94 protein-coding genes, 3 pseudogenes and 1 riboswitch (1 of these 98 only partly in view) are annotated in these 115,343 nt (G+C 47.2%); of the genes and pseudogenes, 69 read left to right on the top strand and 28 right to left on the bottom strand.

Annotated elements, in window-relative coordinates:
- Positions 1 to 73: 73 nt before the first annotated feature.
- The 3 genes from QD47_RS00520 to uxuA all read right to left on the bottom strand — a co-directional run bounded on the left by QD47_RS00520 (position 74) and on the right by uxuA (position 10,506).
- On the bottom strand, positions 74 to 8,215 hold the full coding sequence (locus tag QD47_RS00520; protein ID WP_044644265.1) for a leucine-rich repeat protein: 8,142 nt from the start codon (positions 8,213 to 8,215) through the stop codon (positions 74 to 76).
- 303 nt (positions 8,216 to 8,518) lie between these two features.
- Positions 8,519 to 9,373 (bottom strand): SDR family oxidoreductase, encoded by an 855-nt coding sequence (locus QD47_RS00525; RefSeq protein ID WP_044644266.1) that lies wholly within the window; start codon positions 9,371 to 9,373, stop codon positions 8,519 to 8,521.
- Positions 9,370 to 10,506, bottom strand: coding sequence for a mannonate dehydratase (gene uxuA, locus QD47_RS00530; protein WP_082067084.1), 1,137 nt, complete (start codon positions 10,504 to 10,506; stop codon positions 9,370 to 9,372). Before uxuA ends, QD47_RS00525 begins: the two co-directional genes overlap by 4 nt.
- Positions 10,507 to 10,649: 143 nt before the next feature.
- Here uxuA and QD47_RS00535 point away from each other — a divergent pair, with 143 nt between their 5' ends.
- From QD47_RS00535 to QD47_RS00565, 7 genes are all read left to right on the top strand, one after another.
- Entirely contained in the window at positions 10,650 to 12,281 is a 1,632-nt protein-coding gene (locus QD47_RS00535) for a response regulator (protein ID WP_044644267.1), read from the top strand.
- Positions 12,278 to 14,062, top strand: coding sequence for a sensor histidine kinase (locus QD47_RS00540; RefSeq protein ID WP_044644268.1), 1,785 nt, complete (start codon positions 12,278 to 12,280; stop codon positions 14,060 to 14,062). The genes QD47_RS00535 and QD47_RS00540 overlap by 4 nt, the downstream gene beginning before the upstream one ends.
- Positions 14,063 to 14,144: 82 nt before the next feature.
- Positions 14,145 to 14,258 (top strand): putative holin-like toxin, encoded by a 114-nt coding sequence (locus QD47_RS32035; RefSeq protein ID WP_161797149.1) that lies wholly within the window; start codon positions 14,145 to 14,147, stop codon positions 14,256 to 14,258.
- 410 nt (positions 14,259 to 14,668) lie between these two features.
- Positions 14,669 to 16,336, top strand: coding sequence for an ABC transporter substrate-binding protein (locus QD47_RS00545; protein ID WP_044644269.1), 1,668 nt, complete (start codon positions 14,669 to 14,671; stop codon positions 16,334 to 16,336).
- A 14-nt stretch (positions 16,337 to 16,350) separates the two neighbouring features.
- Positions 16,351 to 17,325: an ABC transporter permease gene (locus tag QD47_RS00550; RefSeq protein ID WP_044644270.1), complete on the top strand. Its 975-nt coding sequence runs from the start codon at positions 16,351 to 16,353 to the stop codon at positions 17,323 to 17,325.
- Positions 17,326 to 17,950: 625 nt separating this feature from the next.
- Entirely contained in the window at positions 17,951 to 18,874 is a 924-nt protein-coding gene (locus QD47_RS00560; RefSeq protein WP_044644272.1) for a carbohydrate ABC transporter permease, read from the top strand.
- Positions 18,875 to 18,920: 46 nt separating this feature from the next.
- Positions 18,921 to 21,074, top strand: coding sequence for an endo-1,4-beta-xylanase (locus QD47_RS00565; protein WP_412177954.1), 2,154 nt, complete (start codon positions 18,921 to 18,923; stop codon positions 21,072 to 21,074).
- 213 nt (positions 21,075 to 21,287) lie between these two features.
- Here the strand turns inward: QD47_RS00565 and hxlB are convergent, their stop codons facing one another.
- Together hxlB and hxlA are read right to left on the bottom strand one after the other, a co-directional pair.
- On the bottom strand, positions 21,288 to 21,845 hold the full coding sequence (hxlB, locus tag QD47_RS00570; RefSeq protein ID WP_044644274.1) for a 6-phospho-3-hexuloisomerase: 558 nt from the start codon (positions 21,843 to 21,845) through the stop codon (positions 21,288 to 21,290).
- A gap of 5 nt (positions 21,846 to 21,850) precedes the next feature.
- The gene (gene hxlA, locus QD47_RS00575) at positions 21,851 to 22,486 is read right to left on the bottom strand and encodes a 3-hexulose-6-phosphate synthase (RefSeq protein ID WP_044644275.1); all 636 of its coding nucleotides are present in this window, start codon (positions 22,484 to 22,486) and stop codon (positions 21,851 to 21,853) included.
- Positions 22,487 to 22,918: 432 nt separating this feature from the next.
- On the opposite strand from hxlA, the gene QD47_RS00580 reads away from it, so the two are divergent.
- Positions 22,919 to 23,794 carry a hypothetical protein gene (locus QD47_RS00580; protein WP_044644276.1) on the top strand — a complete coding sequence of 292 codons (876 nt, stop codon included), beginning with the start codon at positions 22,919 to 22,921 and terminating at the stop codon, positions 23,792 to 23,794.
- 219 nt (positions 23,795 to 24,013) lie between these two features.
- Here the strand turns inward: QD47_RS00580 and QD47_RS00585 are convergent, their stop codons facing one another.
- Together QD47_RS00585 and pepT are read right to left on the bottom strand one after the other, a co-directional pair.
- Positions 24,014 to 24,850 (bottom strand): methyl-accepting chemotaxis protein, encoded by an 837-nt coding sequence (locus QD47_RS00585; protein ID WP_044644277.1) that lies wholly within the window; start codon positions 24,848 to 24,850, stop codon positions 24,014 to 24,016.
- Positions 24,851 to 25,051: 201 nt separating this feature from the next.
- Positions 25,052 to 26,287, bottom strand: a complete 1,236-nt coding sequence (pepT, locus tag QD47_RS00590; protein ID WP_044644278.1) for a peptidase T — start codon at positions 26,285 to 26,287, stop codon at positions 25,052 to 25,054.
- Between the two features lie 177 nt (positions 26,288 to 26,464).
- Between pepT and QD47_RS00595 the strand changes: the two genes are divergently transcribed.
- The 6 genes and pseudogenes from QD47_RS00595 to QD47_RS00620 all read left to right on the top strand — a co-directional run bounded on the left by QD47_RS00595 (position 26,465) and on the right by QD47_RS00620 (position 33,375).
- A complete protein-coding gene (locus QD47_RS00595; RefSeq protein ID WP_044644279.1) occupies positions 26,465 to 27,529 on the top strand; it encodes a LacI family DNA-binding transcriptional regulator in 1,065 nt (354 codons plus the stop codon).
- 210 nt (positions 27,530 to 27,739) lie between these two features.
- Complete coding sequence (locus QD47_RS00600) at positions 27,740 to 30,034, top strand: glycoside hydrolase family 2 protein (RefSeq protein ID WP_044644280.1); 2,295 nt, start codon at positions 27,740 to 27,742, stop codon at positions 30,032 to 30,034.
- A gap of 234 nt (positions 30,035 to 30,268) precedes the next feature.
- Entirely contained in the window at positions 30,269 to 30,556 is a 288-nt protein-coding gene (locus QD47_RS00605; protein ID WP_044644281.1) for a hypothetical protein, read from the top strand.
- A gap of 147 nt (positions 30,557 to 30,703) precedes the next feature.
- Entirely contained in the window at positions 30,704 to 31,444 is a 741-nt protein-coding gene (locus QD47_RS00610) for a Bax inhibitor-1/YccA family protein (RefSeq protein WP_044644282.1), read from the top strand.
- A gap of 453 nt (positions 31,445 to 31,897) precedes the next feature.
- Positions 31,898 to 32,887, top strand: a pseudogene (locus QD47_RS00615) (transcriptional regulator); the annotation flags it as partial.
- Between the two features lie 236 nt (positions 32,888 to 33,123).
- A complete protein-coding gene (locus QD47_RS00620; protein WP_044644283.1) occupies positions 33,124 to 33,375 on the top strand; it encodes an aspartyl-phosphate phosphatase Spo0E family protein in 252 nt (83 codons plus the stop codon).
- Positions 33,376 to 34,217: 842 nt separating this feature from the next.
- Here QD47_RS00620 and QD47_RS00625 read toward each other — a convergent pair.
- A complete protein-coding gene (locus tag QD47_RS00625) occupies positions 34,218 to 34,736 on the bottom strand; it encodes a hypothetical protein (protein ID WP_052646698.1) in 519 nt (172 codons plus the stop codon).
- A 635-nt stretch (positions 34,737 to 35,371) separates the two neighbouring features.
- On the opposite strand from QD47_RS00625, the gene gpmA reads away from it, so the two are divergent.
- Entirely contained in the window at positions 35,372 to 36,121 is a 750-nt protein-coding gene (gene gpmA, locus QD47_RS00630; RefSeq protein WP_044644284.1) for a 2,3-diphosphoglycerate-dependent phosphoglycerate mutase, read from the top strand.
- Positions 36,122 to 36,185: 64 nt separating this feature from the next.
- On the opposite strand, the gene QD47_RS00635 is transcribed toward gpmA, so the two are convergent.
- The gene (locus QD47_RS00635) at positions 36,186 to 37,679 is read right to left on the bottom strand and encodes an alpha-amylase (protein ID WP_044644285.1); all 1,494 of its coding nucleotides are present in this window, start codon (positions 37,677 to 37,679) and stop codon (positions 36,186 to 36,188) included.
- A 260-nt stretch (positions 37,680 to 37,939) separates the two neighbouring features.
- Here QD47_RS00635 and QD47_RS00640 point away from each other — a divergent pair, with 260 nt between their 5' ends.
- From QD47_RS00640 to QD47_RS00660, 5 genes are all read left to right on the top strand, one after another.
- The gene (locus QD47_RS00640) at positions 37,940 to 38,737 is read left to right on the top strand and encodes an HNH endonuclease (protein WP_044644286.1); all 798 of its coding nucleotides are present in this window, start codon (positions 37,940 to 37,942) and stop codon (positions 38,735 to 38,737) included.
- A 611-nt stretch (positions 38,738 to 39,348) separates the two neighbouring features.
- Positions 39,349 to 39,780, top strand: a complete 432-nt coding sequence (locus QD47_RS00645) for a DUF1641 domain-containing protein (protein WP_044644287.1) — start codon at positions 39,349 to 39,351, stop codon at positions 39,778 to 39,780.
- 27 nt (positions 39,781 to 39,807) lie between these two features.
- Entirely contained in the window at positions 39,808 to 40,989 is a 1,182-nt protein-coding gene (locus tag QD47_RS00650; RefSeq protein ID WP_044644288.1) for an NAD(P)/FAD-dependent oxidoreductase, read from the top strand.
- Between the two features lie 212 nt (positions 40,990 to 41,201).
- Positions 41,202 to 42,320, top strand: a complete 1,119-nt coding sequence (locus tag QD47_RS00655; protein ID WP_044644289.1) for a hypothetical protein — start codon at positions 41,202 to 41,204, stop codon at positions 42,318 to 42,320.
- Between the two features lie 53 nt (positions 42,321 to 42,373).
- Positions 42,374 to 43,159 carry a copper amine oxidase N-terminal domain-containing protein gene (locus QD47_RS00660; RefSeq protein WP_044644290.1) on the top strand — a complete coding sequence of 262 codons (786 nt, stop codon included), beginning with the start codon at positions 42,374 to 42,376 and terminating at the stop codon, positions 43,157 to 43,159.
- Positions 43,160 to 43,274: 115 nt separating this feature from the next.
- Here QD47_RS00660 and QD47_RS32855 read toward each other — a convergent pair whose 3' ends face one another.
- Both QD47_RS32855 and QD47_RS32860 read right to left on the bottom strand, forming a co-directional pair.
- On the bottom strand, positions 43,275 to 43,739 hold the full coding sequence (locus tag QD47_RS32855) for a hypothetical protein (protein WP_152643753.1): 465 nt from the start codon (positions 43,737 to 43,739) through the stop codon (positions 43,275 to 43,277).
- 8 nt (positions 43,740 to 43,747) lie between these two features.
- Complete coding sequence (locus QD47_RS32860; RefSeq protein ID WP_152643754.1) at positions 43,748 to 43,930, bottom strand: hypothetical protein; 183 nt, start codon at positions 43,928 to 43,930, stop codon at positions 43,748 to 43,750.
- 49 nt (positions 43,931 to 43,979) lie between these two features.
- On the opposite strand from QD47_RS32860, the gene QD47_RS00670 reads away from it, so the two are divergent.
- Entirely contained in the window at positions 43,980 to 44,603 is a 624-nt protein-coding gene (locus QD47_RS00670; protein ID WP_235332151.1) for a copper amine oxidase N-terminal domain-containing protein, read from the top strand.
- 122 nt (positions 44,604 to 44,725) lie between these two features.
- On the opposite strand, the gene QD47_RS00675 is transcribed toward QD47_RS00670, so the two are convergent.
- Positions 44,726 to 45,775, bottom strand: a complete 1,050-nt coding sequence (locus QD47_RS00675; RefSeq protein WP_044644291.1) for a stalk domain-containing protein — start codon at positions 45,773 to 45,775, stop codon at positions 44,726 to 44,728.
- A gap of 270 nt (positions 45,776 to 46,045) precedes the next feature.
- Positions 46,046 to 46,222, bottom strand: a complete 177-nt coding sequence (locus tag QD47_RS30410; RefSeq protein WP_068939077.1) for a CsbD family protein — start codon at positions 46,220 to 46,222, stop codon at positions 46,046 to 46,048.
- A 154-nt stretch (positions 46,223 to 46,376) separates the two neighbouring features.
- Between QD47_RS30410 and QD47_RS00680 the strand changes: the two genes are divergently transcribed.
- The 3 genes from QD47_RS00680 to QD47_RS00690 all read left to right on the top strand — a co-directional run bounded on the left by QD47_RS00680 (position 46,377) and on the right by QD47_RS00690 (position 47,484).
- Entirely contained in the window at positions 46,377 to 46,892 is a 516-nt protein-coding gene (locus tag QD47_RS00680; protein ID WP_025683910.1) for a DUF2179 domain-containing protein, read from the top strand.
- 73 nt (positions 46,893 to 46,965) lie between these two features.
- Positions 46,966 to 47,166 (top strand): cold-shock protein, encoded by a 201-nt coding sequence (locus QD47_RS00685; RefSeq protein ID WP_044644292.1) that lies wholly within the window; start codon positions 46,966 to 46,968, stop codon positions 47,164 to 47,166.
- Between the two features lie 105 nt (positions 47,167 to 47,271).
- Complete coding sequence (locus QD47_RS00690) at positions 47,272 to 47,484, top strand: cold-shock protein (RefSeq protein WP_044644293.1); 213 nt, start codon at positions 47,272 to 47,274, stop codon at positions 47,482 to 47,484.
- A 126-nt stretch (positions 47,485 to 47,610) separates the two neighbouring features.
- On the opposite strand, the gene QD47_RS00695 is transcribed toward QD47_RS00690, so the two are convergent.
- From QD47_RS00695 to QD47_RS00705, 3 genes are all read right to left on the bottom strand, one after another.
- A complete protein-coding gene (locus tag QD47_RS00695) occupies positions 47,611 to 48,624 on the bottom strand; it encodes a substrate-binding domain-containing protein (protein ID WP_044644294.1) in 1,014 nt (337 codons plus the stop codon).
- Positions 48,625 to 48,885: 261 nt separating this feature from the next.
- Positions 48,886 to 50,085 carry a glycoside hydrolase family 130 protein gene (locus tag QD47_RS00700; protein ID WP_044644295.1) on the bottom strand — a complete coding sequence of 400 codons (1,200 nt, stop codon included), beginning with the start codon at positions 50,083 to 50,085 and terminating at the stop codon, positions 48,886 to 48,888.
- Positions 50,082 to 51,257 (bottom strand): AGE family epimerase/isomerase, encoded by a 1,176-nt coding sequence (locus QD47_RS00705; protein WP_044644296.1) that lies wholly within the window; start codon positions 51,255 to 51,257, stop codon positions 50,082 to 50,084. Before QD47_RS00705 ends, QD47_RS00700 begins: the two co-directional genes overlap by 4 nt.
- A gap of 322 nt (positions 51,258 to 51,579) precedes the next feature.
- On the opposite strand from QD47_RS00705, the gene QD47_RS00710 reads away from it, so the two are divergent.
- From QD47_RS00710 to QD47_RS00770, 15 genes and pseudogenes are all read left to right on the top strand, one after another.
- Positions 51,580 to 52,902 carry an ABC transporter substrate-binding protein gene (locus QD47_RS00710; RefSeq protein WP_044644297.1) on the top strand — a complete coding sequence of 441 codons (1,323 nt, stop codon included), beginning with the start codon at positions 51,580 to 51,582 and terminating at the stop codon, positions 52,900 to 52,902.
- Positions 52,903 to 52,969: 67 nt separating this feature from the next.
- A pseudogene (locus tag QD47_RS32865) lies at positions 52,970 to 53,855 on the top strand (carbohydrate ABC transporter permease).
- Between the two features lie 2 nt (positions 53,856 to 53,857).
- Positions 53,858 to 54,691 (top strand): carbohydrate ABC transporter permease, encoded by an 834-nt coding sequence (locus QD47_RS32870; RefSeq protein WP_044644298.1) that lies wholly within the window; start codon positions 53,858 to 53,860, stop codon positions 54,689 to 54,691.
- 45 nt (positions 54,692 to 54,736) lie between these two features.
- On the top strand, positions 54,737 to 55,786 hold the full coding sequence (locus tag QD47_RS00725) for a glycoside hydrolase family 130 protein (protein WP_044644299.1): 1,050 nt from the start codon (positions 54,737 to 54,739) through the stop codon (positions 55,784 to 55,786).
- A 12-nt stretch (positions 55,787 to 55,798) separates the two neighbouring features.
- The gene (locus QD47_RS00730) at positions 55,799 to 56,758 is read left to right on the top strand and encodes an acetylxylan esterase (RefSeq protein WP_044644300.1); all 960 of its coding nucleotides are present in this window, start codon (positions 55,799 to 55,801) and stop codon (positions 56,756 to 56,758) included.
- Positions 56,759 to 56,814: 56 nt separating this feature from the next.
- Positions 56,815 to 56,914: riboswitch (purine riboswitch) on the top strand.
- Between the two features lie 68 nt (positions 56,915 to 56,982).
- Positions 56,983 to 58,161, top strand: coding sequence for an MFS transporter (locus QD47_RS00735; RefSeq protein ID WP_044644301.1), 1,179 nt, complete (start codon positions 56,983 to 56,985; stop codon positions 58,159 to 58,161).
- A 52-nt stretch (positions 58,162 to 58,213) separates the two neighbouring features.
- Complete coding sequence (locus tag QD47_RS32365; RefSeq protein WP_162833912.1) at positions 58,214 to 58,357, top strand: RAxF-45 family protein; 144 nt, start codon at positions 58,214 to 58,216, stop codon at positions 58,355 to 58,357.
- Positions 58,358 to 58,463: 106 nt separating this feature from the next.
- Positions 58,464 to 60,566, top strand: coding sequence for a ribosomal protection-like ABC-F family protein (gene abc-f, locus QD47_RS00740; protein ID WP_044644302.1), 2,103 nt, complete (start codon positions 58,464 to 58,466; stop codon positions 60,564 to 60,566).
- Between the two features lie 462 nt (positions 60,567 to 61,028).
- Complete coding sequence (locus QD47_RS31415) at positions 61,029 to 61,205, top strand: gallidermin/nisin family lantibiotic (protein ID WP_152643755.1); 177 nt, start codon at positions 61,029 to 61,031, stop codon at positions 61,203 to 61,205.
- Positions 61,206 to 61,374: 169 nt separating this feature from the next.
- On the top strand, positions 61,375 to 62,103 hold the full coding sequence (locus QD47_RS00745; protein WP_044644303.1) for an ABC transporter ATP-binding protein: 729 nt from the start codon (positions 61,375 to 61,377) through the stop codon (positions 62,101 to 62,103).
- Positions 62,100 to 62,900, top strand: a complete 801-nt coding sequence (locus tag QD47_RS00750; protein ID WP_044644304.1) for an ABC transporter permease — start codon at positions 62,100 to 62,102, stop codon at positions 62,898 to 62,900. Before QD47_RS00745 ends, QD47_RS00750 begins: the two co-directional genes overlap by 4 nt.
- A 12-nt stretch (positions 62,901 to 62,912) precedes the next feature.
- The gene (locus QD47_RS00755) at positions 62,913 to 63,680 is read left to right on the top strand and encodes an ABC transporter permease (protein WP_044644305.1); all 768 of its coding nucleotides are present in this window, start codon (positions 62,913 to 62,915) and stop codon (positions 63,678 to 63,680) included.
- Between the two features lie 27 nt (positions 63,681 to 63,707).
- A complete protein-coding gene (locus tag QD47_RS00760; RefSeq protein ID WP_044644306.1) occupies positions 63,708 to 66,899 on the top strand; it encodes a lantibiotic dehydratase in 3,192 nt (1,063 codons plus the stop codon).
- Positions 66,896 to 68,779: an ABC transporter ATP-binding protein gene (locus tag QD47_RS00765; RefSeq protein ID WP_044644307.1), complete on the top strand. Its 1,884-nt coding sequence runs from the start codon at positions 66,896 to 66,898 to the stop codon at positions 68,777 to 68,779. Before QD47_RS00760 ends, QD47_RS00765 begins: the two co-directional genes overlap by 4 nt.
- Positions 68,776 to 70,158 (top strand): lanthionine synthetase C family protein, encoded by a 1,383-nt coding sequence (locus QD47_RS00770; RefSeq protein WP_044644308.1) that lies wholly within the window; start codon positions 68,776 to 68,778, stop codon positions 70,156 to 70,158. The genes QD47_RS00765 and QD47_RS00770 overlap by 4 nt, the downstream gene beginning before the upstream one ends.
- 108 nt (positions 70,159 to 70,266) lie before the next feature.
- Here the strand turns inward: QD47_RS00770 and QD47_RS00775 are convergent, their stop codons facing one another.
- The gene (locus QD47_RS00775) at positions 70,267 to 71,271 is read right to left on the bottom strand and encodes a cellulase family glycosylhydrolase (protein WP_044644309.1); all 1,005 of its coding nucleotides are present in this window, start codon (positions 71,269 to 71,271) and stop codon (positions 70,267 to 70,269) included.
- A 166-nt stretch (positions 71,272 to 71,437) separates the two neighbouring features.
- Between QD47_RS00775 and QD47_RS00780 the strand changes: the two genes are divergently transcribed.
- The 3 genes from QD47_RS00780 to QD47_RS00790 are packed head-to-tail and all read left to right on the top strand — an operon-like array spanning position 71,438 to position 74,377.
- Positions 71,438 to 72,670 (top strand): ABC transporter substrate-binding protein, encoded by a 1,233-nt coding sequence (locus tag QD47_RS00780; protein ID WP_044644310.1) that lies wholly within the window; start codon positions 71,438 to 71,440, stop codon positions 72,668 to 72,670.
- Between the two features lie 16 nt (positions 72,671 to 72,686).
- The gene (locus QD47_RS00785) at positions 72,687 to 73,553 is read left to right on the top strand and encodes a carbohydrate ABC transporter permease (protein WP_014278657.1); all 867 of its coding nucleotides are present in this window, start codon (positions 72,687 to 72,689) and stop codon (positions 73,551 to 73,553) included.
- Positions 73,553 to 74,377, top strand: a complete 825-nt coding sequence (locus QD47_RS00790) for a carbohydrate ABC transporter permease (protein WP_044644311.1) — start codon at positions 73,553 to 73,555, stop codon at positions 74,375 to 74,377. Before QD47_RS00785 ends, QD47_RS00790 begins: the two co-directional genes overlap by 1 nt.
- A 109-nt stretch (positions 74,378 to 74,486) precedes the next feature.
- On the opposite strand, the gene QD47_RS00795 is transcribed toward QD47_RS00790, so the two are convergent.
- From QD47_RS00795 to QD47_RS00805, 3 genes are all read right to left on the bottom strand, one after another.
- Positions 74,487 to 76,172, bottom strand: a complete 1,686-nt coding sequence (locus QD47_RS00795) for a DUF4179 domain-containing protein (RefSeq protein WP_044644312.1) — start codon at positions 76,170 to 76,172, stop codon at positions 74,487 to 74,489.
- A complete protein-coding gene (locus tag QD47_RS00800; protein WP_044644313.1) occupies positions 76,141 to 76,692 on the bottom strand; it encodes an RNA polymerase sigma factor in 552 nt (183 codons plus the stop codon). The genes QD47_RS00795 and QD47_RS00800 overlap by 32 nt, the downstream gene beginning before the upstream one ends.
- A 315-nt stretch (positions 76,693 to 77,007) precedes the next feature.
- Positions 77,008 to 78,015, bottom strand: a complete 1,008-nt coding sequence (locus tag QD47_RS00805) for an acrylyl-CoA reductase family protein (protein WP_044644314.1) — start codon at positions 78,013 to 78,015, stop codon at positions 77,008 to 77,010.
- Positions 78,016 to 78,318: 303 nt separating this feature from the next.
- On the opposite strand from QD47_RS00805, the gene QD47_RS00810 reads away from it, so the two are divergent.
- Both QD47_RS00810 and QD47_RS00815 read left to right on the top strand, forming a co-directional pair.
- Positions 78,319 to 79,728, top strand: coding sequence for an MATE family efflux transporter (locus tag QD47_RS00810; protein WP_044644315.1), 1,410 nt, complete (start codon positions 78,319 to 78,321; stop codon positions 79,726 to 79,728).
- A gap of 317 nt (positions 79,729 to 80,045) precedes the next feature.
- The gene (locus QD47_RS00815) at positions 80,046 to 81,059 is read left to right on the top strand and encodes a LacI family DNA-binding transcriptional regulator (protein ID WP_044644316.1); all 1,014 of its coding nucleotides are present in this window, start codon (positions 80,046 to 80,048) and stop codon (positions 81,057 to 81,059) included.
- A gap of 189 nt (positions 81,060 to 81,248) precedes the next feature.
- On the opposite strand, the gene QD47_RS00820 is transcribed toward QD47_RS00815, so the two are convergent.
- Positions 81,249 to 82,205, bottom strand: coding sequence for a sugar kinase (locus QD47_RS00820; protein ID WP_044644317.1), 957 nt, complete (start codon positions 82,203 to 82,205; stop codon positions 81,249 to 81,251).
- Between the two features lie 340 nt (positions 82,206 to 82,545).
- On the opposite strand from QD47_RS00820, the gene kduI reads away from it, so the two are divergent.
- The 8 genes and pseudogenes from kduI (at position 82,546) to QD47_RS00860 (ending at position 91,082) form a co-directional block, all read left to right on the top strand.
- A complete protein-coding gene (kduI, locus tag QD47_RS00825; RefSeq protein ID WP_044644318.1) occupies positions 82,546 to 83,376 on the top strand; it encodes a 5-dehydro-4-deoxy-D-glucuronate isomerase in 831 nt (276 codons plus the stop codon).
- A gap of 75 nt (positions 83,377 to 83,451) precedes the next feature.
- On the top strand, positions 83,452 to 84,096 hold the full coding sequence (locus QD47_RS00830; protein ID WP_044644319.1) for a bifunctional 2-keto-4-hydroxyglutarate aldolase/2-keto-3-deoxy-6-phosphogluconate aldolase: 645 nt from the start codon (positions 83,452 to 83,454) through the stop codon (positions 84,094 to 84,096).
- A gap of 50 nt (positions 84,097 to 84,146) precedes the next feature.
- Positions 84,147 to 84,923 (top strand): 2-dehydro-3-deoxy-D-gluconate 5-dehydrogenase KduD, encoded by a 777-nt coding sequence (gene kduD / locus QD47_RS00835; protein ID WP_044644320.1) that lies wholly within the window; start codon positions 84,147 to 84,149, stop codon positions 84,921 to 84,923.
- Positions 84,924 to 85,175: 252 nt separating this feature from the next.
- Entirely contained in the window at positions 85,176 to 86,414 is a 1,239-nt protein-coding gene (locus QD47_RS00840; protein ID WP_044644321.1) for a CynX/NimT family MFS transporter, read from the top strand.
- On the top strand, positions 86,395 to 87,546 hold the full coding sequence (locus QD47_RS00845) for a winged helix-turn-helix domain-containing protein (RefSeq protein ID WP_044644322.1): 1,152 nt from the start codon (positions 86,395 to 86,397) through the stop codon (positions 87,544 to 87,546). Before QD47_RS00840 ends, QD47_RS00845 begins: the two co-directional genes overlap by 20 nt.
- 93 nt (positions 87,547 to 87,639) lie before the next feature.
- A pseudogene (locus QD47_RS00850) lies at positions 87,640 to 89,003 on the top strand (MFS transporter).
- Between the two features lie 49 nt (positions 89,004 to 89,052).
- Entirely contained in the window at positions 89,053 to 89,640 is a 588-nt protein-coding gene (locus QD47_RS00855) for a GNAT family N-acetyltransferase (protein WP_200893375.1), read from the top strand.
- A 275-nt stretch (positions 89,641 to 89,915) separates the two neighbouring features.
- Positions 89,916 to 91,082, top strand: coding sequence for a cation:proton antiporter (locus QD47_RS00860; protein WP_044644323.1), 1,167 nt, complete (start codon positions 89,916 to 89,918; stop codon positions 91,080 to 91,082).
- Between the two features lie 174 nt (positions 91,083 to 91,256).
- Here QD47_RS00860 and QD47_RS00865 read toward each other — a convergent pair whose 3' ends face one another.
- The gene (locus tag QD47_RS00865) at positions 91,257 to 91,892 is read right to left on the bottom strand and encodes an NAD(P)-dependent oxidoreductase (RefSeq protein ID WP_044644324.1); all 636 of its coding nucleotides are present in this window, start codon (positions 91,890 to 91,892) and stop codon (positions 91,257 to 91,259) included.
- A 256-nt stretch (positions 91,893 to 92,148) separates the two neighbouring features.
- Here QD47_RS00865 and QD47_RS00870 point away from each other — a divergent pair, with 256 nt between their 5' ends.
- The 3 genes from QD47_RS00870 (at position 92,149) to QD47_RS00880 (ending at position 95,756) form a co-directional block, all read left to right on the top strand.
- On the top strand, positions 92,149 to 93,102 hold the full coding sequence (locus tag QD47_RS00870) for an alpha/beta hydrolase (protein WP_044644325.1): 954 nt from the start codon (positions 92,149 to 92,151) through the stop codon (positions 93,100 to 93,102).
- A gap of 202 nt (positions 93,103 to 93,304) precedes the next feature.
- Entirely contained in the window at positions 93,305 to 93,862 is a 558-nt protein-coding gene (locus QD47_RS00875; RefSeq protein WP_044644326.1) for a glycerol-3-phosphate responsive antiterminator, read from the top strand.
- A gap of 190 nt (positions 93,863 to 94,052) precedes the next feature.
- Positions 94,053 to 95,756 carry a glycerol-3-phosphate dehydrogenase/oxidase gene (locus tag QD47_RS00880; protein WP_044644327.1) on the top strand — a complete coding sequence of 568 codons (1,704 nt, stop codon included), beginning with the start codon at positions 94,053 to 94,055 and terminating at the stop codon, positions 95,754 to 95,756.
- A 100-nt stretch (positions 95,757 to 95,856) separates the two neighbouring features.
- Here the strand turns inward: QD47_RS00880 and QD47_RS00885 are convergent, their stop codons facing one another.
- The gene (locus tag QD47_RS00885) at positions 95,857 to 96,534 is read right to left on the bottom strand and encodes a CidB/LrgB family autolysis modulator (protein WP_044644328.1); all 678 of its coding nucleotides are present in this window, start codon (positions 96,532 to 96,534) and stop codon (positions 95,857 to 95,859) included.
- On the bottom strand, positions 96,531 to 96,902 hold the full coding sequence (locus QD47_RS00890) for a CidA/LrgA family protein (protein ID WP_025683925.1): 372 nt from the start codon (positions 96,900 to 96,902) through the stop codon (positions 96,531 to 96,533). The genes QD47_RS00885 and QD47_RS00890 overlap by 4 nt, the downstream gene beginning before the upstream one ends.
- Positions 96,903 to 97,034: 132 nt before the next feature.
- Here QD47_RS00890 and cidR point away from each other — a divergent pair, with 132 nt between their 5' ends.
- The gene (gene cidR, locus QD47_RS00895; protein WP_044644329.1) at positions 97,035 to 97,934 is read left to right on the top strand and encodes a cidABC operon transcriptional activator CidR; all 900 of its coding nucleotides are present in this window, start codon (positions 97,035 to 97,037) and stop codon (positions 97,932 to 97,934) included.
- Between the two features lie 134 nt (positions 97,935 to 98,068).
- Here cidR and QD47_RS00900 read toward each other — a convergent pair whose 3' ends face one another.
- Both QD47_RS00900 and QD47_RS00905 read right to left on the bottom strand, forming a co-directional pair.
- Complete coding sequence (locus QD47_RS00900) at positions 98,069 to 98,251, bottom strand: aspartyl-phosphate phosphatase Spo0E family protein (protein WP_044644330.1); 183 nt, start codon at positions 98,249 to 98,251, stop codon at positions 98,069 to 98,071.
- Positions 98,252 to 98,385: 134 nt separating this feature from the next.
- Positions 98,386 to 99,462, bottom strand: a complete 1,077-nt coding sequence (locus QD47_RS00905; RefSeq protein WP_044644331.1) for a diguanylate cyclase — start codon at positions 99,460 to 99,462, stop codon at positions 98,386 to 98,388.
- Positions 99,463 to 99,631: 169 nt separating this feature from the next.
- Here QD47_RS00905 and QD47_RS00910 point away from each other — a divergent pair, with 169 nt between their 5' ends.
- The 3 genes from QD47_RS00910 to QD47_RS00920 are packed head-to-tail and all read left to right on the top strand — an operon-like array spanning position 99,632 to position 103,142.
- On the top strand, positions 99,632 to 101,998 hold the full coding sequence (locus QD47_RS00910) for an ATP-dependent DNA helicase (protein ID WP_044644332.1): 2,367 nt from the start codon (positions 99,632 to 99,634) through the stop codon (positions 101,996 to 101,998).
- Entirely contained in the window at positions 101,988 to 102,497 is a 510-nt protein-coding gene (locus QD47_RS00915) for a MarR family winged helix-turn-helix transcriptional regulator (RefSeq protein WP_044644333.1), read from the top strand. The genes QD47_RS00910 and QD47_RS00915 overlap by 11 nt, the downstream gene beginning before the upstream one ends.
- Before the next feature lie 36 nt (positions 102,498 to 102,533).
- Positions 102,534 to 103,142 carry a pentapeptide repeat-containing protein gene (locus QD47_RS00920; RefSeq protein WP_044644334.1) on the top strand — a complete coding sequence of 203 codons (609 nt, stop codon included), beginning with the start codon at positions 102,534 to 102,536 and terminating at the stop codon, positions 103,140 to 103,142.
- Positions 103,143 to 103,282: 140 nt separating this feature from the next.
- Here QD47_RS00920 and QD47_RS30420 read toward each other — a convergent pair whose 3' ends face one another.
- Positions 103,283 to 103,459 (bottom strand): aspartyl-phosphate phosphatase Spo0E family protein, encoded by a 177-nt coding sequence (locus QD47_RS30420; RefSeq protein ID WP_082067086.1) that lies wholly within the window; start codon positions 103,457 to 103,459, stop codon positions 103,283 to 103,285.
- A 207-nt stretch (positions 103,460 to 103,666) separates the two neighbouring features.
- On the opposite strand from QD47_RS30420, the gene QD47_RS00925 reads away from it, so the two are divergent.
- Both QD47_RS00925 and QD47_RS00930 read left to right on the top strand, forming a co-directional pair.
- Complete coding sequence (locus QD47_RS00925; protein WP_044644335.1) at positions 103,667 to 104,623, top strand: nucleoside hydrolase; 957 nt, start codon at positions 103,667 to 103,669, stop codon at positions 104,621 to 104,623.
- 321 nt (positions 104,624 to 104,944) lie between these two features.
- Positions 104,945 to 105,226 (top strand): sigma factor-like helix-turn-helix DNA-binding protein, encoded by a 282-nt coding sequence (locus QD47_RS00930; RefSeq protein ID WP_052646700.1) that lies wholly within the window; start codon positions 104,945 to 104,947, stop codon positions 105,224 to 105,226.
- A 55-nt stretch (positions 105,227 to 105,281) separates the two neighbouring features.
- On the opposite strand, the gene QD47_RS00935 is transcribed toward QD47_RS00930, so the two are convergent.
- The gene (locus tag QD47_RS00935; protein ID WP_235332153.1) at positions 105,282 to 105,641 is read right to left on the bottom strand and encodes a DUF4181 domain-containing protein; all 360 of its coding nucleotides are present in this window, start codon (positions 105,639 to 105,641) and stop codon (positions 105,282 to 105,284) included.
- A gap of 632 nt (positions 105,642 to 106,273) precedes the next feature.
- Here QD47_RS00935 and QD47_RS00940 point away from each other — a divergent pair.
- The 8 genes in view from QD47_RS00940 to QD47_RS00975 are tightly spaced (at most 50 nt apart) and all read left to right on the top strand, a layout consistent with a single transcriptional unit that may run on beyond the window.
- Positions 106,274 to 106,879 carry a hypothetical protein gene (locus QD47_RS00940; RefSeq protein ID WP_044644338.1) on the top strand — a complete coding sequence of 202 codons (606 nt, stop codon included), beginning with the start codon at positions 106,274 to 106,276 and terminating at the stop codon, positions 106,877 to 106,879.
- On the top strand, positions 106,863 to 107,381 hold the full coding sequence (locus QD47_RS00945; RefSeq protein WP_044644428.1) for a hypothetical protein: 519 nt from the start codon (positions 106,863 to 106,865) through the stop codon (positions 107,379 to 107,381). Before QD47_RS00940 ends, QD47_RS00945 begins: the two co-directional genes overlap by 17 nt.
- Complete coding sequence (locus QD47_RS00950) at positions 107,378 to 107,755, top strand: DUF4280 domain-containing protein (protein ID WP_044644339.1); 378 nt, start codon at positions 107,378 to 107,380, stop codon at positions 107,753 to 107,755. Before QD47_RS00945 ends, QD47_RS00950 begins: the two co-directional genes overlap by 4 nt.
- 50 nt (positions 107,756 to 107,805) lie before the next feature.
- Entirely contained in the window at positions 107,806 to 110,652 is a 2,847-nt protein-coding gene (locus QD47_RS00955; RefSeq protein WP_044644340.1) for a contractile injection system protein, VgrG/Pvc8 family, read from the top strand.
- 2 nt (positions 110,653 to 110,654) lie between these two features.
- Positions 110,655 to 112,097 carry a discoidin domain-containing protein gene (locus tag QD47_RS00960; protein ID WP_235332159.1) on the top strand — a complete coding sequence of 481 codons (1,443 nt, stop codon included), beginning with the start codon at positions 110,655 to 110,657 and terminating at the stop codon, positions 112,095 to 112,097.
- A gap of 25 nt (positions 112,098 to 112,122) precedes the next feature.
- Positions 112,123 to 113,496 (top strand): N-acetylglucosaminidase, encoded by a 1,374-nt coding sequence (locus QD47_RS00965; protein WP_044644342.1) that lies wholly within the window; start codon positions 112,123 to 112,125, stop codon positions 113,494 to 113,496.
- A 40-nt stretch (positions 113,497 to 113,536) separates the two neighbouring features.
- Entirely contained in the window at positions 113,537 to 114,598 is a 1,062-nt protein-coding gene (locus QD47_RS00970; RefSeq protein WP_044644343.1) for a hypothetical protein, read from the top strand.
- 17 nt (positions 114,599 to 114,615) lie between these two features.
- Positions 114,616 to 115,343, top strand: the 5' portion of a protein-coding gene (locus QD47_RS00975; protein WP_044644344.1) for a polysaccharide deacetylase family protein. It continues 1,300 nt past the right edge of the window; the window shows 728 of its 2,028 coding nt (coding positions 1–728); it begins with the start codon at positions 114,616 to 114,618; its stop codon lies beyond the right edge, outside the window.

A 115,343-nucleotide genomic window follows, 5' to 3' on the forward strand; every position in this document is an offset into this window, starting at 1 on the left:
CGAAACCCCAACCAGGGATTCGTCTCCTTTTGTGAATTTACTGCTATGTCAGACTAAATTTATTTTGAAGATTTTAATTTTGGTTATAGATTCTGTACAGGAATACGGCAGCCTCGGCACGAGTAGTTGGTGCTTTTGGAGCTATTTTGCCATCTGATCCTGTAATGAGTCCTTCTTGAACCAGCGCTGCCAAGCTTGCAGCAGCATAACCAGCAATATCTGCGCGATCACTGAAGGATTCCAGTGCAGTCGTCGAGGATGTAGCCGCCAGCTTATTTACTTTTTGCAGGGCCTTGTCCGTCAAGACCATCATATCCTGTCTGGATATAGGGGCATTGGGATTAAATTTGTTGTCACCGGAGCCGCCTGCGATACCCAGTTTTTTGGCTATGCCTGCTGCTTCGTAGTAATAGCTTCCTTGCTTAACATCGGCAAAGTTGCTATCGAAGCTTGTAGTCAGTCCCAGTGTTTTCACCAATAGTGTCAGATATTCCGCCCGTGTGATCTTGGCCGCAGGGGAGAATTTAGTATCTGTTGTGCCATTGATGACTCCCTTGGAAGACAGTACCTCAATTTGTTTCTTGGCCCAAGCATATTGGCTCAAATCCTGGAAGGATTTTTCGACATAGGCTACAGCATATTGGCTAAAATGATGAGTGGTAAAGCTGACTTGTCCAGTTAACGCATCATATTTTCCTGAAGTCACCGGAGTAGCATGACCTGCTGCATCTACATATTGGATGACAATATGCTCTGGGTTTTTCAGCTCGGCTGCTGTAGGTGTATAAGGAATAGCAACAGTTGCAGCCGCATTGTTATTACTCCAAGGCAATAGCTTGCCGTTTGCTTTCAGGTTCAGCTCGACGGAAGGGCGAGTACCAATGTCGGACTTCGCTTGTACATCCAGCTTGTTTTTGCTGCCGGAGCTTAATCCCAGCGTAATATTTTGTGCTCCTGCTGCTCCAGCCGTTCCAAGCATGTTACCTGGCAGGGTTACAACTGCGATACCCGTTTTGATTTTAATGGCACGGGAAGCATCCGCTGCGGTTACAAAGCTTGCTGGCAGTGTCAGCTCATAGGATTTCGCTTGATTGGATTCAACCGTGACCTCTACGGTTTTCATTCCTTTGCCATCCGCCTGGGATGTGGCGAAGGCGTTGTTCAGGAAGTCAGAATCCATCGTTATCGTAGCTACACCTGTGCTGGTGTTCAGCTTGGTACTAAATGATTCAATCACGTTCCCTTTGGCATCCAGCACGCGGACAGACGAGGTTATGCTCGGCGTCCCGGTTGTGGAGCTGCCGCTGGAACTGCTACCAGCACCGCTACTAGCAGTACCACTGCCTGTGCTAGTATCAGGGCTAGGATCCGTATCCGTGCTGTCGTCGTCATCTTTGTTGCTGCTTGTGTCAGAAATGTTAATCATCAATATAGCATCGTTGCCCTTATCGAATTGTACTTCCAACGGAAGGTTGCCCTTCGGCTGTGTTGCCAGATACTCTTTCTTAATCGTGAGCACATCCTGGTTTACGGTGTAAGCCGCTTCTCCAATGGATGCCCCTTCCAGCTTGATATCTGTAATAGACGATGCACTGTTCCAGGTGATGGTCGTTTCTACATCTGCCTGATTGCTCGCTTTTTTGTCAAAGCTGGCTGTTTTCGGGCTAATGCTTGCATCTACCTCCACAGGATTTTGGATGGCCCGAATGGTCAATACCGCTTTGTCTCCAAAGTCAAAGAGCAACTCAACACTGACGGTGTCGCCTTCTTTCAGATTTAAGCCGGAAAGGAAGCCTTTTTTCAGCGTCAGAGTATTTCCGTTAACGGTATAATCATGACCTTGGATCAGAGCGTCCCTGTCATAAACAGCTTCTGTGACACTTCGGCTAGGACCTTGGTTCACTCCATAGACTGCTTGTGTGACGCTATGGGCTTCGTTCCAGGTAATTTCCGTGGTCACATCCGTTGGATGGCCAAGGTCAAAGTTGTGGGCTGTTGGACTGATCGTGGCCGGAATGGCCGAAATAATCACTTCACCCGACGCTAGCACCTCTATTTGCCGGATACCGGTTTTGCTTACTCCGGTTTCATCCTTCGCATCTGCATAAACGATATACTTGCCGGCCTGTGGAGTCGGCCACTGGTAGGCATTGCCTGCAGAATAAGTGTCGAGCGTTACAGTCTGCTGTGTACTTTCATTCCACGCCCGGAAGGAGTACGATTTGTTCCCGATCCCGCCAGTAGCCTCAGCACTCAAAGCAATGGTGCCTTCTGAAGCTTCATGATTGGCTTTTAAATGTACGGATAATGGCGTATACACCTTAAATGGAATGGAGTTGCTTCCGGCGTACTCTTCTGCCGCAGAACCCTGCCAACCGTAAAGGGTAAGATCTGTCGTATCATTAAACGCTCCCCAGCCGATGTTGGACACGCCTTCGCCCAAAATCGCCACTCTGAGGTTGGGGGAGCCGACAAAGGCAAAGCCTCCGAGTGTAGTATTACTGTCCAAAATGGCGACTGACTTCAAATGATTGGAGAAAGCGAAAGCCCAGTCGTTAATTTTTGTTAGGTTGCTTCCCAACACAAGTGATTCGATGCCTGTATCGGAAAAAGCAAAGCTTCCGATTTCCGTCAAGCTGTCAGGCAGTTTAACAGATTTCAGATTGCTGGTTCTGCTAAAGGCAGAAGTACCAATGGTCAGCAATCCCTCAGGAAATTGGATGTCTGTAAGGAACTGTGCCTTTTGGAAAGCATAATTACTGATTTCCTTTACGGTCGCCGGAATTTGATAAGAAGCATCCGGCTTAGCCGCAGGGTATAAAATCAAATTGGTTTTGGCTTTATCCAGCAGCACACCATCTTCACTGGCATAAAAATCATTATCTTGTGCAACATTGACACTCTTGACCATCAGTGAGCTGGCAAAAGGATTACCGCCGATGGAGGTCACGCCTTTTCCAATATTCACAATGGACAGCCGCTCGGAGTTGCCCAGTACATTGCTGCCTAGGGACTGCACTTGATCCGGGAAGGTGATTTCCACCAGACTGCTGTTATATTGGAAGGCATAGTCGCCAATTTTTTTGACTCCTTTGCCAAGATCGATACTGGTCAGCTTGAAGTTATAAGCGAATGCATACGCACCCAGCTCTTCTACCCCATCTCCCAATTTCACTTTTTCCAGCTTGTCGGAGTGGGTAAATGCCGCTTTCCCGATCGTTTTGACGCTGTCCGGAATCGTCAGGGAAAGCAAGCTGACGCTGGAATCAAAAGCCTGTTGTCCAATGCTTTGCAGGCCATCCGTAAGCGTGATGGAGCTCAAATGGGCTGCAACATGGAAGGCATAATCTTCGATTTTGGTCACGCTGTCAGGAACCGTATAGGCATCCCGGCCGTGTCCGGCGGGATAGCGGACCAAGGTCGTTTTGTCCTTGTTGAAAAGCACCCCGTCCTGACTTGAGAAGGCTGTATTGCCCACAGACACTTCGATATTTTTTAGGCTTGAGATTTCGGTGCTGTCAAAAGCCTGCTGTCCCATTTGGGTTACGTCCTTCCCGATGGAAACATTGGCCAGCTTCGCATTTTCGGCAAATGCGGCGTAGCCCAAGGTGGTTACACTGTCCGGAATGACAACAGAAGAGATCAGCGTTTCCGCAAAGCCCCTTTGCCCAATAGTGAGCAGCCCGCTGCCCAATTTGACGGAAGCGATACGACTTCCCCAGAAGGCTTCGTCCCCGATGGAAGTGACGGAGTCCGGTATTTCGACGGATCTGATCGCCGAGGAAGAGAAGGCTGCACGGCCAATGGCGTTCAGGTTACCTGGCAGCTTGATTTCTTTCAGACTGGTTGTAAGGTAAAACGCATGGTCGTCAATTTCCGTTACATTGTCCGGAATATTAATGGAAACGAGATTATTGGTTTCCCGGAAGGCTCCCTGATTAATTCGGGTTAAACCATCCGGCAGATGCATCGCTTTCAGAGCTGTGTCACGGGCAAAGGCATTATCGCCGATTTCCGTCACCGTGCTTGGCAGCGTAATTTGTTCAAGCTTGGCGAGATCGGAAAAGCTGCTTTCCCCGATCACTTCCAGTCCCTCCGATAAGGTGACAACTTTAAGCTCCTTGTTATAGGCAAATGCCGCCCTGCCGATTTTTTTCACCGAGGCTGGAATCTTCACGGACAAAATATCTTCATGGTAGGCAAAGGCTTCTTCGCCGATTTCCGTCACATGATCCGGAATGACAATGTGGCCGCCAGAGCCGTTATAGCTCGTCAAAACTCCACTCACGATAGTGAATTCGGAGTTGGAGGCTCCCTCTACCATGATTCGGCTGGTGGCGGATTTCCCCGAGGCTGTTGCTGTGATGGTTGCCGTGCCGGCCGCTTTTGCCTTCACCATTCCATTCTGATCCACACTGGCAACGGACTCATTGGAGCTGGTCCAGGTGATCGGACCGGAAACCACTTCGGGATTGGTTGTGGCTTTCAGGGGCTTGTTCGAGCCAACGGTCAGCTTCAACGCAGCCCGGTTCAGCACAATTCCCTGGCTTCCGATCGGTGTGACCGTAACCTGGCTGGAAGCGGACTTTCCATTAGTTGTGGCGGTAATCTTGACCGTTCCCGCACTTACGCCTGTAACGGCTCCCTCTGTATCTACAGTGGCTATGGCCGGATCAGAGCTTGCCCAGGTAATCGTTTTGTACGTAGCGTTAACTGGCGTAATATTCGCTGTCAGATCCTCGGTTGTACCGACGACTAAGGATAGGGCTTCCTTATCCAGCGTGATGCCCTCCGTTCCAATCGGTTCAAGAACAATACCTGCGCTACTGCTGTTGAATGCATAGTCAAACATGTCTACTTGAATCTTGTCGGTAGGAAGGCCATTATTCGTCAGCTTATCCTTCAGATCGGTGATATCCATGGTCACCGTATTGACGGATGTTCCGTCCGCCAGCTTTTCATCGGCATCCTTGATAGCCACCAGATTGGACAGGGCACCACCATTTTCTGTGGCTAATTGTAACCCGCTGGTATAGTGGTTATCCTTGATAATCATTTTTAAGAACGTCTTACCGTTTTCCTTATAAATGCTGTAATCGGCTAAGGTAGGGCCTGTTTTGTCATAGGCAAAATCAAAGGTCCAGGAATCGGTTCCCTGCCCGTTTGTACCTGCGACTACCCCGGTAACCTTAAAGGCATATATTCCTTCTGGTACCTCGTTATTATTTTGATCCAGTCCGTCAAAGGAAGGCTTATCGCTCAGAAGAGCCTCCGCCCAGCTAACGACACCGGAGCTTACATAATAAAGCGATTTAGGCACGTGCGAATAATCGAATTCCTTGACAATATTCCCGTCTCGGTCTGTAATGGTATATTTCAGGCTTTCCGCATTACGCAAAAGACCTGTTGCCACTCCCAATATTCTGTATGAATTGCCCAGACTTCTAGGCGAAATAGCGAATTTCTCCGGCATGACACCCCACTCCTGACCAAGCGCAATGGCTACTTGGTTTTGGCCCAGAAGATACCCTTGACCGGGGTACAAATTATAAGGGGAACTGCCTTTAATAGAGTATCCATCTTTGCCATATTCCGTACCATCGAAAATGCGAGGTTGTCCCCAATCTCCATAGAAGCCGACGAACGGCATGGAGAGGTTCACGCCTTTTTCCGCATCCAACATGACGAACCCGTCAATAAAGGTTCCATTTTTCGCCGCTTGGTCAAACTGTGCTTTGAGTGCATCCGACAGCGTAATTTTCACGGTAACGCTTGCTGTGCCGCGTGCAGGTACGGTTACTTTTCCGTCCGTTGCACCGCTGTATTGTACTTGGATGCCCTTTTCCGCATAGTCTGTAGACTTCTGCGCAAAGAGGCTCTTGCCATCCTTCGTCACTATTTTTTCCGATAGAGCCGCTGTATTCAGGGCATAAGTCAATGCCTCATCCGATATGCTATGAATATCAAAGGTGAAGGAATAGGCTCCTGTTTTGTTGTAGCCTAGCTCGGCTTTAGGCCGTTCATTGCCTTTTACAGTCAAATAAGCTCCTGTCGTAACTGCTTCGTGCACATTCGCCAAGCCTGCGCCTTGCTTACGTGGGGAGTAGTATTGTTGATCCTCGTCCTTGGCAGGGTGGGCAGTATTCATCAGCAGGGTGTGCACCAGCTTTTCTCGTTCGACCGCATCTGCAATATTCAATTTGTTGATGACATATTGTTTCACTACAGCTTCGGCTCCGGCAATATGAGGAGAAGCCATAGAGGTACCGCTCATCGACTCATATTGATTGCCGGGAACAGTAGAGTAAATATTTTCTCCGGGTGCAGTGATTTCGGGTTTCAGCTTTAAATCCGGTGATACGCCCCATGAAGAAAACTCCGACATCTTGTATCCATCTGGATTAGGCGCATTCGTTCTGAATTTTTCGTCCACTGCCAGCTTTTTATTATCCAGGTTCACAAGGAACTCTCCGTCTTCCTTTGTAATGGAAACGGCTGGAATGTAATAGGAGCTGATATCCATATTGGCTTTGCCAGCTTCATTGTTATAAATAACAGCAGCTACCGCGCCAGCAGCATAGGCAGCCCCGACCTTTTCTTGGAAGCTTATTTGGCCACCACGGGACAATAAGGCGATTTTTCCTTTTAAATCTCCTGCCTTCTGGACATCCTCCGCGGTCCCATAACCAGCGTATACATAGTCGTATGTACGGTTCAACGCCTGTATTTTGGGATCAGCGGCACTGGAGGTATCGTTGAAAACAATTTTTCGATCCCCTGCGAGAATATAAGGGGCGTCCGAAATACCGCTATTCACCATGCTTGCCACGGATAAGGCAGCTTCATAGGTGGAAGGAGCGGCTATGATGGAACTGTCGGGCTCATCGGCAAACGGGAGGTTGGAGCCGGACTGGTTTTGATAAGCGGAGCTGTAGCTGTTGCCGGCAGCGACCACAAGGTTGATTCCAGCGTTCGCAATCCTGCTGTACATGGCATCCTTACTTGCTTCTCCAGCTGTGGAAAAGCCCGCATTGGAGCCAAGACTCATATTGATGACATCTGCGCCCATTTTGACTGAATCGTCCAACGCAGCAATGATGTCAGCATCATTGGTAAATCCGTTGATGTCATCAAACACCTTCATGATCATCAACTGGGCATCAGGTGCAATCCCTTTTACTTTGTCACCATTGGCAGCTATAGTGCCTGCTACATGAGTGCCGTGGGCATTGTCAGAACTGGCTGAGGGAATGACATTGGTGTCCTTGTCAGCATAGTCATAGGCGAAGGGCACCTTGTCATCCATGTAGATATCATCTACATTCACTTTGCCAGCAGACATATCGATACTGTTTAGGATGTCACTGACCTTCTTACGGGTATGTTTTAGGGTCAGTGAGGGAGGCATATTCGTGGAAAAGGCTTCATGCTTCCAATCCAGACCGGTGTCGATAACAGCCACCGTCGTACCTTTTCCTGTATAGCCGGCTGTAATAGCCGCAGGAGAACCGATCATTCCTGAGCTGTTCGCCATGAGAGGCTCTATGGACTGCTTAGGCACGACCTTTTCATAGGTGTTGGCTACCCAGGCGTTTTTCACACCAGGCAATTGTCGAATTTCCTTCAACTGCTGGTAGTCTACTTTTAGCGAAATCGCATTCATAACCATGTAATAATCGTAGATGACTTCCAGTTTGGGGGCGGTCACCTTGCTTAGACCGAAAGTCTTTAAGGAAGATGAATCTTTTGTGGAGAGTGCGCGAATCTGGTTTTTTACCGATTCATGCTGGGTTGTGAGGGTACGCTCGCTGCTTCTTAGAGCATTCAGCTGATTGCCGAAAGCTTTGGGGGAAGCACTGGAAATGAGCGGAGCTCCTTGTAATTCCACAATCACGGTTACTTTCCCTGAGGGTTCGTAGGTGGCTTGTGTTACGTTGGTTTCTTCTGATGCTTCATAGGTTACTTCTGCAACGGATTTCTTGCCGATTCCGCTATGGTTTAAGCTTCCGTTTTCCAGCTTATCCTTAAAAGCAGGCTCACCTAAGCTACTTGCGCTTATACTGGCTATCTGTTCTGTGGTAGCAGGTGCAGGCACAATATTATTCTCATCTGTGGCCACCGCCGCAAAACCTGATCCTGCAGCAAACAGAGTGTTACTTACGAGTGAGGCGATGAGAAAGCCTGCAATCCATTTATTCTTCCAAACCTTTAGCAATCTTGTTCCCTCCTGAAAATATATTGGTATAGTAAAAAAAGATCCATTAGGATCCATTGATGTGCATCACCATTCACCTAAAATGATAATGATTATCATTATCAATATACTTAATAATGATAGAAATAGTCAATATCGAATTTTTAAAATTTAGAGTATTGAAGGATTCGATCGTGTTGTGGAGGTGTGATGCAGGTTGTTTTCAAGCGATTCTCGGAGTCTATGTAATCGGGAAAAGATAGGAAAGGAAAGCTGTGTCGATAGCCGCCTGGCTCAAGCGCTCAAGCGGCTTTTGGGTGCTGCTCATACCCCGGAATACGACATAAACCCGCCATCTACCGGAATCACTGTGCCCGTAACAAAGCCGGATGTCTGTTCATCCACGAGCCACAGCAGGGTGCCAAGCAGATCGTCCGGTACGCCGAAGCGGCGCATGGGGGTGTGGGCAATGATTTTATCCGCACGTTCAGTGAGGGAGCCGTCCTCGCGGGTTAGCAGACTGCGGTTTTGCTCTGTGAGAAAAAAGCCCGGTGCTATAGCGTTGACGCGAATACCCGCTTCAGCCAGATGGACAGCCAGCCATTGTGTGAAGTTGTTAATAGCAGCCTTGGCTGCGCTGTAAGCCGGAACTTTGGTCATCGGGCTGGGAGCACTCATAGAGGAAATGTTCAGCACGACTGCCCCTGAACGTCCTGTCATGCCATGTGCGAATATTTGTGTCGGAATGAGCGTTCCGATAAAATTGACGTCCAGCACCTGGCGAAAACCGGGGATGCTCAGCTCGAAAAAGGTGGTGATATCGGGCTGCGTCAGGTCCTCCAACCGGAATGTCTCGAGGGTGGTATTGGCGCTCGCATGATTCCCTCCGGCTCCGTTGATCAGAATATCACAAGCGCCGAATTGCTTGCGTACCGCCTGTTCGGCCCGCCGAACGCTATCAGCTTCGGTGACGTCACAGGCCACAGCCATCGCTTCTCCGCCTGCGGCCTGAATATCATGGACTACATGCAGGCCCTTTTCTTCCGTTCGGTTCAGAATAGCGACCTTCACGCCTTGCCTTGCCAGCTCGCGGGCCATCGCGCTGCACAGCACTCCGGCACCGCCTGTAACTACTGCTGTTTTGCCTGCCAGTGAAGGGTGTAGAGAAAGTGTGCTCATAGGGTCGACTCCTTCGTATGGACTGATCCGGTCAGCGTGGTTTCCGTCTTGGAAACAGGAGAAATGTGTCTGACCTGGTTACATGTCAATGCATCCCACAGCCCCCATAGATACATAATCCCAAGTGCGCGGTCATACAGTCCATATCCGGGTCTGCATTGCTCTCCCCACAAGTGGCGACCGTGATCCGGTCTGGCGTAGCCCGTAAAGCCAACATCGTGATACGCCTGGACAATGCCCGCAATATCGACGGTTCCATCCTGAGTTCGGTGAGATGTTTCGATAAAATCTCCGTTAGCGGATACACGCACATTGCGGATATGGGCAAACGGAATACGATTCTTGAACTCATAAATCATGGAAACGATTTCATTTTTGGGGTTGGCTCCCAGCGAGCCAGAGCATAGGGTAATCCCGTTCGCGGGACTGTCGTACAGCGCCAGCAGCCTGCGCAAATGAGCCTGGCTTGTGATGATGCGTGGCAGTCCGAATACAGACCATGGCGGATCATCGGGGTGAATAGCCATCCGAATGCCGCTGCGTTCGGCAGCGGGAATAACGGCCTCCAGAAAGTAAGCCAGATTCCGCCACAGGTCTTCCTCCGTGACGTGGGTGTACGCTTCAAACAAAGCCGTCAGATGCTCCAGTCGCTCCGGTTCCCAGCCGGGCATGGTTAACGAGCTATTTTCGTTAATTCGGCGTACCAGTTCGAACGGATCAATCCCTTCAATTCGTGACTTTTCAAAAAAAAGGGCTGTGGAGCCGTCCTCCAGTTCCTTATGCAGATCGGTGCGCAGCCAGTCGAATATGGGCATGAAATTATAGCAGACGACCTTGACGCCGTGCTGCCCGAGCTTTTCCAACGTGCGTATGTAGTTGCTGATATACAAATCGCGTGTCGGCCGTCCGAGCTTGATATCCTCATGCACATTTACACTTTCTACGACCTCATGGTGAAAACCGGCCTGTACAACCTGCTCTCGAAATGCCACAATACGCTCCAAAGGCCATTCTTCTCCGGCTGGAATATCGTGTAGCGCCCACACGATCCCTTCTACCCCCGGAATTTGTCGGATTTGTTCCAGCGTTACCGTATCGTTTCCTTCACCGAACCAACGAAATACCATGCGCATGCTTTGCACCGCTCCATTCGTCATATGATAGGTGTAACAGCAATTTCCATTTCCCGATGTTTCCACATTACCATATTGCTAGAGATAATTGGAATAGTTAACCAAAATAAAATGACGTACAAACCAAAAGGAGGAAGTAGGTTATGAAACTGCATCGAGCCATTGTAGTGGATGATGAAATATTCACTCGCAAAGGACTGCTTCAACTCATGGATTGGGAAGCCTGCGGCTTTGAGGTCGTTGGGGAGGCGGATAACGGTGAGGATGCACTTGAACTGATCGGCAGCGTTCATCCTGATCTGGTCATCACCGATATTCGTATGCCTGTGCTGGACGGATTGGAGCTGATTCGTTGTGTACTCGGACGGGGGACGGATCATCCTGCGTTTATTATCTTGAGCGGCTACAGCGATTTTGCTTATGCACAGCAGGCACTTCGCTACGGGGTTCACGATTTTATGCTCAAGCCGATTGATGAGAAGGACTTTTCGGCTACATTGCGCAGGCTGAATAAAAGGCTGCATCATGAGCAGCAGAATGCACAGCTCTATCAGAGTCGCCGTACAGGTGAGCTGTTGGAGACACTGACGATGAATGGGGAAGATGACGTCGTGGTGACGGCTTGGGAACAGCAGCTACGTCTTGGAGAAGCTGCGCATATGTACTATGTGCTCGTCGAGCTGAATGATCAGCATCCGTGGCGTCCCGATGGCAACGCTGTTCCGCTGTCGCTTTTCCAATTCAGAGAGCTTGTAGAGCAGGCACTTTATCGTTTGATCGACGGTAAGTATCCTCTCTATGTTCATGAGCACCGTAACCGGATTGGCATCATAGTGCCGGATTGCTTTTTGAAGTGCTTTGAATCCAGGGCAGATGCTTTTGTGAAAGCGCTACAACGAGAATTGGAGGAGCTGGAGTTACTGAAAAATCAGATGGGGAACCGGGTCTTTATATACGTGGGGAGCCCTGTTCAACGATTGCAAGATATCCATCGGTCCTATGAACGTGCCAAGGAAGCGGCGCTCCATAAATACATTCATGACCACAGCGGCATTGTCCTGTATCAGGAGGAGGGAATGCCAACGCTTCACTATAGGACGATCCATCAGGATGTACTGGATTGCTTGACGGAGCAGGTAGAGGAGATACGGTTGGAGGAGCTATATTCGACCGTAGATCATCTGTTTTGCAGCTTTCGTGAGCAACATTACGCCCCGGAGGCTGTAAAAATGAACTTGCATCAATGCGTAATCAGCATCGTGCGGGTCATTCAAAATATGCAGGGTGATGAACGCTCGCTTCAGACATTAGAGCCTATGATGGGCTGGCAGGATATGAACCTGTCGCTGGGTGAATTACAACGGCTGTTTACAGCTTTTGCCGAGGAAAGCAGCCGAATGATTGGGGTGTTGCGCAAGGAGCGTCAACAGGGAGGAATTCAGCACATCCGCACCTACATTGAGCAGCATGCGGCAGAGAATATTAACCTGAAAAGTATAGCAGCCCGCTTTTATATGAATCCGGTCTACCTGGGCCAATTGTTCAGAAAAACGTACGGGGTGTACTTTAACGAATTCCTGCTGCAATTGCGGGTTCAGGAGGCTAAACGGTTGCTGCGTCAGACTGATTTGCGCATTTATGAAGTTGCCGAACGCGTGGGCTTTGGCAGCCCGGATTATTTTGTCACCCAATTTGAAAAAATGGTGCAAGCCACACCAAGTGAATATCGCAACAGCCTGAATACCCGTGTGGAGCCGCAAAGGGGCAGCGAATGAGGATGCTACGCTCAACCCTTGATCATGTCCGTCTGCGGGATAAAATGCTGCTGCTGTATTTTCTCTGTGTATTTGTGCCAGTGGTGCTGACCAATCTGATTTTTTACCACGTCACCTCGCAAAATGTGAAGGAACAGCGTATGCAGGATATTTCCCGTGCGCTGGAGCAGATCAAAATTGAGTTTTACCGTGAGTTTGAAGATGCGATGGAAATCTCGTCTATCTTTTATACCGATCATCAGCTAAACGAACTATTGGAGCAAACATACCCCCATCCCGCTGAATATATTGCCGCCTATGATTCATATTTGCGTCGTATGTTAAACAATACTTACAGTCCTGTATACCATTCTGTGGGTGGAATGACGATCTACACAGATAATCCGACTCTACTGGATTCCGGGGGAATCAGCTTTATAGATGAGCGGGTTAAAAGCTTGCCCTGGTATGCCAAAATCCCGCCCGGACGGCAGTCCAAGCCTATATTTGTACGTACTGACGACGGTACGGGCGAACAACTGCATCCCTTTAGCCTGATTCGGCGGATGAACTATTTTTATTCCGAAAATGGCCACGAGAAAATACTGAAAATAGAGCTGCGAATGTCGTCCATTCAAGAGATTTTCCATAATCTGAATTTGCGGGGCAGTCTCTTTCTGCTCAACGAACGGGGGGAAATCGAATATACAACCGATCCCAGGATTGATATCAATCATAAGGTCGTGGCCTATAGCACCCTCCAGCAGCCCAAGGACACTATAGAGTTCAAGACAAATTATGTGCTGACAAGTAATCTCAATGGCTGGAGCATTGTGACTGCGGTGTCGGGCGATGAAGTGCTGTATGAAATGGAGAAATCACGCAATTTTGTGCTGCTGTTAACCTGCATGAATATGCTGCTGCCTACCTTGATCATCATCTGGATTACACGTTCGCTGAACGTGCGCATTCATCGTATTCTGAAGCATATGAAAAAGGTGAAAAATCAGCATTTTGAACTGATTCCCGGTACAGAATCGAGAGATGAAATTGGGCAGCTAACAGGTGAATTTAATCGGATGACGCTGAAAATAAAGCGACTGATTAATGATGTCTATGTGGCGGATATTCAGCGAAAAAATTTGGAGATTCTGCGCAGGCATGCCCAGCTTAATGCACTTCACAGCCAGATCAACCCGCATTTTCTGTTCAATGCGCTGGAGACGATACGTATGCGAAGCCTGATGAAGCATGAGGACGAGACAGCCCGCATTATTCATAATATGGCACGAATTTTCCGCAATTCGTTGGTGTGGAACAAGGATAGGGTCACGTTGCGGGAGGAGCTGGAGCTGATCCGTTGTTTTCTGGAAATTCAGCAATACCGCTTTGGGGAGCGGATACAGTACGAAGTGCAGGCGAGCCCCGAGGACCTGAACTATCTGCTTCCCAAAATGGTTGTGCTTACGCTGGTTGAAAATGCAAGCATTCATGGCATTGAGCCGCTGAAGCATGGGGGGCGCATTGAGATTCATTTTGAGCGTCGGGAGGAGCAGTTGATATTAACCGTGCGGGATGATGGTGTCGGTATGTCGGCGGAACAGGTGCAGCGGTTATATGGATATATGCAAAGTCAAAAGGACATGGGCGAGCGTATAGGTCTGCAAAATGTGATCTATCGTCTCAAGCTTTACTACGGAAGCCGCTTTGAGCTTGATATTCGCAGCGCACCCGGCGAGGGGACAGAGATTCGTATTTTGATTCCGGCGGATCGGGAGTCTTTTAGTTCTTCCGCTCAATGATATCCATATGGTATAATTCCCCTAACAACAGAACGGCTTAGATGGCGCGGTCGGCTAGTCTCCTGCAAAGGAGGTGATGCCTGTGGAGGTTAAAGATACGCTGACATTAATGATGATGTTCGGTACGCTAATTATTGCGTTGATCGGATTGATCGTCACGATTGTCATTGCATTGAACCAAAGCAAAAAGAAATAGACCGCTCCCCGGACAAAGGTTAGCGGTCTATTTCTGCACCTAGTTCAAAGCCACCGCCCTTATAAGCGGCTGTTGTTAAAGAGTAGGGATGTTACCGCATCCTTGCTCTTTTTTATTATAATCTTCTTTGTTTCATTTTATCACAACGTGAATCCTGTTGACAATGGAGTCAAGGGGGATTGCATTAAAAATGGACGTTGGAGCTGGATCGGCGTCTATTTTACTGTGTTGGGCCTGCTTCCTATAGTTTTCTAAGTAACACCTTTAGATTGGCGGGTGAACGAAATTCACGGCATTTTATAAAATGAAAGTGCTTACAATTTAGAGTACGCGGGATTTCCAGTGCTTGAGGTATGTCCGTACAATGTTCACACACATCCGACAAAAGAGGCTGAAAGGGGAAGTATGACATGACAAGCAAAAGGTTCGGGATCATCAGTCTGGTATTCATCATGATGGTATCTATGATCACTGCCTGCTCAGGAAGTGCGGGCAAGGAGCCTGCAACAGGAGATCCTAATGAGAAGGTCACATTCACGTATTTTAATGCCACTGCGGGGAGGGACATCCATACCAATGAAACGCGGATCGGCAAAATTCTGGAGGATCAGACAGGAGTAAACTGGAAGCTGGAGCATTTGGTGGGGGATTCCAATACGAAGATCGGTACGTTCATTGCCAGTAACGATTACCCGGACGCCATTGTGCCTGATGGCACGATTGATAAGCTGCTGGATGCCGGAGCCTTTATTCCGCTAAATGATTTGATTGATAAATATGGTCCGAATATCAAGCGTGTATACGGACCGTATTACAACCTGATGAAGGCGGAGGATGGGAATATCTATTTCCTGCCACTCAGTGCGGTGGTAGGCGATTATTTGCCCGCGCCTAACGTGGAGCAGGGAGCTTTTTGGGTACAGCGCAGGGTGTTGAAGGAGGCGGGATATCCAAAAATAAAAACGCTCGACGAGTATTTGACCCTGATTCGCAACTATGCGAAAAAGCATGCAGACGAGGGCTTGACCGGGTACTTGGCGTTAACCACACAGGATAGGTTTTATGCTCTTACGAACGCGCCGATGCATCTGGCAGGCTATCCGAACGATGGCGGCACGATGATTGATATGAAATCGCACCAGGCGACGGATTATGGGGATGAGGAAATCACGAAGCGGTATCTCAAAGAGCTGAATCAGCTCAATGCAGAGGGCCTGTTCGACAAAGCATCCTTTGTGGACAATTACGATCAATACTTGGGGAAGCTGACCTCGGGCAAGGTGCTGGGTTTCTTCGACTATCGCTGGCAGGCGGGGCAGGCTCTAAATAACCTACAGGAGGCTTCCAAGCAATCGGGCAATGATGATATGGAATATATAGGGCTACCTGTTGTATACGACCAGAATATAAAGGATCAGTACATTGACCCTTCGTCATTCGTTAATAACCGAGGTATTGGAATTACGGTTAGTGCCAAGGACCCGGTACGTATCATCAAGTTTTTTGACAATCTGCTGACCAATGAAAACCAGGTGTTATCCAACTGGGGGATCAAGGGCGAAACCTATGATGTAGATAAAAAAGGGCGCTTTTACCGGACCAAGGAGCAAATTAAGCAGACGGGTCAGGATGCGTTCCGCGAATCATTCGGGTTCAAATATTTTGAATACAGTTGGCCGCGATACGGTAGTGGTTCTACCCTGCCTGACGGCAACTCGGTTGGCCCCGGGCGGCAGCCTGAGGTTGCGCGTATGTCCTACACCGAGGGAGATAAAAAGCTGCTAAAAGCCTATGGTGTAGAGTCCTTCTCGCAAATGTTTTCTGCCCCAGACAAGCGCCCATGGTATCCGGCTTGGAGTATCCCGATTGCCCAAGGTTCACCTGCGCAGCTCTTCCAGCAAAAGAAGGGCGACCTGCAACGCAAATATTTCCCACGTTTAGTGCTATCTGCACCGGGGCAGTTTGAGGCGATTTGGAATGAGTACACTACTGAATTCAACAAGCTGGATGTGAAGGAGTATGAGGAGCTGATTACGAAGGAGGTTGTCAAAAAAATCGAAACTGCTGGTAAAAAATAAAGGAGGAAGCAGCTATGGGCAACACGGCACCTGTCACGACCTCACAGAGCCATTTGCCGCCCTCACGGCGAACTGGCTTTAGAGGATTTATGCACAAGCTGAACCAGCAGCGGGCACTGGTATGGATGTCCATCCCTTTTTTAATCTGGTTGTTTATTTTCAAATATTTGCCTATCTGGGGCTGGACGATTGCTTTTCAGGATTTTAAGCCTGCGCGTAAGCTGCTCGATCAGCAGTGGGTTGGGTTGAAGCATTTCCGTTTTCTGTTTCAGGATGAACACTTTCTGCGGGTGATGCGCAATACGCTGGCGATGAGCTTCATTAATCTGGTGCTGGGCTTTGTAACTGCCATAATATTGGCAATTTTGCTGAATGAGCTTCGTCAGATCGTATTCAAGCGAGTGGTGCAGACGATCAGCTATTTGCCGCATTTTATTTCGTGGGTCGTCGCGGCGAGCATTATCAGTACGGCGCTGTCTGCGGATGGCGGCATTGTCAATGAGGTGCTGATGTGGCTGGGGCTGATCAAGGAGCCTATCCTGTGGCTGGGCGAGGGAAGCTATTTTTGGGGCATTCTCGGTGCATCGGAAGTATGGAAAAATGTCGGCTGGAACACCATCATTTATTTGGCCGCGATGACGATGATTGATCCGTCACAGTATGAGGCGGCTGAGATGGACGGAGCCGGGCGTTTTCAGCGGATTTGGCATGTGACCTTGCCAGGATTAAAGCCTGTGTTCATCATCCTGCTCATTATGAACATCGGCAACCTGCTGGAATCGGGCTTTGAGCCGCAATATTTATTGGGTAACGGCATGAACGTGGATTACTCGGAAAATCTGGATATTTTTGTACTGAAATATGGTATTCAGATGGGTAACTTCTCGCTTTCGATTGCTGCCGGGATGTTTAAAACAGTAGTCAGCTTTATTTTACTGTTTAGTGCCAATCATATTGCGAAGCGGTTAGGGGAGGAGAGGTTGTTCTGAGAAAAAGGGAGTTATGGTGGGGTACGGACGCTTCGCGTGCAGATTGTTCTTCCGATCGCTGTTATCCCCGGATTCCTTTTTATCATAAAACATTAGAGGTTGGAATCCGGGGATAGCTTATGCTTACGATGCGAGTTTTCTTCAGGAAAACTTTTAGCCGAACGCTTTGCTTCTTCAGAACAATTCTGCCCGCTCCGCTGCTACCCGCCATAAAGTCATTTTTTTTAAGAACTGAGGGTGGTGACAGGGGAGAACTTGAGGGAAGGCGCGTGCTCGCGCTTCCTTGTAGTAACTGCACGATCATGACTGGCTCAGCTTCGCTATCGCCATTAGAGCCTGTTTTTAGGACTGAGCTAGTGGTGGTGATAACAGAAGGTGCGTGTTCATGCATACTACAGGTGCAGGTCAGTGGATTTTTAGCAGGCCGCTTCGCGGACCTTATTAAGACCTTATGGACGAACTGGATTACAACTTCTAATAGAGATAATAATCTAATAAATTAACATTTGTTCATATAACAATAGAAATATAACACTCCAAAATATAAGACCAATATCTCCACCAGCAATCGTCCTGATCATCGAACTAGAGTGCTTAAGCTATTTTTTAGAAAGGAGAGGGAGTTATGGACAAAGGAAAAGCGTTGCATGGGCGGTTTCGGGCGCCATCGGATCGGATTTTTGATGCGTGCAATATTGTATTTATGCTATGTCTGATGGTGTTCACGCTGTATCCATTTTTGAATACGCTGGCGGTTTCGCTGAATGAAGCGAATGATTCGATTCGGGGTGGTATTTATTTGTGGCCGCGTGAATTTACGTGGAGTAATTACGAATTTGTATTCAAGGAAGCGACGATTTTTCATGCCACGTTGATTTCTGTGCTGCGTACAGTGGCGGGTACGGTGACCTCGGTGTTCTGTTGTGCGATGGTGGCGTATACGATCAGCCGGCCGGAGTATGTGCTGCGCAAATTTGTCTCGATTGCTTTTATTTTGACGATGTATTTTAACGGTGGATTGATTCCAAACTTTCTCCTGATTCGTGAGCTGGGGATGCTTGGAAGCTTCTGGGTGTATATCGTGCCTGGGCTGATCGGGGTGTTCAATGTGATTGTGATTCGCTCCTTTATTGAAGGCTTACCGGAAGGGATTTTGGAGTCGGCGCGTATAGATGGGGCGGGGGAGTTTGCGACTTTTATGCGTATCGTTTTGCCGCTGTGTGTCCCGGTGCTGGCAACGGTGTCGCTGTTCACGGCGGTGGCGCAATGGAACTCCTGGTTCGATGTGTTTTTGTACAATTCGTCGTATGAGCAGTGGAGCACCCTCCAGTATGAGCTGATGAAAATATTGCAAAATTCCAACACGTCCGTGAACGCTCAGGATTATGCCAGCCAATTCGCAGGCTCGGAAAATCTGGCGAAGTCGGTCACTCCTACTTCCATTCGTGCCACGATGACGATTGTGGCGTCTGTGCCTATTATTTTGGTTTACCCTTTTTTGCAAAAATATTTTGTGAAGGGTATGACTTTGGGTGGTGTCAAGGGATAAGCAAGGACCAGAAATGTGTGAAACTCACTTTCTTATATTTAAAAATATGGGCACGGGAGGGATTGCGTTGAGGTCATTTTTATACAAATCTTTTGGTCTGGTGCTGGTTGGGGTGCTGTTATTGCCAGTGGGGTGGTGGGGCCCGTCTGTAGCGGAGGCGACCCCAACTGTGGAACATTCCCCGCCAGTTGCGGATACGGTTCTGGCGACTGGAAGTGTGAATAAGACCATCGGGACGTATGGATTTGAGCAAGGCAACGGTGAGGGCTGGAAGCCTCGAGGGACTTATACCCAAATCGCGTCCGTCTCAGAAGCTGCATATGGCGGCGTACACAGCCTGAAGGTAACCGCTCGCACGGAGGTTTGGAACGGTGCGGAGCTGGATGTGAAGCCGCTTTTGCAGCCGGATGTGGAATATGAAATTAGCGGATATGTGAAGCTGGACGGCAATGCTGCGAATCCAAGCGTGATAAAGTTGACGATGGAGCAGCAGCAGACAGGCGGGGCTACAGCATGGAAGACAGTAGCACAGGCGGAGACATCAGATACATCGTGGGTCAAACTTCAAGGGACATATACGTTTACCGGGGAGATGGATGCATTGAAGCTGTATGTGGAGAACTCGAATCCCGCGCAGGCCTATTATCTGGATGAGGTGGAAATCAAGCAGGTATCAGAAACGCCAACGGAGCCGACAAGTGGTATCGTATCCGGTTTCGAAGATGGTACGGCTCAAGGCTGGGTATCCCGTATGGGTACCGAGACGGTGCAGGTGTCGAATGTCGATGCACGAACCGGATCGTACAGTCTGTTGACGACAGGCAGACAACAAACATATGCCGGGCCAAAGCTGGACGTGACTGCTACGGTGCAAAAAGGCAGCCGTTACACGGTCAGCGCTTGGGTAAAGCTGGCACCGAGCGAGCAGCAGCCTGCCAAGGTGCGGCTCAGCGTACAGCGCGATCATCAAGGTGAAAGTACGTATGAAACGGTGGTAGGCAAAACGGCGATCACGGCAGGGGGATGGACGCATTTGTCTGGAACGTATACTCTCGCGCATGAGGCAGATACCGTCTCTATGTATTTTGAAACGGCAGAAGGGACGGCTTCCTTTTATGTGGATGATTTTGAGCTGTCGCTTGTTCCCCCGCTGGCGATTGAGAAGGACATTCCCTCTTTGCATGGATTGTATCAGGGACAGTTCAGCCTCGGTACGGCTATTGAAGCTTTCCAGACAGAAGGGGCTTACGGGGAGCTGGTGCAGAAGCATTTTAACAGCGTCGTCGCCGGAAATGCGATGAAGCCGATCTCCTTGCAGCCGTCCGAAGGACAGTTCCATTGGGAGGAAGCGGACCGGATTGTGCAATTTGCACAGCAGCATGGGATTGCTATCCGTTTCCATACACTGGTGTGGCATAACCAGACCGGGGATTGGATGTTTAAGGATAAGAATGGACAGCCGATGACACCGACCGCGGAAAATAAAAAGCTTTTGCTGGATCGGCTGGAGACGCATATTCGTGCTGTTGCAGCCCGTTATAAAAATGTAATCACCGACTGGGATGTGGTGAATGAAGTCATTGATCCCGACCAGCCGGACGGTATGCGCCGTAGCAAGTGGTATCAGATTACCGGCACGGATTATATTGACAAAGCATTCCGTGTCACGAGGGAAGCGGCGGGTCCGAACGCCCGACTGTTCATTAACGATTACAACACGCATGAACCGAAGAAACGGGATTTCCTATACAATTTAGTGCGTGATTTGCTCGCTAAAGGTGTACCGATCGATGGCGTAGGTCACCAATCACATATCCGACTGGAGTTTCCTGCTATTGGCGAGATTGAGCAGTCCATTGAAAAGTTTGCTTCGCTCGGCCTGGATAATCAGATCACGGAGCTGGATATGGGCCTGTATTCTAATGATACAGATCGCTACGAAACGATCCCTGAAGCCATGCTGATCCGGCAGGCTTACCGCTATCGGGCGTTGTTCGATATGTTTTCAAGGCAGCGGGAGCATATCAGTAATGTGACGATTTGGGGTACGGATGATGGAAATACGTGGCTCAGTATGTTCCCGATTGCCCGGCTGGATAAGCCGCTGCTGTTCGACGAACGGTTAAAGGCCAAATATGCCTATTGGGCGCTTGTTGACCCGTCCAAAGTACCGCCGCTGCCAGCAGGGAGCAACGAATAGCAACATAGGTATGGATTAGACGTGGAAACCATTTCTATACGCCAAAAGGCAGGCCGTCTCTGACATGTCACAAGGACACGCGAAGGACGATCTGCCTTTTACCGTAAAATAATACTATATACAGTGAACTAAAGATAAAACCAGTGGAACAGGAACGAAGCAAGCACCATCCGACCGCGTAGTGGCGCCTCATGCACATTTTTATATAGCGCTCTACTCCAGATTGGCGTGTTGACCAAACATAGATTCAGAAGTCAGCTTGCGTAGCTCCATCGTTTTGAGCACCAATGCATCGCCATACAGCAGCAAGGTTTGCTCAAATAGTGAACCCATGGGCTGAATGGTTTGATAATCCTTGTTGGATGGGTCCTTAGGTGCGCCTGGAAGCTTGACGATAATATCAGCCAGCTTGCCAATGGTCGATCCAGGGGAAGTGGTCAGAAGTGCCAGAGAAGCCCCCAGCTTTTTCGCCTTTTCTGCCATCGAGGTCAGACTTTTGGTTTCACCAGAGCCTGAACCGATAATCAGCAAGTCGCCTTCGCCCAAGCCGGGAGTTACCGTTTCCCCGACCACATAAGCCCGAACACCCATATGCATAAGCCGCATCGCCAGCGAACGGATCATGAACCCGGAACGGCCTGCGCCTGCGACGAACACCTTATTCGCTGAGGCAATGGACTGGATCAGTTGCTCTGATTCCTCATCACTGATTAGCTGTGGAACCCATTGCAGCTCCTTGAGCACCTCGGATAAATATTGAGAGGTTTCCATTGGAATTAACCTTGTTTAATGAGCTGTTGCATTTGGGAAGCAACAGCTTTTTTGTCGTCCTCGCCAGTGATCCCGCCGCCCACAATAACCAGATCCGGTTGAGCCTTAACTACCTCAGCCAGTGTGCTCAGCTTAATGCCGCCAGCAACCGCTGTTTTGGAGTTTTTCACGACTTTTTTAACCGTTTGCAGTGCTTCGAACGGGCTTTGTCCTTCAGCTTGCAGATCGTAGCCTGTATGCACGCAGATGTAGTCTACGCCGAGAGCGTCGATTTCTTTCGCGCGTTGCTCCAGGTTTTTAACACCGATCATGTCCACCAGGATTTTTTTGCCGCCTTGTTTTTTCGCTTCTTCTACCGCACCTTTGATCGTTGCATCTTCAGCTACAGCCAGAATCGTAACGATATCTGCGCCAGCTTCGGAAGCTTTCATCACTTCGTAACCGCCTGCATCCATAACTTTCAGGTCAGCCAGCACTTTCAGATTCGGGAATGCTTCTTTCATTGCTTTTACCGCATGAAGTCCTTCATTAATGACAATCGGCGTACCGATTTCTACGATATCAATATACGATTCTACTTCTTTTACCAATGCAATGCCTTGCGGGATATCTACTAAGTCTAAAGCCAATTGAAGTTCCATGTTATTAACTTCACTCCTTTAGTGAATTTGTATTGGATGAACAGGTACATGCTCTGTTGAGTGCTGTGAATACTTTGGTTTCATGCACAGGTTTGATTGTAAGCCCCCGGTATCCGATTGAAAAGTACGCACTATTTCGTAACGTAGTTACCCTGACGATACTATGACTTCTTTTTGACCTCCTTTGGAGGGCCTGATTCACATCTTTGTTATGGATTATTTCTATAGCATGATTCATTTATTCATCGGCTATAAACCATACACGACAATGTTAGGTTGCAAAAGAAACTGCATATCTATGATTGAATTGACTTCAAGTTAGCTTTTGTCTATATTTGTAATATACTGGTATGCTAGAGGAATGACAACGCGGATGCTCCTGATGAGAATACATGGGTAAACGTCATTTTCAGGATAGGGAGGCGGGTTTTAGTGGAAGAGGTCCTGAATCAAAGGGAAGCTATTTATTTGTTGTCGGACAGCCACGAACTCGACAAGGCTTGTGAGTTGTTTAGAATCAGCTACACACATAACGATTGGGATGAAGCGAACAAGGTTGCAGACTATCTGCATGCTTTGGCTGAAAGCCTGTATCACATCCAATTGAGAAATGCTGCGGATGGCAAGCACGAGACATTGAATACCAAACATCCATTGGTATTTTATTATGCATACAGTTATTTGGCTAAATCTATTTATTTTCAGAATAAGGGTAAGTATCAAGAAGCCAGAGAATATATTATGAAGTATGGCGAAATGGGTTGGTTTATGGGGCTGGATGAGAGCGGCCATGAAGAAGTGGAAAGATTTCGTTTTCTCGCCAAAGCCAACCTGTACACGATTGAATTGCTTTCGGGAAAACGGGAGCTTCTGCCCGAATATGTTCAATTTCTTCACGCCAATGATGAGGAACTGCTTCCAGGATTGGTCGGTATTGCCGAAGCAGCTAATTTGAATAATTGGAATATTGACGATCTGCTGAATGATTTTGCCCACGATATTAAGATATTTGAAGGTTATGAAGATAGAGGAAACCGCGTATATTATTTAAAGCTGGTTAACCAATTAGCCATTTATTATTTCAAACAGGAGCAGTACACGGTTGCGTTAAATTATGTTCTTGCTTCTCTGCAATTCTCTCTTAGTGTAGAAGCAGATGCCGATTTCAGGACACTGGTCGCTCTGTTTGAGGCTTATCGAGATTTGGCAACATCGTCACAACAAGAGCAATATCAAACCATTTTATTAAGGGGGCTTCATAATGAAAAAGGCTTTAATCTCGGTAACTATGGTCTTGGTGTTTCTTAGTATTGTGATTCCGGCGGGAACTGTACTGGGTGAGCTAGACCCCGTGAATCCTGCCAATCATGGGGTGTTTTCTGTTACTGTTTAAACTTGATTGGATTGATAAGTCCCGGCAGGGATTTTGTAAATAAAGGGAGCGTACTTTAACGCATGTGAAATGATGCGATAAGTGGCTCCCTTTTTCATGTCAGGATTTTGCAAACTCCTCATGTGTAAACTATGTTATTTTACGATATAGGAAGTCAAGTTCTTCGCCAGATGCTGCATCGTTTCACTCGCTTGTTGCATACGCTCCATTATTTCGGTAAAAGAGTTTACGAGAGTCGCTTGCTCCTGCGAAGAAGCAACAATTTGCTCAATTTCCTCTTCCATCTGACGAACGGAGTTTTGTACATCCTTGAGAGCCGCTTCAATGTCAACCGTCGCTTTTTTGGATTCTACCGAGAGCTTGCGCACTTCTTGAGCGACGATACCAAAGCCTGCTCCTGCTTCTCCGACACGTGCCGCTTCAATGGCAGCATTTAATCCAAGCAGGTTGGTTTGGTCGGAGATTTCTTTGATGAATACAGCGACCTGATTGATTTTACCCGAGTTTTGTACGGCAATTTGGGTGTTCTTCAAAATCTGCTCACTGGTAGCCTGTAGCTCCTCGGAATGCGCTGCTACATGCTGCACCATGTCAATGAGATGCTCGGTGATGGAAAGGTTCTCAGTGACGATTTGATCCAGTTGATTTTTGTTAGTTAAATTATAGGAAGCAGCAAATGCTGCAACGACCTCGCCATTTTCGTCAAACACAGGAATACTGACCATATCAAGAGGATACCCCAGCAGTTCAGCAGGAACGTGGGTCAGGCTGGGCTCGCGCCCATTTTTAAGCATGGAAAAATTTTGGTAGCCCTCGAGCAGCTCTGAGCCAGTTTCAAAGCCGAGCTCCATCCCCTCCGACTCGCTATAAGCCAGAACATGAGTACGGTCTAAGAGGCAAAGGGTTACCTTCTCACGCATAATCTGTTGTATGTAGGGAATGGCTGCTATTAATGCATCTACTGTATTCAAATAGATTACCTACCTTTCTTTACTAAATATATTTTTTATAGCTTTGTATTAATTATCGGTCTTTAGAGTGAAAAAAGTAATAAAAGTATTGAAAATTTTAACGAGTATGAGAGTTTCAGAAAAAAGGCACACCGTTTCCAGCAAGGAAATAATGATGTGCCCTTTCGTTTTATGATGATGCAAAAGCTTCTTGTAATCGGTTCACTCGCCGCGCTGTTCGAATAATTGTACGATTTCGACAATGACCTTGGTTGCAAGCACCATGTTGTCCACAGACACATACTCGAATTTGCCGTGGTAATTCTCCCCACCTGTAAAAATATTCGGTGTAGGCAGTCCCATATAGGACAGCTGTGAACCATCTGTACCGCCGCGAATCGGCTTGATGATCGGATCAATTCCCAGCTTTGTCATCGCTTCATGGGCAACATCCACGATGTGCTTGACGGGCTCGATTTTCTCCTTCATGTTGTAATACTGATCTCTCAGCTCCAGAACGATACGGTTTTCTCCATATGCGGCTTGCAGCTCTTTCACCACGTTCGTTAAGTAAGCCTTCCGGTTTTCAAAGCTTTCACGATCAAAATCACGGATAATATAGTACAGTTTGGCTTGTTCTACCGTACCCTCAAATTCCAGCAAATGATAAAAGCCATCGTATCCATCTGTGTATTCCGGAGCTTCATTCGCAGGCAATCGTCCGTTCAGCTCCATGGCAATTTTGACGGCGTTAATCATTTTGTTTTTGGCTGTACCGGGATGGACATTGGCACCGTGAATGGTAATATGGGCGGCTGCGGCGTTGAAGCTTTCGTATTCCAGTTCTCCGAGCGGTCCACCATCCACTGTATAGGCATATTGGGCCCCAAAAGCAGCTACATCAAACCGTTCCGGTCCTCTTCCAATCTCCTCGTCCGGTGTAAAAGCGACGCGAATCTTGCCATGCGGGATTTCCGGGTGATCCAGCAGATAATGTATGGCTGTCATAATTTCTGCGATCCCGGCTTTGTTATCTGCACCAAGCAATGTAGTACCGTCCGTTGTGATCAGGGTATGACCTTTATATTGGGGCAGTTCGGGGAACTCGCGCGGTGAAAGGTTCACACCCAGCGATGCATTCAGCGTAATATCGCCCCCATCATAATTTTCCGTCAGTTGGGGCTTTACCCCTGCGCCTGTCATTTCGGTAGCGGTATCGAGATGGGCCAAAAAGCCGATAACCGGAACTTCTTTATCCGTATTGGAAGGAAGGGTTGCCATGACATAACCGTTGTCGTCCATCGTTACATCTGTCATGCCAATGGCTTTCAGTTCGTTGACCAGCAGGTTGCCCAGTGAGAGCTGTCCGGGCGTGGTTGGGCAAGTGTTGCTGCTTTCATCGGCTTGGGTATCTACCTGAACATAAGTGGTCAGGCGTTCAATTAGTTCCTGTTTCATACGTATATCCTCCTTGGTGTCATTTCTGATATGAACCATATTTTATCATGATTGGACTTGTTATATGAAAAATTTGGCTTAACCTTCAAAAACGACAGCTTGTGTTGTACAGAGACGACGAGTAAGATAACAGTAAAAGAACGGAAAAATGGAGTAAAACAATCAAAGGAGTATGCAATGCCTACGTTAAAAGATATTGCTCAGGAGGCGGAAGTTTCCATATCAACAGTCTCTCGGGTATTGAATTATGATGAAACACTGTCAGTGTCAGAGGAAACGCGGCGTAAAATTTTTGAAGTTGCCGAACGGATGAAATATACGACTGTTAAACGTAAAAATGGCGGTATCGGGCGTCAGCCTCGCAAAAAGGCCGAGGGGCCGATTCGGCTCGGTATGGTGCGTTGGTTTAGCGCGTATGAAGAATTGGAGGACCCGTATTATTTGTCCATCCGGTTCGGGGTGGAAAAGGAATGCCGCCAAAGCGGGGCGCATCTGGAGCGCATTTTTCGAGGGGAAGACCTGTCCGCACTAAAGACACTGTCCGAAGGGTTGCACGGGTTGATCGTTCTCGGGCACTTTAGCAGCAAGGAAGTGGAGCGTATGCTGGAGCTTCCTGTTCCTTGTGTTTTTCTGGATTACCCGGTAGAGCGTACAGGTGCGGACTATGTCGTCATTGACCTCGCTCGTGCTACGGCGGAAGCGCTGGATTATTTGCTGGACGCAGGCCACCGTCACATCGGATATGTGGGCATGGGGAAGGATGAGGAGGCTCATCCTTCCGACCAGACGGAGCTGGATGCCCGCTATGAGACCTTTTTACGGTATAAAAGGCAACATGCGCTATGTTCATCGAACGATGTTCATGTGTGCGGCGGGACGGCGGCAGACGGCTTTCGTGCGATGGAAGCGGCCATTCTGGCGGGGCCAGAGAACCTGCCTACAGCCTTCTTTGTTGCGAGCGATTCGGTGGCGATTGGTGTATTAAAGGCGCTGGAGCAACATCAAATCGCCGTCCCTGAACGTATTTCAATTGTCGGCTTCAATGATATTCCGACAGCGGAATATTTGACACCGTCGCTGACGACGGTCAAGACGTATACTGAATTGATGGGAGAAACGGGCGTTCAGCTCTTGCTGCATACGGTGCGCAACGGTCCGAATGAGGTTGGTCGCAAGGTCACCATTCCGACCGAACTGATGATTCGTAACAGCAGTGGACCGCCGTTTACCGATTCGATATAGAATGTGCTCTATTGTGTATTTCATGATCTTCACAGCTCCGGATGCCGGGGCTGTTTTTTTGTATGGACAGATGAAAAAACGGAATTGACAAATGCTTTGTAAATGCTTACATTAAAAATATATTTATTTTACCAAGTTTTACTCGTTATTTTTACTTAAATATTTTACTATGGTATCAGATTGAAAAATAAAAGGTTGAGGTGACTGCTCATGCGTACCATTTTGCCGTTGAATGACCAGTGGTTTTACCGTCCCGAGTTTGTTGAGAGTGAAATAAGCGCAGGAATTGATGCGAGTCGGTATGAGCCTATTCTGCTGCCACACACCAATGTAGAGCTGCCGTATAACTATTTTGACGACAAGGCGTTCCAGTTTGTTTCCACGTATAAAAGGGAGTTGAACATTCCGGCAGATACCAAGGGGAAACGGGTGTACGTCGATTTTGAAGGGGTCATGACTTACGCGCAGGTATATCTGAACGGGGTAAAAGCGGGGGAGCATAAAGGTGGCTACACGCCGTTCAGTATTGAATTGACCGGACTTGCGGAATATGGCGGCTCCAACGTGCTAACGGTCATTGTCGATTCCACGGAACGGGATGACATCCCTCCTTTTGGGGCAGTCATTGACTATCTGACCTACGGTGGTATTTACCGCGAGGTGCAGCTGCGAGTTGTCGAGCCTGTGCATCTCGGCACGGTATTCGTGCAGACACCGGAGCCGCTTGCGGCAAGCAAGGCGGTACGCGTGGTCTTGGAGCTGGAGGGAATTAGTGATCAGGAGGACGATTTGACAGTCGCTCTGCGACTGCTGGACGGAGCGAACGTGAAGGCGGAGACCGGGCCGACAGCAGTGACGGCGGCGGAAGTGACGCTGGAGCTGAAAGAACTGAACGGCCTACAGCTTTGGGATATGGATGATCCCAAGCTGTATGAAGCAGAGCTGACGCTGCTGCGGAACGGAGAAGAGCTGGATCGGCTGAATGTGCGCTTCGGCTTCCGCGAAGCCGAATTTCAGCCGGACGGGTTTTACCTGAACGGGCGGAAGCTCAAGCTACTGGGCTTGAATCGCCACCAGTCCTACCCGTACGTCGGGTATGCGATGCCCAAAAGAGCGCAGCGCCGTGATGCGGATGTACTCAAAGAGGAATTGGGCCTGAATATGGTGCGGACATCACATTACCCGCAATCCCGTCATTTTCTGGACCGTTGCGATGAGATTGGATTGCTCGTTTTTGAGGAAATTCCGGGCTGGCAGCATATTGGCGGCCAAGCGTGGAAGGAACAGGTGGTAAAGGACGTAGAGGACATGATTATCCGCGACCGCAATCATCCGTCTATTGTGATCTGGGGCGTGCGGATTAATGAATCGCAGGATGATCATGAGCTGTACGCACGTACCAATGAGCTTGCACGCAAGCTTGATCCGACTCGTGCGACTGGTGGAGTGCGCTATATTGTAGGCAGCGAACTGCTGGAAGATGTGTATACGATGAATGATTTCGTTCATGACGGTGGGCATCAAAAATATTTGGTGAAGGAAATCCGCAATTTTGATACGTATGACGATACAGAAGGTGTAGATGGCGAAACGACAGGTCTGCGCGAGCCGTCCATCGTCACCAAGCTGGATCATCCGGTCCCTTATCTGGTGACGGAATATAACGGGCATATGTACCCGACCAAACGCTTTGATCAGGAGGAACGGATGATGGAGCATGCACTGCGCCATACGCGGGTGCAGAATGCTTCCTATGCCGATGAAGGCATTGCCGGGGCGATCGGCTGGTGCGCTTTTGACTATAATACACACGCGGATTTTGGCTCTGGCGATAAAATCTGCTACCACGGTGTCATGGATATGTTCCGCTTGCCCAAATTCGCAGCGAACGTATATCGCAGTCAGAAGCGGGTCGAGCAGGAAATCATTTTGGAGCCAGTCACTTACTGGTCACGTGGCGAACGGAACATCGGGGGCGTTGTGCCGCTGGTTGTGTTCACCAATTGTGATGAGGTGGAATTCATTTATGGTGACGAGCGCAAGGGCGTCTATCGTCCGAACCAGGAAAAGTATCCGGCGCTTCCGCATCCTCCAGTCGTCGTCGACGAGCTGACAGGCCACTGGGGCATGAAGTGGGAAGATGCCGTGTTCATCGGGTACGTGGACGGTCAAGAGGTCATTCGCAGACGCTATTCCCGTAATCCCGTACCCACGGAGCTGCGTGTAGCTGCGGATGATACAGTGCTGGAGGCGGGCGATTGGGACGTGACGAGAGTTGTGGTGGATGCTCTGGACGAATACGGCAATGTCCTGCCTTTCTATGCTGATCCGGTTTCCGTGGAGGTCGAGGGAGCGGGCGATTTGATCGGCCCTTCAACCTTATCCCTGATTGGTGGACGTATTGCGTTCTGGGTTCGTACAAAGGGAGAGGCGGGTAATATCCGTGTGAAGGTTTCCGCGCCATCCCGTTTTGACCCGCAGGAAGTAAGTATTCGCGTGCAGTAGAGTTAAAATAGAACATTTAACGTTATATGACGTAGGTTATTTCTTCGTTTATTTAAGAAGGGGTTGTCGATCAGGTTCTGCAAAGGATCTGAGAAGGCAACCCTTTTTTGGCCTGTGTATAGGGACTCTAATCTATGAGTCTGTTAATTTGTGTATTATTGCTGAGTCAGTTGACGTTGCGTTGATAGATTGGAAGCATAGAATACACTACCAAGCACAAGGGAGGTGAATCCTATGGCGATTCTATTACCTCAGCAATTCTATTCTCTCGCTGCCAATATTGGTAAATCATACTTTGAAAACTTGAACGGTGGCGCGAATGCTACAATTACCGTTAATAATAACGGTCCGGCTCCGATCAATCTTGTCGTTACTCGTGTCAACGCACCCGTGATCACTTATGTTATCCCTCCAACTAACAGTCTCACGTTGGCTGTTGCTTTACTGCTGGTAGCCGCTCTTCAGACTACCGCAGCTGGAGCAGCTACTGGTACGATCCAGATTGCGACAGCTGATTTTTAAGCTGTAACGACCTGATCCTCTAGCTCTAGTTTGCCGTAAGGTGAGCTAGAGTTTTTTGCTTTGAAAATTTTCTGAAACTTTTTTTAGGTTGTGCCGATATATACATATGGCATAGTAAATACAACATCGAAAAGGAGCATCCCCTTTATGAGCTTTAGCAATCCGGTTTTACGTGATGACATCTTCGTGCGTGAAGATGAAAGAGAAGCTAGCGAACAACGCATGACCATCGGGGGCACGATTAACAAAACGCTGCTCTTGCTGGTTCTGCTGATTATTGCGGGCAGTATCACCTGGTACATGACCTACCAAGGTACAGTAGAGGTATTATCCTTGATCACCGCAGGCTCACTTGGCATGGTTGGCGTAGCACTGGTTATATCCTTTTTTCCAAAATCTGCTTCGTTTCTATCGCCTGTTTACGCGATTCTGAGCGGTTTTGCTTTAGGCGGAATTTCAGCTTTCATGGAATATGACTATCCCGGCATCGTGGCGAATGCGATTTTGCTGACAGTGGGCATTTTGTTTTTGATGCTCTTTATGTATACACAGCGAATCATTAAGGTTACCCGGGGCTTTATCTCCTTCGTTGTCTTGTGTACGTTGGCGATTTTCCTGGTGACGCTGGTCGACTTTATTTTGAACTTTTTCGGGATGAATGTTCCGTATATTCATGAGACAGGCTGGCTTGGTATCGGTATCAGTCTGTTTATCGTTGTGATAGCGGCTTTGAATCTGCTGCTGGATTTTAATTTCATCGAGGAGCAAGCGGATCAAGGCGCACCGAAATATATGGAGTGGTATGGCGCGTTTGCATTGCTGGTGACTTTAGTGTGGCTGTATGTGCGGATTTTGGAGCTGTTGTCCAAATTCAGTAAAAGAGACTAAGTGCCTGCGATTCATGAATAGTTTCACTTCATGTGCAGATAGGTGCAGGATAAGGAGAAGAGGGCGGCTGAGGACCACCTGCTGATGCAAGTGGCCTTTGCTGTTACTCGTTAACACCGTGATTGAAAGGAACAATGGTTGAATTTGAAGAAGGAAAAGAAAGCGGATTTAAAATACTAAAAAATGTCATCAGCATAAATGTAACTACTAATGCTTTTCTCAGGTGAATGCACTCCCTGTATAAATCCATTTAACTGCTGTTTGCAAATAATTCAGAATATAATTTATGGCGACACCATAACGCTGCTGATTTATATTATAGATAGCTAGTTGATTTAGTAATTTCACATAATACACACGATTTCCAAGGTCTTCAAAGCTGGAAAAAGTCTCTAGCTGATCGGGAATATAATAATACTCGTCTATATTCCATTCATTTATGTTTGCTGCTTCGAGGATTTGTTCCACAAAGGTTATCGGGACACAGCAGCTTACCTTTATGAAAACGCGGCTGAGAGTGAAAGAAAGCAGCATTCAGAAAGACTTGCTTTATGCCAGTATCGGCTATTTAGCATTCGGATAGGGGAAGATCAGGCTCAAAATCTACAAGCAGCAGCTAAATTTGAACCTTTTGTCGACCGTTTGGATGAAATTGACCAACTGGATGCCTTGAAAGACTTGGCAAACGTGTATAGATCATTGAGCTTGTGGGATAAGGTCTATAAATTTTCATGCCAAATGTATAAGTTAGGACAAATTCAGTACAATTTGGTTCATAACTCCAAGCGAGAAATAAAACCGGTAAAGAAACTTAGCAGACCTCTGTTTGTATACATAGCTTATGCTGAACTGATGTGTGCACACGCTTGTGATGCAAATGGAGATCATGTACAGGCTTTAGAGCATATACGTGGCTATACTGATCTAAGCTGGGTTAAAGAAACAGATTCAGATACACTCCATTGGCTAGGTAAATTTCAGCAATGGGCCAAAATTAATACTTACGTAAACAGGCTTATGTCTGGAGATGTTAGTGTCCTATCGGACTACGTAGAATATATATCCGGCGAACAACACATTTTTAATGAACTTTTGAATATCGTTGAAGCAGCGAATAAATATAATATTGATGTGGATCACATCATCCATCGCTTTGAACCTAAACTTGCGTCGTATAAGGAACCATCTCCTGCTGAGCCGTTTCTACAGCAACAGCAAGCACGATTTTGGTACAAACTGGCTAAATACAGCTTGAACAAAGGTAGATATCCATACGGTTTCAAAAGTTTAATAAACGCTTATGAAAAAGCTGTTACAATTAACCATGGACTACTTATTGCCAATTGTGTTGGCTTGTTTGAGCGTTTCAAAGCCTATGCCACTCTTGAAATACTGGCTGGGTATGACATGTGGGAAAGAATTGACAAAAAAGATAGCTTTTAACCTTAGTAACAACTAGCTTATTACTGGTATTCGCACTACCAGTTCCAACCGGAATCCCAAGCTCTAACGCAATCCAGGTTCAAGGACATATTGGTACAGCTTAATCAATAAGAATTATTACCTTGGCCAGCCGTTAGGCTGGCTTTTTTTGTTTATTTTGTTGTTTTGGCTAAAAAATGATCATGCTGTATTTGTCCATTATCTTCTAAAATGAAATTCATTAGGAGGTTGAAGACATGAACATAGATGAAACTTTAACGTTAAATCAACAGTTGGAAAGCGCCCGTCAACGGTTGCATGATCTGTACAAGCAGCATGGCTTTGGACATGCTCGCGTACTTGAGCAGGCTATGATTTTGGACGAACTAATTAATCAGTACAATCGTATGTATCAGACTAAGAAGTTACATCACCACTATGTTCAGTCAGAAACCTCAGACACCACATCCTTTGTATGCAAAAATATTCCTCCTCTTAATCCCACATAACAATCATAATTATTCAATAAAATGGATTATTTGAGATAAAAATAAAAACGCAAGCCCATGTAATAAAATATAAAATTTGTTTTTAATTAACTGCAAAGTGTGATATCTGATGGAACAGACTCAGAAAAGGCTATGGTTGTCGGTGGATATATCATTGGATGGATAGGAGAGAATGGACAGAATAATAAATTGACTTTGGAGGAAGTGAATGATTTCATGGCTGCGTATGAGTTGCTTTCTTCAAAACCTATTTAACATTTCAAAAGGCAATAAAAAAAGCCACTCATCATTGAGCGACTTATCTGCCTATGTATTACGTTTATCAGCACGAAAATACCGATATCCGGCTTTTATATTACGCTTTATATACTTATCAGCACCAAATTGACACAGGCGCTTATTTAAAACCCGAAAAAATAAACAGCGATAGGATCTATTCCCGCAAGCGGGATGCAAAACGCTGCGCTCTTGCATAAAAGCATTTGTACCTAGTTACTAGAGAGGAAGAACAAGACCATTTTACTGATTACTGAAAATGGTCGTCAAAGCGCAGAAACTGGACATTACCGGAAAATGGGCAGTTAAACCATAATAAGCTGGCTTTTGCTCACTTTCTTGATATCACTTGTCCCAAATGATCCTTTCACCCAATTTGTCCTCATCCCCAGATTTCATTACATCCCAACATGTATCACAAAAGGATGCGCCCATCGTTGTGTGCTCCGGGTTCGGGTTGGGGTCGTTGCAAAGCATACATATTCCTGGTTTCGGGCTTTTCTTCATGAATATCACCCCCAACAAAAAAAGCGAGCCTCATTGGCTCGCTTTCCCAGCAATTATATTTAAAAATTCGTATTAGTACTAGTCCGAACTCCGAGCTTTCCAGACATGGAACCAGAACCACTACTTAAACTAACATAAAATTTCCCTGAGGACCATGCCTTGCTTGAATTTAATATTTCATCGAATGTTTTACCAGGTTTTACTGTTCCACTGTACTTTTCCGCACCAGATGCACTTCCCTGATTCACAGTAAAAGTTATAGTAGTGTTTCCTGTGTTTCTCAAGTACAATCTTACATATCCATATCCTCCTTTAACGTCAAAATCAGCAGAATCATTAAATCCAGCTACTGGACGATCGACAATTTGTCCATCAGTAGCTTGTGGAGTAATGACATGATCACCAGTTGTTGGTGTAGTCACATCAATCGATGTGTTTGCAGATTGGGAAACTGCTGCTGAGTCAGTTGTAGCTGGTGCAACATCCGTAGTAGCTGCGGCAGAAGCAGTTAATGGAATTGCAAGAGCTAAAGACAAAACAGATACTACAGAAGCTTTTTTAATGTTTTTCATACTCATAAACCCACTCTCTTTAATTTTTTTTACCTGTGTACTTTATCAATCAAATTGATTATGTAAAAAATCTATTTATGCCTTCCTGATCAATGAAGTTTTTACAGGTAATTATTTATTTTCTTTTACATTATAAGTTTTTTTATTGTAATTTTTCAACAAAAAAATGGACAATGATTCCATTATCTTAATAAGGCACGCTACGGAATTGAACCGCGCAAGGGTTCTGACCAGGTTGTTCATGTTTCCGCTGGTTAACTGGTGCCTTGCTGCCTGTGCGTGCCGTAAGGCCCCGGATGGTCTCTGGGGAAAGGAGCTGCTCTCGTCATCGGTCAAAGTTGTTTGTCTTTGTTTTTAACTCTGAGTTGCTGTTCCATTTTTTAAGTATTTCATTCCCGAGGAGTTTGCAAAAATCCAATAAGCGACTTCCAATGAACAATATATAGATCGAATTTTGCAAAATCCTGTCCCAAAAAACTATCCAAAAAAAGCACACAAATTTGGGTGATCAGGCTATGGAGAAACCTCCTGTTTTTGCGAGTAGTAAAAGAACCTGTTTAAAAACTTTATTTTACGTTAAATACATAGAAGTTAGGTAAAACATAAACATAACGATAGTAAGTAAAGGAGTGGGGTCTTCTATGTATCAAGTAGTGCTGGTGAGGCATGGAGAAAGCGTGTATAACCGCCAAAACCTGTTTACAGGCTGGACGGATGTGGACCTGACCGAGCAGGGAACCCATGAAGCCATAGAGGCGGGCCGTATTCTCAAGGAGGCCGGGTATACGTTTGATCTGGCGTTCGCTTCGGTGCTGAAACGATCCATTCGTACGCTGTATCACATTTTGGACGAACTGGATCATTTGTGGATACCCGTACAGAAGTCGTGGAAGCTGAACGAACGCCATTATGGTGCTCTTCAGGGACTCAGCAAGCTGGATTCTGCCGTCCAATACGGCGAGGAGCAGGTTCATATCTGGCGGCGCAGCCTGACGGTACGGCCTCCCATGCTGGATGAACAGGATGAACGCAGTCCTCACAGGGAGGAACGATACCGTAACATTAAGCCGGAAGAGCTGCCGCTTGGGGAAAGTTTGGAGGATACCGTGCATCGGGTCGGTGAGTTTTGGAAGCAGCGGATTGTGCCCTTGGTGCAAAAAAAGGAACGGGTCATTATTTCCGCGCATGGCAACACCCTGCGGGCATTGATCAAGTACATGGAGAATTTGGACGAAACCGCACTGCTGGATTTGAATATTCCGACAGGCATTCCGCTGGTATATGAGCTGGACGAGCATATAGATCCCATTCGGCGCTTCTATCTTGGTGATCCGAGTCATGTGAAGGCGAAAAAACAGGTTGTGGCTAATCAAAGCAAGGTGACGGAGTGATTTTCGATAAAAAAAGAGGACAGGGCGCATCCTCGCATCCTGTCCTCTTTGGGTTGGGTATAAGTTAAGCGTCCACGTCGTCGTCTGCTTCCGGGCTGTCATCCTCGGCGGGAAGCGCCCACACCGATACACTGCCAGCACGAACCGGGAATACGCCGTAGCCATCCTGTTCAATCTGTACGATATGGTCGTGACGGCCCGTCAGATCGGTCCATTGCTCTCCTGCGCGGTGTTTTCCCACAAACATACGCTTCTCTCCGTTGTCGGCGTTGGTGACCACCACGGCACAGCCGGAGCCTTCCAGTTCAGGCACGCCCTGACGAACCCATCCAATCGTATGGGGATCATCCAAATAATCCTTTTGCTCACCATAGGCTTTATGATAGCGGGCGTACAGGAGCGGATCCAGCTCGGCCTGTTTGCCTTTCACGGGCGTTTGCCCTTGAATGCCATAGTAATCGCCGTAGAATACGCAGGGGTAACCGTCCTTGCGCAGCAAGATGAGCGCGTAGGCGCTGGGCTTAAACCAGTCCTCTACCCACGATTCCAGAGCTTCATGGGGCTGGGAATCATGATTATCGACAAAAGTAACGGAGTTCAGGGGATGAGTCTGGACTAGCGTATCCTCGAAAATGGTGCTTAAATCGAAATCCTTTCCACCCAAGGAAGCGCTATGTAGTTTGTAGTGGAGGGATACGTCAAACAGGTCGATTTTATAATCAATGGTGTCCAGAAACTTTTGACATGATTCCAGATCGGGTTTCCAAAACTCGCCTACCATATAAAAGTCCTGTCCGCGCTTTTTGATCATTTCCGTCGCGAACTCCCGTACAAATTCATGATTGATATGCTTGATTGCGTCCAGCCGAAATCCGTTGCATTGTAGGGTATCCACCAGCCATTTGCCCCAGCGGATCATTTCCTTGCGCACTTCCTGATGATTATAGTCAATATTGGCGAACATCAAATAATCATAATTACCGAATTCATCATCTACATGCTCGCTCCAGCTTTTATTTTTGCCTAAAATACGATAAATTCCCGTTCGGTCCTGACTTGCATCGTAATCGGTTCCGTTAAAATGCTCAAAATTCCATTGAAATGTGGAATACTGACCCTGACGACCGGGGAACGTAAATTTAGTCCAGCCTTCGATATCGAACGGCTCGGAAATGACCTCATTGCGGTTATCCGGGTTGACCTCGACGACCTTGAATACTTCGGTTTCATCCGCGCCAGCTTTATGGTTCATGACCAGATCGACATAGACGGCTACACCGTGGCGAACGCAGGCAGCAATAGCCTCCAGCAGATCTTCCCTTGTACCGTATTTGGTGCGCACCGCACCTTTTTGATCAAACTCACCCAGATCGTAAAGGTCATAGACGCCGTATCCCGTATCCTCGGGGGATTGGCCCTTGGTGACAGGTGGAATCCATATCGCGTCAATTCCTTTGGCCTTCAATTCCGGTGCCAGGCGAGCAAGTTTCTTCCAGTGGGAGCCGTCAGCCTCGACGTTCCACTCGAAAAACTGCATCATCGTATGGTTCCTTTTCATCATGCGTCCCTCCTTCATATATAACAAGTTACCCACCAAGCAAGGGGGGCTAAACGTCAGGCGGTTAATAAGCTGCCGAACGAAGAACAGGGATCGCTGTATAACGTATGCCAAATGATTAAAATTTGTTATACCTTGAGAGTATATATATTCGATAGCTAGAAAAGGGAACGTGAAAACGGTAGAATGAATTTAACTTAACAAAAGTTCGGGTTTCAAGTATTCGGTAAACGTGAGCAACGGGGAAAGGAGGGGCGGACATGACGGAATCGCAGTCAATCAGGAACGAAGCGGGTAAACCGCTGATGAAAAAATGTACGTATTGTCAGGAGCTGAAGCCTTTAACGGAATTTCAGCGCAGAACCGGTCGCCGGTCCGGTCCTTATTCCCGGCGTGGTCCTTGTCGTTCCTGCCGGGGGCTAGCGGCGCAAGAACGTGCGTCTGCGTCCGCTCCTTCCGGCGAGGGGACGGCTTCCCTGGCATCGCATGGCGCTGGGGATGAGGCAACCGTGCAAGGCATGGAGCCGTCCGCACAGCCTGATGTGCAGCCTCAGCCGCCCCGCAGGAAGCCAGTCACGGATAAAGCCCGTGAGCGTCATCGGCAGCGTGTTCGACATTTGCTCAGCAGGCTGAAGCCTGCGGATACCAAGGTTCTGCGGCTCAACCGTAACGGCATGATTCGGTTAAGGGGCAAAACCGATCAGGGGAGACGTTGGCATCAGGAGATTGAATTTGATCTGGCGGTTACCCTGGTTAGAGAGCGTATGGCAGTGGTTGTTAATCCGTACACCATCCGCAGACTCTACAGCAATAAGGAATTCCGTCAATATGTGCTCAAGCGTGATCGCTATACCTGCTTTTTCTGCGGGGGTTACGGCGATACCATTGATCATTTGCTGCCCCGTGCCAAAGGGGGACACACGACGCCTGTCAATTGCGTATGTGCTTGCAACGAATGCAATCAATTTAAGGCGGCCCGTGATGTCGATGAATTCATCGAATCTGGTGTGCCGTTGCCATCTCATGGTGATGCAGATGCTCCTGAGGACTCCCTATGAACGCAGGGCACTCCCGCGAATCAGACCGCAAGCGCCCGCGTCGTGGGAGTCCTGCGCATCAATGATGAACGTATCGGGATTGGCCTCAATGCGTTGGTCTGTTTAGGCATCGTATCAAACCTCCGTATACATATTTTGTGGTGATTTTCATGTGATCGCGATATGAGATTCACTCTCTCTATTACCCTTGCATGCTATGATATGACCCTTTTTTTGCGGAAAATTGGACAAAAAACGAGCTTATTCTAATTTTTATCTAAAATAACAATAAAAATTTTGTAGAAATTTGTGCAAATTTAAAATTTCTTCGACGATTGTATTGTAAACAGTGTAATATAGAGGTATAGGGTTCCGTTTCGGCCTGTTGTTGTCACGGAGAAGCGCTTCGTGGGATATTCCGCAGCAGTAACAACAGAATACCGTCTGAGCAATATACAATTGGCGTCTGCGATAAATCAGTCTTGCCCTTTAGGGTATAGGCCGGTTTTAGCTGTGCTTCTTGCATGTTTAAGGGCGTGAATTCAATGAACGTTTTATTGCTAGAGTTTATGGATACAGGTTACGAGAAAGGAATGGACTTCTATTTTCACAGTAAAGGAGGACGTTCACGCATGTCTGAAAACCAACAAGAGGTGGCTGTAACACAAGAAGCTACTAAAGAGTCTCGGGATGTATTGGACCAATTGATGAAACCGGAGGTTCAGCAATCGCTGACCGTACTGGTTGAGAATCTGCCCAAGTTGACTGAGATGGTTACTTTGATGACCGACGCTTATGATGTAGCCCGTAGTTTGGCAACCGACCCTGTATTTATCGGCGATATGAAAAGTTCCATGGGAGAGTTTGTGAAGCCTGTTACAGAGTCGGCTAAAGGCTTGGCTTCTGCTGCCATTGAAGCAGGAGACCGCGTACAAACTACAGACGGCAGTGTAGGTCTGTTTGGCCTGCTCAAAATGCTTAAAGATCCAAATGTACAAAAAACGCTGCGTTTCAGCCAGGCTTTCCTGGATATTCTGAATGAGCGCCAACGCGAGAGCAAATAATTACCTGATCAAGAACGGAGGATGGACATGTCGAAGCAAATTTTGATCTTGGGCGGCGGATACGGCGGCTTGCTGGCCGCTCTGACAGCACGCCAGCATCTGGACGCTAGCCAAGCAACCATTACAGTGGTAAACCGCTTTGCGTCGCACCAAATTATTACGGAGCTGCACCGTTTGGCGGCAGGTACAATTGCCGAGAAAGCTGTTGCGCTTCCTTTGGAGAAACTGCTGCGTAACAAAGAAATTATCCTGAAAGTGGATACCGTTTCGGAAATCAAACCGGACGATAAAAAAGTATCCCTGGCCAGTGGAGCTACGTTGAGCTATGATGCTCTCGTTATTTCCCTGGGCAGCGAAACGGCTTACTTCGGTATTCCGGGGCTGCAAGAACACAGCTTCACGCTGAAATCAGTGGCAGAAGCGAATCGCATTCGCGCACACGTAGAAGCTCGTCTGGATGCCTACAAGCAATCCGGCAACAAAGCGGACGCTACAATCGTTATCGGTGGTGGCGGTCTGACTGGTGTCGAGCTGGTGGGCGAATATGCTGACAAGCTGCCTGCGGTTTGTCGTGAAAAAGGCATTAACTACGAAGATATTAACCTGTATTGCGTAGAAGCGGGACCATCTATTTTGGCAGGCTTCCCTCAAGCACTGGTCGATCGTGCAGTAACAAGCCTTGAAAAACGTGGCGTTCAAATCGTAGCTGGTGTTCCAATTACGGAAATGAAAGCCGACGAAGTTCTGCTCAAAGACGGACGTTCGATCCAAACGAACACCCTGATCTGGACAGGCGGCGTACAAGGCAACGCACTGGTTGGCGCATCCGGTATCGAAGTGAACCGTGGCCGCGCAACCGTGAACGGTGCACTGCAATCCACTTCCCATGAAGACATCTTCCTCGCTGGCGACAGCGCAGTGGTGTTCCCTGGTGAAGGCGAGCGTCCATACCCTCCAACTGCTCAGTTGGCTTGGCAAATGGGCGAAACCGTTGGTTATAACATTTTTGCTTACTTCAACGGAGCGAAAATGGAAAACTTTAACCCAGTATTCTCCGGTACGCTGGGCAGCTTGGGCAGAACAGACGCGATCGGTACGGTAGGCGCGAACGGCACCCAACTGAAAGGCGCTGTAGCTACTTTGATGAAGGAAGGCAGTAACATCCGTTACCTGTCCCACATCAAAGGACTTTTTGCATTGGCCTATTAATATTCCTTACATTTTATATGCTTGATTGGAAGAGAGCGCTGTTCTGCGCTCTCTTTTCTGTTGCATCTTTTTTTGATATGTAATTCAACCTTCTATATGTCATGATGTGTAAAAAGATATGTTCTTTATTTAGTCATCAATTGTAAATTATGGTTGAAAATACGCATTTGTAGAGGTATGCTAGTTTTGAAAAATAACTAGGAGGTTTGTGTATGTTTAGGAAAAAAAAGTTTTTAGGCATGGGATTAGCAACTATTCTCATGTGCTCCTCACTTTCGGGAAGCCTCGCCTATGCGGAATCGAAAACTAGTACGTACGACGCTTCATTTTTTGAAAATCTCAAACAGCGGGCCATAGTCCATGAGCTTCAAGAACACAAGATCGCTGTTAATCCGAAAGCATCTATTGCTGAACTGCTGAATACAGCGGATAGTACATCACTAAAGAGTAAGAATAATAGTGATCTACAACAAAATCTGGAGAAGCTTAACAAAGCGGAATACATATATCTTACGCTCGATGGAGAAGTATACAGCTCAGAAAAAGGTTATGTAGGTATGGCGGATAAGGTTGAATCGAAAGAAGATAGTGTTACGGATGCTACTTATACGGAAACAAACTCTTTGAGTGAATCAAGCAACAATCATGATGTTTCCATATCAAGTAAAAATAATCCCACTCCATCACAAGTGAGTGGGGGGACAACGGGAACCTTCTCAAGGACTCAATTGAAATATGACGGATTCGATGGTGTGACTGGGAATTTTTGGCTACCTTATGTTCATCGCTTGGGAGATGGAGAGCAGCCATGGTTCTACTTCGGATTCGACTCAACAAAAGGACGAGGAGTTGAAGGGGGATTTTCTTACCAGACTGGTCGGAAAGTTTGGCAGGGCTATGTTAGAAACAGTAATCGGTATGAATATTCTTACGGAACATGGTCAGAAGGAGCAGAAATCAGACCTATGAAATTTTACATTGACCCTACTTCTGCCGATTCCTATCTAATAGTTGGCTCCGAGAAAATTGTCGCTATGATGACTTTTTTTAATGATTCTGATTTTCCTTCGATGTCTCTCAAAAGAGTTTTTTCAATAGCGAAAAATAACTTTGATGGGAACAATATTTATGGAGCGATAAGTGGGGATTTTTATAATTTACTAGTTTCCAAGGTGAACTCAGATTATTACTATTCTTGGGGAAATTACCCTGAATATTCATTGTGGGACGGGGAAAAATGGTATGGAACTATTGCTTGGCCTACTTATTATATTAAGTACTATGATCCCGACACTAAGATGGCTAGTTGGATTGAAAACCAAAATAGATAATTAGCACATCTTTATGGATGGTAACTACGTTATAAAGTTTATAGGAGAACAGTATGAAAACTAATTTTTTTATATGTTGTCTAATTACTTTATTGTGTTTAAATCCAATAATAGGGGACGCAACTGCTAAATCTCAAGAAGTTCCTATTCATTTTAAAGTAAACAATTTTTACATCCTTTATACTCAACCTGCAACACCTTTTTTGGATCAGAAAGGGAGATTGCTGATCCCACTCAAAGCGGTAAAAGATTTACTGGGAGGTAAGTTGGCGTACAATGCCATGAATAAAATGGCAACGGTAAATTTATTGGGGCGTAGCGTAGTGGTTACCATTGGATCAAGAGATATTTTTATCAATGGTGAGCCTGTAACAATGGATACCGTACCTGTTATAAAAGAGGATGCTATGTTTCTCCCTATTTCGGTGTTGGTTAAGGATACGGATGTCAAGATGCAATGGGACGCCCAGCGGGGCTTACTGAAGCTTGAACATGACAGCTTCAATAAAAGTCAGGTGCTTCTCAGCTTTTTGGGACAAGATCTTGCGGAGGTAACAAATAAGGAAGCCTTTGACCTGCACAGTTATGAATGGAATGGCGTAGGAAAGCTGAAAATTCACGCAAACTATGATGAAAGCTTGAAATTTTCCGAGAAACAAGTGGACATCCGCCCTTTAATAATGTATGGGAAAACATACACTATGGATCCTTACACCAAATCGTTATCAAAGAGCAAGATTCAATTTACTGGAGTAGGGAAGCTGACGTTAAAACGCGATTTTGGGGAAATGCGTGAAAAAATGCAATATATTATTGCAGTGGGACGGCTTATTGATTAGAGCGAAGAGTGAAATGTACTGTACTACTTAACCTCTTCGTATATGATAAAGAGAGACTGGGTCAATAATGATCCGGTCTCTCTTTATATGATTATAATATGAACAAGTCATAATCTTAGAAGGTAATGATTTGACTGCTGTTCCCTTTATTGCGTACGTATCTCACGACTTTGGATACAGACTCATTGTCTTTAAGATAGTCAATAACGTCGTCTGTCAGGTTGTTTCTTTGACTGTTATAGAATTTATTCCAATCAGATGAATTTACATATACATCTACTCTAGCTTCACTGCTGTTGCCTGTTACTTCGAAATCAAAGCTAATACCAGGATAGCTGCTGTATCTATCGAACAATCTACGTTGGATCGCGCCTGCATCCAAGGAAGAAGATACATTCTTCAAAGTAACATCGCCTCTGCTGTTGGTTGTAAAGGTCGCCAATTTATCGTTATTGCTTGAATTCTTAACCGTACCGTCAACATCGGCATTTTTATACTCTTTCAAAATATCTTCCACGATGTCCTCTAGGTAGCTATCCTTTCTGCTGTCGGATAGGTCATCCCATCTGGGATTTTTCATTTCGATAGTCATGGTAATATTGTTTTATTGCCACTGAGCGAGATATCAGAGTTGTTTTTGTATTCATCGCTGTGATCATCGTTCAGTTCCTTTTGAAGATCTTTCAAGGAGCTAGAGCTATTTTTGCTTGCGTCATCTTTTAACGTCTGATTGTCTTTTTGCAATTGAGCGATGGTAGCGTCTTTAGTCATGTTCACTGCTTTCGCCGTGTTCAGTTCATGAGTCAGTGTCGTAATCTGGTTGTTCAGCGCTGTAGAGGATATACTGGGTGGTAAAGTAACTTACAATACAGCGAACAAAACCGCTTCGGTTGATCTTTTGGGCCGTAATGTAATGGCAACGATCGGATCACCCAACATATCAGTTAACGGTGAGCCGGTGACAATGGATACAGTCCCCATCATGAAGAATAATGCGATGTTTTTGCCGATATCCATCCTGTTGAAAGATACAGATGCGAAGATGGACTGGGATCCCAAGCGTGGCTTATTGAAACTAAGGCATGATAGCTTTACGGAAAGTCCAGTTCTTATGAAATTTAAGGGACAAGACTTGGCCCAGGTCATAGATGCGAATGCGTTTGATCTTACTTCCTTTGATTGGGATCGCAAGAAAGGCATATTGGATATTTATGCTATGTACGAGGGCGGCTTATCGCCTGCTTCCAAGCAAATCGACTTTAATCCTCTGATTGTTTATAGTAAAGGAACCTATAGTGTAAATCCTTATTCTAGACCCAGTATGTTTTACAAAGTGAAAATCACCACTCCTGGTAATTTGGTTTATACAAGAAATATAGATACGACCAATGCGGACAAAGATTATGTAAAATATATTACTTCCGTAGGAAGGTTGATTAACTGATTGTTCGGATTTCTAAAAATTCCAGTTATGAAAAAGAAGACAGGGAAGCTACTTTCCTTGTCTTCTTTTCTGTCAAGAAAGTCTATTTTTAGACTCCCTCTTATTTCTAGTATTTATTCAACTTAGTAGTTAAATGTCGCCAGTGTACTGTTGTTTTCGTTCGAATGAACAATACCTTTTACACGTGATACATTTTTATTTCTAATGTCCGAAATAATATCTTCTTGGATTCTATTCTTTTGGTAGTAAGTTAGACTATTCCAATCATCCGTTTTAACATAAGCATCTACAGTAACTTCACTGGAGTCGCCCTTTACGCTAAAGTCTATAGAAACATTATTGTATTTGCGGTCAAAGTCGTTGAGTAATACTCTTTTGAGTTCGCTCAGATCAACTTTAGAGGATAATTTTTCCAGATCAACATTTCCTTTGCTATCGGCTTCAAAGGTTACAAGTTTGTTTCCATTATTGGAGTTTTTGACGGTTCCTTCAATATCAGCGTCTTTAAAGGTTTTCAAAATATCATTCGAAATATCTTCAAGATAAGACTCTTGTCTACTACTCGAAATATCGTTCCATCTACTTTCTGTCAACTCAATAGTCACAGTAATATCGTTTTTATCACCTTTCAAGGTAATATCTGCATTGGCATTATTTTTATCGCGATAGTCTCTATTCAATTGGCGCTCCAGATCCTTCAAGGTGCTGGAGCTGCTTTTGTTTGCGTCATCTTTTAACGTCTGATTGTCTTTTTGCAATTGAGCGATGGTAGCGTCTTTAGTTGTGTTCGCTGCTTTCGCTGTGTTCAGTTCCTGAGTCAGCGTCGTAATCTGGTTGTTCAATGCTGTAACTGTAGATTGATCAATCGGAACGCCTTTGTCAGCAATGACTACGCGTTTGTTGGTACCGTCCCAATCTACTTTTTTATCCAAAGCTGTACCTGCCAGACGAAGCGGGAGATAAGTCACGCCATCCAGCATAAATGGTTCTGTTTTTGCATCATAAGGAACCTCAGTTCCGTTGTAGATGATTTTGATATTGTTATAAACTGCTTGGATCGGCTTAGTCACTTGCGCGGCATATGTGGATTGGCTGAAAAGAGCCCCCGATATGGCCAAGGCGGATACGGCAGTGATAATGACAGGCTTTTTCATGGATTTCAATGATTTCATTCGTTGGTCTACCCCTTTATTTGAGAATTATAGCCTAGTTCATAGACTAGAGTAACATTAATGACTACAAAATCCAACACGTTTGGAGGGATATTAGCAGATGTGCTTATATTGGTTAGACGCAACAGCAACAGTAAAAGTTGCCCTGTTTTCGTAAAAGTTTTTTGAAAATTTGTCGAACAAAACAAGTCAAACAAAATAAGCCCGCTGCACAAGACAGCGAGGCTTATTCGAAAAATAGTGCGTCAAAGCTTATAACCAAAGCACGAATTATTTGCCGTCCTTCAGCTTGCCTGCTGTTTCCTGAAGATGGCCTTTGGCCTTATCCAGTTTACCTTCGGCTTGAAGTGATTTATTATCCGTGGCATTCCCGATTTGATCCTTGATTTCACCTTTGGCTTTGTTAACATTACCTTTGATTTTATCGCTGATTCCGTTATCCTTCATGTTGTAGCCCTCCTTATGTGATCGAAATTTCATTCAGCATGCTGTAGTTAGTCTTTACCCGAGCGAGGGTGATGCGAAACGGAAAGCTGTGCGACATACAAGGGTATAATGATGGATACAGGCCAAATCAGAACGTGAAATGAGGAGTGGGCGTATGCTAAAAATTTTGTTATTTATTTTTGTTATTCAAATTATTTACGTATCTGCGTATACACTGCGTATGATTTTGACGCTGAAAGGACAGAAGTACGTTGCTGCGCTCATAAGTACTGTAGAAGTTACGATCTATGTGCTGGGCCTGAACATGGTGCTTAAGTATTTGGATCAGGTGGCAAGTCTCGCGGTTTACGCCATCGGCTATGCGCTTGGTATTCTCATTGGAGCATGGATTGAGGAAAAAATAGCGCTCGGCTACGTAACCGTCAAGGTGATCAGCAATGAGGTCAACGGAGGTATCGCCAATGCGCTGCGTGACAAAGGGTACGGTGTTACAGCCTGGCTGGGCAGCGGGCGGGATGGAGATCGGCTGGTGATGGAAATTTTGGCTAAGCGAAAAAATCAGAACAAGCTGTACCAATCCATTCTGGATATTGATCCCAAGGCCTTTGTCATTACAGTGGAGCCGAAGCAGTTTCATGGCGGCTTCTGGACCAAGGCGATCCGCAAGTAAACATTTTGGAAAAATACGCATATTTTTCAGATGATGGAGCATATTAATACCCGCACAGGAGGGATTTAACAATATGCCAACAGGAACAGTCAAATGGTTTAATGCAGATAAAGGCTTCGGCTTTATCGAGACAGAGGGCCAGGATATTTTTGTCCACTACAGTGCTATCGACGGCGAAGGCTTCAAGACGCTGGACGAAGGCCAGCATGTGGAATTTAATGTGGTGGAAAGCCAGCGCGGGCCGCAGGCGGAGCATGTCACCAAGACCAGCTAAAACGGGTCAGGACGAGCTGATCAGAGGAGCCTCTTTGCCGCTTCGTTGGGCGGGGCTCCCTTCTAATGTAGGGGATTACCCCATAAAACCGAGGGGGGAATGTAGATGTACAGGCGCCAGGCTCCGGAGATTATCCCAGAGGAAGATACGGCGATTTGGTCGTGTACCAGCGAGGGTTGCAACGGCTGGATGCGGACGGATTTCACCTTTTTGAGCGAACCGGTTTGTCCGTTCTGCCAAGCCTCCATGGGACAGGAAACGCGGATGCTCCCGATTCTCAATCGAACGGGCAACTCTTTTGTGGCCCAACGCTCCTGAGTAAAGGCGAGTATGTTGACCACGTGTGTAGAATCTATGAACATCAAAAGCCGCTCCAGCGACATGCTGAGCGGCTTTTGGTTGTGAAGCTTTGAGAATGGGCCAATTGTCCAAAACACACATCGATCACGGCCTCTCCATGCGCTGCACGGAATCACGATACACGATGTGACCTTGTACAAGGACCCGGCCAAAACGACTGCCGGGATGGCTTATTTTTTTCATCATGGATTCAATGGCAGTACGGGCCATCTGTTCAATGTCCACTCCAACGGTGGTCAGCTGCGGAACAATAAGGGTGGCATATACATCGTTGTCGAAGCCAACCACAGAGCAATCTTCAGGCACGCGGTATCCCAGAGCAATGAGCTTTTGCACCAGGTTGTACGCGACCTGGTCACAGTTGCATACGAAGGCGGTCGGCAGTGGCTGGGGCAGCTCCATATCAACGTATACACCCTCGTCGTCCCGGTCGCTGAGCACCCACTCGTTACGCAGGGGCAGCCTGTGCTCCAGCAAGGATTTATAGTAGCCGAGGAAACGGTCCTGAATGCTACTGGTGGAGTGGAGATTACCCACATATGCAATGTCCCGATGTCCCTGGGCGATCAAATAGTTGGTCAGCTCGTAGGCTCCGTAAAAATTATCGGTTACTACGGAGTCGATATCGGCATGCTCATCATAAAAATCAAGAAACATTTTGGGCAGGTCCATGGACTGCACTAGCTCAATATATGGCTTACTCACTTGTCCCAGAAGAATGAAGCCATCCACCTTGCGATCGTAATAGATACGTGGCAGATTAAGCTGTTCTTCGTCTTCGCGATGGAGGATGTGAAGAATGCCGTAGTAGCCGTATTGCTCAAGTTCCCGCGAAATTTGCTGATAGATGTGCAGATAAAACGATTGGCCGGGGCCGGTAAAACGCTCGGGAATGACAACACCAATGTTATAGGTGAGGCCCTCCTTCATGGACTTGGCAGCGGTATTGAAACGGTAGCCCATTTCGCCCGCAAGCGTCTTGATGCGCTCCTTTAGCTCATCGCTAACTCCATCCTTGTCATTGAGCGCCTTCGACACGGTCACGCTGCTAACCCCCAGCTTTTCTGCAATATCCCGCATCGTTACGTTGCTCTTCATTTCCTGTTCCGCCTTCCAATTTAAAAAAGATCAACATCAGCAGCGTAGCCGCCCTGTCGAGAAAAATCAGCAGCATAGCTGCCCTGTAAACATAAAGAGTAGCAGCATAGCTGCCCAGTAAAGATAAAGAGTAGCAGCGTAGCTGCCCAGTAAAGATAAAGAGTAGCAGCATAGCTGCCCAGAGAACAACCATTAGCCTGCGGATAACAGTTGTTCTCTGGATAGTATACATGGTTCCGCAGGCAGGATAAAGCTTGCGGCTTATGTCCGCTGCGAAGAATGAGGGCGTGCTTGCAACAGCGCCTCATTGCGCTGAATCAGCTCACGTCGGACAGCGGCGCTGCCGAGTGAACGCAGTGGGTCAGGCGGTGTGTTGAACGTGTAGTCCTCCAAGCGGGCGACGGTCGTTGTTGCCACGTGGATACGGGTATCACTGGAGGCGTAGTAAATAAAGACTTCATTTTGCTCGTTAACCAATGCTCCATTGCAAAAAATAACGTTCGAGACATCCCCGACACGCTCTTCATCATAGGGGGCTATAAAATGCCCGCCGGGCTTGGCGATGACGCACGAAGGGTCCTCCAGGTTGGTGGCAAAGGTGTACAGCACATATCGCAAACCAGCGGCGGTATTGCGTACGCCATGAGCGATATGAATCCAGCCGCGGCTGGTCTTGATCGGAGCGGGCCCCTGCCCGTTCTTGGCTTCGTACACCGTATGATAGCAGCGCTCGTCAATCACTGTTTCGCTCTCAATCACAGGCTGTGTAATATCCTCGCACAGACCGAAGGCAATGCCACCGCCCGAGCCGGTGGAAATAAATCCATCCTGCGGACGAGTGTAAAAGGCGTATTGGCCGTTCACGAATTCGGGGTGCAGGACAACGTTACGCTGTTGCGGTGATCGGGTGGAGATATTCGGTAGACGGGTCCATGTGCGAAGATCGCGGGTGCGGACCAGTCCGGCCTGAGCGACAGCGCTGGAGGTGTCGTGTGCTGGTGCGTCAGGGTCCTTTTTCTCCGAACAATAAATACCGTAGATCCAGCCGTCCTCATGCTTCACCAGCCGCATATCGTACATATTCGTTTCATCTGGGTCGATATCGTCCCATATCAATGGGGCATCGATGAACCGGAACTGGTCAATACCGTTGTCGCTCTCGGCCAGGGCGAAAAACGATTTCCGATCCAGCCCCTCGGTGCGGGAAACCAGAATATATTTGCCCTCATGATAGATTGCGCCCGGGTTTAACGCTGCATTCACGCCCAGACGCTCCATGAAAAACGGGTTCGTCTGCTCGTTCAAATCAAACCGCCAGTGCAGCGGGACGTGATGACGTGTGAGTACAGGGTAACAGTAGCGTTCGTAGATGCCATTGTAAAAGGTGGTGTTGACCTCATTCAGGCGTGTAATCAGTTCCTCTTGCTGCGCAAGCAGCTTATTGTATTGAGTATGAATCATTTCGTTCCCATCCTTTCCAGCATTTCAATGCAAAATCGACTATTGTGATAAGGGCATTTCCAAGGTCCTGCAACTTCTTTTGGATCAGGCTTGCCATCCGCTTGAACGGACCAGAACCATTCACCTCCAGGTCGTGGATCTACGATATACTGCCGAGTGTAGGCCCACAAATCCCGTACAATCTGTAAGAAACGTTCGTCCTGTGTTCGTTGATACGCATTGTAAAAGCCGACGATTCCTTCTGCCTGTACCCACCATATGCGCGAGGTGTCTACCCGATCGCCTTCCCGTTCGTTGATCAGTGAACCATCTGGCTGAACAGCACGTTCGGCTACCGCATGGGCGATATCCACCACCATGTCTACATATTCCGGGGGATGGTGCCCCAGTACGTTCATAGCTTCCTCAATCAGCCAACTGGCTTCAATGTCGTGACCGTACGAGGTCAGGTCGAGCAGAGAGCGCCAGTCACTGTCGAAAAATACCCCCAACCGCCGGGTGGAAGCATCGTAAACACGACTGTATAAAATGTCCAGTACATTCACCAGTGCATCTCGCACGCTTTCATCTGGCCATACGCGCAGTAATTGGGTATACGCTTCCAGAACATGAATATGTGTATTCATGGTGATATGCGCAGTAACCCCGTTTTCGCTGAGCAGCTCATTAGGCTGTGTGTTCCACATACGGTCAAATTGTTCACCATATGCTTGGCGGGTGCGATCATATCCTTTTTGCTCCAGCAGGTGAAACAGCTCCTTAGCTAGTGGCAGTGCATCGGGGTCGCCCGTTGCCCGCGCATATTCGGACAAGGCATAAATGGCGAATGCCTGTGCATAGACGTGCTTGCAGGTGTCGGCAGGACGGCCCGTATGATCTGCCATCCAGTACATTCCTCCATATACCGGGTCTATCAGGTGCTCTTGCAGGAACAGGAAAGCGTGTCGTGCGGCATCCTTATAGATGCGTTCCCCGGTCACACGGGCTGCCGCCGAGAATGACCAGAGTAACCGTGCAGTGGCAATCCCGCCCTTGTCCGCCTTCGTATGGATGTGCAGATCGACATCCACCTCACCATAAAATCCACCGTGCGCTTCATCCTTCAACCTTAGCCAGAACGGGAGTATATGATCCTTCCATTCCTGTCTGATCTCATGTAGCAACGTGTCCAAGAGGCAAAACCCTCCTTTGTAAATTCTATTAGGTTATCGGTAACTTTATTTAAAATCATAATCACGTATTTCAAAGCTGTCAACTCTCCTGAAACATAACCGTTACCCCAAGGCTAATGGTTATGTTTCAGGGCAGCTATGCTGCTATCGTTATTACTTTGTGTGGGAAGCACTATCCGAATTGTATTGGCATTATGGAGCTTTTATAGCTCTGCTTATATATTCACAAAATAATAAAATTGACATAGTAAGCGTTATCATAATAAAATGATTTCGTTAGTTTAACGATAACCTTATTTTAAAAATCGGGAGGGGTCGTTTTATGAAGTTGTCCAAGGTTTTGGTGCCGTTACTATCGGTGCTATTGTTAGCGGGGTTGTTTGCAGGGTGTACCCCAAAAGGATCAGATACGCCAGCAGCCAGCTCTGATCCGAAGGATATGGAAGGTGAAATCACGGTCATTACACAACGGACAGATATTGTGGATACGGTGTTTCAGGATTACGCCAAGGAATTTAACAAGCTTTATCCGAAGGTGAAGGTCAATTTTCAGGCATTAGCCGATTATGAGAGCCAAATTAAAATTCGGATGGGCACCAGGGATTACGGAGATGTTTTGCTTATTCCTACCAGCATTCCCATTGCAGAACTACCCGAATTTTTCGAACCGCTAGGCACTTATGAGGAGATGAAGAGCAAGTATGCCGGTATTGAAGAACGTATGGTGGACAATAATGTCTACGGTATTCCGGTAGCAATGACGTATTCTGGTGTGATTTATAACAAAAATGTGTTCAAGGATGCGGGGATCACGCAACTTCCTAAAACCCCGGATCAATTTTTGAAAGCGCTACAGCAGATTAAGGACAAAACCAAGGCAGTGCCGCTGTTTACGAACTATGCCTCCGGGTGGGCACTGACCCAGTGGGAAGCTGATTTGGCTACAGTGGCGGGTACGAAGGAATATGTGAATGTCACACAGCCGAGTACAGACGACAATTTTACGAAGGGTCAGCCTCACTATGAGCTGTATAAGATCATGTACGATGCCGCTAAAAATGGTCTGATCGAAAAAGACCCAACCACCACGGATTGGGAAACCTCCAAGGCGGATCTGGCTCAAGGCAAAATCGGTACGATGGTACTCGGCTCCTGGGCCATTGACCAGATCAAAAGCACAGCTACCAACAAGGATGATATCGGCTTTATGCCGTTTCCAACAAATGCCTCCAAGGTGCTTGTTCCGCTGGCAGGTGATTACAACCTCGGTATTAACGTAAACAGTGAAAATAAAGCGGCGGCTCGTGCCTGGGTGGACTGGTTTACTGAGAAGTCCAATTATGCCGTAGAGCAGGCGGGCAGTATTAGTCCGCTACAGGGTGCGAAATTACCTGAGATTTTGAAGCAATACGGAGATCAGGGAGTTGTCTTTGAAACGCTCACTCCTTCGCCAAAAGGACAGGAAGGGATTGTCAATAAAATCGACACAAAGGGAGAAATCGGTTTGTGGCAGCCGGACTTCAAGAAACGCATTATTGAGGCAGCGGTCGGTAACCGCCCGGAATCGTATGACACCATTATGAAGGATCTGAACGACGCATGGGTGAAGGCGCGTGCCGAAGTGGCTGCGAAGGAAGCCGAATAGTCATCTGAACTGACGATTAGAAAGGATCGACGTAGCAGTCGATGGACGGATAGCCAGGAGGTGCAGCATGTTTAAATTTTCGAATCTCAGCTACTCCAAACAAAGAATGGCGATTATTGCAGCCTTTTCATTTATTCCGCTGGCGCTGCTGGTCACTTTTGCGTACTTGCCAGTGATCAACATGTTCAAATACAGCTTTTCGGACTGGAACGGCTATAGTAAGCGTCTTGAATATGTGGGCTTTGAAAACTATATCAAAATCTTTACCGACCCCGAGTATTTCTCGGTGTTTAAGGTCAGTCTGTATTACTTTGTCGCTACGTTTGTACAGATGGGGCTGGCCCTTTATTTTGCAACCATTCTCAGCTTTCAAACCTGGTTTAAAAATGTGTTTAAGGGCATTTTATTTTTCCCTTCCCTGATGAACGGGGTGGCCATTGGTTTTATTTTTCTGTTCTTCTTCAAGCCGGACGGCACGCTGGATACGCTACTTCAGGCACTGGGGCTGGGTTCGTATATCAAGCTGTGGCTGGGCAACCCGGAGATTATTAATATTTCACTGGCTGGCACGTCGATCTGGAGATACATGGGCTTTAACTTTATTGTGTTTCTCGGTGCGATTTCCTCCATATCAAGTGATCTGTATGAAGCGTCTGATATGGACGGGGCCAACCGCTGGCATCAGTTTCGGTACATTATTTTGCCGAGTATCAAGCGGATTTTGCAGCTGAATCTCATCTTGGCGATTAGCGGTGCGATCAGTGCATTCGATATTCCGTATATTATGACTGGCGGCTCCAATGGCAGTAAAACGTTCGTCATTCAGACGATTGACGTGGCGTTCAATGTACAGCAAGGTCGGTCTGGCCTCGGCGATGGCGGTTATTTTGCTGCTGATTGTGATCGTGGTTACGCTGCTGCAACGTTTGCTGATTCGGGGAGAGGAGGATTAACCGTGTATATGTTAAAAAGAATGCTGGCGAACAGCATCAAGTATGCCGCGCTTTTGCTGGGTGCGTTCGTCGCACTACTTCCGATTGTCGTGATTTTCTTTGCTTCCTTGAAAACAAAGGCTGAATATGCGGCTACCAGTCCTCTGACTCCTCCGGACAATTGGTTCAATTGGGCCAACTATGCCAAAGCCTTTGTGAACGGCAACATGCTGACCGGATTTGTGAACACGGGCTTTATTCTGATCATTTCGATCATCGGCGCGACGTTGACCGGCTCTATGATCGCGTATATTTTGAATCGTTTTAAATTTAAAGGCAAAAGTCTCATGCTGGGTGCGTTTTTGCTCGCAACCCTCATTCCGGGGGTAACGACACAGGTATCGACATTCCAGATTATCAATAAGCTGGAACTGTTTAACACGCCTTGGGCAGCCATTTTGCTGTATTTGGGAACCGATATTATTGCGGTGTATATTTTTCTGCAATTTCTGGATTCCATTGCGGTGGCACTGGACGAATCGGCCATGCTGGATGGTGCCTCCTATCTGACCATCTACTGGCGCATTATTTTGCCCCTGCTCAAGCCCGCCATTGTGACGGTCATTATTATCAAAGGGGTTAATATTTACAACGATTTTTACACCCCGTTTCTGTATATGCCGAAAACAAGCCTTCAGGTCATTTCGACGGCGTTGTTCAAGTTTAAAGGGCCGTATGGCTCGCAATGGGAAGTGATCAGCGCGGGTATAATCATTGCTATTATTCCGACGTTAATTGCATTTTTGGCATTACAAAAATATATCTATAACGGATTTGCACAGGGTTCAGTGAAATAGAAAAAACGATAAAATCAAGTGTCTCGGTGAGAGGAGAGCATATGTATGAGTAAATTGAATGTGGATTTGGATGCAGGTAACGTACGAATTGTGGGAGACAGTCTGCCGGAAATGCCGTGGCAAGATAAGCCTGAAGGCAGTGAGGCTCCGGTATGGAGACATACTGAGAATCCGGTCATTGGGCGGAATCCGGTGCCGGGCATTGCCCGTATTTTCAACAGTGCAGTAGCTCCGTATGAGGGGCGGTTTGTGGGGGTGTTTCGGGCGGAAACGATTAATGGACGCCCGCATTTGCATCTGGGCTGGAGTGACGATGGGTTGGCTTGGGACATTGAAACGGAACGTTTGCATTTGGTCGATGAGGAAGGAAATGATTACCAACCCAATTATGCCTACGATCCGCGTCTGGTCCGAGTGGAGGACACGTATTATATCATCTGGTGTACAGATTTTTACGGTGCGGCGTTGGGTATGGCGCAAACGAAGGATTTTAAAAGCTTTGTGCGATTGGAAAATCCGTTCCTGCCGTTTAACCGCAACGGTGTGCTATTACCTCGTAAGCTAAACGGAAACTATGTGTTGCTATCCCGTCCGAGCGACAGCGGTCATACGCCGTTCGGCGATATTTTTCTCAGTGAAAGCCCGGATCTGGTGTATTGGGGCAAGCATCGTCATGTGATGAGCAAGGGCGGACAGGGCTGGTGGCAATCGGTGAAGATTGGCGGCGGGCCAGCTCCGATTGAGACGACCGATGGCTGGTTGATGTTCTACCACGGGGTGACGGGCACGTGTAATGGGCTGGTATACAGCATGGGAGTAGCCGTTCTTGACCTGGATGATCCATCTAAGGTTAAATATCGTTCCTCCAATTTCGTGCTGACCCCAGAGGAATGGTACGAGGAGCGGGGCTTTGTGCCGAATGTGGTATTCCCGTGTGCTACGCTGCATGATGCGGACACCGGACGGATTGCAATTTACTATGGAGCCGCCGATACGTATGTAGGTGTCGCATACACGACAGTATCCGACATTATGAAGTATGTCATCGCAACGGATGAAGTGGTCGCAGACGACCATGAGTCGGGCCGGATGTAGGAGGGAACTTGAATGCCGGAGGATATGTCTTTACAGCAATTGCAGTCGTATACGGGCAGTAGTCCGAAGCCGCCGGATTTTGATGCGTACTGGGAACGGGCGCTACAGGAGATGGAGCGGCAGCCGCTGGATTATACGCTGGAGCCAGCCGATTTTGTCTCTCCGCTGGTGGAGTGCTTTCATCTGTATTTTACAGGAGTAGGCGGAGCGAAGGTTCATGGAAAGCTCGTCCGACCCAAGCATTTTACAGAAAAAGGTCCGGCTTTGGCGATGTTTCACGGATATTCCTGTGACAGTGGCGACTGGTTCGATAAAGTGAGCTATGCGGCACATGGATTTACCGTGCTGGCTCTGGACTGTCGAGGGCAAGGCGGTTTGTCTGAGGACAACTTGCAGGTTCAGGGAACGACGATTCGTGGGCATATCATCCGGGGAATCGACGACCCGAACCCGGATCGGCTCTATTACCGCAATGTATTTCTGGATACGGTACAGACGGTGCGCATTCTGATGTCGATGGAGCAGGTAGACCCCGATCAAATCGGCGCATTCGGCTGCTCCCAAGGGGGAGCATTGACAGTTGCTTGCGCAGCATTGGAGCCACGTGTACGTGTAGCGGTTCCGGTATATCCGTTCCTGTCGGACTATAAAAGAGCCTGGGCGCTGGATGCCACCACGTCTGCATATGAGGAGCTGGTGTATTATTTTCGCTGGTTCGATCCGAACCATGTGCGCGAGGAAGAGTTATTTCACCGACTAGGCTACATCGACATTCAACATTTGGCAGATCGTATTTGTGGTCGGGTGCTATTTGTGACGGGGCTGTCGGATACGGTTTGCCCGCCTTCCACGCAGTATGCGGTGTACAATAAAATCGTATCGGACAAGGAAATGCTCCTGTATCACGAATACGGCCATGAATACTTACCGTATCTATCGGATCGTGCTATGAGTGAATTTTTACAGCTTTAAGGGGTTGAACTTCGGGTTAGGCTCCTTTATAGTAATGTCTATAACCTTCGTGATGCGTGATCAATGAATGTCCCATTTGTATAACCTCAATAATATGGTTTGAGGGTCTCTACCAGGAACCGATAAATCCTGATTACAAAAAATGTGCGTCTTGTACATTTCTTGTGGTCAGGATTTTTTTGCGTATATCGAGGGATTTACATGATAGCAAAGGAGCTTATGTAATGAACTTTAAAGTAGTTATCTTAACGATTGCGACCTTTACGGTCGGGCTGGTGGAGTTAATTATCGGTGGCGTTCTGCCCCAGATTGCGCAGGATTTGAATGTCTCCGTAAGCACGGCGGGACAGCTTATTATGATCTACGCGCTTGTCTATGCTATCGCCGGGCCGACTTTATTGGCGCTGACCGCCAGAATTGAACGAAAACGACTGTATTTATGGTCGATGTTTATTTTTATTCTGGGAAGCCTCTTGGCCTTCTGGAGTCCGAATTATGCGGTCTTATTTATATCCCGTATCGTTACCGCCGCAAGTGGATCGCTGATTGTGACGCTATCGCTGACGATTGCCGTCAAAGTGGTGTCCAAGGCTTATCAGGCCCGGGTTCTCGGTGTGATCTCCATGGGGGTTAGCTCGTCCATCGTGCTTGGTATTCCAGCCGGGGTGCTGATTGGAAATGCATTTGGCTGGCGGGTGCTGTTCCTGATTATCGCCGTGTTGACGGTAGTTGCTATGATCGTCATGAACTTGTTTATGGAGCGGATTCCGACGGAACATGTCGTGCCGATGCGCGAGCAACTGAAATCCTTGAAAAATGTGAAGGTGATTAGTGCGCATCTGGTGACTACGCTAACGTTGGCGGGTCATTACACACTGTACGCGTATTTCACTCCATTTATGGAGAATATGATGGGTTTGAACGCATCGTGGATTAGTATCGCCTATTTTGTATTTGGACTTTCGGCTGTTGGGGGCGGTTTTATTGGCGGCTCTTTGGCGGATCGGTTTGGCACAGCGAAGAGTATTTTGATCATTGTGGGCGTATTTATCGCCGTGATGTTCTTGCTGCCATTCTCGGTTCACTCGATGTATGTATTTGCGCCGTTGCTGATCATCTGGGGAATATTGAGCTGGGCCTTGTCCCCGCCGATGCAGAGCTATCTCATCGAAAATGCCCCCGAATCAGGCAGTATTCAGCAAAGCTTCAATTTCTCCGCTCTCCAGATCGGGATTGCCCTCGGCTCAGCCTTGGGCGGTGCGGTAATTGAGAATAGTGAATCAGTTGCCACGAATGCATGGGTAGGCGGGGCTTTTGTGATTGTTGCTTTTGTATGCGGCGTATTTTCGATTACGAGAAGCGGAGCATCGCAAACAGTTAGTGGGCATTCCCCCCTTTTATAAGGCGAGAAAATATGCTATACTACACACAATTATGAAGAAGGAGGTGAGGTAGGTGAATCACGAGATGCTGAACAACCGTATTAGCCAGCTGCCGATTGCTATGGCTGGCATTGTGCATGCTTTTCCATTCAACGGGAGAAGTCTGTCCAATTTTAATCATACGGTTGTAAACATCGCGAGAAGACGCCTACCTTAACTCGAACGGATTGCTGTATCATCCAAAGAGTCGCGGGCTACTAGCTCCTGCGGCTCTTTTTGTGTTGCGCGGGTAAGGGTCTTCCTAAATAAAGGAGAGCCTAGACATGTATATTGTGAACGGTCAACAATTGAAAAAATACCACGGTGCCAATCTGATTCTGGACGGTGCATCGTTTGATATTCATACGGGGGAAAAGGTGGGACTCATCGGTCGCAACGGAAGCGGTAAAACCACCCTGTTACGCCTTATTGCGCGTTTGTCCCGACCGGATGAAGGACAGCTCGTCATCGCCAAGGATACGAAAATCGGCTATTTGCCGCAAATCCCGGCGGAGTTTGAACACCTGAGCGTGTATGAAACGCTGGCTTACGCCTATCGTGAGCTGAAGGATTGCCGCAATCAGATGAGCGAGCTGGAGCGTGAAATGTCCGATCCGGTAGTCGCTGCGGATGCGCATCGTTTGGAGAAGCTGCTGCAATCGTATGCCGCCTTGCAGGAACGGTTTGAGCGAAGCGGCGGCTATGAAATGGATGCGAATATCGACCAGGTAGCCGACGGGCTGCGTATCCCCAAAGCCATGTATACGCGCAGCTTCGGTTCGTTGTCCGGCGGGGAGAAAACGAAAATTGCACTCGCGTCCCAGTTGATCGGACACCCGGATCTGTTGCTGCTGGATGAGCCGACCAACCATTTGGATTTAAAAGGTCTGGAATGGCTGGAGCAATTTTTGCAAGGCTATATGGGCGCGTGTGTGGTTGTATCCCATGATCGTTATTTTCTGGATCGCGTTGCCGTCAAGATGATTGAGCTGGAGGATGGCGAGGCGTTTACGTACTATACGAATTACAGTGGCTACGTCAAGGAGAAGGAAGAACGGCTGCTGCTGCAATTCGAGGACTACAAGGAACAGCAAAAGCGGATCAAGAAGATGAAAGAGGCCATTCGGCGTTTTGAAGAGTGGGGACGCAATGGGGATAACGAAAAGTTTTTTAAAAAAGCGAACTCGATCCGTAAGGCATTAGAGCGCATGGAACTGGTGAAGCGGCCTGTACTGGACCCTCAGGGTGCCGAGTTTCACTTAAAGCTGGACGATCGCTCGGGTCGCAGGGTGCTGCAATTTGAAGAAATCGTCAAAGCCTATGGAGAGCGCCAGATATTAAAAGGGGCTACAGGCAGTCTGGAATTCGGTGAAAAGGTCGCTCTGCTGGGAGATAACGGTTCGGGAAAAACGACGCTGCTCAAGCTGCTGCTTGGTCAGGAGAGTGCCGATGCAGGCATGGTGCAATGGGGCGCACGCGTGGAGTATGGATATTTGGCGCAGCAGGAAAGAGAGCGGGACAGTCGTGCGACCGTGCTTGTGTACTTCAAGGAAGAAGCGGGTGTGGAGGAAGGCGAGGCACGAGGGCTGCTAGCGAAGTATTTGTTCTACGGAGCAGATGTGTTTAAGCCTGTTAGCATGCTGTCCGGTGGAGAATGGTCCCGCTTGCGGCTGGCGTTGCTGGTCATGAAAAAGCCGAACTTGCTGGTGCTGGATGAGCCGACCAACCATTTGGACATCGACTCACGCGAGGCACTGGAGGAAGCGCTGGACAGCTACACAGGAACCGTGCTGGCGATTTCGCACGACCGTTATTTTGTGAATAAGCTGGCTGGGCGCGTCTGGGAGCTGGAGGACGGAAAGCTGGCCTCTTATCTGGGCGGCTTCGATGAATACCGGGCGAAGAAGCGGGAGCTGGAACACGCCCGCTTCCTGAGCACAGGAGATGCCGGGGGGCGCACGGCATCCGGAAGCAGAGCCGCATCAGGTGGCGGCTCAGGCCTGGGCGGGGCTGCATCTGCCAGTGCAGCCAGCAACGGAACGGCTTCGGCTGCGCGGACAGGAGCGCCTGCCGAGGCCGATGCGAGCCGCACGCGTCCGGGTGCGGCAGGCCGTTTGGACTCGTCCGCCGCAGGTGGCGGGTCGTCCGCTGGCACGGGGGCACGCGGAGCGAAGGCCGCGAAGCCATCCCGCACGCCCGCCGTATCCAGCGAGCGGCTGGAGCGGGCGATTGCCGCCAAGGAAGCGGAATTGGCGGCGGCGGATGCCGAGCTGGAACAGCTCGGCGCGAGCGACGACACGATGCGCATGGCGGAGCTGTGGGATGCGCATGAGCGACTGCAAGCGGAGCTGGACACGCTGCTCGGCGAGTGGATTGAACTGGCGTAGGTGGCGGGATGGTCACTGGATGAGCATTGCTAGAGCAACAAAGGTATAATTTTATACAAAGCATAGCCCTGAGGTAGAACGTTCGCCGCAGGGCTATTTGGGTACGGTTTATAGAAACAGCGAATGATAATTAATAGCCATATATTAATATAAATGAATATTTATAAATTATATTCATGCATTTGGTATATACCTTTTTCATTTTGCAACATGTGATATTCTTGTGTCTATAGAGATATTATACAACCTTGTTAAAAGAAGTTTTGGTTGCCAACAAAGAACATACATATAAATTGTCCACGTAGTATATGGCAATATTTCGAGTGGGTGACGATCTGGTCGGGGTGTTGTTCATATAAATCCTTCTTTACGTTGTAAAGAAGGAAAATCATTCGACGGGCGAATTTTTGGCAGCTCGTTGAAAATGAAAGGTACGACTAAAAACGAAAGGGGGAGAATGCAATGGCTAACAATTTATTTGATCTGGATGTTCAAGTAAACAAATCTCAAGGTTCTGTGGAACCTCAAGTATTGAGCATTGTGGCATGTTCTAGCGGATGCGGTAGCGGCAAAACAGCTGCCAGTTGTGTTGCAACCTGCGGAAACAAATGCTTTACCAACGTTGGTTCACTTTGTTAATCCAAGTGTTGCCTTTATAAAATAATGAATGGCTATTGTATATTAATAATCAAGCAAAAGAAGAAGGGACCTAGAAATCCCTTCTTCTTCCTTGAAAAAAACATGGATTTTTCAGCTGTGAAACGGTTGGAAACATCCTTTATATCGGTTTGGTAATGGAGGAAAACATATGTCTGATGCCTTATTGGAAGTCCAGCAGGTAACCAAAAAAATGGGGAAACGAGATTTGTTAAATAACATTTCCTTCGAGCTTGAAAGAGGGAAGATATATGGTTTCATCGGACCGAATGGAGCCGGGAAAACGACGATGATGCGGATTATGACAGGACTCATGCAGCCAACTAGCGGCTTTGTAAGGATTGCCTCTTACGATGTGCAGACGGACCGGGAAAAGGCGTTGTCTAAAGTAGGCGCTATCATTGAATCCCCGGTCTTTTTTGATTATATGACAGGCAGACAGGTATTGCGTAATTTGTCTCGGCTGCACATGGAAATTAAATCTTCGGATCGGGAGAATCATATTGAGGAGCTACTAAAAAGGGTGGGGCTGGAATCGCGGGGAGATGACAAGGTCAAAGCTTATTCTCTGGGGATGAAGCAGCGGCTCGGTATTGCCCAATCTATGCTGGGTAGCCCGGAGCTCCTTCTGCTTGATGAGCCATCCAATGGTCTTGATCCTATGGGAATGCGAGAGCTGAGAGATATTATTCTTCGTTTGCGCGATTCAGCGAATTATGCTTTTTTTATCTCCAGTCATCTGCTGGATGAATTGCAGCAAATGTGTGACGAGCTGATTGTCATCAAAGAGGGAACGCTAGTTTGGAAGGGGCCTGCTGATCAACTGGTTGAGGAAGGTCAACGGCTAGAGGATGCCTTTATAGGGCTTATGGGACTATGAAGCTACTCATTTACAGCGAGTTTGAAAGATTGTGGAAAAGGAAATGGTTCTTGCTCCTGATTTTATGTACACCCGTGTTGGCTTATTCTACAGGGGGATATTTTCTACGCATTATGAAGGTTCCTATGGAGGTATTATCTAAAAGCTTTATGGTTACAGGCTTGCGTGAAAATTTGTATTTAGTATGCAATATTGCCGTAGCTGCCTTGGTTGCTGCTGTGTATACAGAAGAATTTCGGAGTGGGCAGATGCGTTTGCTATTTATGCGTCGATTTACCCGTGGCCAGATATTTTGGAGCAAGCTATTCGTGGTTAACATCTCTATTTTGCTTCTTCTAGTGGTTTTTGCGGTATCCTCGCAGGTGATCGTTGAAGTATGGAGATCCTCATACGATCTAGGCGATACTAGTTTTCTAGGGAATAAATGGATCTACGTATTCGAATATTACGGTTGGGCGTTTGCTTCGCTACTCGCTATAAGCTCCCTCTATTCCTTTATTGCTATGTGCAGCAAAAGTGTAACGTATGCGATTGGTGCCTGTATGACTTACAATCTGGGTGCCTTGCTGTTTGATGGATTATACCTAAAATTAGCTTCCCTTGCCCCTCATACTTCATATTTACACGATGTCATTGCTTTTTTGCTTATTCCTTATATGCAATATACAGGGCTGGATGGATCGCTGGAGGGAAATGGGTCTGTAAATGGGGCGATTACCACAGTTGTCGCTTTTTATTTAATCTTTTTTACGTGGGCCGCATACCGTCGTTTTGCTGCCGGTGATTATTTGTATTAGGAGGATCTTTGTATGCTGGGAATTTGGCGAAGTGAAATGGAACGGATATGGAATCGAAAATCCACAATTTTATTATATATAGCTTTTGTACTTATCGTTATTGCAAACATTTGGAGCCTGAAAATAACAGATACAATGAGGTTCCGGTTCGGGGAAGGGATTGTTGCTGTTAACAATTTGAACTTGCCGTGGCTCATGATGAGTGAAGTTTCCTTATTTCTGATCACGGCGATGTTACCCATTTTGTATGTGGATCAGTTAAGCGGGGATATTCATTCTGGTGCGTATCGCTTATACGTATTGCGGCCGTACCGGCGTTTTCAATTCTGGTTGGGTAAGCTGCTCGCATTATCAGTTACGACGATATTTTTTACAGGAACGACCCTGCTTATAGGTGTGTTTGCCGGGTGGATGTTGTTCCCGAACGCCGCTACCTTTTTTAAATACGGTTCGACATTACCCTCCACCTCAACGGAAGCTGTCTCATACACCCTTGCGTTTTATCTGTTGCTCACGCTGGTTTGTCTGGCAAAGCTCATGCTGAGTAGTGTCGTGTGCTTGTTCATCTCCAGACCTTTGTTTGCCTTTATTGCCATTTTGGCTTTATCTATGTTTCTCTACCCCATTTTCAAGCCGCTTGTGGTATTGATGGACCCTTTTCAGCAAATTCTGCTTGCGTTAAGAGTGGATGGTTCCTTCAAATTCTGGATGTGTTTAGGTATGACTGTACTACTGTGCTCCATCGTTAGTTTCACTCGTTGGCAAAAAAAGGTTATCTAGAAGCTTGGTTTAGAACGGAGGTTTCACATGAAGACGAAAGAAAACCTTTATAAAACCTTAGATTTCTTTATGCTCCGTACCCCGGTGCTGCCTATAGAAGAGTTTGCAAAATGCTTTCCAACCTGTGTCGGAGAAGATGAGAATGTCAGAGAGGTCACATTGCATCATCTATCCGAATGGTCCAGCAACCCATTCATACGTGAAGCACTGGCAGCTTCCAGCCCTACGTTGCTTGAATCTTTATTACATATTAGCAACCCGGACAATTCGCGCAAACAGGGACAGGTCATCAAAGCCTTCATGCGCTATATCATCAGAATGATGACACGACCCACACCGTTCGGCTTGTTATCGGGGGTCACATACGGGCAATTCACGGAACAATCACAGCTTTGTTTACGAGGGACGGATACTTATCAAAAGCGTGCAAGACCCGACATGGAGTGGCTGCTGAAAGTGATGGAGCTGATCGAAGGCCGTCAAGAGGTGGTACGTCAGTTAAGGATTCAGCGTAACACCTTAATTTACCGTCAGGGCAACCGTGCTAAAATTCCCTATACGACAAGGCATGGAAGTATGGTTGACGGTGAAGATCAGAGTGTGTCCGTTCGTACGACCCAAGTGTTTGATTGTGTGATGGACGTAAGCTCGGTCCCCATCCCTTATCTGGAACTGGTCGATCATCTCCAAAAGGAATTTGTGGGTGCTAGTCCTGAAACGATTGACCGTTATGTGTGGCAGCTATTTGAGCAAGAATTTCTGATTTCTGAGCTTATTCCTCCTACGACGACTCCTGACCCGCTAAATCATATACTATCCACCTTGAAACACGTAACGGGTATGGATGAATTCAAACAAAAGCTTATTTACATTGCAGATGCTATTCATGAATATAATGGTTTACCTATCGGTCAGGGAGAAGAATTTCTGGCTGAATTAAGACGCTACATGGACGATATGTTCAGTGTGAAATCCAGTTTGCAAATCGACCTGTCTATGGAGGATCGAGGGATGTCCCTTCCGCACGCCATTCGTAAAGATGTTGAGCGTGTTGCTGACTTGTTGACCAAGCTTTCGACGCGTGAAAACAGACCCTTGGACGAATTTTGTGTGGAATTTCTGGAGAAGTACGGGCCGTACCGAGAGGTTCCCTTGCTGGAGCTGCTGGATGAGGATACGGGCTTAGGGGCTCCTGCAGGCTACAAGCATCCCCTGAGCCGCCGAGTGCGACTAGAGAATATGTCTCCATCCAAGTCGAGAACGCATTATGAAAAACTTTTATTTCAATGGTTCGTGTCCTGCATTCATGAAGGAAAGAATGAAGTCGTGCTGACAGATGCCATGATAGACGAAATTGTAAAGGGGCAGGAGCAGGGGGAATGGCTCGCAGCACCTTCTATGGAATTGATCTTTCAGCTTTCTGCCTCGGACCAACTGGCTGTGGATCGCGGCGAATATACCTTGCTGTTAGGACCTAACCAGGGGTCTGATGGGGCGGGGAAGACATTCGGGAGATTTTTGGACCTGTTTGGGCAGCCTTTTGCGGACCTATTCTCTCAAATTCAGCTAGAAGAGCAACGATTACAGCCTGAAAAGTTGCTGGCTGAGATATCCTACTTGCCTAGCTCGGGAAGAACGGCGAATGTGGTGTTAACGCAGCACACCCGGCCTTATGAAATTGCAATAGGAACCAATCACATCATGCCAGAGGAACGGCAAATTCATGTTTCGGACCTCGCCGTAGGAGTACGGAACGACCATTTCTATTTGAAGTCGATGAGCCGCAATCGTGAGATCATTGCCAGAGCCGGACATATGCTCAATGCGGAATTGACCCCTAACATATACCGCTTTCTCTTGGAGGTCAGCGACGACGGTTACCGACATTGGTCGCCTATGGAGTGGGGGTTCGTCGCGCACGCTCCTTTTACTCCGCGTCTAAGATATGAGCATATTATTCTTCACCCGGCGACATGGAGAATGATATGTGATTCAACACTGAATGCATCCAAGGACGCGGGGCTTTTTGAGAAGTGGGTGCGTCAGTTCCAAAAAAAATGGAGTCTGCCGCGTTATGTGTACATGATTGAATTAGATAATCGCATTCTGCTGGATATGGAACACCCGCTGCATTTGGAGCAGATTTGCAAGGAGCTTCAATCCAAAGGCAAAGTCACTCTGATTGAGCATATAGGTGCAGTCGAAGATATGCCCGTTTCTCGCAGCGGTAGCCGTGTAGCGGCCGAATTTGTGTTTCCGCTAGTGCGTCGCAACCAGGTTGTTGATGCGTATCGTTTTGGAGAAGAAGTGGCTGCTTCTCTATATATAGATCAGGAGGAAACCAATCATCACCCCACAGAAGTGGCCTTTGCTTATTTGCCGGGTAGCCGCTGGTTCTATGCGAAGCTATATGGTATGAACAGTCGGCAGGATGAGTTTATTGGTGGGTACTGGGAGGAATTTGTGCGCCAGCAACAAGATAGTAGTGTGATCCTTCAGGGCTACTTTATCCGCTATGCTGATCCAGATAAGCATATTCGCGTTCGGTTCGAACAGTCGGAGAATCGGGAGGGCAATGCGTTCCTTTCCCTGTTCCATCAATGGACAGAGACGCTTTTGCATGAAGGATTGATATCCAGAGTGGTCATTGATACCTATGAACCTGAAATAGAGCGTTACGGCGGGAAGGAGCCTATGGCGTGCGCGGAGCGAATGTTTTCCTGCGACAGTGAGGTAGCGGCTAGGCTTGTACATCTGATCCGGTTCAACCAGACCTCCTTGCAGCAGGATGTGATCGCAATCCTAAGCGTCATTAACCTCCTGTCTCAGTTTGGGTACAGCGAGGAAGATACCTTCAACCTCCTGAATCAGCATTTTGACGTCAAAGAGTATTTGAATGATTTCCGCAAGGAAAGAAAGTTCTTTTTACAATGGATGGCATCGGATCAGGAAAATCTAAATTCGATTCAATCCAGCCGTGACTCCATAGAGAGTATTTTTAACATGAGAAAAGAAGCAGTAGCGCGGTATAACCGAGTGATCCATGAACAGGAAGCGAAGGGGGAAGCCACCAATACAAGAGATGATATCGTATATAGTGTGATCCATATGCATCTAAACCGATTACTAGGGATAGACAGGGATCGGGAGCGTAAGGTGATGATTATGGCCAGACATGCGATGCACAGCTTGATTCAGTATCGGTGGAATTGTCAATGAGCAGCGTGCAGGAAAGTACAAAGCTTGAGGTTGAGTCCATCTGGAGGTCCATACGACAAGGTTTAAAGCTTTTTGGACTGGTATTTGGCATGAATAAGCCATATATGGTTTCCAGTATTTTTTTGCACATCGTCCAAGGCTTGATGCCTGTTCTTACATTGATTATTATGCAAAATCTGCTCAATAGCATTGTTTCTTCCAGCCCACAGGGCATCTCCCTGATTATGCTTCAATTTGGTCTGTTTATAGCCATTCATGTATTAAAAAGTGTGGTGACGATGAGTCAAAGCTATGTAGAGGGCACGCTTGAAGCTGTACTGTCCAAGTTCCTGAATATTATGATCGGAGAAAAGTCAGGTTCCTTGGGACTGGCGGATTATGAAAATTCGGAGATCAACGATCAGCTAAAGCGGGCTTCTCAAGAGGCTTCTTATCGTCCGTATCAGTTATACACACAAATGGCAGGCATTATATCGAGCTTGGTTACCATGCTGTCTTCTGCAACGCTACTTTTCCTATGGAAATGGTGGGTTGTCGTCATTCTTTTTATAATCTCTTTGGTATCTGTGTATTCCATTTTCAAATTAAATAAAGAACAGTTTGAAATTTACATGAATCGTACCCCGTTATATCGGGAGTCCTGGTATATGACCTATTTGCTGACCAATGATCGTGCGGTCAAGGAAGTGAAAATGTTTAATCTGGGACCTTATTTGCTGAAAAGATACGGGGCTTTATTACAACGATTTTTTGTAGAGGACAGACGAATATTGGGCAAAAGGGTTAGGATTACGTTTCTGTATAGCCTACTGGAGCTGACGGTTTTGTTATGGGTCGTATGGCTGGCGATTCGGGAAACCTTTGAGCAAAAATTATTAATAGGCAGTTTATACGGCTACATTCAAGCTATTATGCTGACCCAAAGCCAGATGCAGGCCTTGATTCAAGGGATTGTCCAATTTTCGCAAAATAATCTGTATATGGAGCAGTTATTTCTATTTTTACAGTTACCCACATCGGATCCGGTTCGTCGTCAACAGGAACAGGCGCTTCCGATCCGCCCAGAATGCAGTACCGGCTTTGGTATTGAGCAAATTTCAATAGAAGGCGTTTCTTTTACCTATCCCGGTCAAACCGAGCCGTCCATTCGGGATATTCATTTAACAATGGATAAAGGCCAGACCATAGCCATTGTAGGGAAAAATGGTTCAGGGAAATCAACGCTCATGAAGGTGCTGATGCAGCTCTATTCGGATTACAGCGGTGTGCTCAAATTGAATGGGCGTCCTGTTCAAGATTACGATCTGGAACAGATTCAGGAGAAAATAGGCGTAGTATTTCAGGATTTTATGCATTATGAAATGTCTGCTCGTCACAATATCGGCTTTGGTTCGCTGGAGCATATGGGGCAGGATGAGGAGCTAATGCATGCTGCCGAATACGCAGCTATAGACCGCATTATAACCCAATTGCCACAGGGCTTGGACACACAGCTTGGAAAATGGTTCGAGGATGGCTACCAGCTCTCGGGAGGCCAGTGGCAGCGGGTGGCTATCGCAAGGGCCTTTTTACGGAAAGCGGATGTGTATATTTTGGATGAACCTAGTTCTTTTTTGGACCCGGTGGCAGAGAGGGACTTGCTCGTCTTGTTTCTGGATTTAATGAAAGACAGCATCGGAATTTTTATTACTCATCGCATTTCCTCAGCACGTCTGGCTCAGAAAATTGTGGTGATGGATAATGGTTTAATTGTGGAGCAGGGGACCCATAGGGAATTGATCTTACTGGATGGGTTGTATGCAGAGATGTATAGGATTCAGGCCAGTTCGTTCAGTGAAGAAGATTCCTTAATCGAAGCCGGAGGGAGAGTTTCAGGATGACGACGATTTCATATACATGCGACAGTTGGATACCCGTCGAGGGGGAAATGAAAGATAGGATATCTGCGGTCTTGCTGGAGATTGCCGAGCGTTATAGAGACCCGGAGCAGGTTCGTTTATGGATGAAAAAAGTACCTCCGATCGAATCTGACGGAATGAAGATTGAGCGTTGGTCAGATGAAAGCTTGGGAAGCGGGTTTACGGGCATATGTTTGCTGATGGGTCAGTTGGATCGACTCTATCCCGAGGATGGCTGGGATAGGGTAGGACATCAATATCTGGAGCGGATTCGTTTGGTCATGGAACAGCAAGGTATCCATGATCTGTCGCTGTATAGTGGGTTAGCAGGTATTTTGCTGGCCATTCGCTCCTTATCGAGAAAGGGTACGCGCTATCAAGGGATGCTGGACACTCTCGCCTCCTGGTTCGAAGAATCCGCGCTGCATAGTGTGGCTTTATGCCAAGAGCAATGGGAAAAAGGACAGCTACAAATGAGTCAGTATGACGCCATATCAGGTTTTACGGGGATAGGACGCATCGCCATGTTATTTTCTGACCGCCCCACTATGTGTACGGTATGGAACCAGACCATTGAGTTGTTTCAAGTGATGTGCAGCGACCGAATTAGGAATGGCCATTCTGTACCTGGCTGGCACATTTCTTCAGAACATCAGTTTCAGGAGAATGAAAAGCTACAATATCCTCAGGGGAATTTCAATTTAGGACTTTCGCATGGTATTGCAGGTCCCTTATGTTTTCTGAGTCTATCTGCTCTACATGGAGCGGACTCCCTTCTTTTAGTGAACGATATACATAAACTGGCCAAGTTTATACATCATTGGCGTGTTCAGGATAAAGAGGGCATAATTTGGCCTGGTCGGGTTTCTTTTGAGGAGTGGCTGGATGACCAACCTTTGCCGGACAGCGCTCAAAATCATCGTGATTCTTGGTGCTACGGTGTACCAGGCATTGCACGTTCGATCTGGCTGGCAGGACAAGCAGTTCAAAATGAAGAATGGATTGAAACGGGACTCAGTGCATATTTGGATATAGAAAAACGGCTTTATCGCAACGGGGGATTAACCTCTGCCACATTGTGTCATGGTGTCGGAGGATTGCTGCAATTGGTTCAGCGTATGTATTCAGATACCGGACATGAGCAGCTAGGTGCGATGCGGAATAGGCTACTGGAAGATGTATTAAATATGTTCGATTCTGAATCGCTGTTTGGTTTTTATGATCACAGTCTACTGGCTGGAAGAATGGAAGAAGTGGATGAGGCTGGTTTTCTGAATGGCAGTGCGGGTGTTGCTTTGGTGTTGGCTTCATTGATTGGGGGAGAAAATCCGGAGTGGGACGCTGCTTTTTTAATTCGCTAAAACGGAGATATAAGCTTTAATCGATAAAAAGGAAGATCCAATCGACCATTAGCGGGTCGCTGGATCTTCCTTTTTGAATACCAATACCTCGTGAGCCTCAGTCAGACCTTAGTACACCGAAGCTGTCTTCGAAGTGTTCTTGATGCCGTTGGCATCATTCAATATGATATTGCCCCATGCCGTCGGCGTTTTCCAGTCGCTGCTGTTCACAAGGTCAAGCCATGCGTTCTCGCTGTTGTTGCCCGTCCAGGACCAGGCCAGATAGCCGATGCCTCTGGCTTGGGATTGCTTCATGACCTCATAAGGGTTCACAGTAGTGCCCAGATTGTTGTTGCCATTGTTGTAGTTGTAGCCAAACTCGCCCACGATGACAGCCAGCCCCTTGTCCTTCATAGCTTGCAGCTCGGAGCCGATCTTGCTGGAATCATTGTAGTTGGCGTACATATGGACGGAGAACAGCAAATTATGGTTGGGATCATGCTGTAGCAGCTCAACGCCATGGGCCTTAATCGGGGAGGCATATTGTCCCCAGCCGGAGCCGTCGATCACAATCGTATTCGGCAAGCCTGCGTTGCGCAGGGTGGTGATCGCCGTTTTGTAAGCGTCTCGCCACGCGGCATCGGTGAGGTTGTGGTCACCCCACTCATTCGCGATATTCACGAGGACATACTTCTGGTTATCGGCCAGTACCTTTTTCACCGCTGGTTGAGCGAAATAACGGGCCATATCGTTCAAACGGTTGGCGTCATTGCTGCCCGTAACATCGTGCAGTTCAACGACAGAGATCAGCTTGAGCTGTTTGGCACGGTTGATAATTTCCTCCAGTCTTTGCGCCGATCCATTCGTCTGCCACACAATGCGAACGGTGTTGGACTTCGTCGCCGCAATGGTATCCAATGCCTGATAGGCCTGTGTATCGAACCAGATATGAGGGTTATTCACTCCACGCATGACAAGGGTATTCCCGTTCGCATCCTTCAGACTGGTTCCGCTTACATAAAACCCCGAGGCAGCAAATGATGTACCTCCATTCAACAAACCCATGCTGGAAAAAAGCAGAAGCACTACAGCGAATACCAGCACCTTTTTGCCATATAACCGCCAATCTCTCACAAACCAACGCCTCCTCTTCTATAGTCAAGTTAATCCTATGTTGAAAATGAATACATATTACACCTATTGTGATGTTGGAATGACATATCGTTTCTTTTACATAGACTTCGGGTATTAATTGTCTAGTCACGCAATAGATTGACATAGGGGAAAAGGAGGTATGAGTATGTGGAAATGGGGCAAGAGGCTGTCATTACTAGCTTCGATACTTCTAATGGCGAATATTGTAAGCGCATGCAATAAGGATGACGCGTCAGGCAAGGTGAAGATTGAATTTTTCCAGAACAAGCCGGAGGCCAAAGGTTCCTTCGATAAGCTGATCTCCCGATTCAATCAGGAGCATCCCGGCATTGAAGTGACACAGGTCAACCCGCCGGAGGCAGAGACGGTGTTGCTGACCCGGGTTGTCAAAAACGATGTACCTGACATTGTGGGGCTTGGGGCCACCGATACTTATTCCATTTTGGCGCAGAGCGGTATTTTTACGGATTTGGCGAATACGGATCTGCCGCATACCGTGGACCCAATCTACCTCAAAATGCTCAAGGATGTGACCGGGGCCGATCCGGTGTACGGAATCCCTTATGCCGCCAATGCAAATGGTGTGATGTACAACAAAACACTTTTTAAGGAAATGGGATTACAGGTGCCCAAAACGTGGGACGAACTGATCGCAACGGCACAAAAGATCAAGGCCGCAGGCAAAATCCCATTCTATTTTACATATAAAGATGATTGGCAGACGAATCTTCCCTTCAATGCACTTGGCCCGAATCTGGTGGGCATTGATTTTTTCCTGCAACGACGTGCAAATCAGGTCACCTTTCAGGACAAGTACCGCGAGGTGGCGGAAAAGCAGCTGGAGCTGCTGAAATACGGACATGGCGATAATTTTGGCAAAAACTATGCGGACGGGAACCGTGCCTTTGCTAATGGGCAGGGGTTTATGTACATCCAGGGCTCATGGGCGATATCTGAAATCCGCAAGGCGAATCCGAAGGTGGAGCTTGGATTCTTCCCGTTACCGACAGGGAACGATGAACAGGCGGTCAAGCTGGTGTCCGGTATAGATACACTGTTAGCCGTGTCGGAGAGCACTCCGCATAAAAAAGAGGCCGAGGAGTTTATTGCCTTCCTGCTGAAGCCGGAGAACAGCAAGCAGTATATTACAGAGCAGACGCTGTTTTCAGCGGTGAAGGGAGTCACGCAGGATGATCCGAGTGTAGCGGAGCTGCTGCCGTATTTTAAAGCCGGACGTGTGATTGATTTTGCCGATCATTATATTCCGAAAGCCGTACAGTTAAATTCCATTGTGCAGGCCTTCCTGCAAAACGGAGACATCGACGCTTATTTGGCGAAGCTGGACAGTGAATGGAATAAGGTAGCTAACCGCCGATAGGGGAGGAGGATAAGGCATGAATAAGCGACTAACGGCTTTCTATTGGATGACCGTGCCGGCTGTCCTGTTGTTTTTTATATTTTTGACATTGCCTGCTTTGCAGGGCTTTTATTATTCGCTCACGAACTGGAACGGCTTTGGTCATCAATATCACTTTGTCGGGTTCAAAAACTATGTCAATCTGTTTCAGGACGATAATGTGGGGAACGCATACTGGTTTACCTTCAAGTTTGCCATTGTGGTTACGATTGCGATTAATGTCCTCAGTTTACTGATTGCGCTGGGGCTGAATGCTAAAATACGGTTCCGTAACTTTTTCCGGGGTATTTATTTTCTGCCTAATATTTTGAGTGTGCTGATTGTCGGGTACATATTCAATTACTTGTTTTCGAACGTGTTTACGATTTGGGGGCAAAATTTAGGTATTACCTCATTGTCGACGAATATTTTGGGCAGCGAGCAGTTGGCTTGGGTGGGGGTTGTGATCGTAGCCGTATGGCAGGGGATTGCCTTCAATACGATTCTGTATCTGGCCGGGCTGCAAACCATTCCAACAAGTCTGTATGAGGCATCCAATCTGGACGGTGCAGGCAAATGGCGCGAATTCTGGAGTATTACGTTTCCGCTGATTGCCCCGTTTTTTACGATCAACATGGTATTGGCGATGAAAAATTCTCTCATGGTGTTCGACCAAATCGTGGCCTTGACGAACGGCGGGCCGGGGCGGGCGACACAGTCGATATCACACTTGATCTATACAGGGGGCTTTAGAGGCGGGGAATTTGCTTATCAGTCGGCTAACTCTGTCATTTATTTTATTGTGATTGCGATGATTTCCATCTTGCAGCTGCGATTCCTCCAGAGAAGGGAGATGGATAACTGATGAGAACGAGCAGACGTACCAACTGGCCTGTGCTGCTTTTGGTGGCGTTGGGGACGATATTTATCCTGTTTCCCCTCTATATGACGGTGACGATTGCGCTTAAAAATCCCGAGCAGATGGCGCATTCTGCCTTTGCCTTTCCGACCGAGCTGCATTGGGGGAATTTTAGCCGTGCGGTGGAAATGACCAACTTTTTCAGTACTTTTCAGAATAGTGTGATGGTCACGACATCGACGGTAGTGTTGACGCTGCTGACCAATTCCATGGTCGCTTATGCGATTGCGCGTAATATGCAGCGACGCTTTTTTAAGGGGTTATATTTTTATTTTGTGAGCGCGATGTTCATTCCGTTCCCGATCATTATGCTGCCGATTGTCAAATTGGCCTCGGGACTTCATATGACCAATCTGTTTGGTCTGATTATGCTGCATACGGTGTACGGGCTGGCGTTTAACGTGTTCGTCTATGTCGGCTACATCCGTTCCATTCCGGTGGCGCTGGAAGAGGCGGCTACGGTAGACGGGGCGACGACATGGGGCACGTTCTGGCGAATTATTTTCCCGTTGATGGCACCGATTAGTGCTACCGTTGGGATACTCACCTGCCTGTCCACCTATAACGATTTTCTGCTGCCGCTCATTATTATCAGCGACCCGGAGCAGTACACGCTGCCGCTCGTTCAGTATGTGTTCCAGGGACAGTTCAATACAGACTTTAATCTGGCCTTTGCCTCGTACCTGATGGCCTTGCTGCCGATGATTATCGTTTATCTGATTGCACAAAAATGGATCATCAACGGCGTTACGCAAGGCTCCGTGAAGTAAGCGGAAATAGAATAACTCCAAGAAACACTGAAGCTCACTGGGGAAACATAAAGATGTCCCATTTACCGCAGCTCACACAGGTATATGGGACATCCTTTTTATAGCATTACTATTTAGATGCTTTACTTTGGGTCGTCAGAGGCTGTAAAGGTACAGTTATCTCTGCTTCGGGGGCATCTGTTGTATAGAAGAACATATAGATAGAAGCCTCGCTTCCCTTGAAATTCTTATAGACATCCACCGCTTTGTTATTGCCGTCCCCTGTAAAATTAGCCGAGATCGGTTTACCCAAAATCCGTTCTTTACCTAGGCCAATATGGGTCTGGTTGATCCCGCCAAAACGAGCGTCCTCGCTTTCAGTTTCTACGAACAAGTCCGCCCCTTGCTTGTAGTAGGTCCACTTCACAGGATAACCGCCGATTTGTGTAGTTAGCGTCTGTTTTTGTTCAGAAATATCAGTTAGACGCTGTGGCGTTTTGTCATCCGAATGGATCGTAACCTTGTATTTACCCGTAAACGTAATCGGTGTATCCTTGGTAATCACAAGATCGGAGGGTCGTTCAAAACGGATGGTGGTCAGATCAGGAGTACTACTGGGTGATGACCATTTGTTACCCTCCAACGTTTTACCGTTTACGGAAAGGAAGTATTTTTGATAAGGTATATCGGCGAATTTCTTCTTGCCTCTGATCGTGAGACGGATTTGCGTAGGTGTGACAACCATCTGTTCCATTGTGAAATTCGGATTTCCTTTCTCCAAAGGAATATTCAGAACGGTTTTAATGGTTCCGCTTTCCATCCGCTTTTTGCTTAATTGCAGATCAAAATTTATCGGTTCATCTATACTTTTCTCGGTTTTGGCATATTGCAGCTTGTAAGTAATTTGCCCTTCCGGTATATGTTCTCGGATAAAATATTGCTGTGCTGTATACTCCCCGTTATCTCCGGGTTTGCCAAAAGCCCCTCCAGGCTGCGACATCACAGGCTCTCCGCCTTTGTAGGCAATGATTTGCGGATTATCCCACCTCTTGGGTATCGACGAATCGAAGGTAATCGCCGAGGACAGCATCAGTTTATCCTTCCCTTGTTCAAATACCTGCACCTTCATATCTTGTAAACCGTCACGATCCAGTGTGAAAGTTTGTATTTTGGGAGATTGGGTATCAAGCGGTAAATCCAACTCCTGTATGCTGTCAAGCTCTACATGTTCTACGGTCAGCCGCATGTTCTCTGTGTCCTGCTGCGGTGTCCAGTCACTTTCAAAGTACCCGTTGTACCGTTGATTTTTCGGGTCCCATTGTTGAAAGTTATACTCCCCTTCACTGTTTTTCCCCGTGGCGTTTTTAAGTGTTATGCCTTTGACATTCCAAAACTCGTTGTCTGCCCGTTTTCCGACCTCCAGGCTGTACAGGATCACGGTCCGGTTTTCATCGACAATAGCTGTATGTAGCGTTAGCTTCACACCGTCTCTGGTTACAGACTGCTCCAGCGGTTGCCCAAGGTCTTGATTTAGAGCCGTCTGAATGCCGCTTCTTCCGTGTAACAGATTGTCCCAATTATAATGGATGGCGGCATAGACGGGAACTGCAACCAGAAGTGCACTCAGAGAAGCGGTAACCGTTATTTTGCGCCAATTTTTGTGTCGGCGTGGAGTAACGGCTTCGGAATGGTCCGTCGTGGTAGGCGCAGTATACCCTGCCTGTTCCATACGGCTCCACATGTTCTCGAAATCGGGATAGGGAACTCCCGCATCTTCATTTAGTTTATGCTTCAAGGTTTCTTCTGTTTTGCTCATAGCTGTCTCCTTCCCACTCGGGAATCTGTACGCCTGCATCCCGCAGTATTCGTTCCATTAGCCGAAGTCCTTTGTGCGTCCTTGATTTGACAGTCCCCACTGGGATTGCCAGCAGCTCAGATATTTCCCCTAAAGTAAAATCATGCATATATCGGAGTGTTAGCACAGCGCGGATTTTGGCTGGAAGACGATTCATATAAACAGCCCATTCCTCTGCGGATTCGCGCTCCTCCACCAGCCTGTCCACGGGCTTGCTTTCGGTCCCGGTGAATAAATAGGGATTAGCCGACACCTTCATATGCAAGCTGTTTCGGCGTTTAAGGTAATTCAGACAATGGTTTACTGTAATTTTCATAATCCAGGCTTTTAGGTGTTCGATATGTTCGCGATTGCTGCGAAACAAAGTGATAAACACTTCCTGAGTTAAATCTTCTGCATCCGATGCATTATGTACCATATAGTAGCAGGTCCGGTATACATCCCGTTGATACAGATCAAACAAATCTCGATTGCTCTCCAATATGTGCCCTCCTTTCCTGTGCAGGTTACCTGTATAACAACTGCCGCTCCAAAAAGGTTCATTTGTTGTGAAAATTAAACGTCTGCGTCGATGTATTTCGCTTTTCTTCAAATGTACCATGTTTTTCTGTACCATTATTTTCAGGTTGCTTGCTCATCCATTAATGATGTAATGGTAAAACGCAAAAGAAGCCTGTAAATCTCAAAAACTGCAGATTTACAGGCTTCTTATATTTTCCGAAGTTCTAGACACGAAGGAATGAACAGTCCTTTACGCGGAGGTACATCGACGGACAGCGTGCGGATATACTTCCGCTTAGTCAGCCACCCGCACGAGTGTTCTGCCCTGCGAGCGGGCTGCCAGGATGTCCTCCAGCGCGTTTGGCAGGTCAGCCAGTCTGATTTCGCGCTCGACAAGCTGCTCCAGCCGTTCCGGCTTCCAGTCGCTGCCGAGCCGCTTCCAGATCGCTACGCGTGTTTCATAAGGGCAGAAGACGGAGTCTATGCCCAGCAGGCTGACACCGCGCAAGATAAACGGCAGCACCGTGGTAGGCAGCTTGGTGCCTGCCGTCAGACCGCTCACGGCAACGGAACCGTTGTAGGCGACTTGGCTGAGCAGCGAAGCGAGCGGCTTTCCGCCTACGGGATCAATGGCCGCTTGCCAGAGCTGCTTGCCGAGCGGCCGGATGCTCTCCGCGCCGTCGTAGACCTCATCGCGCGAGATCACCTCAGCCGCTCCGAGCGCCTTGAGGTAGTCGTGCGCCTCGGCTTTGCCGCTACTGGCTACAACATGGTAGCCCCTCTTGCCCAGCAGGGCAATCGCGGCTCCGCCTACGCCACCCGTTGCTCCGGTGACGAGCACCTTACCTTGATCCGGCGTAACGCCGTTTTGCTCCAGCCGATGTAACGACAGGGCCGCGGTAAAGCCAGCTGTCCCATAAATCATGGCTTCTCTTGGCGTAAGTCCGTCTGGAAGAGGAACCACCCAGTCTGCAGGCACACGCGCATATTCGCTGAATCCCCCGAATTGAGACACACCGAATCCGTATCCGGTAACGAGAACGGCTTGTCCTTCGCTGAAACGGCTATCCTCCGAAAAGACGACGGTTCCCGAGCAATCTATGCCGGGCACGAACGGATAGGCTTTGACAATATTGCCATCCTTGCGGGCGGCAAGCCCGTCTTTATAATTGATGCTGGAATAAGCGACACGAATCAATACTTCTCCAGCAGGTAAACTGCCAGTTTCCAGAGAGCGTACCTCTGCTTGAACTTCACCGTCCTGCGTCTGATCAACGACAAGGGCTTGAAATGATTGAGTCATTTGTAAAAGCCTCCTTTATTGCAATATAAGCCTTTGATGGCGGAACATTTTAGTATACTTCACAAATCGTGCATAAGCAGTATACAACCATCCGCGCAGCCTGTCAGCGGCAATGCTCACAGGCCCATATTCTATTATACCCTTCTGCGTTTCAATAAAGTTCGATAATCAGTTGTGAAGAAGGTGATAAATGAATTCTTACGCGTTTTGCAAATCATTTTACACAAACGGGATGTATTTTCAGAAAGACTGTGCTAACATACCCTTTGTTCGTTAAATAATTCTATGAAGAAAGGTGAATGAATGACAACCAGAGCACTAAAAAAAGGGTCAGTATTGTCCGAAGCCAAGGAACTGAATTTGTTCCATTTGACATGGCCCATTTTCCTCGAATTGTTCCTGTTTATGCTGATGGGCAGCGTCGATACGTTCATGATCAGTTCTGTATCTGATAATGCCGTGTCGGGTGTAGGCGCGTCCAACCAAATTATTTCAATTGCTATCCTTGTACTGGAGGTTATCGGCAACGGCGCTGCTATCGTCGTAGCTCAATATATCGGTTCTAAGAAGCTTGTCGAAGCGGCCCAGGTTACGGGTACGGCCATTACCTTGAATTTGATGGTAGGTCTTTTGCTTAGCGTGATTTTTCTTGTATTTGGTACTCATATGCTGCAATGGCTTAACGTCCAGGGAGATATTCTGGTTTATGCAGAATCCTATATGAGTATCGTCGGGGGTGCCATTTTCCTTCAGGCATTGATCAACGCGCTGGCGGCGACGATTCGTACACATGGTTTTACCAAGGAAACGATGTATGTATCCATGCTGATGAACGTGATCCACGTGGTCGGTAACTATGTTTTGATTTTCGGACATTGGGGAATGCCTGCGCTCGGCGTAGAGGGGGCAGCTATTTCTACGGTAGGAAGCCGCTTTATTTGTCTCTTGATCTTCTTCTGGCTGATGTACCGCGTAACCGAGGTACGTGTCGAATGGAAATATTACGTTCAATTATCCAAAAAGTTTATCGCTAAAATTTTGCGCATTGGTGTACCATCCGCGCTGGAGTCCATCATGTATCAGTCGTGTCAGCTCATCTTTACACTGTACGTGACCTATCTGGGTGCAGAAGCGATGGCAACCCGTCAATATGCCAATAACATTTCGAGCTATATCTACTTGTTCAGTATGGCGGTCGGCATGGGTACAGCCATCGTGGTCGGAAGGCTGGTCGGAGCGAGACAGAAGGATACAGCTTATAAACGTGTAATGAGTAGTGTAAAATGGGCGCTTCTGGTGACTGTGATTATTGATGTGATTATTATCTTTTTCCGCGTGCCATTGCTCAGCCTGTTCACCGAAAACCCTGAGATTATTCGCTTGGGAGCGCAGGTGATTTTACTTAGCATTCTGTTGGAAACCGGTCGGACGACGAATATCGTTATTATTAACTCGTTGCGTGCTGCTGGAGATGCCAAGTTCCCGGTCTTTATAGGACTGATCTCCATGGTCTGCATGAGCTTGCCACTCGGTTATCTGCTTGTGTTCAAGCTGGATATGGGACTTGCTGGTGTGTGGTTGGCGATTGCCGCAGATGAATGGACTCGTGCCTTCATTATGTATGCCCGCTGGAGAAGCCGTTTGTGGGAAAAGCATGCGCTGGTGGAGCACGATACACCAGATCAGCCAGCAACCCCAATTCCGGTACACTGATTCGAGGATCATTTATGATTATGTGGAGGTAGTTCAAGAGAGCATCTTGAACTGCCTCTTTTTGCTGTATGGAGAGAAAATACCAGTTAATAATGGCATTCATAAATCAGCATTTTGCATAATTCGATTCCCAACGCTCGAAAGTACAATATATAGACGAACTAAACCTTTTCGATCTATATATTGCTGATTTAAAATCGCTTTTGGGATTTATGCAAAATACTCAAATGGAAGTATGGTAAATTTACTAAAAAAAAGATATACTTTTGTTGCACTAATGCAGTGCATGCAGTACATGAAGGACAAGGAGCGTATCCATGAAGAAACCGACGATTGAAGATGTTGCCCAGAAGGCGGGAGTGTCTAAAAGCACCGTCTCGCAGTTTCTGAACAAACGATATAAATACATGAGCGACCAGACCAGAGACCGGATTGCCGAGGTCATTCGGGAATTAAATTATCAGCCCAACGGGCTGGCCCGCAGTTTAAAACAGAACCGGACGTTTATGGTGGGTGTCATTGTAGCCAACATTGATTACACGCTGTCGATCCAGTCCATTCGGGCTATTGAGGAGGAATTGCAGCGTTTTGGCATTCAGGTAATCATCTGTAACGCCGACGAAAACCCGGACAAGGAGAGCCAGTATATTGAGATGCTCAAGGCTCGTCAGGTGGACGGATTGATTATTTTCCCGACAGGCAAGCATGCGGATATTTACAACCAGCTCATTCGTGAAAAGTACCCGTTGGTGTTTTTGGATCGTCTGGTAGACGGTGTGAACACGCGCAGCCTGTTGCTGGATAACGAAATGGCGGTCAAGCTGGCGATTCAGGAGCTGGTGGCCCATAAGCATGAACGGATCGCGCTGATTACCCTGCCGCTGGGACTGAACCGGATTACTCCAAGGGTAGAGCGGTTGAGCGGGTACAAAAAGGCGCTGGAAGAGCGTGGCTTGCCCTTTCGGGAAGAGTACATGCGCAGTGTGTCGAAGGAGGATATTCAGCAGACGCTGGAGGAGCTATTTCAGTTGCCAGAGCCGCCGACTGCGCTGTTGGCCGGGAACGATATCGTGCTGGCAGAGGTGCTGAAATATGTGAATGCCCGACGTAAACGCATTCCGGCCGAGCTGTCCATTATCGGAATTGACGATGCAGAGTTTGCCCATATTTACAATCCGCCGATTACGACCATTACGCAGCCGATTGCGGATATGGGAAAGCAGGCTGCAAAGACTCTGTTGTCCAGCATCGAGGAGGGCGGCGAATCGGTTCCGATCATTTACCGCTTTGTGCCTGATTTAAACCGGGGTGAATCCGTCAAAACGTTGTAGGTGAACTTCTAATATCACATCATAAAAAAATAACCCGTATTCCTGTCTGCGTTATAAGCCTGCATATACTTGCTCAGGCCGCGCATAAGTGAATACGGGTTATTTGAGTTATCTCCGAAGCTTCCTAACTCACCCTTGTTGAGCTTGTGGAACCAGCGCTGAAGGAAAAGGCAGGGGTAAGAAACCTGCCTAATTCGTGCTGGCGCTGAGCAAAAAGGACTCCAGCTCGGATCGCGTAGGATAGCCGTCCATGTCTCCGGCTGACATGACAGCCAGTGCGCCGAGGGCGTTGCCGCGTTTGACCGCTTCGGCCAGGGGCAAGCCCTCCAGCAGTGCGCTGATGACGCCAGCGGCAAAGCCGTCGCCCGCCCCAACGGTATCGACGACATGCTCCACTCGGAAGCGTTTCACATATCCTTCTGCATCGGCGGATTTGTAATACGCTCCTTCTGTCCCCAGCTTGATGATGACCAGCGAAGTACCACGGTCAAGGTAGAAGGAAGCGATATCCTCAGGTGAGGTGTAGCCTGTCAATATTTTACCTTCATGAATGCCTGGCAGAAGCCAGTCGCAGCCCTCAGATGCCTCGTTAATAGCCTCTACCATCGTTTGCGTATCAGGCCATAACTTGGGTCTGAGGTTCGGATCGAAGGATACGGTTTTTCCTGCCTTTTTCATAAACTGCCGCGCATGTCGGGCGAAGTCACGACATTCGGGAGAAAGGGCGACAGAAATACCTGTAAAGTGCAGATGGCGTGCCCCGGCAAAGTATGCCTCGTTAAAATCGGCGATGCTTAATGTGGAAGCGGCAGAGTGTCTGCGAAAATACTCGACCTCCGGATCTCCGCTTGTGACTTTGGATTTAATCAGCATCCCGGTAGAGTGGTCTTTGGTAAACATGACGTTCTGGGTGTCGATCCCCTCCTGACGCAGTGCCCCGGCAATGAACCTGCCGAATGCATCCTCGCCTAATTTGGTCACGAGCCCCGCTCGTAGTCCCAACCGCGCCAAACCGGCCGAAACATTCGTCTCCGCCCCGGCCAGCGCTTTGGTGAACGAACGCACCTCATCCAGAGAGCCTGCCTCATTGGCGTAAAACATGGCCATCGGTTCTCCGAAGGTAACAGCATCCAATGTTGCGGTCATTCTAAATTCCTCCTTTGTTTAGTAAACTAAATCTGTAAGCGTATGCACCAATTGAATAAATTGAAATTATCACATAAATCGGTTTTTCACAATGAGGAAGTTGATATATTTGTTAAAAACTTTTTGGATAATGTAGATAAATAAATATGATTTTGTTTATCAAAAGGTAAAAAGAGTGTAAAAGTTCGCGAATATTAAGGTTTTTTCAAGGAATAGTGAAGAATTGGGTTGACACCCCCATAGATAATTATTACAATTCTAGCTAAGAAGTAGAGTTAGAAACCGCTTTTATAACAATTCCATTGATAAAAAAGTTTATCTAAACAGGAGGAATGTTTTTATGGAAATGCGTTATTCAACTCATCCCGAACATGCCAAGCATTTTACGACTGAAGAACTGCGTCAGCACTATTTGATACAGGAACTGTTTGTGCCTGAGGAAGTTAAGCTGGTTTATACGCATGAAGATCGTGTCATTATCGGGGGCATTCATCCCGTGAATAAATCCGTTGCGCTGGAAGGCAGCGATCAAATCAAGGCGGAAACCTTTTTGGAGCGCCGGGAACTGGGTATTTTTAATGTTGGCGGCAGCGGTACTGTAAAGGTAGACGGTGAAACCTACGAGTTGAACACGAAAGACTGTCTCTACGTAGGCAGAGGGGGCAAGGAGTTGATCTTTGAAAGCGATTCCAGCTCGAAACCTGCAAAATTTTACATTGTGTCGGCGCTGGCTCATACCACGTATCCGACAACGAAGCAGTCTTTTGCCGATGTGCCGTCTGAAAGTCTGGGCGCGCAGGAAACAGCCAATAACCGCACCTTGCGCCGCTTTATCCATGATGAAGGCATTCAGAGCTGTCAGCTGGTTATGGGGATGACGACACTGGAAAACGGAAGCGTATGGAACTCCATGCCGACACATGTCCATGATCGTCGTATGGAAGTGTATTTCTACTTTGAGCTGGATGAGAACGCCAGAATGTTCCACATGATGGGTGAGCCGAATGAGACGCGCCATCTGGTGATGAAGAATGATGAAGCGGTTATTTCGCCACCTTGGTCTATTCACTGTGGTGCGGCTACTGGCAGCTACACCTTCATTTGGGGCATGGCCGGCGAAAATAAAACTTACAAAGACATGGATCAGGTAGCCATGAGCGAGCTGCGTTAATCCGGTATATTGGAGCGGGGTACTGCAAGCGGCTAATGGAATATAGCCATCCCATTCGTGGAAAGGATCAGGAACATGACGAAAAAGAAAGTTTTAGAGCATATCACTTCGGTTGGTGTTGTCGCAGTCATTCGGGGAAACACAGCGGAGGAAGCGTACCAAATGTCCAAAGCCTGTATTGAAGGCGGTTTGGACAATATTGAGCTTACGTTTACCACGCCGGATGCGGATCAGGTGATTCGCAGATTGAGAGACGAATTTAAGAACCGGGCTGTTATTGGTGCGGGAACCGTACTAGAGCCGCTGACAGCGAGAATTGCTATTTTGGCTGGAGCAGAGTTCGTGGTGAGTCCTTCTTTTGAAGAAGAAACGGCGAAGCTGTGTAATTTGTACGCGATTCCCTATATGCCCGGTTGCATGACGCTGAATGAAATTAAGGAAGCGATGAAGCTGGGCAGTGATGTCGTGAAGCTGTTCCCTGGTAGTGCCATGGGTGCGGATTTTGTCAAGGCGGTCAAAGGGCCAATGCCTCATGTGCAAATTATGCCAACGGGCGGCGTCGATCTGGATAACATGGAAACATGGCTGCGCAACGGAAGTGTCGCAGTGGGCATCGGGGGAAACCTGACGGCTCCGGCCAAGGATGGTCGCTACGATCTGATCACAGAGAACGCTGCGCGTTATGTGGCTAAATATAAGGAAGTTCGTGCAGCGCTGTAGGATTCAGTAGAGGTATATATTTTAAACTAAAATATGATGGAGGCGTGGACATGGGTCTGGACAATTTTTCATTGGATTTTTTCAGTCTGAAAGGTAAAACGGCTATTGTAACGGGAGGCAACAGTGGTTTGGGTCAGGGCTATTCAGTAGCTCTAGCCAAAGCGGGCGCTGACCTGTTCATTGTAGCCAACAATGATGATTATGAAGAAACAAGACGTTTGCTCGAACCTACAGGTGTGAAGGTTGTCTTTCATGAGGCGGATCTGACGCAAAGAGAATCTATTACAAAGATTGTAGAAGAAGGCGTTAAGGCATTCGGTAAAATCGATATTCTCGTAAACAACGCAGGTACGATTCGTCGCGCTCCTTTGCTGGAGTACAAAGATGAGGATTGGGATGCGGTAATGGAAATCAACCTGAATGCTGTCTATCACCTGAGTCAGGAAGTAGCAAAGGTGATGGTTGAGCAAAAAAGCGGGAAAATTATCAATGTTGCTTCCATGCTTGCTTTTCAGGGTGGAAAGTTCGTTCCGCCGTATACAGCAAGTAAGCACGCAGTGGCTGGCTTGACCAAGGCGTTTGCCAACGAGCTGGCGGTTCATAACGTTCAGATTAATGCGATTGCCCCTGGTTATATTGCTACGGCGAACACAGCTCCAATCCGTGCGGATGAGAGCCGCAATCAGGAAATCTTGTCGCGTATTCCTGCGGGACGCTGGGGTGATCCGTCCGATTTGATGGGGGTAGTTGTTTTCCTCGCAAGTCAGGGCTCCGATTACATGAACGGTCATATTTTGGCAGTGGATGGCGGCTGGCTGGTACGTTAAGCGGCACTGGATGCATCTAAGTCATGGACCGAAAGCTGCCTCAAAAGGAAAGCATCCTTTTGGGCAGCTTTTGTTTGTTTGGCTGTAGCTGTGGTTATCGCTGAATTGAAGATTTGGAGTGCTACGCTTATCCGTCCTATGCATATGGCATAAATGCCATTATAATTTAATGAGATAGAAATTGCTCAGGCTCCAGCCGTACACTCGGTTGGAGCCTTTGAGCATAACACAGAAGGATTGGAGAATGGAGAGATGAATTCACAGCAACACCAAAGAGCTTTGGTATACAAATCCTTGTGGCATGCCGGTCCATGGGTGCTTGGTGCAGGGGTAATTTTGGTAGGTGCAAATTTACGTGCCTCTATTACTTCGGTAGGGCCACTTGTCGGCATGATTAAGGATTCCTTGCATATTTCGAATACACTGAGCGGCTTGTTAACCACATTACCGCTGCTTGCTTTTGCACTGTTGTCGCCTTTTGTAGCTAATCTGTCGCGCCGCTTCGGGTCCGCCCGTGTCATTTTTGGGGCATTACTGCTCTTGACCGCAGGTATTGTAGTGCGCTCTACGTTGGGAGTGACTGCATTATTTGCCGGGACGGCCATGCTGGGGCTGGCTATTGCAGTGTGTAATGTTTTGCTGCCCAGTCTAATCAAGGAAGAGTTCCCCCGCAACAGCGGACTGATGACCGGGGTGTATTCAGTCTCTATGAACGTGGTTGCTGCAACGGCATCCGGATTGAGCGTACCGTTGGCTCTGAGCGGAGGTATGGGCTGGCGCGGTTCTTTGGGAATATGGAGCATTGTGGGTGTGGTGGGTATTTTACTCTGGGTTCCCCAGCTTCTCAAGGCGCGCAAAACAGTCAATAAAGCGGCGGTGTCCGCCCGAACTGTGAGTGTGTATAAATCGTCTTTGGCCTGGAAGGTGACGTTGTTTATGGGGTTGCAATCTGCCTTGTTCTACGTCCCTGCCGCATGGTTTCCCGAGATGATGGTCGGACAGGGTATGGATTCGGAGACTGCGGGATGGATGCTGTCCGTTATGATGTTCTCGCAAATGCCGTTTACTTTTATTGTACCTATTTGGGCTGCACGGGTGAAAGATCAGCGAATATTGGTTCTGATCATGACTGCGCTGTATTTTGTTGGCTTGGGTGGATTTTTGCTGGGGGCTACGCAGTGGAGTGTGATTTGGGTGATTTGCATGGGTACAGCGGGTGGTTTTGCTTTTCCACTCGTGATGATGTTCTTTAATTTACGGACCCGAACACCGCAGCAGGCAGCGGAGTTGTCCGGTATGGCGCAATCCTTTGGTTATTTGTTGGCGGCGACGGGGCCGACACTGTTTGGCTATTTGCATGATGCTACACAGGGTTGGACCATTCCGCTGCTGCTGCTTTTGTGCCTGAGCGTATTGCTTCTGCTTACAGGGCTCGGTGCAGCCAAGAAACGATATGTCGGAGGCGAGGTGGATGATCAGGCTACAATTTGATGCAGACGGTTATAGTGTAATCTGTAGTGCAGATCGTGTTATGTTGTTGGCTAAAGAGTTTGCGCTACTGCGCTTCCTATACGATAACCGGAATCAGGTGTTCACCCGGGAACAACTGCTGGATCGTGTGTGGCCGCTGGAGTATCCGGTGGAGCGCACGGTGGATGATCATATCTACAGATTGCGCAAAAAGCTCAAGCCATGGAATGCTCTTCGTATTCATACGGTCCGGGGGTATGGCTACAGCTTGACCCTTACTGGCGTGCAACGACAGAATCATCCGTCCCTGCGCGATCAGGAGGTACAAGACGCTGTCCACGGACTGTTTCGAAAATATCAATTGCTGGGACAGGGCAATTCCATCGTGGCGCTGGCTGCTCAGCAGGAGCAGATGGGATTCGAATTGTCTCCTTTTTATCAGATGTATACCCGGTTTGTGCAGGCTGATATATTGTGGTTTTTGGAACGGGAGGACTTCGCTCCTAAAGATAGACTGTACTGGATGTTATTACTATATATAGGTACAGCAGGGGTAACGGATCAGAAGCTTGCTCTATGTGAGCAGGTGCTTTCCAGTGGATTACTATCCGCCGAGCAGGAGCGGGAATTGCGTATTCTCAACATCCTGGAGGCTTATGTGGAGAATGGACAACCTGAACGCGCACTGGAGAGACTTCCGCTGACTTTTGCAGTGATGGAGCGGGATGAGCTGGACAAATTTGTGATGCCTGTTGCGCTGATGGAGATGTACATGCATCTGGCCGCCAACCGTATGGAGGAGGCTAGGGTACTATCCGTTCGATTGGAAGGGATGCTATCTGAGGCTCCGTATTTGCGGGAGCTGGGGCGTTATCGGATGATGCAGGGATTCATGCTCCTGCTTACCGGGGGAGTGAACGAGGCCGAGCGGTTACTGGATGAGGGGCTGAACACGCTTGATATGGCTAAACAGGAGCTGCTTAAAATCAAGGCAGTCTGTCAAATCCGCGGCTTTTTGAAGCGTTATGGTGCTTTTCCTGCGTTGGAAGAGAAATATGCTACTCAATATGAACGACTTGATCGGGACAATGGCTTAACGATGCATCGTTTGGCACTAAGGCGTTGGTTGGAACAAACACTTTCTGCGGTCTGACATGTTTCTCGCTGTCTGATTTTCCTCTGATATAGGCCCGCTAGAATGTTCTTATTGCTAATAATGCAGAAAATGAGAGCAGGGTGAATAGAAATGAAGGAAAAAAAAGAATCAGAATCCACGCCCAGCATTTGGCGCAACGGCCGTTTTCGGCGGATGTTTGCGGCGCACACGGCTGCTTCCTTTGGCGATTGGTTTGATGCCATCGCCATTCAGGTGCTCGTCGCTTACCGCTGGGAGGCCGACCCCATGCTGATTGCGCTGATTCCGGTAGTGATGGCGCTGCCGGGTCTGCTGCTCGGCTCTATCGCGGGCACGTTAGCCGACCGGGTGCATAAGGCCCGGCTGATGATCGTCTGCGATGCAGTTATTGCCTTGTTGACGCTGGCGATTCTCGCTGTTCCGGGGCCAGCGTGGCTGTTGCCTCTGTTGGCTCTGCGTGCGGCAGCTGGCGTGTTCCAAATGCCATCACAGCAAGGCTTGACCCGCACTGTAGTCGCCAGCGGCGACCTGTTTCGGGCGACCTCGCTGAATGGGCTGGTCAATCAGGCTTCCAAAGTGGCAGGGCCATTGTTGGGCGCCATGACCTTGACTGTGCTGTCGCCCCAAGCGTGCATTATCCTTAATGCGCTGCTGCGCCTGTGCTCCGGCCTGGTGCTGTGGCCGCTGCGCGGAATCGGCCCCGCCCTCGTCAGCATAGAGCAGCAAGCGACTATTGCTGTGCTGCAAGGAAAGCCGGATTCGCCAAGCGAGGCTGAGGCCGATGAAGCCGAGCATCGGAAGGAGCGCGTCGGAGCGTCCCATTTTTTCAGCCAATGGCGCGAGGGCTGGGCGTTCCTATGGCGCAGCCGAATGCTTTTGCATACGCTTGTGTTCGGACTTTTCGGCATGATCGCCATTCTCATGATTGACTACCAGTTTCCGACACTGCTGCGAGTGCTCGCCCCGGGTAACGAATCGCTGCTCGGCTGGCTGGTTTCAGCCATAGGCGCTGGCGCCGTCGGATGCATGCTTGTGCTTAATCGCTTGAATCGCATAAGCGCAGGCTGGGGGCTCGGTGGAGGTTATGTGCTGGTTGGTGGAGCTATTGCTGCTTTAGGCTGGGCGCAACCGGGGACAGGATTACCCGTACTGCTTATGATTGGGGCCATGCTAGGCGTGGGAAACGGCCTGTACATCATCACCCAGAATACATATTGCAAGCCCGAACACCGGCCGATATGGTGGGGCGCGTCTTCGGTATCCAAAGTACCGTGACCGGAGCGATCATGATCGTCTCACCGCTTATCGGGGGTGTAATGATTCGTATGGCCGGACCAGGCACTACCTTTGTCTGGATTGGAGTGACGATTGGGGCTTTGGGTTTAGTCGGACTCATGCTTCAATCCGTCATTTGGCGTGAGTCACCTGCTGATTTTAACAATTCTGCTGTCAAAAATGCAGACCCTGCACAGTAGTTGGTTTCCAAATTTCGTAACTGCACATTTTTAGAATAGGAGGATGATTATGACTCAAAAATCTTCGTCCACAACGTCTGTGGCGCGGTTACTGGAGGGATCGCGGGTGTATCTGCGTCCGATTCACGTGGAGGACACCGAACTGTACTATAATACGTTGTTTGATCAGGACGTGAGGAGGATGACGGGTACGCAGCGCAGCTTTACCAAGGATCAAATTGGGCGTTATATTGAATCCAAAGGGCAGGATACCTCCAGCTTGCTGCTACTCATTGCCCTTCAGGAAGATGACCGTATCATCGGTGACATTGCTCTTCAGGATATGGACAGCCTGAACCGCAGTGCCAACATCCGCATTGCCATTAATGAACAGGAGAATCAGGGAAAAGGCTACGGCACTGAGGCGCTTGTGCTAATGCTGGATCACGGATTCGGTATCTGTAATCTGCATCGAATTGAGCTGAACGTGTATGATTTTAATGAACGGGCTATCCGTTGCTATGAAAAAATAGGCTTCCAACGTGAAGGCGCGCAACGGGATGCTTTATTTTATAATCATCAATACCATGACTCCATTCTGATGAGTATGCTGTCCTCTGAATACCGTGTCCGCTATGTAGAAAAAGCAGAGAACTGATTCAAAACGTTTACAGCGGTTTAATGAAAAGGTATAATAAAGGCATATATGCGCGAACCTATGTAGGTTACTGAATGACAACATAAAATGACAATGAATTACCGGAGGAGCCTGTCACCAAGGCTCCTCTTTGTCTTTTTTAAGGGGATCTGTAGCTACACAGGTTCCTTTTTTTGTTGTGTTCAGGGCAGGTCAGCACATATTTTGCGCAAAGTTTTAGCATTTTATCAATACTAGATGTCTACCATTTGATGATTAAAGGAGGTATATGAGCCATGCAATTTATATTGTATCTTTTGCTGATTCTGCTGTTTACTAAAGTGGCTGGTGATCTGTCGGTAAGGCTCGGTCAGCCTTCGGTGCTAGGGAAGCTGATTGCTGGTATTGTACTCGGTCCGGCGGTATTGGGGTGGGTTCAGAACAACACACTTATTCATGATATGTCTGAAATCGGAGTGCTGCTGCTGATGTTTATTGCCGGGCTGGAGACGGATCTGGAACAGCTTCGTCGTAACTGGAAACCCGCGGTAGCCGTAGCGGTTGGGGGGATTATTCTTCCGTTGATCTGCGGTTTTGGAGTCGGGGAAGCCTTCGGATTTTCGGTACATGAAGGATGGTTTCTCGGTGTTGTCCTGAGCGCCACTTCCGTCAGCATTACGGTGCAGGTGCTAAAGGATATGAACAAGCTTAACACCCGCGAAGGCTCGACGATTTTGGGTGCGGCAGTGCTGGATGATGTGCTGGTGGTAGTGCTGCTTGCAGTGATGATGAGTGTATTCGGGGTAGGAGGGGGAACATCTCTGGGGCTTCTCGTCGGCAAAAAGCTTCTTTTCTTTGTCGTCGCTATATTGGGAGGTTGGTTTGTGGTTCCCTGGATCATGAAAATACTGGCTCCGCTCAAGGTGACAGAGGCCACCATTACCGCTGCTTTGATCATCTGCTTCGGGTTTGCATATTTTGCAGATATGTTGGGTATGGCGGGCATTATCGGAGCCTTCGCTGCCGGGATTGCCATTTCGCAAACGAGCTTTAAGCATGTCGTAGAAGAAAAAGTGGAGCCTATCGCTTATTCCATCTTTGTCCCTGTGTTTTTTGTCAGCATTGGATTAAATGTTTCTTTCGAAGGAGTAGGGCAGCAGATCGGATTTGTCGTTGCTTTGACACTGGTTGCAATGGTTACGAAGTTGATCGGTGGCGGAATCGGGGCACGTTTGACAGGCTTTAATAACCGTTCTTCGCTCGCGATTGGCTCTGGTATGATATCTCGCGGCGAAGTCGCGCTCATTATCGCAGCTACCGGGCTGCAAACGGGTCTGCTGGCACAGCAATATTTTACATCCGTCATTATTGCTGTCATTCTGACGACTTTGGCTGCACCTCCGATCCTCAAGCTATGCTTTAGCGATAAGAAGTCTCCCGGCCGTGCAGAAGAAGGAAGCTGAGGCCTGACAGCATTGACAGCATCCTTAAGTTATACCTAAAAGACCCTGCGGGTTCATATTCTCACAGTGTGCATGGAAAGTCCGATTTGTAGCAAAACCGGACTTTCCATGACATATGGGACATGACCGAAGGGTCTTTTTTATCATACGTATATGTCGGATTAAGTGCAGGAATTAGGACTCGGATACCACGGTGAAGCGTTGATTCAGATGCTGTGGTTTCTCGATTTCGTCAATTACAGCCACCGCATAATCTTCATAGCTGACATAGCTTGCGCCTTTGGAATTGACTTGCAGCACATCTTTGCCAATTTTATAAGAGCCGGTGCGTTTGCCAAGAGCAAATTCAGCAGAAGGACTAATGAAAGTCCAGTTCAGATCGCTGGTTCCACGCAAAATTTCCAGGTTCTTTCCTTGATTATTAGCCGTTGGGTATACGAAATCCGGGAAACCCGGCGTGTCTTTTACCAACAAGGTTTGGGACTCATCTGTGAACAGGCTGCCTGCGCCGCCCACAACAATCAGGCGAGTACCGGACACATTACGCAGTGCTTCAATCAGAACGTTACCTGCATCTACATGCAGATGCTCTTGACCGAGTGGAGCAGCAAAAGCGTTAACGACAACGTCAAAGCCTTTCAGATCGTCTGTTTTCAGATCGAAAACGTCTTTTTGTACCACAGTCGCACGGCTGTCTGTTACTTTGGCAGAGTCGCGAACGATCGCCGTTACCTCATGCCCTCTGTCCAATGCCTCTTTAACTATGTTGCCTCCTGCTTTACCACCTGCACCAATAACTGCAATTTTCATAATGAATAACCTCCTATAAATGTTATTTAGATTACTAGTTTGATCATGGGTTTGCCCTGTTCATTCACGAACTCAGATATGTAACTATTATAGTTACAAAATATAATGAAAGTCAAGCCCTTGTGTTGGGCATCCTAAAGCCATCCGATTAAAAAGAAATGATCTCGTTTAAGTATATAAGGTGAAGCTGAATGAGCCTAGATAAGCAACTTTGGATGGATAAAAACAACAGACAGGAAAGGAAGAGTGAACCGATATGAGTAAAAAGGTACAGCTTGAACCCACAGCGCAGAAGTTCGCAGACGATAACGCCAAGCCTCCGTTTCTGTACGATTTGGGCCCTGAAAAGGGACGTGAAACGGTCAATGAGGTCCAATCCGGTCCGGCAGACAAGCCTGCCGCAGACGTGGAAGACTTGTCTATTTCCGGCGGCCCAAGCGGGGAGGTCAAGGTCCGGATTGTTCGTCCGCAACAGGTGACAGGGAACCTCCCGGTTATTGTATACATCCACGGGGCAGGATGGGTATTCGGTAATGCCCATACGCATGATCGTCTGATCCGTGAGCTGGCTGTGGGTGCGCAGGCAGCGGTTGTATTCCCGGAATACAGCTTGTCACCTGAAGCAAGATATCCGACGGCAATTGAGGAAATCTACGCGGTCGTTCAGTGGGTGGCTCAGCATGGACGCGAGCATGGGCTGAAGCCTGATACGCTGACGGTAGCTGGAGACAGTGTCGGCGGTAACATGACCGCAGCCGTAACATTGCTTGCCAAGGAACGAAGCGGTCCTGCTATCCGACAGCAGTTGTTGTTCTACCCGGTGACAGACGCTTCTTTTGACACGGAATCGTATCATGAATTCGCCACAGGGTATTTCCTGAGCCGTGAAGGGATGCAATGGTTCTGGGATCAATACACGACAGATCCCAATGAACGGGCACAGATTACGGCGTCACCGCTGCGGGCAACGACCGAACAGCTCAAGGGGCTGCCGCCAGCATTGGTCATCACAGGCGAGGCTGACGTGCTGCGGGATGAAGGGGAAGCTTATGCGAACAAGCTGCGTGAGGCCGGGGTGGATGTGATCGCTGCCCGCTTTCAGGGCATCATTCACGACTTCGTGATGCTGAACCCGTTATCGGGAACCGCAGCCAAGCGCGGGGCGATTGCTCTGGCTACCTCGTGGCTGCGCCAAGGCTTTGAGGGTTAAAGTTTAGCGCAATATACAAGAATCCAACAGGCTGTTGTGTCGTCAGTTTGCCAAGAATGAGGGCTGTCTTCCCAGCAGGTATTTATGGCCGGGAGGGCAGCCTTTATACATACCTAAGATGAAACCGCTTCACGTTCGTTGAACAGAGTGATAATATAAAATTTGAAAGAGTTGACCGACAATCAGCATAAGGAGGATATCCATGCCATTTCAGGGACAACGCATTTTGCCTGCGGCTAAGCATATGAAGCAGCTGGAGGATATTTTGGACAGCTCCTATGAGTATGCGGTTTTTCTGGATACGCACGTAGCACATCTACGCAGCCTGTACCAGTTGGCGCGGAGCCATAACAAGCGGATGCTTCTTCATGCCGATCTGGTGCAGGGCTTAAAGAATGATGAATATGCCACTGAATATTTGTGTCAGGAGATTAAGCCGTTTGGTATTATTTCGACCCGATCCGGTGTGATTGCGACCGCCAAAAAGAAGGGGATTCTCGCTGTACAACGGGTATTCATGCTAGATACGATTGCGCTGGAAAAAAGCTACGCACTGGTGGAAAAAACGCGACCCGATTACATCGAGGTACTGCCCGGCGTTGTTCCGCCCATGATTACAGAGGTCAGTGAACGCACGGGTATTCCCATCTTGGCAGGAGGACTGATTCGTACCCCTGAGGATGTGGAAGCAGCGCTCGTTGCCGGAGCTACAGCGGTAACAACATCCAATAAACAGCTGTTCGAGCATTATAGGCAATAGCTAATAACCCCTTTTCACGGAGTACAGTGTGTGCTAGGATATAGATAAGTTAATACTCGTCAGGAGATTTGGAGAGACCATGAACCGCTCGGCATACGCCGCAGCGATGTTCGTGGTCTTTTTTTGTATCTTTTGATGACTGGGTTGGCAGATCGCATCGTGAATATATACAAAGCTGGAGGGATAGATGATGGGAGAACAGGGATTTGCTGCGCAGGAGAGAACGGCTGTTTTGGAGCGTATGGGGCGTGAGCATTTTGATATTTTAATTATTGGCGGCGGCATTACAGGGGCAGGGATTGCGCTGGATGCCGCTGATCGCGGCTTGAAGACAGCGCTGGTCGAGATGCAGGATTTTGCGGCAGGCACGTCCAGCCGATCTACCAAGCTGGTGCATGGCGGTCTTCGATATTTGAAGCAATTTGAGGTTAAAATGGTAGCCGAGGTCGGGAAGGAGCGGGCAATTGTATTCGAAAATGGCCCGCATGTGACCACGCCGGAGCGTATGCTGCTTCCGTTTCACAAGGGAGGCACGTTTAACGCATTTACCACTTCTGTCGGACTGCTGGTATATGATTTTCTCGCCGGGGTTAAGCATAGCGAACGCCGCCGAATGCTGGATATTCGGGCTACGCTGGAGCGGGAGCCTTTGTTGAAGAGGGAAGGACTGAAGGGGAGCGGCAGCTATGTGGAGTACCGTACGGATGATGCTCGCCTGACGATTGAGGTCATGAAGGAGGCTGTTGCACGAGGGGCTATAGCTGTAAACTACGCCAAGGCTGACAAGCTGCTGTATGAAGACGGACGAATCAGCGGCACAAGCGTAACGGATCGGGTAACGGGGCAGTCTCACGAAATCCGGGCTTCGCTGGTTATTAACGCCGCCGGACCGTGGGTGGATACGCTGCGGGAGATGGATCGGTCCAAAGAAGGCAAGGTACTTCGCTTGACCAAAGGTGTCCATCTGGTGTTCGATGCCAAGCGGTTCCCGCTCAGACAGGCCGTTTATTTTGATACACCGGATGGACGGATGGTATTCGCCATTCCCCGTGACGGGAAAACGTACGCGGGTACGACCGACACTGTATACGAAGGGGATACAGCCCATCCCCGAATGACCGCCGAAGACCGGACCTATGTACTTCAAGCGATCAACGGCATGTTTCCTGAGGTGAAGCTGACCGTCAAGGATGTGGAATCAAGCTGGGCAGGTGTGCGGCCGCTCATTTATGAGGACGGCAAAAGCCCTTCGGAAATTTCGCGCAAGGATGAAATTTGGGAATCCCGCTCGGGCCTGATCACGATTGCGGGTGGCAAGCTGACAGGCTACCGGAAAATGTCCGAGCTGGTTGTAGACCGTGTGGTACGGGAGCTGGGGCGCTTGCACGGGCAGACCTTCCGGGCATGCCGCACCAGGCACATCCCGATCTCGGGCGGCAACGTAGGCGGCTCCGTCGGTTGGGAAGCCTTCGTGAGCGGGCAAGCGGTAGCGGGTGCTGCGCTCGGGTTGCCGCCAGAAACCGCTAGAGCGTGGGCCACCCGATACGGCTCCAATGTGGAGCGGCTGTTTGCCATAGCGGCACGCAGCATGAAGGAGGCCAGCGAGACGGAATCCGCGCTGCCCGTGGAAGTGCGTGTCCCGCTCCTGTATGCCATGGAGCAGGAAATGACGGTGACACCATCTGATTTCTTCATACGCCGAACCGGGGCGTTGTTCTTTCAGATTGACGGGGTGAAGCGCTGGAGGCAGCCCGTCATTGCGCTAATGTCTGAGCATGCAGGCTGGAGCGCCGCGCAAGAGCGCCAATATGCGGCAGAGCTGGACGCTTATTTACGTGAAGCTGTGACACCTGTTGAGGCAGATGAGAAATCTGGCGCTGTTAAAGCAATTTGATTGCATGAAAGATGAGGGGGCCTTGCTCCCGAATAGGCGAAGAACCACCGTCCCACTACAGCTAGTGGAACGGAGGTTCTTTGTTTTGTATATGAAGAACTCACAGCATCAAGTGGAACAAGAACGGCGCAGCCGCCAAGGTAAAGAGGGCGGCGAGCACCATAGAGATGCTGGAAATAGTGCCCGTCAGCGAACTGAACTCGAACGCTTTGGAAGTACCTGTACCATGAGCCCCGGTACCGAGCAGTACACCGCGCGAAACTTCATTTTCGATATGGAACAGCTTCACGATCATCGGACCGATAATGAGACCGCTCAATCCGGTTAAAATAACGAACACAGCCGTGACTGTCGGATTACCGCCAATCGTTTGTGAAACATTCATGGCAATCGGTGTCGTAATGGAGCGAGGAATCAGGCTGCTCATCAGCGAGGAATCCAGATGCATCCATTTGGCGAGTACCATGGAGGATACTACGGCTACGACTGAACCGGACAGCACGCTAAGCACGATTTGGGTCGCATGTTTTTTCAGCACAGGGAAATATCGGTACAAAGGGACGGCAAATGCAATCGTGGCTGGTTGGAGCAGCATGGAGAGCAAATGGGCACCCGAATTATAGGAACGGTAATTTATACCCGAAAGCGTCAAAATTAAAATAATAATGATCGGTGTAATGAGTAGTGGAGACAAATACACCTTGGGGAGCGTGCGGTACATGCGTTTGGCCATCCAGTAAATAGCGAGCGTCAGTATAATACATAGAAGACCGATCATGATGATTTGTGCTCCTTTCGTTTGCCGAGCAGACTGGCGATCATGCCCGTGCAGGCCATCACGAGAAAGGTACCAAGCAGTACGACCAGCATAATGCTCATACCATCGTGCTCCAGCATCGGCCAATAATTCATAACGCCGACAGCGGAGGGAATAAAGAATAATAGCAGTTCGGCCAGCAGCCAGTTTGCGCCGATCTCAATCCAGCTTAGGCGGATCACGCCCGTTTGTAGCAGAATAAAGAGAATCAGCATGCCGATAATGCTACCGGGTACAGGCAGGTGGAGCCAGGAGACCATCGCGTTCAGGATGAGCGAAAAGGCCATCAGGACGGCGATCTGGAGGACACCGCGTATGAAGCTTTTCATATATAATGGCTCCTATCTATGAGTTCCGTTATTTTTCAAACTGTAATGAAATTTTACATCACAAGCTTTCATGAGTAAAATGCATATAAAGAATACGATGTATTCCGTTTGTCTATGGAAGAAGGTGATGGGATGGATATCCGACATTTGCAGTATTTTTTGGAGGTCGCGCGCTTGCGCAGCTTTACGAAGGCGGCCCAGAGCATGTTTATTACACAGCCGACGATCAGCAAGACGATTAAAAGCCTGGAGGATGAATTGGGTGTCGCTTTGTTTGACCGGATCGGCAAAAGAATCGAGCTGACGGACGCGGGCAAGGTGATTGAGCTTCAGGCGCAAGCGATTGTGAAGTCCTTCCAGAGCTTGTCCTCCGAGCTGAGTGATTTGATGAACCTGAAAAAAGGGCACATCCGTATCGGTCTGCCTCCCATGGTCGGATCGAGCTTTTTTCCGCGTGTCATTGGGGAATTTCACAAGGCATATCCCGATGTGACCATTCAGCTATTTGAGGATGGGGCAAAAAAAGTAGAACAGGACGTAGGCGCGGGCGCACTGGATATTGGTGTAATTGTGCTGCCAGCGAGTGGGGATATATTCGAGACGTTTCTGTTCGTGGAGGAAAAGCTGAACTTGCTGGTTCACCCTACGCATGTACTGGCAGAGCGTACAGAGGTACCGTTGGCAGCGCTGGCGGAGGAATCGTTTGTGCTGTTCCGCGAGGATTTTACACTGCATGACCGTATTATTGCAGAGTGTGTCCGGGCTGGCTTCCAGCCGCGCGTCGTCTATGAAAGCTCACAATGGGACCTGATCAGCGAAATGGTTGCTGCGAACTTGGGGATAGCACTGCTGCCGGAAGCGATTTGCCGTGAACTTGATTCTGAACGATTGCGTGTTATTCCACTCGTTGATCCCGTTATTCCCTGGCATCTAGGGATGATCTGGCGAAAGGATCGGTATCTGTCCTTTGCCGCGAGAGAATGGATTACGTTTACGCAGGAACTACTGCGGACGGAGTACCGAAGAAAGTAGTAAGCGAAGAAGTAAGGGAAGAAATAGTAAGATGGGGGTGTCCTACCGGAAAGTTAACACGTACAGGTACGGCTGCGGGACACGAGGCTATGTATAAAAAAAGCTGCCCGTAAGGGCAGCGGTGTAGCTTTCTTCTATGGATGTGCCTGATTGTCACCATTTATCGCTCGCTTGGTGTGGAGATACTTGTCCATAATTCGGTCAAGCCGAGAGGATTTGACCAATACACGTTCATCCCTTAATCCATGTAAGGTTGCCATACGATTTAGTTCGCGGCGTTCTTTTTCCATGAGTTTTTCCAATTGTTCGAGGTCCAAAAAGCCCACCCCCCATGTCGATTGTAAGGCATGTCTCCTCTAACGGCAGAAGATTTTCTAATACAAATCTTATTTCCATTTTACCACTTTTTATTAACAATAATCCAGCTTTCCAGACATGTAGCGACATATAATTATCGTTTTGCTATTTCTACCCGATTGCGTCCTGAGCGTTTGGCTTCATATAGAGCGTCGTCCACCTTCTCCAATAATTTATCCGCTGCAATGGTAGGAAAGCTGCCTGCTCCGATAGATACCGTCAGAGGAACGATGGTTCCGTCATTTAGTTGAAAGGGACCGTTTTCCACAGCCTTTCGAATCTTTTCGGCAAAGCTTGCTGCTTTCTGGCTGTCGCAATCTCCAATCAGAATGGCAAATTCTTCTCCACCTTTACGGGAGGGGTATGTCCTTCTTGTAGACTCCCGGTTTAACAAAATTCCCAATTGGTTTAAGACGGTGTCACCGTTCAAATGACCATACGTATCATTAATATTTTTAAAGTGGTCAATATCCAGCATCACGACCCCAAAAGGTTGCTTTGTAGCCTTGGAAGTATGAAAGACCTCTTCAAATAGCGCATCAAAAGCACGCGGACTGTATAATCCGGTTAAATGGTCCCGATTCGCAGCCTCTTCGAGTAGATGAATGGCCCGTTCTGTTTTTTTGATATGGGACACCATAAAATAAGTGAACAGGCCGCCAAGCAACTTAACGGTTGTGACTATTATAATCGTTTCATTATTAGGAGGATTAACCACATAGAAAGTAGATAACAGTGACACAACAGCAGCTCCAAGCACGGCTGACATCCATTTGCGGAGGGTTAGGCTTTTTTCTCGAATGAAGGTAAGTGAAATGCCCAGTGTCATGAAGCAATTGACAGTAGCAGTCAGAGAAACATCTGTCCAACCACCGGTGATGTAAATACGGTACAGGCTTATGATCAGGGTGGTCAACAGACCGGAAATTGTTCCTCCCATATAAACAGATATGATAATAGCCAAATGGCGCAGATCGACCACAAAATGCCCGCGGATCCATAAACCAGTCATCATTAAAAGAATACCAAACAGTCCCAGCATTAAACCGTTCATTACTCGATAAAGGAATACATGTTTTTCCAGGTAACGTTCATATTTTCGGAAAAGTAAATTACCAAAGAATAAGAAGCTTGTTAATAATGCAAAATTGTTAATTAATTCTTTTACCATATCCCTATCCTTTATGCTGTAATGTGGATTGTAGTATCGTTGAAGAATAAAGTAAAAAGCCTCGTTTCTATATTTCGGTAAAAAGTAGGCATGAGTGAATACCAATCGACTACAAACGATTCTTATGTCCCTTACGTTTCATTTATTTACGTGATACAGTGAAAGGACTATGACCGGAACGGGTGATCGTATGAAGGAACCAATTAACATATCGGTGCGACCCCTTGTGGAATATGTGCATCGGAGCGGCAGCATTCACGGTGGTTTCCGCTCGAACAGCAGCATGCTGGAAGGAACACGCGTGCACCAGCTTATCCAAAAAAGCTATAAGGAGCATGACCGCAAAGAGGTACATTTGCGTACAGAAATTCCATATGAGGGTGCTCTATTTATTGTTGAGGGCCGCTGTGATGGACTGATTGAGCTGGACGGCATATGGACAGTTGATGAAATCAAGTCAGTTTCCATTCCTCTCGAAGATATTCCGGGGGATGGTCAACCTGTGCATTGGGCGCAAGCGTTTCTGTACGCCTATATGATTGCCCGCGAAGAGCAGCGCAATTCCATGCAGGCCCAGCTTACTTATGTACAGGCACACAGCGGAGAAATTCGGCGGTTGAGACGGGAGTTATCCTTTGCAGAGCTGGAGACCTTTGCGCTGAGGATGGTCGAGGGTTATGCGCCGTATGCATTCCTGCTGAGAGCACATGCAGAGAAGCGGGACGCCAGTATTGCAACACTGGCCTTTCCCTTTGACACGTATCGTTCAGGCCAGTGGCCTCTGGCGGGTTCGGTGTACAAGACGATTGCAGAAGGGGTCAATTTGTTTGCCAAAGCGCCTACGGGTATCGGTAAAACGGTATCTACCCTGTTTCCTGCAATCAAGGCCATCGGTGAAGGGCTGGTGAGCCGGGTATATTATGTGACGGCCCGTACCACGACCCGCGCAGCAGCAGAAGAAGCGTATGCCAAAATGCAGGCCCAAGGGCTGCATATGCATGTAGTAACCTTGACGGCGAAGGATAAAATCTGCTTCAAGGATGAAAATGATTGCGATGCCGGAGCATGCAGCATGTGCGAGGGATATTACGACCGGATCAACGGTGCGGTGTCCGATATTTTGGCGAACGAGACGTTGATGACCCGGGCGGTGATTGAGTATTATGCGCGCAAGCATAGGGTATGTCCGTTTGAATTTTCGCTGGACGTGGCATATGCCTCGGATGGTATAATCAGTGACTATAATTATGTTTTTGATCCGCGTATTTCCTTGAAAAGACTCTTGGAGGAGCACAAGCGAAAAGGTGTTGTGCTGGTGGATGAAGCGCATAATCTGGTGGAACGCGGCCGAGATATGTTTTCGGCGGAAATGTTGAAATCGTCTTTTTTGGAATTGAAAAAAGAGTTCAAGCTGCTAAGCCCGGAGATTGCCGGGGCGGCCAGTGCAGTTAACGCGCATATGATTGCATTGCGCAAGCTATACGCGGATACAGGAAAAGCAGTAAATACGGAGGCACCGCATGAGGTGCTGGAGCTACTTGCACCTTTTGTAGAGGCAGCCGAACGTGAGCTGTTAACGGGCGTCGGTAGTACGAGCAGCACAGGAGCGGCCTATACATTGCTGTTGGATACGTATTTTGCCGCTCAAAACATGCTGCGGATTGCAGCTTTGTACGATGAACGCTACGTTACCTATATTGAGGTGGGACGCAGTGAAGTGCGGGTCAAGCTGTTTTGCCTGGATCCTTCGCATTTGCTGGGACAGGCTGTGAAGGGCTATCGCTCGGCGATTTATTTTTCTGCGACGTTGACGCCGCTTGCGTATTACCGGGACATGCTGGGAGCAAGGGAAGAAGATTACACGTTGCAGGTTCCTTCTCCTTTTCATCAGGAGCAATGGGATGTACGCCTGTTGCCGCTCTCTATTCGTTATCGGGATCGTGAGCGCTCGAAGGGGGCGATTGCAGATATGCTGGCGGGATTGGCTGAGGAGCGTAAAGGGAATATGCTCGTGTTTTTCCCTTCGTATCCGTATCTGCGAGAGGTATATGAGGAATTTATGGCCCGGGGCGTGTCTGCGGATACGCTGGTACAGAGTCCGGGCATGACCGAACCGGAGCGGGATCACTTTCTGGAGGCTTTTCAGCCGGGGCAAGAGCGTACTCTTCTCGGCTTTGCTGTACTGGGTGGCGTGTTTGCCGAAGGCGTTGATTTGCCGGGTGATCGTTTGAACGGAGTCGTAGTTGTTGGTGTCGGGTTGCCGCAAATTGGCGCAGAGCGGGATGTGCTGCGAGATTATTTTTCGGAACAGGGACGGAATGGATTCAACTATGCGTATGTGTATCCGGGGATGAACAAGGTTCTTCAGGCAGGGGGCAGGCTTATCCGCACAGAGCATGATGAAGGCTTGCTGGTGCTGATAGATGATCGGTTTGCCAAGGAGCCGTATGCTTCTTTGCTGCCGGAGGAATGGAGAAGCTATCGTTTGACGAAACAAGCGGGATCAGGGAAGGAATGGACAGGCCATGAATTTTAATTTTCATAATGACTCTATACGCGGGGTACTACGTAGTTTTGGGCAAGAGGAAGCAGAAGTGGACAATATGGAGACTTTTGTGACTTTTGCGCGCTTGGCTAACGGTATTTTCAGAGAAATAGATACCGATCTTACCAAGCTGGGAGTCTCTCAGGGCCGAATCATCGTCCTTAGCCTGTTGCATTGTCATGCGCCGCACCGGATGACACCATCAGAGCTGTCAGAAAAGGCCGATGTGACGCGGGGAACCATGACGGGGCTAATCGACGGTCTGGAGCGGGATGGAATGATTGAACGGGTGGCTCACGAGAGCGATGGACGAATGGTCACTGTCGGACTAAAGGAGGCAGGACGGGAGCTACTGGTAACGGTAGTTCCTTATTATATGAAGCTTATCCGTGTATGTATGGCCGAGTTTACGACAGAGGATCATGAGATGATGAAGGGCTTGCTCGGTAAAATGAAAAGGGGTTTTGAACGGTCCTTGCCGAAATGCTGAGTTCCTGATTTGAGGGATAAAGAATAGGGGGAGAACATGTTTTTTTATACAGATGAGGTCTATGAAGCGCGTGATTTTGGTTCGATGGATGCCCGGGAAGGCGAGTGGAGAAATTGTGAGTTTATCCGCTGTCGCTTTCGGGGGGTGGAGATGAATGAATCTCTTGTTGAAGACTGTACTTTTGTGGACTGTGATTTTACCGGAGCCATCCTGAATGCCTCTCATTACAAGGAGTCTGCCTTTACGAATTGTCTATTTACCAGTGCCAATCTGTTTGTGGCCCGGTTTCAAAACTGCAAGCTGGTAGGCTCAGATTTCGCAGGGGCGAATATGGATGGTATCACGATTACAGGAGGAGATTGGTCTTATACGAACTTGCGTCATGCGGATTTAAGAAAACAGGATTTGCGAAAAATACGATTCAAGGAAGCTGACTTATCCGAATGTAATCTGGAAAAGGCAGATTTGCGGGAAGCGGATCTTACCCGGGTAAGGCTGCACCGGGCGCAGCTTCAAGGAACGGATCTGCGGGGTGCGAAGATGGATGGCGTCAATTTCAAAGATTTGAATATCTCCGGAGCCAAGCTCGATATCCAGCAGGCGGTAGCCGTGGCCCGATCCTATGGAGCGAAGGTAGAAGGATAAAAGCACGGAGTAAACAAAAAAATCCCTGCTCCAGCGGCAGAACCTGAGGATCAGGGCCGGGACCGGACAGGGAAATGGGTGCTTTATATGTTGAACTGACCCGAGAGGGGGAGGATTTTATGGTGGGGACCAAAGAGGTATTAGCTTTTCTTTTTTCTTTGCTGGGCAAGGACTACATAATGATCCAGACGTTGACTAAGCTCTACAATGGAAGGGTCGGTAAAGGCTTCATGCTGTGCCTTTGTAATAAGCTCGCTGCGCAATTCTTCAATGATGGCAAGCAAACCATCCCCGGCTGCATTCAGATTGGATACCATAGGCTGCACCTTCTTCCCTGCTGCTCATTAGATTATATAAGTAATTGCATAAAATTCGAATTATACATTAATGGTAAATATAGGTCATTTTTTTGTTGATGTAAAATAGTATACACATTTACTCCAGCGAAGCGATCAGGCATAATTAAAGGTGATTGCCGATGAGAACATGCCTGTTACGCGGGGATATAAGGAAGGAAGAGACAGATGAGTCAGACAAACGTTTATTTTAATCATGATGGTGGAGTGGATGATCTAGTATCCCTATTTATGCTGCTTCAGATGGAGCAAGTTCATTTGACCGGAGTATCGGTTATTCCAGCAGATGGTTACCTGGAGCCTGCGACGGATGCCAGCCGTAAAATTATTGATCGTTTTGGGCGAAATAAAGGGCCTGTGGAAGTCGCTAAATCTAATTCACGCGGTAAAAATCCATTTCCTGCCGCTTGGCGTTTACATTCCTTTTATGTAGATGCATTGCCAGTGCTGAATGAATCGGGACAAATGGAAGCGCCGCTTTCAGCTCTGCCGGCTCATCAGCATCTGATCGAAAAGGTACGTGGAGCCGAAGGCAAAACACTGCTCCTGTTCACTGGACCGCTGACCGATCTGGCACGCGCGTTGGATGAGGCACCGGATATTGAAGCGAAAATTGACAAGCTGGTATGGATGGGCGGTACCTTTGAAAAAGGTAATGTAGAGGAGCCCGAGCATGACGGCACAGCAGAATGGAATGTGTTCTGGGATCCGGAAGCAGCATATCGGGTATGGCAAAGCGGCATTACCATTGATCTGGTGGCACTGGAAAGCACAAGCAAAGTGCCATTAACGCCAGCCGTACGCAATCGTTGGGCTGCCGAGCGCTGCTATGAGGGCGTGGATTTCCTGGGCAACTGCTACGCAGGGTGTCCGCCGCTCGTCTATAGCGAGACGAACTCGACCTACTACCTGTGGGATGTGCTGACCACCGCATCGGTGGGACGTCCAGATATTGTAAAGAAAAAGACGGTACATTGCAGCGTCATTGCAGATGGTCCAAGTCAGGGCAGAACTGTGGAACAGGCGGAAGGCCGCCCTGTTAATCTGGTATATGACACGGATCCGGAAGCCTTTTTTACGTACATGGCGGATTTGGCCAAGCTGGCTGCTCCCAAGCGTTATTAGGCTCAGCCCTGCACATATACGTAAGTTTAGAGTGACATTACTACCCATTAGCAAACATCCATGACATGAAAACCCGTGACGATATCCGTCACGGGTTTTTGTGCCCTTTTAGGCCATGTATGAGTAGAATCCAGCCTCTGCTTTAAGCAAATGCCGGAATGATCATACAATTGGGTAGCAGCAGACAGAGTGACTTCCAACTTCCCCCGCGTTTGTAAACTTCACCGCGTTGTCTACCAAATTGATCAGCATTCGCCGGATTTTAGCCTTGTTGGAGTCTAGCATGCATTATACGGGGTAGTACCAGCGAAGCTGTGGCGAATGCAGTATCGGGAAAAACGTGATCGCAAACGTGAAGTTTCTATGGAATGCAGTCCTAACCTCTTTCGACCCTCTTTTTCGGATGAATCTGATAACAGAGTGATGTTGCAATCTTATATTAATAAATTAGCGTGTGAAGCAAGCAAAAAAGTCATCTATGAAATTTACATAAACGACAAAACAGAAGCCCAGGTTGCCAGAGAACTTAAAATCAGTCAACAGGCGGTGAACAAATGGAAAAAGAAAGCACTCCGTGAATTATGTCAGATGATGAGTTTATGAAGTTAGTAAAACTTGCCCAAAGGGGATAATACCAACTAATTGTGCGGTTTTTTTGTTAAATTAAAACGTAAACAATTGTACCAACTACAGATATGGCCATCATCAATAGTGAAATAATATGTTTTTGTGAACTTCGAATATATTTCCATTGGAAGATAGATCGAACACCGAACACTAGAATAAGTAATACGCCAATCCAAACATATTTATAAGGTTCTTTAACAAAAAGAACTGACAAAATTACCACAATACCCCCAATCACAATGAACCACCTGTATGGGATAAAACCATCCGTGTCTGATATCTTCTCATCTGTTTTGCTGATAATTTTATCCAGAACAAATTGAATCACAGCTGCAATAAATAATACAAGAGCAAAACTCATTGGTATCACCTTCTTTTTCCATTTGTTCAACTATACTACACCAATCCAAATTTTTCATGCATCAATAAACATATGATCCAATATTTTCCGGTTCGAGGCTTTCTTTTTTGTATCTCAAGGTCACGTCGCAGCTTGAACGAATCTTTATCAAACGATACAAAAAATTAGCATTTATGGGGTAGTACCAGCGAAGCTGTCACAGCCCGTAAAGTAAACCAGTGAAAAGTTCCGGTTTTTGTTGGTATCGGAACCATAGTTCTGCTTTGCACTCGTTATTCTGGTTCAACGTGGTTTCCAAGGCGCAATTTGAACCACGTAGCTGTCATGAAGTGCAAACATGTGGAAATTGATGGTAACTACTTTGCGGGTGGTGTCACGTTCGCTGGTACTGCCCCTATACATGATTATTTCATTGTAGACCGGGCTTTCTACTTCAATTTACCTATTCGCTTGCGCAAACCTTCATTTCGTAGGTCTAGTGAGGAGGTTTTTTGAGAGGTATAGGGTATACGAATACATATTTATGAAATTATTAAATGATTTTTTTGGTTTTTTATACATTCGTTTGCAATCTCATCATATGAAAAAAGTGTAATTAAATAGGATAATAGGACCAGTAATATCATGTAAATATTCTATATAATAGGTTCAGAGGTGGGATTATGAATAGACTGGAAGCACTAGAACACTTTCAAAAGACCTATGCAGAAGATGTGCTGAATCAGAAATTACACCAAGTAATGTCTTTGTATGAGCAAAGAAAAGACGAGCTCATCTTATCTTTTATTCAATCCTTTCAATTGATCTGCCTGCAAGCCAATTCTACAGAAGTGGCCAAGACAAGGATTGGATACATTACCTATTCAATGAGGCGCACGTATCTGATGGATCGAAACTATAACTATGTCATCGAAGCCTATGATAAAAATTGGTTCTTTGATCCGGGGCCTTGTCATGGAACCTATGATGCAGGCTGGGCATTCAGCTTTTTAGCAGAACTGGAGGATGAATTGAATCAGCTCCGAAAACCCTATATGAATAAGGTTATTCAGCCTGATGTTGAGCGCTTTGCACTTCAGGTTGCGGAGAAATTTCATGAATATGTTTTGAGATTAGCTAAGGAAGCTATTCCATTGGCTATACAAACACCGGAATTCAGGGCTTTGAGGTGCGAAGATGATTTGGAAGTAAGAATAGGGGAGTATAAAGGAATCAGTGAGGCGGTGTATTCAGCAGCATATGGAATATTACATGATTCAACAGGATAACCGTATTACAGAGTATATGCATTCCGAAGAGATGAATCGTAGGCAGCTCTTGGAGTGGGCAGCCAGCGCGGAGGATTCCATTTTACAATTTTATGTTTCAGGTGATGCAGACTATATCGATTTTATTGAGCATCCGGTATCCATAGTTTCAGAGCAGTTAAAGGAAATATTTGATATATATCAAGCCGGATTAAGCTGGAAGTTGGTTGTTTTTGCCGATATGCAGCGAATGCAGCAAACGAGGTATTGGCTGGCTAATCCGCCTAGCCTTAAGTGTTTATCACCACTTAGTGAATATCATAGGGACGGTACACTGAGAAAAATCATTTTAGATGAATATGCAGTGGAGAATCATAAGATATTCAGGATTCAGAATGCCAATCATCATATCATTGTGGATCTTGATGTGGCTGAATGTATTTTAAAGTTCAACTTGGCAGGCTTGAAATTACAAAAGGTCGATACAGAGGGGCCATCTATACAAAGGAGAGTCCAAGAATGAGTGAGAGCTATGTAGTGGATGGAGCACAGATACAGTGTAACTATGGAAGTCATTCAGGAAGATTTAGTGTTTCAGCTAACAGGGGGATTAGCATTGGTGATAAATTGCAGGGGAATATTCAAGATTTTCACCCACAGACTCATATCCCTTCATTTGGAATGTGCCGCAGTATGCATAATCCTGCAGTTTCTTCTGCTAACAAAGGTAATTCCGGAAAAACCATTCCGCAGCCCTGCAAACCGAGCGTTTCTATGCCTTGGTTGAATGGAAAGAAGGATGTATACGTAGATCAATCTCCGGCTCTTATGAGCTGCTCCACTAATTTATGCATGTGGTGTGGAAAAATTTCATTCACGACAGACGGGCAGGAATAGCTACAGATTGCAGGAAGCTACATCATGGAAGGACAAATGGAGGGAGTAAGATGGGACTGGCAGGAACTGTGCTGACGTATGGAAATATTAGAGTGAATGCACCGTATGAAATTGTCCGGCTGCTGGACTTTGAATTGACGCAGAAGGTGAATGAGCACGGCAAGGTGTACATCACTGCTCTCATACCGGATGAGGATCATGCTAAGTATGATGGTTTAGCACATGATGAGGATGTGCTGGAGGTATATGAGACGGATGAAGATCGAGGGACTGTTAGTATTTTTAAGGGAATAGTCACCAATATTAGTATTGGATTCAAAAATGGCGTATATCACATGTACATAGAGGCTGCCTCTTTTACATATTTGATGGATCAACAACGAAAAAATCGTTCGTTTCAAAACAGCTGCTTGACGTATTACCAAGTGTTCCGCGAACTCATAGATGCCTATCCACACGGGGATTTTATTGACATGACTGACAGCGATAAAAAGCTGGACGGCTTTACTATTCAGTATGAAGAGAGTGATTGGGAGTTTCTAAAAAGAATGGCCTCTCATCTGCAAACTGGACTGATTGCCGAAATTACATCCGTGTTCCCGAGATTATGGTTAGGCACATCGAAAGATCAGGTGAAAGGTGAACTGCGTAGCATTAACTTTTCCCTCCAAAAAACAAAGTCAGGCCCCCAGTATACATATGCTGAAGTGGAGGATACGAAACGTTTTGAACTTGGAGATGTCGTCGTGTTTCAACGAAAGCATTGGGTTATCGATCAGATTCATGCAGAGATGAAGCAAGGTATCATGACATACGACTATACTCTCGCTCCGGAAGCAGGCATTCCGAGGGAGGTTATATATAATCAACTCATACAAGGTGCCTCCATTGAAGGGAAAGTCATTGATTTAGATGGTGAAGGAGAGTCGGTTAAACTTCACTTGTCCGTAGATTCTTTGCAGTCCAAAGCTGGGGGTTGCTGGTTTTCTTATCCCACCTTGTATACCGGTGGTGGAATCGGTTGGCACTGCATGCCCGAGCTTGGGGATCATGTCCATTTGTATTTTCCGTCCAACAAAGAGCAGGAAGCTCGCGTGGTTCAATCTCTCCGTAAGAGAGACTACAAAGGTGATGAAATCAGCAAGCCGGCAAGAAAGCTGTTTCATACCAAAACTCAAAAAGTGGCGAGATTCGATGATAAAGAAGTAGCTCTCTCCACCCAGAAAGAAAAGATACTTGTGCGCTTAAATCCTGCATCCGGTATTCACGTATATAGTCATCACGATCTTACCTTTCACGCCGATACAGACTTGGTGCTGCATGGCAAAAAGGTACAGATGACCGCTACTCGCGAAATATCTCTGACGTGCAAAACCAGCTATATCCGAACAGATGGATCGATTCATATCAAGGCCAGTAAGCTCATAAAAAATCAGGTGCCCGATGCAGAACTGAAAGCCTATAAATCCCTAATTCAAGAATTGAAGGGGAAGGGATATCCGCAATGGGTGCAAGATTTGCTGCTTCAATTTAAAAAGGACTATTACAAAGCCGTGGCAGCAGGTGACAAAAAGGGTGCTAAGGAAGCAGCAGCCAAGGCCAAGCAATTGCGCCAGCAGGTGGCAGAAATAGATCGTATGCCTGCCTGGGCAAGAGCGCAAATGCATGAATACACGTCCCAGTGGTGGGAAGCGTACGGCGCAAATGACAAGGCCAAGCAAAAGCAGATGCATCTTTTCGCGAACCAACTGCGTGACAATGTGCTAATCAACGAGCTGATTCGTGGGCATTCTACCAGCTCCTATCTCGATGCGAACCGGTTAGAGGAGCTGTCCGGACAATACGCCGATGCGGCTCATAAGCTGACCGTTGCCGATCAAAAGGTCATAGCCAAGGAAGCGGCCGCTCTGCGGAGTAAGTATGGCGTGAACAGCCTGCTTGCCAGAGAGAATTTGAACAAGCTTGCCAAGAAGTACCCAGACAGCTTCTCGTACAAGCTGCCAACTACAGGCGATTGGGATAAGGAGCTTAACGCGGCACTGCATGATTTTGCGAAAAAGTACGGTCTGGAGAATAAGGGCTATGGTCGTGATGTGCTCGCAGTGTATCTGCATCAAGTAGCTAATGGCATTCTTCCATGGCCTAAGGTTAGCAAGGCTGTAACGCCGACTATTCCAACAACGAAAACGGAACCGGGCAAGAAGACGCCGACTACTCCTGAAAAGCCAACGAAGGAAGAACCGAAGCCATTAAATCCTAAGGATTATAAAGATGGATTAGTAGCAGTGAAAAAGATTGAAAATTATATAAGTAATAAAGGCATAAAAGGAAATCAGGCTCAAGCTCTGTATAGAGTAAATGATTACACCAATAACAGTATCATTCAAAAGAAACTGTCCTCGAACCGTAAAGCACCACTCGTGTTTTTCTTTGAAGGAGACGGCTCATATAGTTATAAACAAGAAGATCACCCGGAAGGTCGATATGGAGCGATGGCAATTGTGGTGATAGACGGCGAAATTAAGTATACAAGCAAAAACGCCAGCACACTTCCTGATTATGAGAGCAAGGATAAAACTGTTAAAGATGGAGTGTATGAGTTTGTAGGGGGGTTGCATCGGGGCTCTTATCCTGCTTTGCGTATTAGGGATGGTGCAGCAGTTCCAGCAACCAAAGGAAGCCAAAAAAAGGATACCACAGCAGAAGGCGTAAATATACACAAGGGCTACAATAATGATACTAAAGGTAGGCCGACTTCAACAGCTTGTATTACAGTCCATAAAGACGAGTATGTAAGATTTTTGAGTTCAGTAGGTGTGGTGAAGAATTCATTGGATGAAAGACCTAATCCTGTAAAAGGGCTAGCTATTCTTGATCGGAAGGATAGATCAAAGTGAAGATGATCAGAAACATATTAATCATTCTTTTTTTAATCGTGTTGTCAGCATGTAATGCTTCTCAAAAAGTCCCTACTTCCTTTTCTTCGAAAACGGTGGATATGGCTTCAGAAGTGGTGGAATCATCTAATAAAAATAATAAAACGGAGCTTGTTAAAGAGAATAGCAAGAAAGAATGGGCTTTAACGGTAGAAGAAGGCACAGAAGATCCAGCAGAATTTTTGGTTCAGCTGGAAGGGTCAAAAGTTGAACGGTTCTTAAGTGCCGAGAAACTGATTAGTCTCCTACAGTCGAAGGAGGATAAAGAGAAATATCGAGATTCTTATGTAGATGTAGGGAGAATCCAAGCAGATGGGAGTCAAATCGCATTCGTATTAGATTTATTTAAAGAAGCGAGATTAATAATACAAATTTATGATTTGGATTCGGGTAAAAAAGTAAATGAATTTATGCTGCCTTATAACCACCCAGTAATTTCTTCTGATTTAACGAAGTATTTATATGAGGATAAAGATAAAGCGTATATATATGACCCGTCAACTAATCAATCAACAGCTATTCAATTAGATGGAGATTCTATAGATGTAGATGACATTCATCAAGGAAAATTTTCTCCAGACAGTACCCAGTTTTGTTTTACTGACAGCCAGCAGAATATTGTCGTATTTGATGTATCAACTCATAAAATCATTAAGAAAATCCATATAGATTCTGGTATGGCGATAGTCAACCAATGGATTCAGAAAGATAAAATAATCTATTCCCTTAATTCTATGTCAGTGACTAAAACGTACCTGTTAAATTTAAGTAATGGAGAGAAACACCTTTTAGGCAAAGGGATGGAACGACTCTTAATGTCTCGTGATGGATCGGAGTTATGGTTTGAAAAGGTAGACTCGCCGTCCAATTATAAACTAAATATAAATACAGGTTTGAAAAGTAAAGCCCCATCCATCACTACAGTTGATGGAAATATGGCAACACCTGTACAGTGGTTTTATACCGCTAATGACTTTTCCAAATATGATAGCGAAATAAAAGTACAGCAAATTAAAGCTTCATCCACTCTGCCAAGTAAAGGCATGCAGACCTATGATGCCAAAAATCTGGTGGACGGAGATACATCTACTGCATGGTGTGAAGGCGTGAAAGGCAACGGGGAGGGGGAGACTATACTGTTAGATCTGGGATCATCACAGAAGGTAAAGGGTATTGAGTTGATTAACGGATATGCTAAATCTGAAAAAAGTTATCGGGAGAATAACAGAGTTCAGAAGCTAAAACTGCAATTCTCGGATGGTTCTTCCCTAGAAATGAATGATTTTAACACACGTAAGAAATTTAAAGAGCCTATTAATACCTCATTTATTAAACTTACTATTTTATCAGTTGAACGTGGAACGAAATATCAGGATACATGTATTTCCGATGTACGGCTTTTCTAGCATTCTTACAAAAAGGAGAAGGCATATGAAATGGAAAGAACCAACGTTTGGTGCAACACCTATGTTGAAAGCTTTAACAGCCGCTAATGCGCATAGGAAAGCAAAGGCTTTTGACCTGGTGGCAGAACAGAAAAAACAAAAACTGAATTATCCTGACTGGGCCCAAACCTGGATGCGTAAATACAAAGAGGAGTGGTATATCGCTAAAGCAAACGGCGACGAGGTCGGTATGCGTAAAGCGCAAAAGCTGGCAGAGGGACTTCGAAGCAAGTTACGTGAAATGGCCACGTTCCCCAAGTGGGCTCAAGAGCAGATGAAAAAAGAAACAATCCGCTGGATGACTGCTGAGGCGAGCGGGAATATAAGGGAAAAGTTAGCTGCTGAGAAGGCGGGGCGAGCCATTCGCGAGAAGCTTGGTTTGATCGATACGAGCACTAAAGAACCACCAAAAGAACCAGTTACCAACAAATCGAAGGATGATCCTAAAACTGAACAAGCACCTCCTGATAAGTCAGAAAATGATAGCTTTGAAGCTGAGCTTGCTAAATTCCCGGAATCATACAGGCCAGCGCTATTAAAATTACACAAGCAGCATCCCTCTTGGCGTTTTATAGCAGAAGAAACTAATGTAGATTTTAATAGTTTTCTCAACGCAGAAATGAAAAATGGGCTGGTATGTACCGAAGTAAGCAAATATGGATATTCACCGCCTTGGAGAGACCCTAAGTTCAAATATGATAGAGGATATAATGCTGCTTCTCCTAAGGCAGTTTCATATTTTTTAGATCCTCGTAATTTTCTTACCGAGTCTCGTGTATTCCAATTTTTGTCGGGTAAGTATGATAAGAACACCCAAAATAAAGAGGCTGTTAATAAAGTGCTAAGCAAAAGTTTGGCTAATAAAGGGGATGTATTTCTAAAGGCAGGCGGTAATGAGGCGAGTGCAGTATTTTTAGCGGCAAAGGCCATGGTTGAATCGGGAGGCGGAACTTCAACTTTAGGAAAGGGACAGGTCCCGGAATATATCGGTTGGTACAACATGTATGGCATTGGTGCAAACGATGGGAGCGCACTCAAAAATGGTGCAAAGAAAGCTAAGTCAGAGAACTGGAATTCTGTCGATAGTGCAATAATCGGCGGAGGTAAATGGATTTATAGAAATTATATTCAAACAGGGCAAGATACGCTTTATAGCTTAAAGTGGAATGTAAATTCCTTTAGGAACAATGGAACTGTTAGTAAGCAGTATGCCACGAATATTATGGATGCTTATGTAAAATCGGATCGTTTTTCCAAGGGTCTTAAAACCGTAGATGCACCTCTTACCTTTAGAATACCCGTGTATAAGAATATGCCTGCAACTGCTTGTCCTGAACCTACACAGGTTTCATCAAGATAATCAAGTTATTTAAAATAGGCATTTTGAAAGAAGGGGAAGTGTGATTAATAAAAAGTTATTTGTACTTGTTTTAGTCATTTTAATTTTCAGTGGTTGTGGTGTGAATAAAGAGGTTGAGGTAAAAAGTATCGCTCCTAAATCAGCTACACCAACTATTGTTAGTCCTGAGATAACGAAAGATTCTAGTAAAGCTACTGTGCAAGATTCTGACACATTAGATCAGTTTATAAAGAAAATTCAACCCAAGGATGAGCATCTTCAAAAAATAATAAAAGAAGATTTGGACCGTGATGGAAAGCTGGAATACGTGCTTGCTTTTGGATTAGAAAAAGAGGAAATTTACAACATATTTGTAGTCCGGGAGGATGCTGGCTATCACATCATTGATAAACTAGAGGACCCCGTTATAGTTGTGCATCTAAATACTGATGTGAAAATCATGAAGCTGGATCAAACGGATCAAAAGTTTATCGTTGTATACTCTATAGGCGACGGAGGGGCTTACTCCGAGGGATTCTCCATATATGCCTTGGAAAATAATCATATCAAGAGTATAAATTCTGATTTTCCTAATGCTACTGGACAAGGAATTCGAACGTTAAAAGATACCGATCATGACGGTGTATTTGAAAGTGTAGATTATTATGAGTTTAGCGATACTCAGGGGCATACCGTCGTGGTCTATCAAAAATATGATGGAACAGGACCTGAAAAAAAGGAGATTCTATATAAAAATAAAAGTAAAAAGTTTGTATATCCAAGCGATCCTAAGGCTGTGATACTGAATTACTTGGAAGTTGATTATCTTATGAAGTGGTTTGATTTACCTTTTCCTGAAATGGCCCAGCTCACTGATCCGGCAGCAAGGCAAACATATGATTTTGAAGATGCTATTGATTTTTCCGGTTTAGCCTATTTATCGTACTGGGGACTGGACCTGAGTTATGAAGAGATAAGCGGCGATGAGAACCGAAAAGTATATTTGGTAAAAGGTAACTCAGAAGAAGAAAGAGTAAGAGCGAAAAAAGAAATTACCTTTACATTAGAAAAACAGTCAGGCAAGTGGAGGATTATGAGCATAGAATTAAACGATAAATTCTAGAAAGCGTGATATCCAACATGAGTTACTTGAAGTATGCGCGAATTTGTTACGTGCTGTTATTACTAGTCTCCTGTGTAGTATTGAATGGATGCATGAAGGGACAGCATTCTCCAGCAACAGAAACAAATCATGCGCTTTCTCTCCAAAATGACGATAAAACGGTTTCCTATTCGAAAAAGTTGGACACGTTAGTGAAAAAACTTCATATAGTCAACGATGAGAATAAGGATTCTGATATCAGACAAAACAAGCTTGAGGAGTTCACACAGGAACTTAATTTGTTGTTAAACGAGCCACAAAGTGTAGAGATGAAGGATGGAGAATTAGTAGAAAAGTTCGATAACAATCTCACTATCTTAACAAAATCGTTTCAGTTAAAAAGTGGGCAGCTAAACGTTAGGGTTATGAATTATAGAGCACCTAAAACGGTGACAGGTACGATCGGAGATAAATACACATTTATTCAGTGGTGGAGTTCGAGGCAACTTGTACACGCCCAGATGATTGAGGATGGCGGGCCAGAATTGACTACAGACTTTGTGGTTCGAGATTCAGACCAAGGAATACAGTTGTGGTTAGGGGGGCATGTCTCCATATATCATCCAGCCCCCGTATTTGTTGCTTTGTGGGAATTGTCTGGGCAAAAGTGGACGCAGGAAAGAATAGTAATAGATAAGATGAAGCTCCCTGATTTGTGGTATTTGAACAAGGATGTGAATGAGCCTATTATTTTCGAGAATCGACA

The organism is Paenibacillus terrae, from assembly GCF_000943545.1.
Lineage (GTDB): Bacteria > Bacillota > Bacilli > Paenibacillales > Paenibacillaceae > Paenibacillus > Paenibacillus terrae_A.

What these genes read in the sequence shown, in the direction of transcription:
- QD47_RS00745 (WP_044644303.1), top strand. Translation starts at nt 61,375, where the DNA reads ATGTCTGATGCCTTATTGGAAGTCCAGCAGGTAACCAAAAAAATGGGG.
- QD47_RS00545 (WP_044644269.1), top strand. Translation starts at nt 14,669, where the DNA reads ATGACAAGCAAAAGGTTCGGGATCATCAGTCTGGTATTCATCATGATG.
- hxlA (WP_044644275.1), bottom strand. Translation starts at nt 22,486, where the DNA reads ATGGAACTTCAATTGGCTTTAGACTTAGTAGATATCCCGCAAGGCATT.
- QD47_RS00595 (WP_044644279.1), top strand. Translation starts at nt 26,465, where the DNA reads ATGCCTACGTTAAAAGATATTGCTCAGGAGGCGGAAGTTTCCATATCA.
- QD47_RS00950 (WP_044644339.1), top strand. Translation starts at nt 107,378, where the DNA reads ATGAGTGAGAGCTATGTAGTGGATGGAGCACAGATACAGTGTAACTAT.
- QD47_RS00620 (WP_044644283.1), top strand. Translation starts at nt 33,124, where the DNA reads ATGAACATAGATGAAACTTTAACGTTAAATCAACAGTTGGAAAGCGCC.
- QD47_RS00625 (WP_052646698.1), bottom strand. Translation starts at nt 34,736, where the DNA reads ATGAGTATGAAAAACATTAAAAAAGCTTCTGTAGTATCTGTTTTGTCT.
- QD47_RS00960 (WP_235332159.1), top strand. Translation starts at nt 110,655, where the DNA reads ATGATCAGAAACATATTAATCATTCTTTTTTTAATCGTGTTGTCAGCA.
- QD47_RS00885 (WP_044644328.1), bottom strand. Translation starts at nt 96,534, where the DNA reads ATGATCGGTCTTCTATGTATTATACTGACGCTCGCTATTTACTGGATG.
- QD47_RS00815 (WP_044644316.1), top strand. Translation starts at nt 80,046, where the DNA reads ATGAAGAAACCGACGATTGAAGATGTTGCCCAGAAGGCGGGAGTGTCT.
- QD47_RS31415 (WP_152643755.1), top strand. Translation starts at nt 61,029, where the DNA reads ATGGCTAACAATTTATTTGATCTGGATGTTCAAGTAAACAAATCTCAA.
- QD47_RS00870 (WP_044644325.1), top strand. Translation starts at nt 92,149, where the DNA reads ATGAGTAAAAAGGTACAGCTTGAACCCACAGCGCAGAAGTTCGCAGAC.
- QD47_RS00675 (WP_044644291.1), bottom strand. Translation starts at nt 45,775, where the DNA reads ATGAAATCATTGAAATCCATGAAAAAGCCTGTCATTATCACTGCCGTA.
- QD47_RS00605 (WP_044644281.1), top strand. Translation starts at nt 30,269, where the DNA reads ATGGCGATTCTATTACCTCAGCAATTCTATTCTCTCGCTGCCAATATT.
- QD47_RS00655 (WP_044644289.1), top strand. Translation starts at nt 41,202, where the DNA reads ATGTTTAGGAAAAAAAAGTTTTTAGGCATGGGATTAGCAACTATTCTC.
- QD47_RS00610 (WP_044644282.1), top strand. Translation starts at nt 30,704, where the DNA reads ATGAGCTTTAGCAATCCGGTTTTACGTGATGACATCTTCGTGCGTGAA.
- hxlB (WP_044644274.1), bottom strand. Translation starts at nt 21,845, where the DNA reads ATGGAAACCTCTCAATATTTATCCGAGGTGCTCAAGGAGCTGCAATGG.
- QD47_RS00785 (WP_014278657.1), top strand. Translation starts at nt 72,687, where the DNA reads ATGAATAAGCGACTAACGGCTTTCTATTGGATGACCGTGCCGGCTGTC.
- QD47_RS00690 (WP_044644293.1), top strand. Translation starts at nt 47,272, where the DNA reads ATGTACAGGCGCCAGGCTCCGGAGATTATCCCAGAGGAAGATACGGCG.
- QD47_RS00535 (WP_044644267.1), top strand. Translation starts at nt 10,650, where the DNA reads ATGAAACTGCATCGAGCCATTGTAGTGGATGATGAAATATTCACTCGC.
- QD47_RS00925 (WP_044644335.1), top strand. Translation starts at nt 103,667, where the DNA reads ATGAGTCAGACAAACGTTTATTTTAATCATGATGGTGGAGTGGATGAT.
- QD47_RS00855 (WP_200893375.1), top strand. Translation starts at nt 89,053, where the DNA reads ATGACTCAAAAATCTTCGTCCACAACGTCTGTGGCGCGGTTACTGGAG.
- QD47_RS00965 (WP_044644342.1), top strand. Translation starts at nt 112,123, where the DNA reads ATGAAATGGAAAGAACCAACGTTTGGTGCAACACCTATGTTGAAAGCT.
- QD47_RS00780 (WP_044644310.1), top strand. Translation starts at nt 71,438, where the DNA reads ATGTGGAAATGGGGCAAGAGGCTGTCATTACTAGCTTCGATACTTCTA.
- QD47_RS00880 (WP_044644327.1), top strand. Translation starts at nt 94,053, where the DNA reads ATGGGAGAACAGGGATTTGCTGCGCAGGAGAGAACGGCTGTTTTGGAG.
- QD47_RS00770 (WP_044644308.1), top strand. Translation starts at nt 68,776, where the DNA reads ATGACGACGATTTCATATACATGCGACAGTTGGATACCCGTCGAGGGG.
- QD47_RS00540 (WP_044644268.1), top strand. Translation starts at nt 12,278, where the DNA reads ATGAGGATGCTACGCTCAACCCTTGATCATGTCCGTCTGCGGGATAAA.
- QD47_RS00725 (WP_044644299.1), top strand. Translation starts at nt 54,737, where the DNA reads ATGAGTAAATTGAATGTGGATTTGGATGCAGGTAACGTACGAATTGTG.
- QD47_RS30420 (WP_082067086.1), bottom strand. Translation starts at nt 103,459, where the DNA reads ATGGTATCCAATCTGAATGCAGCCGGGGATGGTTTGCTTGCCATCATT.
- QD47_RS00860 (WP_044644323.1), top strand. Translation starts at nt 89,916, where the DNA reads ATGCAATTTATATTGTATCTTTTGCTGATTCTGCTGTTTACTAAAGTG.
- QD47_RS00845 (WP_044644322.1), top strand. Translation starts at nt 86,395, where the DNA reads ATGATCAGGCTACAATTTGATGCAGACGGTTATAGTGTAATCTGTAGT.
- QD47_RS30410 (WP_068939077.1), bottom strand. Translation starts at nt 46,222, where the DNA reads ATGAAGGATAACGGAATCAGCGATAAAATCAAAGGTAATGTTAACAAA.
- QD47_RS00875 (WP_044644326.1), top strand. Translation starts at nt 93,305, where the DNA reads ATGCCATTTCAGGGACAACGCATTTTGCCTGCGGCTAAGCATATGAAG.
- abc-f (WP_044644302.1), top strand. Translation starts at nt 58,464, where the DNA reads ATGTATATTGTGAACGGTCAACAATTGAAAAAATACCACGGTGCCAAT.
- QD47_RS32855 (WP_152643753.1), bottom strand. Translation starts at nt 43,739, where the DNA reads ATGAAAAATCCCAGATGGGATGACCTATCCGACAGCAGAAAGGATAGC.
- QD47_RS00940 (WP_044644338.1), top strand. Translation starts at nt 106,274, where the DNA reads ATGAATAGACTGGAAGCACTAGAACACTTTCAAAAGACCTATGCAGAA.
- QD47_RS00920 (WP_044644334.1), top strand. Translation starts at nt 102,534, where the DNA reads ATGTTTTTTTATACAGATGAGGTCTATGAAGCGCGTGATTTTGGTTCG.
- QD47_RS00640 (WP_044644286.1), top strand. Translation starts at nt 37,940, where the DNA reads ATGACGGAATCGCAGTCAATCAGGAACGAAGCGGGTAAACCGCTGATG.
- QD47_RS32860 (WP_152643754.1), bottom strand. Translation starts at nt 43,930, where the DNA reads ATGACTAAAGACGCTACCATCGCTCAATTGCAAAAAGACAATCAGACG.
- uxuA (WP_082067084.1), bottom strand. Translation starts at nt 10,506, where the DNA reads ATGCGCATGGTATTTCGTTGGTTCGGTGAAGGAAACGATACGGTAACG.
- QD47_RS00865 (WP_044644324.1), bottom strand. Translation starts at nt 91,892, where the DNA reads ATGAAAATTGCAGTTATTGGTGCAGGTGGTAAAGCAGGAGGCAACATA.
- QD47_RS00695 (WP_044644294.1), bottom strand. Translation starts at nt 48,624, where the DNA reads ATGAAGAGCAACGTAACGATGCGGGATATTGCAGAAAAGCTGGGGGTT.
- kduD (WP_044644320.1), top strand. Translation starts at nt 84,147, where the DNA reads ATGGGTCTGGACAATTTTTCATTGGATTTTTTCAGTCTGAAAGGTAAA.
- QD47_RS00660 (WP_044644290.1), top strand. Translation starts at nt 42,374, where the DNA reads ATGAAAACTAATTTTTTTATATGTTGTCTAATTACTTTATTGTGTTTA.
- QD47_RS00635 (WP_044644285.1), bottom strand. Translation starts at nt 37,679, where the DNA reads ATGAAAAGGAACCATACGATGATGCAGTTTTTCGAGTGGAACGTCGAG.
- QD47_RS00955 (WP_044644340.1), top strand. Translation starts at nt 107,806, where the DNA reads ATGGGACTGGCAGGAACTGTGCTGACGTATGGAAATATTAGAGTGAAT.
- QD47_RS00910 (WP_044644332.1), top strand. Translation starts at nt 99,632, where the DNA reads ATGACCGGAACGGGTGATCGTATGAAGGAACCAATTAACATATCGGTG.
- QD47_RS00750 (WP_044644304.1), top strand. Translation starts at nt 62,100, where the DNA reads ATGAAGCTACTCATTTACAGCGAGTTTGAAAGATTGTGGAAAAGGAAA.
- kduI (WP_044644318.1), top strand. Translation starts at nt 82,546, where the DNA reads ATGGAAATGCGTTATTCAACTCATCCCGAACATGCCAAGCATTTTACG.
- cidR (WP_044644329.1), top strand. Translation starts at nt 97,035, where the DNA reads ATGGATATCCGACATTTGCAGTATTTTTTGGAGGTCGCGCGCTTGCGC.
- QD47_RS00905 (WP_044644331.1), bottom strand. Translation starts at nt 99,462, where the DNA reads ATGGTAAAAGAATTAATTAACAATTTTGCATTATTAACAAGCTTCTTA.
- QD47_RS00700 (WP_044644295.1), bottom strand. Translation starts at nt 50,085, where the DNA reads ATGATTCATACTCAATACAATAAGCTGCTTGCGCAGCAAGAGGAACTG.
- QD47_RS00600 (WP_044644280.1), top strand. Translation starts at nt 27,740, where the DNA reads ATGCGTACCATTTTGCCGTTGAATGACCAGTGGTTTTACCGTCCCGAG.
- QD47_RS00765 (WP_044644307.1), top strand. Translation starts at nt 66,896, where the DNA reads ATGAGCAGCGTGCAGGAAAGTACAAAGCTTGAGGTTGAGTCCATCTGG.
- QD47_RS00735 (WP_044644301.1), top strand. Translation starts at nt 56,983, where the DNA reads ATGAACTTTAAAGTAGTTATCTTAACGATTGCGACCTTTACGGTCGGG.
- QD47_RS00760 (WP_044644306.1), top strand. Translation starts at nt 63,708, where the DNA reads ATGAAGACGAAAGAAAACCTTTATAAAACCTTAGATTTCTTTATGCTC.
- QD47_RS00790 (WP_044644311.1), top strand. Translation starts at nt 73,553, where the DNA reads ATGAGAACGAGCAGACGTACCAACTGGCCTGTGCTGCTTTTGGTGGCG.
- QD47_RS00840 (WP_044644321.1), top strand. Translation starts at nt 85,176, where the DNA reads ATGAATTCACAGCAACACCAAAGAGCTTTGGTATACAAATCCTTGTGG.
- gpmA (WP_044644284.1), top strand. Translation starts at nt 35,372, where the DNA reads ATGTATCAAGTAGTGCTGGTGAGGCATGGAGAAAGCGTGTATAACCGC.
- QD47_RS00710 (WP_044644297.1), top strand. Translation starts at nt 51,580, where the DNA reads ATGAAGTTGTCCAAGGTTTTGGTGCCGTTACTATCGGTGCTATTGTTA.
- QD47_RS00795 (WP_044644312.1), bottom strand. Translation starts at nt 76,172, where the DNA reads ATGAGCAAAACAGAAGAAACCTTGAAGCATAAACTAAATGAAGATGCG.
- QD47_RS00755 (WP_044644305.1), top strand. Translation starts at nt 62,913, where the DNA reads ATGCTGGGAATTTGGCGAAGTGAAATGGAACGGATATGGAATCGAAAA.
- QD47_RS00525 (WP_044644266.1), bottom strand. Translation starts at nt 9,373, where the DNA reads ATGAGCACACTTTCTCTACACCCTTCACTGGCAGGCAAAACAGCAGTA.
- QD47_RS00680 (WP_025683910.1), top strand. Translation starts at nt 46,377, where the DNA reads ATGCTAAAAATTTTGTTATTTATTTTTGTTATTCAAATTATTTACGTA.
- QD47_RS00810 (WP_044644315.1), top strand. Translation starts at nt 78,319, where the DNA reads ATGACAACCAGAGCACTAAAAAAAGGGTCAGTATTGTCCGAAGCCAAG.
- QD47_RS00650 (WP_044644288.1), top strand. Translation starts at nt 39,808, where the DNA reads ATGTCGAAGCAAATTTTGATCTTGGGCGGCGGATACGGCGGCTTGCTG.
- QD47_RS00565 (WP_412177954.1), top strand. Translation starts at nt 18,921, where the DNA reads ATGGGCACGGGAGGGATTGCGTTGAGGTCATTTTTATACAAATCTTTT.
- QD47_RS00645 (WP_044644287.1), top strand. Translation starts at nt 39,349, where the DNA reads ATGTCTGAAAACCAACAAGAGGTGGCTGTAACACAAGAAGCTACTAAA.
- QD47_RS00820 (WP_044644317.1), bottom strand. Translation starts at nt 82,205, where the DNA reads ATGACCGCAACATTGGATGCTGTTACCTTCGGAGAACCGATGGCCATG.
- QD47_RS00930 (WP_052646700.1), top strand. Translation starts at nt 104,945, where the DNA reads ATGCAGTATCGGGAAAAACGTGATCGCAAACGTGAAGTTTCTATGGAA.
- QD47_RS00830 (WP_044644319.1), top strand. Translation starts at nt 83,452, where the DNA reads ATGACGAAAAAGAAAGTTTTAGAGCATATCACTTCGGTTGGTGTTGTC.
- pepT (WP_044644278.1), bottom strand. Translation starts at nt 26,287, where the DNA reads ATGAAACAGGAACTAATTGAACGCCTGACCACTTATGTTCAGGTAGAT.
- QD47_RS00685 (WP_044644292.1), top strand. Translation starts at nt 46,966, where the DNA reads ATGCCAACAGGAACAGTCAAATGGTTTAATGCAGATAAAGGCTTCGGC.
- QD47_RS00805 (WP_044644314.1), bottom strand. Translation starts at nt 78,015, where the DNA reads ATGACTCAATCATTTCAAGCCCTTGTCGTTGATCAGACGCAGGACGGT.
- QD47_RS00890 (WP_025683925.1), bottom strand. Translation starts at nt 96,902, where the DNA reads ATGAAAAGCTTCATACGCGGTGTCCTCCAGATCGCCGTCCTGATGGCC.
- QD47_RS00560 (WP_044644272.1), top strand. Translation starts at nt 17,951, where the DNA reads ATGGACAAAGGAAAAGCGTTGCATGGGCGGTTTCGGGCGCCATCGGAT.
- QD47_RS00915 (WP_044644333.1), top strand. Translation starts at nt 101,988, where the DNA reads ATGAATTTTAATTTTCATAATGACTCTATACGCGGGGTACTACGTAGT.
- QD47_RS00730 (WP_044644300.1), top strand. Translation starts at nt 55,799, where the DNA reads ATGCCGGAGGATATGTCTTTACAGCAATTGCAGTCGTATACGGGCAGT.
- QD47_RS00550 (WP_044644270.1), top strand. Translation starts at nt 16,351, where the DNA reads ATGGGCAACACGGCACCTGTCACGACCTCACAGAGCCATTTGCCGCCC.
- QD47_RS00945 (WP_044644428.1), top strand. Translation starts at nt 106,863, where the DNA reads ATGATTCAACAGGATAACCGTATTACAGAGTATATGCATTCCGAAGAG.